The 83,032-nt window shown below is 73.6% G+C and carries 63 protein-coding genes, 1 tRNA gene, 1 rRNA gene, 1 other RNA gene, 1 pseudogene and 1 riboswitch (1 of these 68 cut by a window edge); of the genes and pseudogenes, 48 read left to right on the top strand and 19 right to left on the bottom strand.

The window, feature by feature from the left end:
- Nucleotides 1-87: ribosomal RNA gene (gene rrf / locus ABTY15_RS13905) — 5S ribosomal RNA — on the top strand; the annotation flags it as partial.
- A gap of 257 nt (nucleotides 88-344) precedes the next feature.
- On the opposite strand, the gene ABTY15_RS13900 is transcribed toward rrf, so the two are convergent.
- Genes ABTY15_RS13900 through ABTY15_RS13880 form a run of 5 tightly spaced genes read right to left on the bottom strand, consistent with a single transcriptional unit; the run spans nucleotide 345 to nucleotide 5,809 of the window.
- Nucleotides 345-1,655, bottom strand: coding sequence for a DUF58 domain-containing protein (locus tag ABTY15_RS13900; RefSeq protein WP_350581699.1), 1,311 nt, complete (start codon nucleotides 1,653-1,655; stop codon nucleotides 345-347).
- Between the two features lie 32 nt (nucleotides 1,656-1,687).
- A complete protein-coding gene (locus ABTY15_RS13895) occupies nucleotides 1,688-2,674 on the bottom strand; it encodes an AAA family ATPase (RefSeq protein ID WP_350581718.1) in 987 nt (328 codons plus the stop codon).
- 26 nt (nucleotides 2,675-2,700) lie between these two features.
- Nucleotides 2,701-3,939 carry a DUF4350 domain-containing protein gene (locus ABTY15_RS13890; protein WP_350581696.1) on the bottom strand — a complete coding sequence of 413 codons (1,239 nt, stop codon included), beginning with the start codon at nucleotides 3,937-3,939 and terminating at the stop codon, nucleotides 2,701-2,703.
- Nucleotides 3,936-4,607 carry a DUF4129 domain-containing protein gene (locus ABTY15_RS13885; RefSeq protein ID WP_350581694.1) on the bottom strand — a complete coding sequence of 224 codons (672 nt, stop codon included), beginning with the start codon at nucleotides 4,605-4,607 and terminating at the stop codon, nucleotides 3,936-3,938. The genes ABTY15_RS13890 and ABTY15_RS13885 overlap by 4 nt, the downstream gene beginning before the upstream one ends.
- A 5-nt stretch (nucleotides 4,608-4,612) precedes the next feature.
- A complete protein-coding gene (locus ABTY15_RS13880) occupies nucleotides 4,613-5,809 on the bottom strand; it encodes a DUF7847 domain-containing protein (RefSeq protein WP_350581691.1) in 1,197 nt (398 codons plus the stop codon).
- 287 nt (nucleotides 5,810-6,096) lie between these two features.
- Between ABTY15_RS13880 and mtrA the strand changes: the two genes are divergently transcribed.
- From mtrA to ABTY15_RS13865, 3 genes are read left to right on the top strand one after another with little or no spacing between them, the layout of a single operon-like run.
- Nucleotides 6,097-6,774 carry an MtrAB system response regulator MtrA gene (gene mtrA, locus ABTY15_RS13875; protein WP_030061806.1) on the top strand — a complete coding sequence of 226 codons (678 nt, stop codon included), beginning with the start codon at nucleotides 6,097-6,099 and terminating at the stop codon, nucleotides 6,772-6,774.
- Between the two features lies 1 nt (nucleotide 6,775).
- Nucleotides 6,776-8,890: an MtrAB system histidine kinase MtrB gene (mtrB, locus tag ABTY15_RS13870; protein WP_502893494.1), complete on the top strand. Its 2,115-nt coding sequence runs from the start codon at nucleotides 6,776-6,778 to the stop codon at nucleotides 8,888-8,890.
- Nucleotides 8,865-10,736 carry an LpqB family beta-propeller domain-containing protein gene (locus ABTY15_RS13865; RefSeq protein WP_350581688.1) on the top strand — a complete coding sequence of 624 codons (1,872 nt, stop codon included), beginning with the start codon at nucleotides 8,865-8,867 and terminating at the stop codon, nucleotides 10,734-10,736. Before mtrB ends, ABTY15_RS13865 begins: the two co-directional genes overlap by 26 nt.
- A 4-nt stretch (nucleotides 10,737-10,740) precedes the next feature.
- On the opposite strand, the gene ABTY15_RS13860 is transcribed toward ABTY15_RS13865, so the two are convergent.
- A complete protein-coding gene (locus ABTY15_RS13860) occupies nucleotides 10,741-11,487 on the bottom strand; it encodes a ComF family protein (protein WP_350581685.1) in 747 nt (248 codons plus the stop codon).
- A 367-nt stretch (nucleotides 11,488-11,854) separates the two neighbouring features.
- On the opposite strand from ABTY15_RS13860, the gene hpf reads away from it, so the two are divergent.
- Both hpf and ABTY15_RS13850 read left to right on the top strand, forming a co-directional pair.
- On the top strand, nucleotides 11,855-12,550 hold the full coding sequence (gene hpf, locus ABTY15_RS13855; RefSeq protein WP_350581682.1) for a ribosome hibernation-promoting factor, HPF/YfiA family: 696 nt from the start codon (nucleotides 11,855-11,857) through the stop codon (nucleotides 12,548-12,550).
- 262 nt (nucleotides 12,551-12,812) lie between these two features.
- Entirely contained in the window at nucleotides 12,813-13,571 is a 759-nt protein-coding gene (locus tag ABTY15_RS13850) for a response regulator (RefSeq protein ID WP_350581680.1), read from the top strand.
- Between the two features lie 21 nt (nucleotides 13,572-13,592).
- On the opposite strand, the gene ABTY15_RS13845 is transcribed toward ABTY15_RS13850, so the two are convergent.
- Together ABTY15_RS13845 and ABTY15_RS13840 are read right to left on the bottom strand one after the other, a co-directional pair.
- Nucleotides 13,593-14,801 carry a winged helix-turn-helix domain-containing protein gene (locus tag ABTY15_RS13845; protein ID WP_350581677.1) on the bottom strand — a complete coding sequence of 403 codons (1,209 nt, stop codon included), beginning with the start codon at nucleotides 14,799-14,801 and terminating at the stop codon, nucleotides 13,593-13,595.
- A gap of 102 nt (nucleotides 14,802-14,903) precedes the next feature.
- On the bottom strand, nucleotides 14,904-15,461 hold the full coding sequence (locus ABTY15_RS13840) for a GNAT family N-acetyltransferase (protein WP_350581675.1): 558 nt from the start codon (nucleotides 15,459-15,461) through the stop codon (nucleotides 14,904-14,906).
- 242 nt (nucleotides 15,462-15,703) lie between these two features.
- On the opposite strand from ABTY15_RS13840, the gene secA reads away from it, so the two are divergent.
- Nucleotides 15,704-18,466, top strand: coding sequence for a preprotein translocase subunit SecA (gene secA, locus ABTY15_RS13835; protein ID WP_350581672.1), 2,763 nt, complete (start codon nucleotides 15,704-15,706; stop codon nucleotides 18,464-18,466).
- A gap of 98 nt (nucleotides 18,467-18,564) precedes the next feature.
- Here the strand turns inward: secA and ABTY15_RS13830 are convergent, their stop codons facing one another.
- Nucleotides 18,565-19,068 (bottom strand): Rv3235 family protein, encoded by a 504-nt coding sequence (locus ABTY15_RS13830; RefSeq protein ID WP_350581713.1) that lies wholly within the window; start codon nucleotides 19,066-19,068, stop codon nucleotides 18,565-18,567.
- A 347-nt stretch (nucleotides 19,069-19,415) separates the two neighbouring features.
- On the opposite strand from ABTY15_RS13830, the gene ABTY15_RS13825 reads away from it, so the two are divergent.
- The 5 genes from ABTY15_RS13825 to ABTY15_RS13805 all read left to right on the top strand — a co-directional run bounded on the left by ABTY15_RS13825 (nucleotide 19,416) and on the right by ABTY15_RS13805 (nucleotide 29,092).
- Complete coding sequence (locus tag ABTY15_RS13825) at nucleotides 19,416-20,681, top strand: patatin-like phospholipase family protein (protein ID WP_350581668.1); 1,266 nt, start codon at nucleotides 19,416-19,418, stop codon at nucleotides 20,679-20,681.
- Nucleotides 20,682-20,785: 104 nt separating this feature from the next.
- Entirely contained in the window at nucleotides 20,786-21,295 is a 510-nt protein-coding gene (locus ABTY15_RS13820; RefSeq protein WP_350581665.1) for a DUF6912 family protein, read from the top strand.
- Between the two features lie 79 nt (nucleotides 21,296-21,374).
- The gene (locus tag ABTY15_RS13815; protein ID WP_350581662.1) at nucleotides 21,375-22,043 is read left to right on the top strand and encodes an HAD family hydrolase; all 669 of its coding nucleotides are present in this window, start codon (nucleotides 21,375-21,377) and stop codon (nucleotides 22,041-22,043) included.
- 190 nt (nucleotides 22,044-22,233) lie between these two features.
- Entirely contained in the window at nucleotides 22,234-23,859 is a 1,626-nt protein-coding gene (pruA, locus tag ABTY15_RS13810) for an L-glutamate gamma-semialdehyde dehydrogenase (RefSeq protein WP_350581710.1), read from the top strand.
- 286 nt (nucleotides 23,860-24,145) lie between these two features.
- Nucleotides 24,146-29,092: an NAD-glutamate dehydrogenase gene (locus ABTY15_RS13805; RefSeq protein ID WP_350581659.1), complete on the top strand. Its 4,947-nt coding sequence runs from the start codon at nucleotides 24,146-24,148 to the stop codon at nucleotides 29,090-29,092.
- Between the two features lie 101 nt (nucleotides 29,093-29,193).
- Here the strand turns inward: ABTY15_RS13805 and ABTY15_RS13800 are convergent, their stop codons facing one another.
- Entirely contained in the window at nucleotides 29,194-32,025 is a 2,832-nt protein-coding gene (locus tag ABTY15_RS13800) for an FtsK/SpoIIIE domain-containing protein (RefSeq protein ID WP_350581656.1), read from the bottom strand.
- Between the two features lie 413 nt (nucleotides 32,026-32,438).
- Between ABTY15_RS13800 and ABTY15_RS13795 the strand changes: the two genes are divergently transcribed.
- The 3 genes from ABTY15_RS13795 to prfB all read left to right on the top strand — a co-directional run bounded on the left by ABTY15_RS13795 (nucleotide 32,439) and on the right by prfB (nucleotide 37,009).
- Nucleotides 32,439-34,340, top strand: a complete 1,902-nt coding sequence (locus ABTY15_RS13795; RefSeq protein ID WP_350581648.1) for a serine/threonine-protein kinase — start codon at nucleotides 32,439-32,441, stop codon at nucleotides 34,338-34,340.
- Nucleotides 34,341-34,553: 213 nt separating this feature from the next.
- The gene (locus ABTY15_RS13790) at nucleotides 34,554-35,816 is read left to right on the top strand and encodes a serine/threonine-protein kinase (RefSeq protein WP_350581646.1); all 1,263 of its coding nucleotides are present in this window, start codon (nucleotides 34,554-34,556) and stop codon (nucleotides 35,814-35,816) included.
- An 80-nt stretch (nucleotides 35,817-35,896) separates the two neighbouring features.
- Complete coding sequence (prfB, locus tag ABTY15_RS13785) at nucleotides 35,897-37,009, top strand: peptide chain release factor 2 (protein ID WP_350581643.1); 1,113 nt, start codon at nucleotides 35,897-35,899, stop codon at nucleotides 37,007-37,009.
- 63 nt (nucleotides 37,010-37,072) lie between these two features.
- On the opposite strand, the gene ABTY15_RS13780 is transcribed toward prfB, so the two are convergent.
- Entirely contained in the window at nucleotides 37,073-37,267 is a 195-nt protein-coding gene (locus ABTY15_RS13780) for a hypothetical protein (protein WP_030059729.1), read from the bottom strand.
- Nucleotides 37,268-37,616: 349 nt separating this feature from the next.
- Between ABTY15_RS13780 and ftsE the strand changes: the two genes are divergently transcribed.
- The 8 genes from ftsE to ABTY15_RS13740 all read left to right on the top strand — a co-directional run bounded on the left by ftsE (nucleotide 37,617) and on the right by ABTY15_RS13740 (nucleotide 46,654).
- Complete coding sequence (ftsE, locus tag ABTY15_RS13775; RefSeq protein WP_063349173.1) at nucleotides 37,617-38,306, top strand: cell division ATP-binding protein FtsE; 690 nt, start codon at nucleotides 37,617-37,619, stop codon at nucleotides 38,304-38,306.
- Between the two features lie 77 nt (nucleotides 38,307-38,383).
- On the top strand, nucleotides 38,384-39,295 hold the full coding sequence (gene ftsX, locus ABTY15_RS13770; RefSeq protein ID WP_350581637.1) for a permease-like cell division protein FtsX: 912 nt from the start codon (nucleotides 38,384-38,386) through the stop codon (nucleotides 39,293-39,295).
- A gap of 114 nt (nucleotides 39,296-39,409) precedes the next feature.
- Nucleotides 39,410-40,555: a S41 family peptidase gene (locus tag ABTY15_RS13765; RefSeq protein WP_350581633.1), complete on the top strand. Its 1,146-nt coding sequence runs from the start codon at nucleotides 39,410-39,412 to the stop codon at nucleotides 40,553-40,555.
- Between the two features lie 43 nt (nucleotides 40,556-40,598).
- Nucleotides 40,599-41,075, top strand: a complete 477-nt coding sequence (gene smpB / locus ABTY15_RS13760) for an SsrA-binding protein SmpB (RefSeq protein WP_045695776.1) — start codon at nucleotides 40,599-40,601, stop codon at nucleotides 41,073-41,075.
- 86 nt (nucleotides 41,076-41,161) lie between these two features.
- Nucleotides 41,162-41,543: a transfer-messenger RNA gene (ssrA, locus tag ABTY15_RS13755) on the top strand.
- 152 nt (nucleotides 41,544-41,695) lie between these two features.
- Entirely contained in the window at nucleotides 41,696-43,999 is a 2,304-nt protein-coding gene (locus tag ABTY15_RS13750) for a HelD family protein (RefSeq protein WP_350581628.1), read from the top strand.
- 337 nt (nucleotides 44,000-44,336) lie between these two features.
- Nucleotides 44,337-45,809, top strand: a complete 1,473-nt coding sequence (locus tag ABTY15_RS13745) for an NAD-dependent malic enzyme (protein ID WP_350581625.1) — start codon at nucleotides 44,337-44,339, stop codon at nucleotides 45,807-45,809.
- 563 nt (nucleotides 45,810-46,372) lie between these two features.
- Nucleotides 46,373-46,654: an HU family DNA-binding protein gene (locus ABTY15_RS13740; protein WP_030059737.1), complete on the top strand. Its 282-nt coding sequence runs from the start codon at nucleotides 46,373-46,375 to the stop codon at nucleotides 46,652-46,654.
- Nucleotides 46,655-46,730: 76 nt separating this feature from the next.
- Here ABTY15_RS13740 and murA read toward each other — a convergent pair whose 3' ends face one another.
- Nucleotides 46,731-48,071, bottom strand: a complete 1,341-nt coding sequence (gene murA / locus ABTY15_RS13735; protein WP_350581622.1) for a UDP-N-acetylglucosamine 1-carboxyvinyltransferase — start codon at nucleotides 48,069-48,071, stop codon at nucleotides 46,731-46,733.
- 289 nt (nucleotides 48,072-48,360) lie between these two features.
- Between murA and ABTY15_RS13730 the strand changes: the two genes are divergently transcribed.
- From ABTY15_RS13730 to ABTY15_RS13705, 6 genes and pseudogenes are all read left to right on the top strand, one after another.
- The gene (locus ABTY15_RS13730) at nucleotides 48,361-48,954 is read left to right on the top strand and encodes a YqgE/AlgH family protein (protein ID WP_502893493.1); all 594 of its coding nucleotides are present in this window, start codon (nucleotides 48,361-48,363) and stop codon (nucleotides 48,952-48,954) included.
- 62 nt (nucleotides 48,955-49,016) lie between these two features.
- Nucleotides 49,017-49,295 (top strand): DUF3039 domain-containing protein, encoded by a 279-nt coding sequence (locus ABTY15_RS13725; protein WP_350581611.1) that lies wholly within the window; start codon nucleotides 49,017-49,019, stop codon nucleotides 49,293-49,295.
- A gap of 57 nt (nucleotides 49,296-49,352) precedes the next feature.
- Complete coding sequence (locus ABTY15_RS13720; RefSeq protein ID WP_350581608.1) at nucleotides 49,353-50,963, top strand: beta-N-acetylhexosaminidase; 1,611 nt, start codon at nucleotides 49,353-49,355, stop codon at nucleotides 50,961-50,963.
- Between the two features lie 299 nt (nucleotides 50,964-51,262).
- A complete protein-coding gene (locus tag ABTY15_RS13715) occupies nucleotides 51,263-52,129 on the top strand; it encodes an FAD binding domain-containing protein (protein ID WP_350581707.1) in 867 nt (288 codons plus the stop codon).
- A gap of 68 nt (nucleotides 52,130-52,197) precedes the next feature.
- Nucleotides 52,198-52,657, top strand: a pseudogene (locus ABTY15_RS13710) ((2Fe-2S)-binding protein); the annotation flags it as partial.
- 640 nt (nucleotides 52,658-53,297) lie between these two features.
- Nucleotides 53,298-55,625 carry a xanthine dehydrogenase family protein molybdopterin-binding subunit gene (locus tag ABTY15_RS13705; protein ID WP_350581605.1) on the top strand — a complete coding sequence of 776 codons (2,328 nt, stop codon included), beginning with the start codon at nucleotides 53,298-53,300 and terminating at the stop codon, nucleotides 55,623-55,625.
- 63 nt (nucleotides 55,626-55,688) lie between these two features.
- Here the strand turns inward: ABTY15_RS13705 and ABTY15_RS13700 are convergent.
- A tRNA-Cys gene (locus ABTY15_RS13700) sits at nucleotides 55,689-55,760 on the bottom strand.
- 83 nt (nucleotides 55,761-55,843) lie between these two features.
- Nucleotides 55,844-55,909, top strand: a riboswitch (guanidine-III (ykkC-III) riboswitch).
- Between the two features lie 45 nt (nucleotides 55,910-55,954).
- Here ABTY15_RS13700 and ABTY15_RS13695 point away from each other — a divergent pair.
- Nucleotides 55,955-56,269, top strand: a complete 315-nt coding sequence (locus ABTY15_RS13695; RefSeq protein ID WP_350581602.1) for a DMT family transporter — start codon at nucleotides 55,955-55,957, stop codon at nucleotides 56,267-56,269.
- 83 nt (nucleotides 56,270-56,352) lie between these two features.
- Nucleotides 56,353-57,789: an MFS transporter gene (locus ABTY15_RS13690; protein ID WP_350581599.1), complete on the top strand. Its 1,437-nt coding sequence runs from the start codon at nucleotides 56,353-56,355 to the stop codon at nucleotides 57,787-57,789.
- Nucleotides 57,790-57,806: 17 nt separating this feature from the next.
- Here the strand turns inward: ABTY15_RS13690 and ABTY15_RS13685 are convergent, their stop codons facing one another.
- The gene (locus ABTY15_RS13685; protein WP_350581592.1) at nucleotides 57,807-59,129 is read right to left on the bottom strand and encodes a polysaccharide deacetylase family protein; all 1,323 of its coding nucleotides are present in this window, start codon (nucleotides 59,127-59,129) and stop codon (nucleotides 57,807-57,809) included.
- Between the two features lie 403 nt (nucleotides 59,130-59,532).
- Between ABTY15_RS13685 and ABTY15_RS13680 the strand changes: the two genes are divergently transcribed.
- The 3 genes from ABTY15_RS13680 to ABTY15_RS13670 are packed head-to-tail and all read left to right on the top strand — an operon-like array spanning nucleotide 59,533 to nucleotide 64,057.
- Entirely contained in the window at nucleotides 59,533-60,171 is a 639-nt protein-coding gene (locus ABTY15_RS13680; protein ID WP_350581589.1) for a class F sortase, read from the top strand.
- Nucleotides 60,168-61,484: an alpha/beta hydrolase gene (locus tag ABTY15_RS13675; protein WP_350581586.1), complete on the top strand. Its 1,317-nt coding sequence runs from the start codon at nucleotides 60,168-60,170 to the stop codon at nucleotides 61,482-61,484. Before ABTY15_RS13680 ends, ABTY15_RS13675 begins: the two co-directional genes overlap by 4 nt.
- On the top strand, nucleotides 61,481-64,057 hold the full coding sequence (locus ABTY15_RS13670; protein ID WP_350581583.1) for a rhomboid family intramembrane serine protease: 2,577 nt from the start codon (nucleotides 61,481-61,483) through the stop codon (nucleotides 64,055-64,057). Before ABTY15_RS13675 ends, ABTY15_RS13670 begins: the two co-directional genes overlap by 4 nt.
- A gap of 22 nt (nucleotides 64,058-64,079) precedes the next feature.
- Here ABTY15_RS13670 and ABTY15_RS13665 read toward each other — a convergent pair whose 3' ends face one another.
- A complete protein-coding gene (locus ABTY15_RS13665; RefSeq protein WP_350581580.1) occupies nucleotides 64,080-64,520 on the bottom strand; it encodes an SsgA family sporulation/cell division regulator in 441 nt (146 codons plus the stop codon).
- 308 nt (nucleotides 64,521-64,828) lie between these two features.
- On the opposite strand from ABTY15_RS13665, the gene ABTY15_RS13660 reads away from it, so the two are divergent.
- From ABTY15_RS13660 to ABTY15_RS13650, 3 genes are all read left to right on the top strand, one after another.
- Nucleotides 64,829-66,661 (top strand): DEAD/DEAH box helicase, encoded by a 1,833-nt coding sequence (locus ABTY15_RS13660; protein WP_350581705.1) that lies wholly within the window; start codon nucleotides 64,829-64,831, stop codon nucleotides 66,659-66,661.
- A 368-nt stretch (nucleotides 66,662-67,029) separates the two neighbouring features.
- Complete coding sequence (locus ABTY15_RS13655) at nucleotides 67,030-67,680, top strand: IclR family transcriptional regulator (RefSeq protein WP_350581577.1); 651 nt, start codon at nucleotides 67,030-67,032, stop codon at nucleotides 67,678-67,680.
- Between the two features lie 57 nt (nucleotides 67,681-67,737).
- Entirely contained in the window at nucleotides 67,738-68,544 is an 807-nt protein-coding gene (locus ABTY15_RS13650) for a S16 family serine protease (RefSeq protein WP_350581574.1), read from the top strand.
- Nucleotides 68,545-68,583: 39 nt separating this feature from the next.
- Here the strand turns inward: ABTY15_RS13650 and ABTY15_RS13645 are convergent, their stop codons facing one another.
- A complete protein-coding gene (locus tag ABTY15_RS13645; RefSeq protein WP_350581571.1) occupies nucleotides 68,584-69,165 on the bottom strand; it encodes an Lrp/AsnC family transcriptional regulator in 582 nt (193 codons plus the stop codon).
- Nucleotides 69,166-69,364: 199 nt separating this feature from the next.
- On the opposite strand from ABTY15_RS13645, the gene ABTY15_RS13640 reads away from it, so the two are divergent.
- Complete coding sequence (locus tag ABTY15_RS13640) at nucleotides 69,365-69,895, top strand: VOC family protein (RefSeq protein WP_350581568.1); 531 nt, start codon at nucleotides 69,365-69,367, stop codon at nucleotides 69,893-69,895.
- Between the two features lie 7 nt (nucleotides 69,896-69,902).
- On the opposite strand, the gene ABTY15_RS13635 is transcribed toward ABTY15_RS13640, so the two are convergent.
- Entirely contained in the window at nucleotides 69,903-70,451 is a 549-nt protein-coding gene (locus ABTY15_RS13635) for a hypothetical protein (RefSeq protein ID WP_350581566.1), read from the bottom strand.
- 133 nt (nucleotides 70,452-70,584) lie between these two features.
- Between ABTY15_RS13635 and ABTY15_RS13630 the strand changes: the two genes are divergently transcribed.
- The 5 genes from ABTY15_RS13630 (at nucleotide 70,585) to ABTY15_RS13610 (ending at nucleotide 76,606) form a co-directional block, all read left to right on the top strand.
- Nucleotides 70,585-71,289 carry a response regulator transcription factor gene (locus ABTY15_RS13630; RefSeq protein ID WP_350581564.1) on the top strand — a complete coding sequence of 235 codons (705 nt, stop codon included), beginning with the start codon at nucleotides 70,585-70,587 and terminating at the stop codon, nucleotides 71,287-71,289.
- Entirely contained in the window at nucleotides 71,286-72,887 is a 1,602-nt protein-coding gene (locus tag ABTY15_RS13625) for a sensor histidine kinase (protein WP_350581561.1), read from the top strand. Before ABTY15_RS13630 ends, ABTY15_RS13625 begins: the two co-directional genes overlap by 4 nt.
- A 67-nt stretch (nucleotides 72,888-72,954) precedes the next feature.
- The gene (locus tag ABTY15_RS13620; RefSeq protein WP_350581558.1) at nucleotides 72,955-73,188 is read left to right on the top strand and encodes a hypothetical protein; all 234 of its coding nucleotides are present in this window, start codon (nucleotides 72,955-72,957) and stop codon (nucleotides 73,186-73,188) included.
- Between the two features lie 198 nt (nucleotides 73,189-73,386).
- Nucleotides 73,387-75,000 (top strand): glycoside hydrolase family 18 protein, encoded by a 1,614-nt coding sequence (locus ABTY15_RS13615; protein WP_350581555.1) that lies wholly within the window; start codon nucleotides 73,387-73,389, stop codon nucleotides 74,998-75,000.
- Nucleotides 75,001-75,193: 193 nt separating this feature from the next.
- Entirely contained in the window at nucleotides 75,194-76,606 is a 1,413-nt protein-coding gene (locus tag ABTY15_RS13610; protein WP_350581553.1) for a glycosyltransferase 87 family protein, read from the top strand.
- A 117-nt stretch (nucleotides 76,607-76,723) separates the two neighbouring features.
- On the opposite strand, the gene ABTY15_RS13605 is transcribed toward ABTY15_RS13610, so the two are convergent.
- Nucleotides 76,724-77,140 (bottom strand): SsgA family sporulation/cell division regulator, encoded by a 417-nt coding sequence (locus ABTY15_RS13605; RefSeq protein ID WP_350581550.1) that lies wholly within the window; start codon nucleotides 77,138-77,140, stop codon nucleotides 76,724-76,726.
- A 507-nt stretch (nucleotides 77,141-77,647) separates the two neighbouring features.
- Here ABTY15_RS13605 and ABTY15_RS13600 point away from each other — a divergent pair.
- The gene (locus tag ABTY15_RS13600) at nucleotides 77,648-79,126 is read left to right on the top strand and encodes an RDD family protein (protein ID WP_350581547.1); all 1,479 of its coding nucleotides are present in this window, start codon (nucleotides 77,648-77,650) and stop codon (nucleotides 79,124-79,126) included.
- 83 nt (nucleotides 79,127-79,209) lie between these two features.
- On the top strand, nucleotides 79,210-79,875 hold the full coding sequence (locus ABTY15_RS13595) for an RDD family protein (RefSeq protein ID WP_350581544.1): 666 nt from the start codon (nucleotides 79,210-79,212) through the stop codon (nucleotides 79,873-79,875).
- A gap of 113 nt (nucleotides 79,876-79,988) precedes the next feature.
- Here the strand turns inward: ABTY15_RS13595 and ABTY15_RS13590 are convergent, their stop codons facing one another.
- Complete coding sequence (locus tag ABTY15_RS13590; protein WP_350581541.1) at nucleotides 79,989-80,249, bottom strand: hypothetical protein; 261 nt, start codon at nucleotides 80,247-80,249, stop codon at nucleotides 79,989-79,991.
- A gap of 205 nt (nucleotides 80,250-80,454) precedes the next feature.
- Between ABTY15_RS13590 and ABTY15_RS13585 the strand changes: the two genes are divergently transcribed.
- The 3 genes from ABTY15_RS13585 to ABTY15_RS13575 form a co-directional block, all read left to right on the top strand.
- The gene (locus ABTY15_RS13585) at nucleotides 80,455-81,171 is read left to right on the top strand and encodes an endonuclease V (RefSeq protein WP_350581538.1); all 717 of its coding nucleotides are present in this window, start codon (nucleotides 80,455-80,457) and stop codon (nucleotides 81,169-81,171) included.
- A gap of 115 nt (nucleotides 81,172-81,286) precedes the next feature.
- Nucleotides 81,287-81,766: a DUF2563 family protein gene (locus tag ABTY15_RS13580; protein WP_350581535.1), complete on the top strand. Its 480-nt coding sequence runs from the start codon at nucleotides 81,287-81,289 to the stop codon at nucleotides 81,764-81,766.
- A 42-nt stretch (nucleotides 81,767-81,808) separates the two neighbouring features.
- Nucleotides 81,809-83,032, top strand: partial view of a WXG100 family type VII secretion target gene (locus tag ABTY15_RS13575; RefSeq protein ID WP_350581532.1) — the 5' portion only. 231 nt of this gene lie beyond the right edge of the window; only the first 1,224 of its 1,455 coding nucleotides appear in the window; the start codon lies at nucleotides 81,809-81,811; its stop codon lies off the right edge, out of view.

Genomic DNA, 83,032 nt, shown 5'->3' with positions numbered 1-83,032 from the left:
GGTTACATTCCGAACCCGGAAGCTAAGCCTCACAGCGCCGATGGTACTGCAGGGGGGACCCTGTGGGAGAGTAGGACGCCGCCGAACAATCATTCACAGAGAACCCCCGCCGGGGATACCGGCGGGGGTTCTTTGCATTTCCGGGGAACGTGACGAGCACCGGAAGGAAGCCCTGGGGGCTGGAAGGGGCTCGGAAAGAGGCCCGAGAAGGGCTGCAATGGCACCTTCAAGGCCCTTTCCCGGCCCCCTGCACCCCCGGTACACGCCTCCAAAAAAGCGCCTGAAAAGACCCCCTCGACGGCTTGTCGAGGGGGTCTTTGCGTGGAGGGTGGCGGAGGAGCCCGTCAGAGGCGGCCGGCGGCCTTGAGGGCGAGGTAGGTGTCGGCGAGGGTGGGGGCGAGCTGGGCGGGAGGGGCGTCGAGGACGGTCACGCCGTGGCGGGTGAGGCGGTCGGCGGTGTGTCGGCGGTCGACGCGGGTCTGTTCGGCGGCGGCGGCGCCGTAGACGGCGTCGAGGGTGCCGCGGCCGGCGGCGAGGACGTCCAGGTGGGGGTCGGCGACGGAGGCCAGGACGACCTCGTGGCGCTTGGTGAGGAGGGGCAGCAGGGGGCGCAGGCCGTCCTCGACCGGTGCGGCGTCGAGGCCGGTGAGGAGGACGATCAGCGAGCGGTGCGGGGCCATCTTCAGCGCGGTGGAGACCAGCGAGCGCATGTCGGTCTCGTGCAGAGCGGGTTCCAGGGTGGCCATCGCGTTGGTGAAGGCCGGCAGGATCTCGCTGGGGGAGCTGCCGGCCACGGCGGCGCGCTTGCGGACGTCGTGGGCGAGCAGGTCGACGCGGTCGCCCGCGCGGGTGGCGAGGGCGGTGAGCAGCAGGGCGGCGTCGAGGGAGGCGTCCAGGCGGGGGGCGTCGCCGACCCGGCCGGCGGAGGTGCGGCCGGTGTCGAGGACGATCAGGATGTGCCGGTCGCGCTCGGGGCGCCAGGTGCGGACGGCGACGGTGTGCCGGCGGGCGCTGGCGCGCCAGTCGATGGAGCGGACGTCGTCGCCGGGCAGGTACTCGCGCAGCGAGTCGAACTCGGTGCCCTGGCCGCGGGTCAGCACCGAGGTGCGGCCGTCGAGTTCGCGCAGTCGGGCGAGCCGGGAGGGCAGGTGCTTGCGGCTGGCGAACGGGGGGAGGGCGCGGACCGTCCAGGGGACCAGGTGGGAGCCCTGGCGGCCGGCCAGGCCGAGCGGGCCGAGCGAACGGATCGTCACGCGGTGGGCGTGGTGGTCGCCGCGGCGGGTCGGGGTGAGCAGGGTGACGACGCGCCGCCGTTCGCCGGCGGGGACGGGCAGGGTGTGCCGGGAGGCGGTCTCGGCGGTGCCGGGCCGCCAGGCGGACGGCGCCCAGGCGTCGCGGATCCGGGCTCTGAGGAGCCGCCCGGAGGGGTTGGTGACGCTCAGTTCGACCGAGGCGGGTTCGCCGAGCCGGACGGTGGTGTCGCCGCCCCGGGTGATCCGCAGGCTGCGGACGGGGGCGGCGAGCACCAGGTCGACGACGGCGGCGAGCAGGACCGCGCCGGTGACGGCGAGGATCCCGGCCCAGGACGGCAGCAACAGGCCCACGACGAGCGCGCCGAGCGCGGCGAGCAGGGCGGTTCGCCCGGTGAGGGCCATGCGGTGCGCTCCTTAAGGGAACGGACGGTGGATCAGCGGGGTGCGGGCGTCTGGGTGAGGACGGCCTGGATGACGGAGTCGGCGGTGATGCCCTCCATCTCGGCCTCGGCGCGCAGCGCGACGCGGTGCCGCAGGGTGGGCAGGGCGAGGGCCTTGACGTCGTCAGGGGTGACGTAGTCGCGGCCGGCGAGCCAGGCCCAGGCGCGCGAGGCGGCGAGCAGGGCGGTGGCGCCGCGCGGCGAGACGCCGATGGACAGCGAGGGGGACTGCCGGGTGGCCCGGCAGAGGTCGACGATGTAGGCGAGGACCTCGGGCGCGACGGTGAGCTCGGCGATCTGCGCGCGGGCGGCGGCGATGTGCTCGGGGCCGGCCACGGCGCGGACGCCGGCGGCGGCGAGGTCGCGGGGGTCGAAGCCGGCGGCGTGCCGGGAGAGGACCTGGAACTCCTGGTCGCGGTCGGGCAGCGGCAGGATCAGCTTGAGCAGGAAGCGGTCGAGCTGAGCCTCGGGCAGCGGGTAGGTGCCCTCGTACTCGACCGGGTTCTGGGTCGCGGCGACCAGGAACGGGGCGGGCAGCGCGCGCGGCTCGCCGTCCACGGTGACCTGGTGCTCCTCCATGGCCTCCAGCAGCGCGGCCTGGGTCTTCGGCGGGGTGCGGTTGATCTCGTCGGCGAGCAGCAGGTTGGTGAAGACCGGGCCGGGCTGGAAGGAGAACTCGGCGGTGCGGGCGTCGTAGACGAGGGAGCCGGTGACGTCGCCGGGCATCAGGTCGGGGGTGAACTGGATGCGCTTGGTCTCCAGGCTGAGCGCGGTGGACAGGGTGCGGATCAGCAGGGTCTTGGCGACGCCGGGGACGCCCTCCAGCAGCACGTGGCCGCCACAGAGCAGGGCTACGACCAGGCCGGTGACGGCGGCGTCCTGGCCGACCACGGCCTTGCCGATCTCGGCGCGCAGGGCGGTGAGCGCCTCGCGCGGGTCGCTGGTGGTGCCGGTGGTAGCGGGAGCCGTGCCGGGGGTGATGCGGAGCTGGGCGGTGGCCTGTTCGGTCACGGGTTCCGTACCTGCCTTTCGAGGGCGTCGAGGTCGTCGGCGAGCCGCAGCAGCGCCGTGTCGTCGGTGGGGGGCGGGCCGAAGAGGAGGGCCCGGACGTCCCCGGCGGACTGCTCGGGGAGGCGGTCGGCCACGGCCGCGCAGAGGGTGTCGGGGTCGGGGGCGCCGGCGTTGAGCGGGACGCCCAGGGCCGGGGCGAGCCGGTGGGCGGCGGCGCGGCGCAGGGCCTCGGCGGCACGGCCGCGGGCCTTGGCGCGGCGGTAGAGCCGGGCACGGCCCTCGGTGGTCTCGGCGGCGCGGACGACCACGGGCAGGTTCTCGCTGACCACCGGGCCGAGCCGGCGGCCGCGCCAGAGGGCGGCCAGGACGGCGGCGACGGCGAGCTGGTAGCCGGCCCAGTGCCAGCCGTCCGGGATGTAGTCCTCGAAGGTCCGGTGCCGGGTGCCCTCGGCGAGCGGGGCGGTGTAGTCGGGCAGGTGCCAGGTGAGGTGGGGCTGGGAGCCGAGCAGGCCGAGGGCGAGGGCGGCGTTGCCGTCGCTGCCGAGTTCCCCGTTGTGCAGGAAGGTGCCGCTGCCGAGGACGATGACGTCGCCGCCCGGGGTCGGGGTGCTGACCAGCGGGTAGCCGTGGCCGCTCTGGTAGCAGCCTTCGCCGCGGCTGCCGCTGGTGTAGAGCATGCCGCCGAGCTTGGCGCTGCCGGCCCGGACGGCCTCGGTGAGCGAGCACTGGGCGGCGGTGCTGCGGACGGGCGCGTACGGCACGCCGCCGTCCTCCTCGGAGGAGCGGATGCCGGGGGCCAGCGCGGTGAGGGCGGCCGGGCCGGGGGCGATCAGGACGATCCGCTGGTGCCGGGCGGCGGCGATGGCGTGCAGTTCGGCGGGGCCGAGCAGGTCGGGCTCGGGCAGCACCAGGGTGTCGGCGCCGGTCGGGAGCCGGGTGGGGTCGTTGGTGATCTCGGTCCTGAGGCCCTGGTGCTCGAGCAGGGCGATCACGGCGTGGCCGCCGTCGGAGTCGTACGAGCGCGGGTCGAGCGGCGGGTACAGGCGGTCGTGGCTGAGGGCGGCCACGACGAAGGCGCCGACCAGCAGGACGGCGAGGGCGGTCAGGTACCAGCGGGCCCGGCGCCACAGGCCGCGGCCGGTGGGGGCGAGGCTGGTCGGGGTCGTCCGGTCGGCGGGCGGCGCGGCGGGGGTGGTCGGTGCGGCGGCGGGCGGCGCGGGGGTGGTGCTGGTCATGCCGCGCCTCCCGGGGCCTGGGTGAGGACCGGGCGGGCGCGCTCCAGGGTCCGGTCGAGCTCGCGCAGCAGCTGGTACGCGGCCTGGTCGGCGGTGCGCTCGCCGTAGGCGATGTCGTCGAAGGTGCGGGCGGCCGCGCTGAGTGCGGCGGCGTGTTCGGGCAGGGCCCGGCCCGCCTCGACGGCGGCCTCGTCGGCGGTGCGGCCGGGGCGGGCGTCGAGCAGGGTGCGCTCCTCCAGGGCGCGGACCAGGGCGCGCATCTGGTCGCGCACGGCCTCGGCCCAGCGCCCGGCGGCGGCGTGCTGCTCGGCGTCCGTGCGGTAGGCGGCGGCGCTGCGCGGGCCCTCCACGCCGTAGACGTCCAGGACGGTGCGGGCGGAGCGTCCGGGCGCGCCGAGGCGCCACCAGAGCGCGACGGCGATCAGGACGGCGACCACCAGGAAGAGCACCAGGCCGGTGGTGCCGCTGGTGCCCTCGCCGGAGATGGAGCCGAGCGCGTTGGAGATGTGATCGTTGATCCAGGTCATGACCCGTTCCATGACGGTCGGGTCGTGCCGGTGGTACTCCGCGTTGAGCAGCTCGTCGCGGGCGGCGTCGCGGGCCGGGTCACGCGGGATGGTGACCGGGGCGCCGCCCGCGGCGAGGAGCCCGTCCCCCCAGGTAGGCATCCGGTTCAGCGCCTCGCGGGGTCTTGGCCGGGCTGGTCGCTCCAGCCGGTGCCGCCGTACTCGGGCAGGCCGGCGGCGCGGGCGAGCTCGATGTCCAGGGCCTCGCGGCGGATCCGCTGGTCGACGTAGATCAGGACGTCCAGGGCCGCCTTGAACGGGATGGTGACGGTGGCGGCGATGATTCCGGCGATCGCGGTGGTGACCAGCGTCGCGGTGGAGGTGTCGGCCGCGCCGTCGAGTACCTGGCGCTGGAAGTCGCTGAAGCCGAGGAGCATGGCGACGATCCGGAACGGGATGGCGATGATCATCGAGACGATGAAGGTCAGCACCACGCCGAGCAGGCTGATGCCGAAGATCCGCCACCAGGAGCCGCGGACCAGTCGGCGGGAGCGCGACAGCGCCGTCATCACGCCCTGCTTCTCCAGCATCAGGGCGGGGGCGGCCAGGCTGAACCGGATCCACAGCCAGAAGCCGACCGGGAAGGTCAGCAGGCCGACGAGGGCCAGCAGGGCGGTGGTGGCGGGTTCGTTCGCGCCGGCCATCGTGTAGCCGAAGAACGGGGCGAAGCCGAGCAGCAGCACGCCGGGGAACATCGCCAGGGTGATGACGGTCAGCCCGAGCACCGACAGCAGCCGGGGCCGGGCGTCGCGCCAGGCGTCGCCGGCGGTGGCGGACTGCCCGAGCACGGCGCGGCTGACGACCATGGTGAGCAGTGCGGTGGCGAGCGCGCCGACCAGCGCCGTCAGCGGCAGGGTCACCATCAGGTTCAGGAACTGGGTGGCCTGGCCGGTCTTGCCCTTGACCAGCAGGTTCGCCAGGAGGGCGACGGCCTGCTGGACCACGGCCATGCCGAGGGAGAGGCTGAGGGCGGTCCGCCAGTGGCGGCGGATCGTGGCGACGGAGCCGTCCAGGAGCTCGCCGACGCCGAGCGGGCGCAGCGGGATGACGCCGGGCGTGGGGCTCGGCGGCACGTTCCAGCCGTAGGGGCCCTGACCGTAGGGGCCCTGACCGTGCGGGCCCGGCCGGCCCCAGCCCTGCTCGGCGGGCTGACCGTACTGGCCGGGGCGGGGGGCGGGGACGGAGGAGGTTTGCGGTGGTGCCGACGGCCCGGGCGCGGCGGCGGGCGCGTCGGCCGGGGGCCGGGCGCCGTCGCGGGGTGGCTCGGACGAGCTGGGCGAGGCCCAGCCCGGAGTGTCGGTCATCACTGCTCCTCGGAGGGGCGTCACGGGCGCGGCTCCGGGTGATCTTTCACCCGCGCGCAGCGCCCATCGTGCCATGGGGTCCGGACAGGCCCCAGGGGTATCCGGTTGCTGAACGGCAACGCGGCCGTCACGGCGGCCGGGTCGTGGGTCGGGGACGGTTCGGAGACGCCCCGACGGGGGGCATTCGCCCGGTATGGCCGGAATTCCCGGGCGGCGGGAGTTGGCCGTTGTGGAGCATTGGCACTGCTGTGCGGCAGGTCACAATCCGGTAATGAGAAGATGGACGCATGAAGGGACGCGTCCTCGTCGTTGATGACGACTCCGCACTGGCCGAGATGCTCGGCATCGTGTTGCGTGGTGAGGGTTTTGAGCCGTTTTTCGTCGCGGATGGGGACAAGGCGCTAGCCGCGTTCCGGGAGACCAAGCCCGACCTGGTGCTGCTCGACCTGATGCTGCCCGGCCGGGACGGCATCGACGTCTGCCGGCAGATCCGGGCGGAGTCCGGCATCCCGATCGTCATGCTGACCGCGAAGACCGACACGGTCGACGTCGTGGTGGGCCTGGAGTCGGGTGCCGACGACTACGTCACCAAGCCGTTCAAGCCCAAGGAGCTGGTGGCCCGGGTGCGCGCCCGGCTGCGCCGCGCCGAGGAGCCGACGCCCGAGCAGCTGACCATCGGCGACCTGGTGATCGACGTGGCCGGCCACTCGGTGAAGCGGGACGGGCGGGGCATCCCGCTGACCCCGCTGGAGTTCGACCTGCTGGTCGCGCTGGCCCGCAAGCCCTGGCAGGTGTTCACCCGCGAGGTGCTGCTGGAGCAGGTCTGGGGCTACCGCCACGCGGCGGACACCCGGCTCGTCAACGTCCACGTGCAGCGCCTGCGGTCCAAGATCGAGAAGGACCCGGAGCGCCCCGAGATCGTGGTGACCGTCCGCGGCGTCGGCTACAAGGCCGGACCCAGCTGACGTGACCACCCTGGCTGACGAATCCCCGTCGGGTACCGCGACCGACGGGGCCGGCGCCGTGCGCGGGGACGTGCTGAACTCGACCACCCGCCGCCGGCGCGGCTTGCCCGGCGTGTTCGCGTCGGCGACCCGTCAGCTGCGCCGGCCCGCACTGCGGGTGACGGCGCTGTACCGCCGCTCGATCCAGCTGCGCGTGGTCGCGGTCTCCCTGCTGGCCTCCATCGCGGTGGTGCTGGTGCTCGGCGTGGTCGTGGTGGCGCAGGTGCGCACCGGGCTGCTCGACACCAAGATCGCCGCGGCCCGGGAGCAGGCCAGGATCGGCTTCCAGGCCGAGCTGAAGAAGATCGACGAGGCCAAGGACCAGCGGCTGCGGGCGGTCAGCGGGACGGCCGACCAGAACACCGAGGAGACCGGCACCTGGCTGCTGCGCCAGGTCAACGACCTGGCCGCGAGCGGGCAGACCGTCTACTCGGTGATCGCGATGGCCCCGGGCACCGGCGCCGTCATCCCGGACACCGCCGGCTTCGCGCCGCGCTACTCGGGCGACATCCTGCCCAGCAGCGTCCCGGACACCCTGCGGGCCAAGGTCTACGCCGAACCCGGCCAGATGTTCGACCAGCCGACCCGGATCCACCGGGCCGCCGAGAGCGGCGGCCGGACCGAGCCCGGGCTGGCCCTCGGCATGCAGTTCACCGGCCCCGCCGACACCAGTTACCAGATGTTCTACGTCTTCTCCTTCGGCCAGGAGACGGACACCCTCAACCTGATCACCGGCACCCTGGCGACCGCCGGCGTGTTCGTGGTGATCCTGATGGGCGGCATCGCCTGGGTCGTGGTGCGCCAGGTGGTCACCCCGGTCCGGATGGCCGCCGGCATCTCCGAGCGGCTCGCCGACGGGCACCTCGAAGAGCGGATGAAGGTCACCGGCACGGACGACATCGCCCGCCTCGGGGAGTCGTTCAACCGGATGGCCAACGCCCTCCAGGCGCAGATCCGCCAGCTGGAGGAGCTCTCCCGGGTGCAGCGGCGCTTCGTCTCGGACGTCTCGCACGAGCTGCGCACCCCGCTCACCACGGTCCGGATGGCCGCGGACCTCATCTACGACAGCCGCGAGGACCTGGACCCGATGGCGGCCCGCTCGGCGGAGCTGTTGCAGGGCCAGCTGGACCGCTTCGAGTCGCTGCTCGCCGACCTGCTGGAGATCAGCCGCTTCGACGCCGGCGCCGCGATCCTGGACGCCGAGCCGGTCGACCTGCGCGAGATCGTCGCCCGGGTGGTGGAGGCCGCCGAGCCGCTGGCCGAGGCCAAGGGCAGCAGCGTGGTGATCCGCGGCAACGGCGAGCCGGTGCTGGCCGAGGTGGACTCCCGCCGGATCGAGCGCATCCTGCGCAACCTGGTGGTCAACGCGTTGGAGCACGGCGAGGGCCGGGACGTCGTGGTCCGGCTGGGCTCGGCCGACGGCGCGGTCGCGGTCGGCGTGCGCGACTACGGCATCGGGCTCAAGCCGGGCGAGGCCTCCCGGGTGTTCCACCGCTTCTGGCGGGCCGACCCGTCCCGGGTCCGGACCACCGGCGGCACCGGCCTCGGCCTGTCCATCGCGGTCGAGGACGCGCACCTGCACGGCGGCTGGCTCCAGGCCTGGGGCGAGCCCGGTGGCGGTTCGCACTTCCGGCTCACCCTGCCGCGCACCCGCGGCGGCGAGATCAGCCGGGCGCCGTTCCGGCTGGAGCCGGAGGACTCCCGGAACAACCGGGGCCTGGGCACCTACGGCACCCCGTACCGGCGGGCGATCAGCCCGTCCGGCGCGACCGCGCTGACCGTGGCCGAGGAGCAGGCGGAGACGCCCGACCCGGCCGGCGGCGGCTTCGGCAGCGGGCTCGGCGGAGTCCTGACCATCGGTCCCGGCCTGGGGAAGGCCCGCCTGCCCGAGGGCCCGCGCGCGGACCCCTCGGACGTCCGGCCGGCGGGCGCCGGGTACGGTGCGACCGGAGCCCAGGTCATGGTGGACCCGACGCCCGGATGGCCGTCGGTGACACAGCGGACGGCGGAGGCGGACGAGACGGTCGGGACGGACCTGGAGGGGTCGCAGCGTGCGAAGGACCAGCAGCAGGACTGAGCCGCGGTTCGTGGCGGGGGCCGGCGTGCTGCTCGGCGCCCTGCTGGCGAGCGGCTGCGCGGCCATGCCGGACTCCGGCGGCATCACCAAGGTGGAGCTGTCGCAGGGCTCGGCCGACAAGAACCTCCAGGTGAGGGTCTTCCCGGTGGCGCCCGCCAAGGGCGCCGGGCCGGGTGAACTGCTGACCGGGTTCCTGGACGCGGTGACCGCCGACGAGGGGTACGAGACGGCGCGCAAGTACCTCACCGAGGAGGCCGCCGCGCGCTGGAACCCGGACGCCGGCATCCAGGTGCTCTCCGCCAACCCGACCAGGTGGGCCGGCCAGAGCGTCACCGAGGCGGACACCATGGTCTCCGGGTCGGTGACCGGGCAGGTCGTCGCCCGGATCGACGAGCGGCACTCCTACCTGTTGACCGACGGGCAGCGCGACATCTCCCTCGACTTCACCTTCGTCCGGCGGAAGGACGGTGAGTGGCGGATCGACAAGCTGCCGGACGGCGTGATCATGAACGAGGCCAACTTCCGCAACAGCTACCGACAGGTCGACCGGTTCTTCTACACGCCCCCGGACCCCTCGGTCGTCGCGGGGAGCACCGGCCCGGAGGTGCTGGTCGCCGACCCGGTCTACCTGCGGCGCCGAATAGACCCGCTGACCTCGGCCGCCAAGGCGCTGGTCGCCGGGCCCTCGAAGTGGCTCTCCCCGGTCGTCCGGACGGCCTTCCCGAACGGCACCACCGTCGACAAGGTGACCGTCGACGACAGCCGGGTCGCGCACGTCCAGCTCGGCGGGACCGACCTGTCCGACGCGGCGTCCTGCAAGCGGATGGCCATGCAGCTGTTCTTCACCCTCGCTGACCAGGGCAAGGGGCAGGTCGAGCGGCTGGAGCTGAAGGGCCAGCGCGGCGCGTGCCCGGCCGGCCGCACCGACGCGCCCGGGGTCGGTCCCGGCGCCCTGGCCGGTTCGCTGCCCGCCCAGATGTACTACCAGCGTGCCGACAACGGCGTGCTGATGGAGACCCCGGAGCCGCACAACGGCAGCCCGGTGGCCGGCGCGCTCGGCAAGCCGCAGCCGAACGGCAAGCCCCCGCTCGGCACCATCGCCGTCGCCCGGGACGGCTCGCGGGCGGCCGCGATCAGCGGGGACGGCCACCTGCTCTACTCGGTGCCGCTCGCGACCAGTGCGGTCGCGATGCCGGAGCCGGTGCTCAGCTCGCCGGTGAAGCCGGGCGAGAAGGAGGACGGGTTCGCCTCGCCCAGCTGGGACGGCCGCGGCGACCTCTGGGTGGTGGACCGCAACCCGCAGGGGCCGCGAGTGGTGATGGTGCGCGGGAACAAGTCCTACTCCGTCCCGGTCGAGGGGCTGGAGAGCCAGCAGACCGTGCAGGCCCTCAAGATCTCCTCGGACGGCGCCCGGGTCGCCCTGGTGATCAAGACCGCCGGCGTCCCCAGCCGCTCGCTGCAGTTCGGCCTGGTGGTGCACGACGGCACGCCGGAGGCGCCGACCGTGCGGATCACCAAGCTGCGCCGGGTGGCCCCCACGCTCACCGACATCGCCTCGGTGTCCTGGGCGGACGCCGACCAGCTGGTGGTGCTGGGCAAGGAGGCCGACCGGACCCAGCAGCTGCACTACATCAGCACCGACGGCTCGCGGAGCACCGACGCCCCGTTGCAGGGCGGCGAGGGCATGCTCACCGTCTCGGCCTCGGAGTCCCGGGGGTACCCGCTGACCCAGGCGTCGCCGGTGCTCGCGGTGGCCGAGAGCGCCAAGATCTACAACCTGATCAGCGGTCAGTGGCGCGAGGTCCAGCTGACCGACAAGCCCGCTTCCTTCTTCTACGCCGGCTGACGCGTCATCCGGCCGGCCTGGCGGTCCGTCCGGCGCTCCGGTGCGGAACGGTGGCCGCGACCGTCGCGGCCGCCCGTACCGGCAGGCCGGCGGTGGCCAGGGCGCGGGCGGCCTCGGCGAGGCTGGCCCCGGTGGTCACCAGGTCGTCCACCAGGACCGGCTGACGGCCTGCCAGGCCGCCCCGGGCGCGCGGCAGCACGGTGAGCGCCCCGTGCAGGTTGCGGTGCCGCTCGGCCGCGCCGAGCCCGGCCTGGTCGGCGACCGGGCGGGTGTGCCGGAGCAGCGCGGTGGCCCGGGCGTCCAGACCGGCCCGGCGCAGCGAGCGGGCGGCGGCGCCGGCCAGTCGCAGCGTCGGATCGTGGCCGCGGGCGCGGACGGCGGAGCGGGCCGAGGGCATCGGCACCAGCAGCAGCGGCGCGGCCCCGGCGCGCGGCCCCAGGGCGGAGCGCACGGCCCGTCCGAGCGCCTCCCCCAGCGGGCCGGCCAGCCGCAGCGCACCCCGCTCCTTGTGGGCCAGCAGCAACTGGCGGACCGGATCGGTGTACGGCGCGGCCGCGTGCGCCCAGGGCAGCAGGGTGGGGCCGGGGCGGGCGGCGGCCAGCGCGTGGCGACAGTCCGGACAGAGCTGGGTGCGTTCGGTGCCGCAGCCGGCGCAGCGGGTGGGCAGCAGGACGTCCAGCAGGCCCGCCAGTGCGTGGCCGAACGGCCCTTGGGCGGACGGCGGACGGGTGGGGGTGGGGGAGGGCGGCACGGCTGCTCCTGGCGGCGGAGGCACGGAGAGTGAGCAAAGGATGCGCCGTACGGGGGGTGTTGTCCAGGTATTCACCCATGCTTCACTCGCAGGAGGGTAGACAGGGTTCTACAGCTTGACCGCCCGGCCGCATTATGGGGTCATACCCACTCCCTTGGCTGGGGAGGCGAAAACCCCGTGTGAGGTGTTCGATAAGGCTCCAGGGGGTTTCAACCGTCCCTGGTGGGGAGGAAGTGAGGTGAGGGCCAGTCGTTTCCGCCGCTGGCGGCGGGGGCGGGGGGCCGGCAGTGGATGGGCTGGTCCAGCTGGTCTCAGTCCGATCCGGTAGCACCCGGATCGGCGTCAGCACGAGGGATCGGAGTTCTGCGTGGACATCGTCGTCAAGGGCCGCAAGACCGAGGTGCCCAAGAGGTTCCGCGAGCACGTGGCCGAGAAGCTGGAGAAGGTCCAGAAGTTCGACGGCAAGGTGATCAGCCTCGACGTCGAGGTGTCCAAGGAGCACAACCCGCGGCAGGCCGACCGGTCCGAGCGGGTGGAGATCACTCTCCGCACCCGTGGTCCGGTGATCCGGGCCGAAGCCGCCGCGGGCGACCCGTACGCGGCGCTCGACCTGGCGTCGGCGAAGCTCGACGCGCAGCTGCGCAAGTCCGCGGACCGGCGTCGGGTGCACAAGGGCGGCAACGGCAGCCGCACCCCCATCAGCGTCGCCGAGGCGACCGCGGCCCTGGCCGCGCTGCCGGAGACGACGGCGCCGGAGGGCGAGACCAACGGGGCCGTCCGCAAGACCATGATGGGATCCCTGGAAGTGGAGGGCGAAGGCCCGCTGGTGGTCCGGGAGAAGACCCACCCGGCCGCCCCCATGGCGCTGGACCAGGCGCTCTACGAGATGGAGCTGGTCGGCCACGACTTCTACCTCTTCGTGGAGAAGGACAGCGGCCTGCCGAGCGTCGTCTACCGCCGGCACGGCTACCACTACGGTGTCATCCACCTGCAGACCGACGCGTCGGCCGGCTCGGGTAGCGGTGCGGGCGGTGCGATCGGCGGGTCCGACGACGAGGACTGACCGTCCGAGCAGTGATGGAGAGGTGACCCCGGCGGCGCGGCCGCCGGGGTCACCGGCCTTTTCGGGGGTGTTCCGAGGCGCTTGCGGGGGCGGTCCCGATGGGGCCCGGTGGGGGTCAGGTGGAGGCCGGGTGGGGACCGGGCGGTCCGGCGCCGGGCCGGGAGGTCACCCGATGCGGGGGAATCGGCGCCGGAGGGTGACCGTGGCGACGCCGGGCCGTGGAATGATTGGCGGACGACGACCCGCGAAGGGGGAGGAGCGGATGGGGGATCACTTCGGGCTGGGGCCCGCAACGGGTCCGGCCGCCGGACTGTCGGCGGGGCCGGGGGAGGGGCCCGGGTACGCGCCGAGCCGGGGTGAGCCGATCCGCGTGCTGGTGGTGGACGACCACGCGCTGTTCCGCCGGGGGCTGGAGATCGTGCTCGCCGAGGAGGAGGACATCAAGGTCGTCGGCGAGGCGGGGGACGGCGCCGAGGCCGTGCTGAAGGCCGCCGACCTGCTGCCGGACATCATCCTGATGGATGTCCGGATGCCGCGCCGCAGCGGGATCGAGGCGTGCACCGCGATCAAGGACGTGGCGCCCAGCACCAAGATCATCATGCTGACGATAAGCGACGAGGAGGCCGACCTCTACGAGGCGATCAAGGCGGGGGCCACCGGCTACCTGCTGAAGGAGATCTCCACCGACGAGGTGGCCACCGCGATCCGTGCGGTCGCCGACGGGCAGTCGCAGATCAGCCCGTCGATGGCCTCCAAGCTGCTCACCGAGTTCAAGTCGATGATCCAGCGCCGCTCCGACGACCGGGACCTGGTACCTGCGCCCCGGCTCACCGACCGGGAGCTGGAGGTGCTGAAGCTGGTGGCGACCGGCATGAACAACCGGGAGATCGCCAAGGAGCTGTTCATCAGCGAGAACACCGTGAAGAACCACGTGCGCAACATCCTGGAGAAGCTCCAACTGCACTCCAGGATGGAGGCCGTGGTGTACGCGATGCGGGAGAAGATCCTCGAAATAGGGTGAGCCGCGCGGGGTGCGGCCGGCTCACTGCGCGAGCAGCTTCTCCAGGGCCGGGCGCAGCCGCTCGTCGTGCAGCACCTCGACCCGGACGTCGTCGCAGCCCACCCAGGCGGCCGCCTCGCGCAGGGCCGTCGCCAGCGCCTCGACGTATGCGGCGCCACGCCCTCGGTCGTCGGTCAGTGAGACCTGACGGGCCACCAGGGTGCGGCCCTCCCGGGCCGGGTCGACCCGGCCGACCAGGCGGCCGCCGGTCAGCAGCGGCATCGCGAAGTACCCGTGCACCCGCTTGTGACGGGGCGTGTAGGCCTCCAGTCGGTGCGTCATGCCGAAGATCCGCTCGGTGCGCGCGCGGTCCCAGATCAGCGAGTCGAACGGCGAGAGCAGGGTGGTGCGGTGGCGCCCGCGCGGGGCGGCGGCCAGTGCGGCCGGATCGGCCCAGGCCGGTGCGGGGGTGCCGCCGGGGCCCCAGCCGGCCACCTCGACCGGGACGAGGCCGGAGTCGGCGAGCACCGCGTCCAACTCCTCGGCCCGCAGCCGGTGGTAGTCCTGGAGGTCGGCCCGGGTGGCCACGCCGAGCGCGGCGCCGGCCTGGGCGACCAGCGTGCGCACGCAGTCCTCGTCGGACCGGTCCTGCCCGAACAGAGCGTCGGGGACGGCCTGTTCGGCCAGCGCGTAGACGCGCTTCCAGCTCCGGCGCTCGGTGCAGACGACGTCGCCGAAGGCCAGTGCCCGTTCCACCGCGATCTTGGTGTCGGACCAGTCCCACCACTCGGCGGTGCGCTTGGCGCCGCCCAGCTCGGTGGAGGTCAACGGGCCCTCGGCGCGCAGCTGGTCGAGCACGCGCCGGTACGTCTCGGGCGTGACCTGGTGGCCCCAGAGGTGGCCGCGCTCGCGGTAGCGGCGGCGCCGGAAGGCGAACAGCGGCCACTCCTCCACCGGCAGGATGCAGGCGGCGTGCGACCAGTACTCGAAGCTCGCCCCCGCACCCCAGTACGCCGCCTCGACGGCCGGGCGGCCGACCGCGCCGAGGCGGGCGTACGGCACCAGCTCGTGCGAGCGGGCCAGCACCGAGATGGTGTCCAGCTGGACGGCGCCCAGGTGCCGCAGCACCCCGCGCACCCCGGCTCGGCGGTCCGGGGCGCCGAGCAGGCCCTGGGCGCGCAGGGCGATCCGGCGGGCGTCGTCGGCGCTCAGCAGGGTGGCGGGGGAGGCGGCGGAAGACAGGGCGGTCATGTCGGCGAGGGTAATCGGGGGGACTGACAAGTCGGCCGGCCCGGCCGGGGGACCGGACGGCTCGGCCCTTGAGCGGGCGCGGCTCGGCCGGGGGCGGGCGGCTCAGCCGAGGTCGGACGGCAGCAGCGAGGAGACCCAGGAGTCGTGGAAGACGCCGCGCTGCTCGGCGTACGAGCGCAGGGTGCCCTCGAAGCGGTAGCCGACCCGCTCGGCGACCGCGCGCGAACCGTCGTTCCCCACGTACGCCAGCCACTGGAGGCGGCGCAGGCCCAGCTCGGTCAGGGCCCACCGGGCGACCTCGCGGGCCGCCTCGACGGTGTACCCGCGGCCGCGCTGCTCCCTCGCCGTCCACCAGCCGACGGAGGCGGCGGTCGGGTCCGCGGCGAAGCGGGAGACCGACTGGGTGCCGACCAGCCGCCCGGTCTCCCGCTCGACCACGCACCAGATGAACTCGGTGCCGTCGCGCAGCCCTTCCGGGGCCAGGGTGTGCACGAAGAACTCCGCGTCCTCCCGCCGGTACGGGATCGGTACGACCGTCCAGCGCTGGATCTCCTCGTCCTGGCAGGCGGCGAAGATCGCGTCGATGTCGGACTCCTGCGGGGCGCGCAGGACGAGGCGGTCGGTGGTGAGGACGACGGGTTCGGTGCGGGGTTCTTCCATGGGCGGATTATTCCGCGGCAGGGGGAATGCGGGCATCCGCTTATTCCGCCAACTCTCCGGAGGGGCGACCGTTTTGCCCCGGTGAGCGGTGCTATCCCGCCATGTGCCCGCACGGGTGACACGGGAATACCGTGCTGACGCACCTCCCGGGGCATTGGACTCCTCGCATACGATGGCCCGTGCGGTGGGGTGGACCCGCCGTGCAGTCGTCCAGTGCCAATACAGGCAAGGAGCCCGCTCAAGTGTCCGTCTTCGACAAGATCCTGCGCGCCGGCGAAGGCAAGATCCTTCGCAAGCTGCAGCGGATTGCTGCCCAGGTCAACTCCATCGAAGAGGACTTCGTCAACCTCACCGACGCCGAGCTGCGCGCGCTGACCGACGAGTACAAGCAGCGACTCGCGGACGGCGAGAGCCTGGACGACATCCTCCCCGAGGCGTTCGCCACCGTCCGCGAGGCCGCCAAGCGCGTGCTCGGCCAGCGGCACTACGACGTCCAGCTCATGGGTGGCGCGGCCCTGCACTACGGGTACGTCGCCGAGATGCGCACCGGTGAGGGCAAGACCCTCGTCGGCACCCTGCCCGCGTACCTGAACGCGCTCACCGGCAAGGGCGTTCACCTGATCACCGTCAACGACTACCTCGCCGAGCGCGACTCGGAGTGGATGGGCCGGGTGCACCGCTTCCTCGGCCTCGAAGTCGGCGTGATCCTGGCCAACATGACGCCCGCCGAGCGCAAGCAGCAGTACGCGATGGACATCACGTACGGCACCAACAACGAGTTCGGCTTCGACTACCTGCGCGACAACATGGCCTGGTCGAAGGACGAACTCGTCCAGCGCGGCCACAACTTCGCGGTCGTCGACGAGGTCGACTCGATCCTCATCGACGAGGCCCGCACCCCGCTGATCATCTCCGGCCCGGCCGACCAGGCGACCAAGTGGTACGCCGACTTCGCCAAGCTGGTGCAGCGCCTGAAGATCGACCGCGACTACGAGGTCGACGAGAAGAAGCGCACGGTCGGCATCCTGGAGGAGGGCGTCACCCGGGTCGAGGACTACCTCGGCATCGACAACCTCTACGAGTCGGTGAACACCCCGCTGGTCGGCTTCCTGAACAACGCCATCAAGGCCAAGGAGCTGTACAAGGCGGACAAGGACTACGTCGTCATGAACGGCGAGGTCATGATCGTCGACGAGCACACCGGCCGCATCCTGGCCGGCCGTCGCTACAACGAGGGCATGCACCAGGCGATCGAGGCGAAGGAGGGGGTGGAGGTCCAGAACGAGAACCAGACGCTGGCCACCATCACCCTGCAGAACTTCTTCCGCCTGTACGAGAAGCTCGCGGGCATGACCGGTACCGGCACCACCGAGGCCGCCGAGTTCCACCAGATCTACAAGCTCGGCGTGGTGCCGATCCCCACCAACAAGACGCCGCTGCGCATCGACCAGCCCGACCTGATCTACAAGTCGGAGCCGGCCAAGTTCGCCGCCGTGGTCGAGGACATCGCCGAGAAGCACGAGAAGGGCCAGCCGGTGCTGGTCGGCACCGTGTCGGTCGAGAAGTCCGAGTACCTGTCGCAGGAGCTGCGCAAGCGCGGGATCCCGCACGAGGTGCTGAACGCCAAGCACCACGAGCGCGAGGCGCAGATCGTCGCGCAGGCCGGCCGCAAGGGCGCCGTCACCGTCGCCACCAACATGGCCGGCCGTGGCACCGACATCATGCTGGGCGGCAACGCCGACCACCTCGCCGCCGCCGAGCTGGCGCAGCGCGGGCTGACCCCGACGGACACCCCGGAGGAGTACGAGGCCGCGTTCCCGGCCGCCCTGGAGAAGGCCAAGGCCTCGGTCAAGGCGGAGCAGGACGAGGTCAAGGAGGCCGGTGGCCTCTACGTCCTCGGCACCGAGCGGCACGAGTCCCGCCGGATCGACAACCAGCTGCGCGGCCGTTCCGGCCGTCAGGGCGACCCGGGTGAGTCCCGCTTCTACCTGTCGCTGGGCGACGACCTGATGCGCCTGTTCAAGGCCGGCATGGTCGAGCGCGTGCTGTCGATGGCCAACGTGCCCGAGGACGTGCCGATCGAGTCCAAGATGGTCACCCGGGCGATCGCCTCCGCGCAGACCCAGGTCGAGCAGCAGAACTTCGAGATCCGCAAGAACGTCCTCAAGTACGACGAGGTGCTCAACCGCCAGCGCGAGGTCATCTACGGCGAGCGCCGCCGCGTGCTGGAGGGCGAGGACCTCCAGGAGCAGGTCGGCCACTTCATGGACGACACCGTCGAGGCCTACGTCAAGGCGGCCACCGGCGAGGGCTTCGAGGACGACTGGGACCTGGAGAAGCTCTGGACCGCGCTCAAGCAGCTCTACCCGGTCACCCTGGACCTGGAGGAGCTGGAGGAGGAGGCCGGCGGCAGCGCCGGGCTGACCCCCGAGTTCCTGACCAAGGCCGTCCAGGAGGACATCCAGGCGCAGTACGGCGCCCGCGAGGACCAGCTCGGCGAGGAGATCATGCGCGAGCTGGAGCGCCGGGTCGTCCTGTCGGTGCTGGACCGCCGCTGGCGCGAGCACCTCTACGAGATGGACTACCTCCAGGAGGGCATCGGCCTGCGGGCCATGGCGCAGCGCGACCCGCTGATCGAGTACCAGCGCGAGGGCTTCGACATGTTCACCGCGATGATGGAGGGCATCAAGGAGGAGTCCGTCGGCTACCTGTTCAACCTGGAGGTCCAGGTCGAGCAGCAGGTCGAGGAGGTCCCGGTCGAGGACGCCGAGGTGCTGCTCGACAAGCTGGAGAAGGACGCCGCCCGCCCGGAGATCAAGGCCAAGGGCCTGGAGGCCCCGAAGCCGCAGCGGCTGCACTACACGGCCCCCTCGGACGAGGTCGGCGGCGGTGTCATCGAGGGCGACTTCGAGGACCTGGCGCCGGAGGACGAGGGCGACGGGCTGACCCGCGCCGAGCGCCGCAAGGCCGCCAAGTCGGCCAAGGGCCGCCGCCGCAAGGCCTGAGCAGGCGGCAGCACACCACACGGCACGCCACGCAGGGCGCCGCTCCCGGACGGGGGCGGCGCCCTGCGCCGTCCCGGCCCGCCGTCCGGTCGTCGGGTTCACCGGGCCTCCACGGCGGTGCACTGCCACTGCCCGGCCGGGCCGCACTGCTCCAGCCGGAAGGCCACCATGTGGTGCCGGCGGCCGAGGTCGACCCGGACGCAGGCCTCGACCGCGTCCGGCGAGGGTGACCGGTCGTGCACCGGGCCGAGCCGGGGCCGGTCGGTCACCCCGCCCCGGCGCAGCACGCCGACCCGGACCAGCGAGGCGAGCTGGCCGTAGCCGTGCAGCGTGGTGTGCCGCATCAGCTGACCGGAGGGCCGGGCGCCGGTGAGCACCTCGACCAGCTGGTGGGCGAACCGGGAGGCCAGTTGGCGGAGGTCGGGGCCGGGCGCGGCGGTGCAGGCGGCGCGCGGGTGGCGCGGTCGGCGCCCGGCCGGGTCCGGGGTGGCGGTGCACGGCCGGCGGTGCGGTCGGGCGTCCACCCGGGCGGCCGGTTGGCCGGTCGGCTGGGTGGTCGGCTGGGTGGTCGGCCGGGTGGCGCGGGAACACCGGTGGGTCATGGTCACGGTCGGCTCCTCGAGCGGATGGTGCGAGTACGAGCGGACCCTTGCTAGCGGTGCCTCGCGCGGGGCGGCAAGGGGTTTGCGCGGTGCTCCGGCACCGCCGGAAAGTTCACCTATCCGGGGGAACGGGCCCATGCGGCGACAGGCCGGCCGTCCGGGCCGGAGGCTGCCCGGTTGACGTGCGGCGGCGGGCCGTACGGTCCGAAAGGGGACGCCCCGGTTCGGCGGACCGGGTGGCCCCGCCCCAACGCCCCCGTTGCGCCGCCCGGCCGGCCGCGCGCACCATCGGAAGCCGGACCGGGAACCGCAGGGGCCTGACGGCCCCATGACGACGGGCGGCCGGTATGACCACACGGACAGCGGCGGTGCCGTCCCCGGCGGCCGCGGGCAGCGCCCCGACCGCCGAGGGCACTCCCCGGCGCGGCCTGGTGCTGGGCGGCGGCGGGATGCTCGGCGCCGCCTGGACGATCGGCGCGCTCTGCGCCGTCGAGGAGGCCACCGGGCGGCAGCCGGGCGGCGCGGACGTCCTGCTCGGCACCTCGGCGGGGGCGATCCTCGCCGCGCTGCTGGCCGGCGGGGTGCACGCCGAGCAGCTGCGCGACCACCAGCGCGGCCTGCCGATCACCGACGGCCCGCTGGCCGGGGTGGCGTTCGACTACGACACGGCCGTCGGCGGAGCGATGCCGCCCCGCCCGCGGGTCGGCATCGGCTCGCCCGACCTGCTGCTGGACGCCGTCCGGCACCCGCGGACGTACCCGCTGCTGACCATGGTGTCGGCGATGGCGCCGCACGGCCGCGGCTCGCTGGCCCCGGTCGGCGAGCTGGTGCGCGGCCTGCTCGGCCCGGGCGGCTGGCCCGCTGCCCAGGCCGGGGAGGGCGGCTCCGACGGCGGCCTGACCGGCGGCCTGGCCGGCGGCGTGAACGGCGGCCCGGACGGCGACCACCGGGCCGGCCGGGACGCGGACCGTGGCCGGGGCGGCGCGGCGCCGGACTGCTCGGCACTGCGGGTGGCGGCCGTGGACTACCGCAGCGGCCACCGGGTGGTCTTCGGCGACCCGGACGCCCCGGCGGTCGCCGTGGCCGACGCGGTGATGGCCTCCTGCGCGATCCCCGGCTGGTTCGCACCGGTCCGGCTGAACGGCTCGGCGTACGTGGACGGCGGCTGCTGGTCGGCCACCAACGCCGACCTGATGCTCGGCCGCGGCCTGGACGAGGTGTACGTGCTCGCCCCGATGGCCCTGCGGCTGCTCCCGCCCACCGCTCAGGCCGACGACCCGCCCACCCCGGCCGACGGCCCGCCCACCGCCCCGGCCGACGGCGACGGCCGCACCGGGCGCGGCACCCTCGCCGCGCTGCGCGAGTGGCGGGCCCGGGACTTCCCGCGCGGGGTGCTGGCCCAGCTGGTCAGCCGCTACCGCCGCGCCGTCACCCACCAGCTGCTGCGCGAGGCCGCCCAGCTGCGGGCCGAGGGCGTCCGGGTGCGGTTGCTCGCGCCGACCCTCGCCGACCTGGCCGTGATGGGCCCGAACATGATGGACCCGTCCCGGCGCGGCGCGGTGCTGGAGAGCGCCCTGCGGACCAGCCGGGAGGCCCTGCGGACGGCCCGCTGATTCGGGTCGGGGTGATCACGGGCGGCCCCGCGGCGCATATTCTTGGGGCGCTGGAAGCTGTGCCGCTGGACGAACCCCGCTGGACGAACCGGAGAGTGCCACCGATGCGCGTGTACGTGCCCACCACCCTGAACGGCCTGGCGGCGGCGCACCCGGGCGGCTCGCTGGATCAGTCCGCGGCGTACGCGGTGACCCCGGCGCTGCGCGAGTGGTACGTCAGCGACGACCTGGAGGAGCTGGAGTACGCGGCCCTGAACCGGGCCGCGCAGTCCTCGCTGCGGCTGCTGGCCGCCGACCCGGACGCTCCGCGCCGCCGGGTCGTGGTGGCGCTGGACGTGGCCGACGCGGCGGTGCGGCCGTTCCCCGGCGACGAGTACCAGGACCAGGCCTCGCTCGGCCGGGTGGTGCTGAGCGGACCGGTGCGGCTGGCGAAGGCGGCGGCGGTGCACGCGGACGTGGCCGACGCGGAGGTGGTCGAGGACGTCACGGCGGCGGTGGCGGCGGTGGCCGCGGCCGACGCGGGCGACCAGGACGCCCAGTTCACCGTGGACGGCGCCGAGGACCACGACCTGCTCTGGTTCGCCACCCAGGAGATCCCCTCGCTGCTGGCCTGAGGCGGTTGCCCGGCGCGTGAGCCCCTCGGGTGAGCCCCGTCCTACCGGTGTGTCGGTGGCCGGGGTTACCGTTCCTGACGTGCGTACTCACATCGTCTGGGACTGGAACGGCACGCTCTTTCACGACATGGAGGCGGTGCTCGGCGCGAGCAACGCCGCGTTCGCGACCATCGGCGTCGGCCCGATGACCATGCAGGAGTACCGCGAGCAGTACGAGGTCCCGATCCCCCGCTTCTACGAACGGCTGCTCGGCCGGATGCCGTCCGAGGCCGAGTGGCTGCGGCTGGACACCGCCTTCCACGACCGCTACCACGAGCTGCGGGAGGCCTGCGGGCTGACCGAGGGCGCGCGCGAGCTGATGGACGGCTGGCGGGCGGCCGGGCACAGCCAGTCCCTGCTGTCGATGTACGAGCACGACCGGCTGCTGCCGGTGGTCGAGGGCTTCGGCCTGACCGCCCAGTTCCTGCGGGTGGACGGCCGCAGCGGCCCGTCCGGCGGGCAGAAGGCGGAGCACCTGGTCCGGCACCTGGCCGCGCTCGGCGACGGGGTGCACCCGGGCCGGACGGTGCTGATCGGCGATGCCGCGGACGACGCCCGGGCGGCGCTGAGCGCGGGTGCGTACGCCGTGCTGTACACCGGCGGCTCGCACACCCGGGAGAAGCTGGAGCCGGTCGGCGTGCCGGTGGTGGACACCCTGGCCGAGGCGGTCGAGCTGGCCGGCCGGATCGCGAGCCGGATCGTGGGCTGAGCGGGCCGGATCGTGGGCTGAGCGGGCCGGCGGGGCCGAGCAGCCCGGAGACAGGCGTGCGGACGTGGCGGGCGCCACGTCCGCCGCCCGCGTGTCCCGACGGGCGGATCCCCCGGTGGCTGGTCAGGCTGGACTACGGCCTGTCGCGTGGACCAGGCCGAGCCGCCAGTAGGACGGAGCCGCCATGCCCATCGACGCAGTCACCCAGGTGCCGACCCCGGTCAACGAGCCGGTGCTGGGCTACGCGCCCGCGAGCCCGGAGCGGACCCGGCTGGTCCGGCGGCTGGACGAGCTGGCGGCCGAGCAGGTCCCGCTGCCGATGACCATCGGCGGCGAGCAGCGGTTCGGCGGCGGCGAGCGGATCGAGGTCGTCCAGCCGCACCACCACGCCGCCAAGCTGGGCGTGCTCGGCAACGCCACCCGGGAGGACGCCCGCGCGGCGGTGGACGCGGCGCTGGCCGCCGGCCGGGAGTGGCGCTCGCTCTCCTTCGACGACCGGGCGGCGGTCTTCCTGCGCGCCGCCGACCTGCTGGCCGGGCCCTGGCGGGAGACCCTCAACGCGGCCACCATGCTCGGCCAGTCGAAGACCGCGCAGCAGGCCGAGATCGACTCCGCCTGCGAGCTGATCGACTTCTGGCGGTTCAACGTCCACTTCGCCCGGCAGATCCTGGCCGACCAGCCGATCTCCTCGCCGGGCGTCTGGAACCGCACCGACCACCGCCCGCTGGAAGGTTTCGTCTACGCCGTCACCCCGTTCAACTTCACCGCGATCGCCGGCAACCTGCCCACCGCGCCCGCGTTGATGGGCAACACCGTGGTGTGGAAGCCGGCGCCGACCCAGACCCTGGCCGCGCACCACCTGATGCGGCTGCTGGAGGCGGCCGGCCTGCCGCCCGGGGTGATCAACCTGGTCACCGGCGACGGCCTCCAGCTCTCCGCGGTCGCCCTCGCCGACCCGGCGCTGGCGGGGCTGCACTTCACCGGCTCCACCGCCACCTTCCAGTCGCTCTGGCAGACGATCGGCGCCAACATCGGCGGCTACCGGACGTACCCGCGGATCGTCGGCGAGACCGGCGGCAAGGACTTCCTGCTGGCCCACCGCTCGGCCGACCCGGAGATCCTGAAGACCGCGCTGATCCGCGGCGCGTTCGAGTACCAGGGCCAGAAGTGCTCGGCGCTCTCCCGCGCCTACCTGCCGCGCAGCCTCTGGCAGCGGATCAAGGACGACTTCCTGGCCGAGGTGGACGCCCTCACGGTGGGCGACGTGACCGACCTGTCCAACTTCATGGGGGCCCTGATCGACCGTCGGGCCTTCGAGAAGAACCGGGACGCCATCGAGCGGGCCAAGGCCGACCCGACGATCGAGCTGGCGGCCGGCGGCCAGTACGACGACGCGATCGGCTGGTTCGTCCGGCCGACCGTGCTGGTCTCCTCCGACCACCGGGGCGAGATCTTCCGGACGGAGTACTTCGGCCCGATCCTGGCTGTCCACGTCTACGAGGATTCCCGCTGGGCGGACGTGCTCGGCCGGGTCGACAAGGGCGCACCGTACGGCCTGACCGGCTCGGTGATCGCGCAGGATCGTTACGCCATCGCCCAGGCTGTGGAGGAACTGCGGTTCACCGCCGGAAACTTCTACATCAACGACAAACCGACCGGCGCGGTGGTCGGCCAGCAGCCCTTCGGCGGTGGTCGGGCCTCCGGGACCAACGACAAGGCGGGCGCCGCCCAGAACCTGCTGCGCTGGACCTCGGCCCGCTCGATCAAGGAGACCTTCGTCCCGCCCGTACGCCACGGCTACCCTCACATGGGCTGATGGCGAACGCGAGGTTCCGGTTTGGACATGGTGTCCAGGACGGACCGATCATCCTGCAGGTTTGCGCCTCCCTGTCCCTGTCCACCTTCGATTGATCCGGTTAGGCTGGGCGGCGTCGTCGGGTGGCTTCGCAGGCCGAATGACTCGTCCTACCCGCTGTGAAGGTGTTTCATGCGCGCCATGGAACCTTTCCATCGGATGGTGCGGCAGGATTGCGGAAGACCCGTCGGTGCACATCCACACACCACCGAGTCACGCAACGGCGCGCGACAGGAGCCAAGAAGTCATGCAGACCAAGCTGGACGCAGCCAAGGCCGAACTGCTCAAGAAGGCAGCCGCAGCCGCTGAGAACAGCCAGGTGGGGGGAGCGGCGCCGGGGGAGGGTCTGAGCAACGGCGCTCTGACCGCGTACCTGCACCACTACTACCTCCACACCGCGCCCGAGGACCTGGTCGACCGCGACCCGGTCGACGTCTACGGCGCGGCCGCCTCCCACTACCGGCTGGGCCTCAAGCGCCCGCAGGGCACCGCCGAGGTGCGGGTCCACACCCCCTCGGTCGAGGAGAACGGCTGGTCCTGCGGCCACACCGTGGTCGAGGTCGTCACCGACGACATGCCCTTCCTGGTCGACTCCGTCACCAACGAGCTGTCCCGCCAGGACCGCGCGATCCACATCGTGATCCACCCCCAGCTGGTCGTCCGCCGTGACATCACCGGCAAGCTGCTGGAGATCCTGGACGTCGACGCCTGCTCCCGCAGCCAGGCCGCCGGCGCCGAGTGGCCCGCCGACGCGACCGTCGAGTCGTGGATGCACATCGAGATCGACCGCGAGACCGACCGCGAGGACCTGCGCTCGATCGAGACCAACCTGCGCCGGGTGCTCGGCGACGTCCGCGAGGTCGTCGAGGACTGGGGCAAGATGCGCGAGAGCGCGCTGCGCCTGGCCGACGAGCTGGCCGAGGAGCCCCCGACCGGCCTGGCCGAGCAGGAGGTCGGCGAGGCCTGGGAGCTGATGCGCTGGCTCGCCGACGACCACTTCACCTTCCTCGGCTACCGCGAGTACGACCTGGTCGAGCACGAGGGCGAGGAGGTCCTCAAGGCCGTCGCCGGGACCGGCCTGGGCATCCTGCGCGCCGACCCGCACAGCCGCGACGACCGCCACCACTCGGTCAGCGAGGCCTTCGGCCGCCTCTCCGCGCCGGTCCGCGCCAAGGCCCACGAGAAGAAGCTGCTCGTCCTGACCAAGGCCAACAGCCGCTCCACCGTGCACCGCCCGGCCTACCTCGACTACGTCGGCGTCAAGAAGTTCAACGCCGCCGGCGAGCCGGTCGGCGAGCGCCGCTTCCTCGGCCTGTTCTCCTCCGCCGCGTACACCGAGTCGGTCACCCGGATCCCGGTCGTGCGCCGCAAGGTCCAGGAGGTCCTGGACGGCTCCGGCTTCTCCAGCGAGAGCCACGACGGCCGCGACCTGCTGCAGATCATGGAGACCTTCCCGCGGGACGAGATGTTCCAGACCGCGGCCTCCGAACTGCTCTCCATCGCCACCAGCGTGCTCTACCTCCAGGAGCGCCGTAAGCTCCGGCTCTTCCTGCGTCAGGACGAGTACGGCCGCTACTTCTCGGCCTTCATCTACCTGCCGCGCGACCGGTACACCACCCGGATCCGGCTGCTGCTCACCGACATCCTCAAGACGGAGCTGAACGGCGCCACCATCGACTACACGGTGTACGCCACCGAGTCGGTGCTGACCCGTCTGCACTTCGTCGTCCGGGTCGCCCCGGGCACCGAGCTGCCGCACCTCACCGACGCCGACATCGAGCGGATCGAGGGCCGGCTGGCCGAGGCCGCCCGGTTCTGGATGGACGGCTTCCACGACCAGCTGCACCTGGAGCTGGGCGAGGAGAAGGCCGCCGAGCTCGGCCACAAGTACGGCAACGCCTTCCCCGACGGCTACCGCGCCGACTTCCCGCCGCGCACCGCCGTCTCCGACCTCAAGCAGATCGAGTCGCTGCACGGCGAGGGCGACTTCCGCCTCAACCTGTACCAGCCGGTCGGCGCCGGCGACGACGAGCGCCGCTTCAAGATCTACCGGGTCGGCGGCCCGATCTCGCTCACCGAGGTCCTGCCGGTGCTCCAGCGTCTGGGCGTCGAGGTGCTGGACGAGCACCCGTACGCGCTGCGCCGCTCCGACGGCACCACCGCGTGGGTGTACGACTTCGGCCTGAAGCTGCGCGAGGCCACCGAGCTCACCGACGAGGCGCGCGAGCGCTTCCAGGAGACCTTCGCCGCCACCTGGACCGGCCTGGCCGAGAACGACGGCTTCAACGAGCTGGTGCTGACCGCCGGGCTGAGCTGGCGGCAGGCGATGATGCTGCGCGCGTACGCCAAGTACCTGCGCCAGGCGGGCTCCACGTTCTCCCAGGACTACATGGAGGACGCGCTCCGCAACAACACCCACACCACCCGCCTGCTGGTCAACCTGTTCGAGGCCCGACTGAGCCCGAGCCACCGCTCGGGTGCCGCCGAGCTGACCGAGGGCATCCTGGAGGAGCTGGCCGGCGCGCTCGACGAGGTCGTCTCGCTGGACGAGGACCGCATCCTGCGCTCCTTCCTGCACCTCATCACGGCCACCCTGCGGACCAACTTCTTCCAGCACGACGGCTCCGGCGCGTGGCACTCCTACGTGTCGATGAAGTTCGACCCGAAGGCCATCCCGGACCTGCCGGCCCCGCGCCCGGCGTTCGAGATCTGGGTCTACTCGCCCCAGGTCGAGGGCGTCCACCTGCGCTTCGGCAAGGTCGCCCGCGGTGGTCTGCGCTGGTCCGACCGCCGTGAGGACTTCCGCACCGAGATCCTGGGCCTGGTCAAGGCGCAGATGGTCAAGAACACCGTCATCGTGCCGGTCGGCGCCAAGGGCGGCTTCGTCGCCAAGCAGCTGCCGGACCCGTCGGTGGACCGCGACGCCTGGCTGGCCGAGGGCGTCTCCTCGTACAAGACGTTCATCTCCGCGCTGCTGGACATCACCGACAACCTGGTCGGCGGCGAGGTCGTGCACCCGGCCGACGTGGTCCGCCACGACGAGGACGACACCTACCTGGTCGTCGCCGCCGACAAGGGCACCGCGACCTTCTCCGACATCGCCAACGGCGTCGCCGAGTCGTACGGCTTCTGGCTGGGCGACGCGTTCGCCTCCGGCGGCTCGGCCGGCTACGACCACAAGGGCATGGGCATCACCGCCCGCGGCGCCTGGGAGTCGGTCAAGCGCAACTTCCGCGAGCTCGGCGTCGACACCCAGACCGAGGACTTCACCGTCATCGGCATCGGCGACATGTCCGGCGACGTCTTCGGCAACGGCATGCTGCTCAGCGAGCACATCCGCCTGGTCGCCGCCTTCGACCACCGCCACATCTTCCTCGACCCCAACCCGGACGCGGCGGTCTCGTTCGCCGAGCGCCGTCGCCTGTTCGACGTGCCGCGCAGCTCCTGGGACGACTACGACAAGTCGCTGATCTCGGCCGGCGGCGGCGTCTTCCCGCGCAGCGCCAAGTCGATCCAGCTGACCCCGCAGGTCCGGGCCGCGCTCGGCATCGAGGACGCCCGGCTCACCCCGGCCGAGCTGATGAAGGCCATCCTCCAGGCGCCCGTCGACCTGTTCTGGAACGGCGGCATCGGCACCTACGTCAAGGCCTCCACCGAGACCAACGCCGAGGTCGGCGACAAGGCCAACGACGCCATCCGCGTCAACGGCGAGCAGGTCCGGGCCCGGGTCATCGGCGAGGGCGGCAACCTCGGCTGCACCCAGCTCGGCCGCATCGAGTACGCGGCGGCCGGCGGGCCGGAGAGCGCCGGCGGCTGGATCAACACCGACGCCATCGACAACTCGGCCGGCGTGGACACCTCGGACCACGAGGTCAACATCAAGATCCTGCTCAACCAGGTCGTCGCCGAGGGCGACATGACGGTCAAGCAGCGCAACGTCCTGCTGGCCGAGATGACCGACGAGGTCGGCCACCTGGTGCTGCGCAACAACTACGCGCAGAACGTGGTGCTGGCCAACGCCGTCGCCCAGGCGCACAGCATGGTCAACGTCCACTCGCGGATGATCAACCGCCTGGAGGCGGCCGGCCAGCTCGACCGGGGCCTGGAGTTCCTGCCCACCGAGCGCCAGATCCGTGACCGGCAGCAGAACGGCCGCGGCCTGTCGCAGCCCGAGCTGTCCGTGCTCCTCGCGTACACCAAGATCACGCTGGCCGACGAGCTGCTCGCCACCGAGCTGCCCGACGACCCGTACTTCCGCACCGCGCTGCACGAGTACTTCCCGAGCGCGCTGCGGGCCCGGTTCGCCGACGCGATCGACAACCACGCGCTGCGCCGCGAGATCATCACCACCCTGATCGTCAACGACACGATCAACCGCGGTGGCTGCACCTTCGCCTTCCGCCTGAAGGAGGAGACCGGCGCGACCTACGAGGAGATCGCCCGGACCCACACCGCCGCGCGGGCCGTGTTCGGCCTGGAGGAGATCTGGTCCTCGATCGAGGGCCTGGACAACCAGGTCCCGGCCCGGGCCCAGACCAAGATGCGGCTGCACTCGCGGCGCCTCGTCGAGCGCGCCACCCGGTGGATGCTCAACAACCGCCGCCAGCCGCTCGACATCGCCGGCACCATCGCGTTCTTCCACGACCGGGTCAACCAGGTCTGGGGCTCGCTGCCCAAGCCGCTGCGCGGCGAGGACCTGACCTGGTTCGAGTCCGTGTACAACGAGCTCGCCGCGGCCGGCGTGCCCGAGGAGCTGGCCACCCGGATCGCCGGCCTCTCCTCGACCTTCCCGACCCTGGACATCACCGAGGTCGCGGACCGGTCCGGCAAGGACGTGACGGACGTCGCCGAGCTCTACTACGACCTCGCCGACCGCCTCCAGATCACCCACCTGCTCGACCGCATCATCGAGCTCCCCCGGACCGACCGCTGGTCGTCGATGGCCCGGGCGGCGATCCGCGAGGACCTCTTCGCGGCCCACGCCACCCTGACCGCCGACATCCTCGCCTGCGGCCCCGAGGGCGCCACCCCGGAGGAGCGCTACACCGCCTGGGCGGAGCTCAACGGCACCCTGCTGAACCGCGCCAAGAGCACCCTCGACGACATAAGGGGTTCGGACAACTACGAGCTGTCCAGCCTGTCGGTGGCCATGCGCGTCATCCGCACCCTGCTGCGCACCGGCACGATGCGCTGACGGTCGGCTGAACGGAAGGCTGAACGGAAGGGGCCCGCGTCCACGGACGCGGGCCCCTTCCGCTTCCCCGGGCCGCCGGGGCGCTCGGGGTGTGCGGCGGGTCAGTGGCGGGCGGCGCGTTGGAGGGCGCTCGCGAGGAGGGCCAGGTCGGTGGGGCCGTTGCCGAGTTCGCGGACGGGGCGGCGGGCGGGTGGGGCGCCGAGTTGGAGGGGGTCTATGGCGACGACGGTGGGGCGCAGGGTGGCGGTGCGCGGGATGCGGCCGCTGATGCGGGCGGTCTGGAAGGCGGTGACGCCGCCGTCGGGGAGCCGGAGGTAGCCGCGGCCGGGGGTGTCCTCGGGGAGGGCGGCCGCGTCGCCGAGGTGGATGAGGAGGTCGGAGTCGGCCGGGTCCTCGGTGCGCAGCGCGATCCGGAGCAGGGCGGCCTCGTCGACCTCGGTGCCGGCGCTGTCCTCGGGGCGGCCGGTGGTGATCGCGAGGTGGACGCCGAGCGGGCCGCCGCGGCGGGCGACGGCGGCGAGCGCGCGGGCGAGCGGGCGGCCGGCCGGGGAGGTGGGGGAGAGCAGGGCGTCGTAGTCGTCGACGACGACGATCAGCCGGGCGGGACAGGGGGCGGAGGCCGCGGGGGAGGCGGCCGGCCGCGGGGCGTCGCCGCTGCGCGGGTGGACGATCTTCGCGGTGGCGGCGGCGGAGGAGGCTCCGACGGCCGCGGGGACGGGGACGGCGGCCGGACGGTCGTCGGTGTCCTCGGCCCGGTCGTCCAGGATGCGGGCGGCGTGCCAGGAGGCGAAGTCCAGGCCGTCGAACAGCTGCTCCCGCAGGGCGAGTTCGTCCTCCAGGGCCTCGGCCGCGAGCAGTGCGCCCCGGGGGTCGGTGGCGGCGTTGACGAGGCCGGTGACGTGCGGCAGCTCGGTGCAGCCGTCCAGGCCGTCCTCGGTGGCCCGGCCCTCGACGAGGGTGACGGCCAGCCGTTCGGGCCGTTCGGAGACGGCGAGCGAGGCGACCAGGGTGCGCAGCAGTTCGGTCTTGCCGGAGCCGCGGGCGCCGCCGATCAGCAGGTGCGGGCCGCCGGGGTCGGGGGAGGGCAGGGCGAGTTCGGGGTCGGCGAGGTCGAGGGTGCAGAGCTCGTCCCGGGTGGTGCCGAGTAGGGCGGTGGCGGCGCCGATGCCGCCGGCGTGCGCGGCCCAGCGGGCGGACAGCTTGGCCGGGGTGACGGTGTCGAGCTGGAGCAGGTCGAGCAGGCGCAGGGCGTCGGGCAGCGGGCCGCGGGCGGCCGGGGCGGCCTCGCGCAGCGGGGCGAGGAGCCGGGCGAGCCGCTCGGCCCAGGCGTCGGAGACGGCGTCCAGCGAGACCTCGTGCAGGGTCTCCCGGCCGCGGGCGACCGGGCGGTCGAGGGAGAGGTGGGTGCCGACCTCGCCGGTGATCAGCGCGGTGGCGCCGAGGCCGCGGGGGAGCAGTTCGGGCTGTTCGGCGAGGCAGATCGGGAAGATGCCGACGGCCGGGCCCTGCCGCAGCAGCAGGTCGAGCGCCTGCCGGGCGGCCTCGGTGGCGGGGCGGCCGTCGACCACGACCACGGTGGCGGGGTGGCCGCCGAGGCCGACGGGGCCGCTGAGCCGGGCGGTGAGCTCGGTGAGCCGTGCGGTGGCCTGGTCGTCGTCGAGGCCGAGCAGCAGGCGGCAGTCCTGGCCCTCGGCGGGGCGCAGGTGGGGCAGCCAGAGGGCCCAGGCCCAGGTGTCGGCGCGGTCCTCGGGGCTGCGGGCGGGGTCGGCGTCGACCACGACGAGGCTGAGGCCGGTCGGCGGGTGCAGCGCGGCGAGCTGGGCGACGACGGCGCGGGTGAGCGCGTCGAGGCGCTCGCGCGGGCCGCTGAGGCCGAGGCTGCCGGCGGTCTGGAGGTCGAGGGTGACCGGGACGGCGGGCAGCAGCGTGCCGGGCGTGGTGCCGGGGCCGCCGGGCCGGTCGGCGGTGCCGAGGCGCAGGGTGAGTGCGTCGGGGTGGCCGGGGCCGCGCTCCCAGAGCCGGGGGCCGGGGCCGACGGCGTTGAGCAGCAGGGTGGCGAGGTCGGGCCAGCGTTCGCGCTGGGCGGCGGCCTGGCGGTGCCGGACGGCCGCGTGGTGGCGCTCGGCGCTCTCCTCGGGCGGCTCGGCGGTGCGGCCGAGCCGCAGCGAGAGCAGGCCGCGGCCGCGCCCGGCGGCGGGTTCGGGGCCGGCCGGCGGTTCGACGACGGGCGGCGCGGGCCGGACCGGGGCCGGGGCGGCGAGCTGGAGGTGGCCGTGGCCGTCGGGCAGCGCGGCGCGGGCCGCCGCGGGGCTCTCCGGCCGCTCGGGCTGGGCCAGTTGCAGGGTGGACTCGCCGATCCGCAGCAGCGCGCCGGCCTCCAGCGGGACGGCCTCCTCGGGCGGGCCGGGCGGGACGAGCCGGCCGTCCAGGGTGGTGCCGTTGGTGGAGCCGAGGTCACGGACGGTGACCCGGCCGTCCTCGGCGAGGTGCAGGGCGAGGTGCAGGCGGGAGACGTCCGGGTCGTCGAGCGGGACGTCGGCCTCGCCGGAGCGGCCGATCCGGATCTCCCGGCCGTGCAGCCGGTGCACACCGCCGGCGTCCGGGCCGCCGACCACGCGCAGTTCGGCGGCGGCGGGGGTGTCGTCGGGGTCGTCGGCGGTCGGGTCCGGCTCGTTGAGGCTGAGGACGGCGCCGTCGAGCAGCGGGGGGTGGCCGAGCAGGGTGTGTTCGTCCACCCGGTGCGCCCCGGCGTAGAGGTGCACATGGGTGGCGGACCGGGGCCCGCGCACGCCGACGGCGCCCGCGAGCGCGCCCGCGAGGGCACCGAGCGCGGTGCCGACGGGGGCGGTGACCAGCACGTCCACGTAGGGGATGGCGGAGCCGGCGGCGGTCGGGCCGCTGCGCGGTCGGAGGACGGTCAGCCGGATCTGCATCTCGCCCGCGGGTCCCTTCTGCTGGTGTGAAGCCTGGTACCGCTGCCCGGTGTCGCCGCGGGCGCGCCGGCGGCGACGGCGGGCCTTGGGCCACACGAGTGGCGAGTGTCCATCCTGCCATCCGTCACGGACAGTCGGCGCACGGTACCGGATTTGACGATCTTGCGATCATCGACATGGTGAAGGCGACGGAGAGTCAGGTCAACCGCTGCCGTGACGCCCCGGTGGCGGAGCCCGCCGACCGGCTCCGGGGACTCCCCTAGGGGAAGTCCCCCAACCCTGCTCGGATGGCCTGCCGGTCGCCTGAGAAACCGGAACGGACCCGGTTAGAGTGGCCGCAACACGGGCCCGGCAGGCTCACCGCACCGGCGGAGGAGCGCCCCGCGCGGGCGGCACGGCGAGGAGTGCGACAGGTGCGGCCAGTCGGCAGCAAGTATCTGCTTGAGGAGACCCTCGGCCGGGGTGCGACCGGTACCGTCTGGCGTGGCCGGGTGCGCCCCGACGTCCAGGTGCCCGGCAGCCAGCCCGGTCAGCCGGTGGCGATCAAGGTGCTGCGCGAGGAACTGGCGGCCGACCCGGACGTCGTGATGCGGTTCCTGCGCGAGCGCGCGCTGCTGCTGCGGCTCACCCACCCCAACATCGTCCGGGTCCGCGACCTGGTCGTCGAGGGCGAGCTGCTGGCCCTGGTGATGGACCTGGTCGAGGGCCCCGACCTGGCCCGCTACCTGCGCGACAACGGCCCGTTCAGCCCGATCGCGGGCGCCCTGCTGATGGCCCAGGTCGCGGACGCGCTGGCGGCCAGCCACGCGGACGGGATCGTCCACCGCGACCTCAAGCCGGCCAACGTGCTGCTCGCCGCCAGCGTGGTGGACGGCGTCGAACAGATGCACCCGATGCTGACCGACTTCGGCATCGCCCGGCTCGCCGACTCCCCGGGCATCACCCGCACCCACGAGTTCGTCGGCACCCCCGCGTACGTCGCGCCGGAGTCCGCCGAGGGCCGCGCGCAGACCTCCGCGGTCGACGTCTACGGCGCCGGGATCATGCTGTACGAGCTGGTCACCGGCCGTCAGCCGTTCCAGGGCGACGGGCCGCTGGCCGTCCTCCAGGCCCACCTGGCCCAGGAGCCGCAGCGGCCGAGCACCATGCCCGAACCGCTCTGGACGGTGATCGAGCGCTGCCTGCGCAAGGACCCGGCCCAGCGGCCCGGCGCCACCTCGCTGGCACGGGCGCTGCGGGTGGTCGCGGCGGGCGTCGGCGTGCACGCCTCCCCGGTGGCGGTGGACGCGGCGCTGGCGGTCGGCGCGCTGCTGCTGCCGGACCCGCAGCCGACGGCCGTCCCCGGGACCGTCCCCGGCGGGCCGCTCGGCGAGGACCGCACCCAGGTGCTGCCCCAGAGCCCGGCCGCCCCGCAGTACGACCCGGCCGCGGCGACCCGGGTGATGGGCACCCAGCCGCCGCCCGCGCCCCCGTACGGCGCCGCGGACCGCACCCAGGTGATGCCGCCCGCCGCCGTGCCACCGCCCCCGCCGGCCGGACCGGTCGCGCCGCAGGAGGAGGCGCCGCACCCCTGGCAGACCCAGCTGCGGGCGGCGCGGGACCGCAACCAGCAGACCCAGATCGGCTACTTCGGCCCGGAGGACTTCGAGGAGCCGCAGGTCGCCCCGCCGCCCTATCAGTCCGGTCAGGGGGGCCAGGCCGGTCCGGGCGGCCACCCCGGCCAGGGCTACCCGCCGGGCTACCAGCAGCAGCCGCCGGCCGGATACGGCCAGGACCCCCGGCAGCAGGGCCCGCGGCCCGGCTACGCGCAGCGGCCGCCGGTGGCCCCGCCGCCCTACCAGTCCGGCCAGGGGGGCCAGCCCGGCCGGCCCGGTCCGCGCGGTCCCGCCCAGGGCGCCGGCCCGGACCGGCCCCAGCCGCCGGGCGGCTACCGGCAGGCCCCGGCCGGGTACGGGCAGGCCCCGGCCGGGTACGGGCAGCCGCAGGGCGGCTACCCGCCGCCGCCGGCGCCGACCCCGGTGCCGCGCCGGGCCGAGCCGCCGGCGCCGCAGCACCGGGAGCCCCCGCAGCGCCGGGAGGAGCCCCCGCCGGCCCGCCGCGAGCCCGCGCCGCCGCGCGAGCGGCGTCCGCGCAGCCGCAACCGGATGTACATCCCGGGGCTCGGCTGCCTCAAGGGCTGTCTGATGGTGCTGCTGGTGCTGGCCGTGGCCGCGGTGGCACTGTGGAACTTCACACCGCTGCCGCACTACTGGGACAACGTCGTGGGCTGGTACGACACCGGGCGCGACTGGGTGAGCAGCGTCTTCGGCAAGTAGCGGAACTGACGCCGGGTGGGCTCCGGACCGCACCCAGGGCGACGGGATTGACGCTTTGTCGACAATTCGCGAGATTTCTCGCCCGAGAGTGCCCGTCAGGGCCCCTCAGGCGGCCCGCGAGGGGGGTCGGGGCGCGTAGGTTGGTCGCTGTTGTCCCGCCCCACCGAGCGAGCCGGCCCCCCGGCGCGCTCCCGCGCCGCCCACGGAGCAGCATTGGCACGCAAGATCGGCAGCCGGTACACCGTCCACCAGGTGATCGGCCGCGGCTCGGCCGGGACGGTCTGGCTCGGCGAGGGCCCGGACGGTCCGGTGGCGGTCAAGCTGCTGCGCGAGGACCTCGCCGCCGACCAGGTGCTGGTCGGCCGCTTCGTCCAGGAGCGCGCCGCGCTGACCAGCCTCGACCACCCCCGGGTGGTCGGCGTGCGCGACATGGTCGTCGACGGCAGCGACCTCGCCCTGGTGATGGAGCTGGTCCAGGGCACCGACCTGCGCTCCCGGCTGGAACGGGACGGCGCGCTCCCGCCGCAGACCGCCGCCTCGATCATCGCGGACGTCGCCGACGGCCTGGCCGCCGCGCACGCCGCCGGCATCGTGCACCGCGACGTCAAGCCGGAGAACGTCCTGCTCGACCTCGCCGCCGCCCCCGGCCCGGGCGGCGCCCCGCGCGCCAAGCTCACCGACTTCGGCGTCGCCCGCCTGGTCGACGCCCCGCGCCGCACCCGGGCCACCCGGATCATCGGCACCCCCGACTACCTCGCCCCCGAGATCATCGAGGGCCTGGAACCGCGCGCCGCCGTCGACATCTACGCCCTCGCCACCGTGCTGTACGAGCTGCTGGCCGGCTCCACCCCGTTCGGCGGCGGCCACACCGGCGCGGTGCTGCGCCGGCACGTCACCGAGCAGGTGCCGCCGATCCCCGGCCTGCCGGACGGGCTGTGGCGGATCATCTCCGAGTGCCTGGCCAAGGCCCCGGCCTCCCGGCTGCGCGCGGCCGAACTGGCCACCCGGCTGCGCGAGCAGCTGCCCTCGCTGGCCGGCCTGCCGGTGCTGGCCGTCCCGTCCCAGGGCCGCGCCCCGGCCGAGGAGGCGCTGAGCCCCGGCGAGGCCGTGTACGCAGAGGTGGACGCCGGCCCGGGCACCCACAAGCGCCGCCGCGGCCCGGCCGTCCCACTGGTCCCCGGGGCCGCCCCCGACTCCACCCGGGACACCCACACCAGCCTGCGCCGCCCCTCGGCGGACGAGCTGGCCGCGTACGCCGCCGAGTCCCGCGCCCAGCGCACCGCCCCGGGCGCCGCCGGACACCGCCGGGACCGGCAGGCCCTGCTGCGCCGCCGCCGGCTGCTGGCCGTCCTGCTGGCCACCGTCCTGCTGCTGGCGGGCGCCGCGGCGGCCTGGACGGCCTTCGCGGCCACCGCCCCGGACCCCGGCCACCCGGCCCGTCCGGCCGTGCACAGCACCGCCCCGCGGGCTCCGTAGGGCCTGTCTCCCGGCCCCTTCGCGAGCGGGGTGACCCCGGTGTCGTCATGACCACCCCCGGAACCATTACCCTGGGGGGCGTGGCAGCCGTCGATCCTTCCGAAGAGCTCAAGAACCTCGATACGACCATGGGGTCGATCGAGGCCGTCCTCGACCTGGACAAGATCCGGGCCGACATCGCGGTCCTGGAGGAGGAGGCAGCCGCCCCCACCCTGTGGGACGACGTCGCGAACGCGCAGAAGGTGACCAGCCGGCTCTCCTTCCTCCAGGGTGAACTGCGCCGGGTCGAGGGCCTGCGCGGCCGCATCGACGACCTGGGCGTGCTGTTCGAGCTGGCCGAGGCCGAGGACGACGCGGACACCCGCGCCGAGGCCGAGACCGAGCTCGTCGCGCTCCAGAAGGCCGTCGAGGAGCTGGAGGTCCGCACCCTCCTGTCCGGCGAGTACGACGCCCGCGAGGCGCTGATCAACATCCGTGCCGAGGCCGGTGGCGTCGACGCCGCCGACTTCGCGGAGCAGCTGATGCGCATGTACCTGCGCTGGGCCGAGCGGCACGGGTACCCCACCGAGGTGTACGACACCTCGTACGCCGAAGAGGCCGGCATCAAGTCGGCGACCTTCACCGTGAAGGCGCCGTACGCCTACGGCACGCTCTCGGTCGAGCAGGGCACCCACCGTCTGGTCCGCATCTCGCCGTTCGACAACCAGGGCCGCCGGCAGACCTCCTTCGCCGGCGTCGAGGTGCTCCCGGTCGTCGAGCAGTCCGACCACGTCGACATCGACGAGGGCGACCTGCGCGTGGACGTGTACCGCGCGTCCGGCCCCGGCGGCCAGGGCGTCAACACCACCGACTCGGCGGTGCGCATCACGCACATCCCGACCGGCATCGTGGTCTCCTGCCAGAACGAGCGCTCGCAGATCCAGAACAAGGCGTCCGCGATGAACGTCCTCCAGGCCAAGCTGCTGGAGCGGCGCCGCCAGGAGGAGAAGGCGGCGATGGACGCGCTCAAGGACAGCGGCAGCTCCTGGGGCAACCAGATGCGCTCCTACGTGCTGCACCCGTACCAGATGGTCAAGGACGTCCGCACCGCGTTCGAGGCCGGCAACCCGCAGGCCGTGCTGGACGGCGACATCGACGGCTTCATCGAAGCCGGCATCCGCTGGCGCAAGCAGCGCGAGACCGCCGCGCAGTAAGACGCAGAAAGCAGGAGGGCCCCCGACCGGATCGGTCGGGGGCCCTCTTCTTCGTCTCGGGCCTCAGGCCAGCGCCTGCCGCGCGATCAGCGCCACCGCGAGCAGCCCGGCCAGCAGGGCCAGCAGCATCGCGGGGGAGAGCGCGGCGAAGGGGCCCTGCTGCTCCTGCAGTCGGGCCCGGTTGGCGCGGCACACCGGGCAACGACCGTCGCTCACGCGGCCGTTGCAGTTGGCGCACACCAGATGGTCGCAGGTCATGCGATCTCCTCCTCGCTGCTACTGCCAACGCACCGGACGGGGCTTTGGTTCCTGTTCTTGCCCTGTGCGGGGGAGCGGCCGGGCGCGGTCGCTCCCTCCACTCTGCCAGGTTCTGCCCGTTCCGGCTCCCGGGCTGTGAGATGCCTCGCAATTTTCGGGGCATAACCGGGCATTCTCCCTCAGATTTCGAGGATTGTCCCGGGCTGCCCCTGCGGGCCGGTCGCCGGTTCGCGTATGGTCCCAGACCGGGAGCGGCCCTTCCCGCTCCTTTCGCCCGCCCCCGGGCCGGGCGCCCGGGGTGGACCGACCGAGGACTGGCGCCGCCTAGGATGGCCTCCGTGATGCAGCCGTGATCAGATTCGACAACGTCTCCAAGACCTATCCCAAGCAGAACCGTCCCGCCCTGGACAACGTCTCGCTGGAGATCGAGAAGGGTGAGTTCGTCTTCCTGGTCGGCTCGTCCGGCTCGGGCAAGTCCACCTTCCTGCGGCTGTGCCTGCGCGAGGAGCGCCCCTCCACGGGCGAGGTGCACGTGCTGGGCAAGGACCTCGGGAAGCTGTCCAACTGGAAGGTGCCGCACATGCGCCGCCAGCTGGGCACCGTCTTCCAGGACTTCCGCCTGCTGCCCAACAAGACGGTCGCGCAGAACGTCGCCTTCGCCCTGGAGGTGATCGGCAAGCCCAAGAGCGCCATCAACAAGGTGGTGCCCGAGGTGCTGGAGCTGGTCGGCCTCGGCGGCAAGGAGGACCGCATGCCCGGCGAGCTCTCCGGTGGTGAGCAGCAGCGCGTGGCGATCGCCCGTGCGTTCGTGAACCGCCCGATGCTGCTGATCGCGGACGAGCCCACCGGCAACCTCGACCCGCAGAACTCGGTCGGCATCATGAAGCTGCTGGACCGCATCAACCGCACCGGCACCACGGTGCTGATGGCCACCCACGACCAGGCCATCGTCGACCAGATGCGCAAGCGCGTCATCGAGCTCGACAAGGGGCTGCTGGTCCGCGACCAGGCCCGCGGCGTCTACGGGTACCAGCACTGATCCGCCAGCGCTGAACCGTAGGGCCGCCGGCCCGGACCGCCAGATCCAGCAGTACCGACCCTGGAGTTGTTACACGCATGCGCGCCCAGTTCGTCCTGTCGGAGATCGGTGTGGGTCTCCGCCGCAACCTGACGATGACCATCGCGGTCGTCGTCAGTGTCGCGCTCTCCCTCGCCCTCGCCGGTTCCTCGCTCCTGGTCCGTGACCAGGTGAACTCCATGAAGGGGTACTGGTACGACAAGGTCGAGGTGAGCATCTACTTCTGTACCAAGTCGGACGCCCGCAACTCGCCGCAGTGCGACAAGGGCGCGGCCACCGACCAGCAGGTCCAGGACATCAAGGGCCAGCTGGACAAGATGGACTCGGTCGTCCAGTCGGCCACCTTCGAGAGCTCCCCCGAGGCGTACAAGCACTGGAAGGAGATGAACCCGGACAACCCGCTCATCTCCGTCCTGGGCCCGGACGCGATGCCGCAGTCCTGGCGGGTCAAGCTCAAGGACCCGACCAAGTACGACGTCATCCAGAGCGCCTTCGCCGGCAAGCCCGGCGTGAAGTCGGTCGAGGACCAGCGCAAGATCCTGGAGAACCTGTTCGGCCTGCTCAACGGCCTGCAGACGGCGGCCTTCGTGATCATGGTGCTGATGCTCTTCGTCGCCCTGCTGCTGATCGTCAACACCGTCCGGGTGTCGGCGTACAGCAGGCGGCGCGAGACCGGCATCATGCGCCTGGTCGGTGCCTCGAACTTCTACGTGCAGATGCCGTTCATCGCCGAGGCCGCCTTCTCCGCGCTGCTCGGCGCGATCATGGCCTCCGGGCTGCTGGTCGGCGGGCACTTCTTCGTCCAGAACTGGCTGGCCGACCGGGTGCAGTTCATCCACTTCATCGGGCTCGGCTCGGTGCTCGCGGTGATACCGCTGCTCGTCGTGGTCGGTATGGGCATGGCCGGGATCGCGGCGTTCTTCACGCTGCGCAAGTACCTCAAGGTCTGATCCCCGCAGGGCCGCCACGGCCCCGGACGGCACTGCGCCGTCCGGGGCCGTCGCCGTTCCGCGCTCCGGCGTTCCGGCCCGGTGCGCGCGGTGCGGTGTCTACACTCCGATGCCATGTCGGAAACTCCGCGCAGGGCACGTCAGGTGGCCACCCTCAGCCTGGTGTTCGGCGTCGTGCTGCTGGCCGGGGCCGCCACCGGGGCCTGGGGCGACCCGAACGAGCCGCCCCGCCGCCCGTCGGCCGACACCGCCCCGGTCCTGCGGACCGGCGTGGGGGTCGCGACGGACCCGGCCGGCAGCGCCCTGTCCGAGCAGCAGGCCGAGCACCTGCTCGGGGCCAACGGAGACCGCTGGGGCGCGTACTACAGCGCCCAGGAGTACGCCGAGTTCAGCCAGGGCCTGGACGGCCGCTACCTGGGCGTCGGCCTCTCGGTCGGCCGCGGTGAGGACGGCGTCACCGAGGTCTCCCGGGTCGCGCCCGCCGGGCCGGCCGCCACCGCCGGGATCGTCCCCGGCGACCGGCTGCTGCGGATCGGCGAGGACCAGGCCGACCACCTGCCGGTGACCGAGGTGGTGGCCCGGCTGCGCGGCCGCGACGGCGAGCGCCGGGTCGGCTCCGAGGTCACCCTCGCCGTCCAGCGCGGTGACGGGGAGGTGCGCGAACTGCGGCTGCGGCGCGTGCTGCTGGACAGCCAGCAGGTCACCGCGGAGCACCTGGAGACGGGTGTGCTGCGGATCGCAGTCCGGGCCTTCACCAGCGGCGTGGCCGAGCAGGTGCGCGCCGCCCTGCGCGCCCCGCACACCGGCGTGGTGCTCGATCTGCGCGGCAACTCCGGCGGGTTGGTCGAGGAGGCCGCCGGCACCGCCGGGATCTTCCTGGACGGCGGCCCGATCGGTTCGTACCAGGAGCGCGGCGAGAACCGGGAGTTGACCGCCCCGCCCGGCGGCGACCAGCGCACCCCGCTCGTGGTGCTGGTGGACGGCGGCACGATGAGCGCCGCCGAACTGCTCACCGGCGCGCTCCAGGACCGCAGCCGCGCCGTGGTGGTGGGCTCCCGCACCTTCGGCAAGGGGACCGTCCAGCAGCCCAGCCGGCTGGCCGACGGGGCCGTCCTGGAGCTGACCGTGGGCCGGTACTACACCCCGGCCGGCCGCTCCCCGGACGGCACCGGCCTCGCCCCGGACGTCCAGGCCGGCGCCACCGAGGACGCCGGGGCGCTCGCGCTGCGGGTCCTCGCCGGGCTGGGGACCCGCGCCTAAAGGGGCTGCCCCGAGCCGCCCGAAGTGCGAGAATGTCCGCGCTATGGCAAAGGAAACCGGACAGAAGCTGATCGCGCAGAACAAGAAGGCGCGACACGAGTACACGATCCTCGACACCTACGAGTGCGGCCTCGTACTCACCGGCACCGAGGTCAAGTCACTGCGCGAGGGGCGGGCCAACCTGGTCGACGGCTACGCCTACATCCAGAACCACGAGGCCTGGATCGACAACGTGTTCATCCCCGAGTACACCCAGGGGACGTGGACCAACCACGCGGCGCGGCGCAAGCGCAAGCTGCTGCTGCACAAGCTGGAGATCCGCAAGATCGAGACCAAGGTCCGGGACGCCGGCCACACCCTGGTCCCGCTCTCGCTGTACTTCAAGGACGGCCGGGTCAAGCTCGAACTCGCGCTCGCCGTCGGCAAGAAGCTGTACGACAAGCGGCAGACGCTGCGCGAGAAGCAGGACACCCGTGAGACGGCGCGCGCCGTGGCGGCGGCTCGACGGCGTCAGGGTTAATCCGCTGGACCCTCGCCCGTCGCCTCGCGTACTATGGCGCCAGCAACACGGACGGTCACCGTCCGAGCTGTTTCTCAAAAAAACATGGGGATGATCGGTTTCGACAGGGGATGTTGAAACAGGGGAAGCGAGCCGAGGAACGCGGCAATGATCTCGTTAACCACGTGTCGCAAAAAAATAATCGCCAACTCTAAGCGCGATTCCCAGCAGTTCGCTCTCGCTGCCTAATAAGCACCGATAGCGCTTGGGTGTCAGACCGGGGAGTTCCCGACCCGGACCCTGGCATAATCTAGGGAACTCAACCGTCCGCCCGGGCTGCGGGGGTGGATGGGAAATCAAACAGCAGCTGGGCCTGTTGGCGGCTTGTCCGTGTGACCGCCAGGGCCGAGAAAAGCACAGCGGACTGCGCTCGGAGAAGCCCTGAATTAACTCCACTGGACCCGGGTTCGATTCCCGGCATCTCCACCACCCCATGTTCACAGTGAAGGCCGTCCACCGCTCCGCGGAGGGCGGCCTTCACGTTTTCGTCCGGCCCGGCCCTGCCATGACGACGCTCCGGGGCGTAGGATCTTCCGTCCGCTCGTTTTCCGGAGCGGGACTCCGCCGCAACCACCGAGGCCATGCAGAGCAACACGGACACCACCCCTGCCACCGATCACGAGACCGTCCGCGAGCGCGAGATCGCCGGTGAGCAGCAGCACCTCGACACCGTCTACCACCGCCTGGAGGAGAAGCTCGCCGAGGCCGAGTACATCCTGGAGGACGCCGCCAAGCGGGTCCAGGTCGGCACCCCCGGCGCGCTGGCCGAGCGCGACGCCCAGGTCTACCGGGCCGGGGCCCACCTCCAGCGGCTCAACAACGAGTTCGAGGACTTCCTGTTCGGCCGGATCGACCTCCAGCGGGCGGACGCCCCGGAGGAGCACGGCATCCCCTCCAACACCCCGCTCGACCCGGCCGACCCGGCCGTCGCGGAGACCCTGCACATCGGCCGGCTCGGCGTGCTGGACGCCGAGTACGGCCCGCTGGTGATCGACTGGCGGGCGCCCGCGGCCGCGCCGTTCTACCGCGCCACCCCGGTCGAGCCCGGCCGGGTGATCCGCCGCCGGGTGATCCGCTCCAAGGGCCGCAAGGTGATCGGCGTCGAGGACGACCTGCTGCGCCCCGACCTCACCCCGACCCTGGACGGCCGGGAGCTGGCGGTGGTCGGCGACGGCGCGCTGATGGCCTCGCTCGGCCGCGCCCGCAGCCACTCGATGCGCGACATCGTCTCCTCCATCCAGAAGGAGCAGGACGAGGTGATCCGCGCCGCCGCGGCCGGCGCCACGCTGGTCACCGGCGGCCCGGGCACCGGCAAGACCGCCGTCGCCCTGCACCGCGCCGCCTACCTGCTGTACCAGGACCGCCGCCGCTACGCCGGGGGCATCCTGGTGGTCTCGCCGACCCCGCTGCTGGTCTCGTACACCGAGGGCGTGCTGCCCTCGCTCGGCGAGGAGGGCCAGGTCGCCATCCGCGCCGTCGGCTCGCTGGTGGACGGCATCGAGGCGGCCACCTACGACACCCCGGAGACGGCCCGGGTCAAGGGCTCGGCCCGGATGACCCAGCTGCTGCGCCGGGCCGCCCGGGCGGCCCTGGAGCTGGGCGCGCCGCAGGAGCTCAAGGTGGTCGCCCGCGGCGAGGTGCTGAAGCTGGACGCGGGCCGGCTGAAGGCCGTGCGCGGCAACGTGGTGGGCTCCGGCGGCACCCCGCTGAACCTGCTGCGCCCGCGCGCCCGCCGGCTGCTGCTGGACGCTCTGTGGCAGGAGGCCACCCGCCACCTGCCGAAGCCGACCGACCACTACGCCCGCGAGCAGCGCCAGGAGGAGAAGGAGTCCTTCGACGAGTACGTCTCGGACGAGGCGCCGTTCCTGGACTTCCTGGACGCCTGGTGGCCGGCCCTGACCCCGCGCCGGGTGCTCGGCACGCTCAAGCAGCACCGGCACACCAACCGGATCGCCCGCCGCGCCGTCACCCCGGACGAGGCCCGGCTGCTGGCCGCGTCCTGGCGCCACCTGTCCCCGAACGGCGAGGGCGCGCTGTCCGCGCACGACGTCGCGCTGGTGGACGAGCTCCAGGTGCTGCTCGGCGAGCCGGCCCGCCCGAAGGTCCGCGAGGTGGACGCCGTGGACCTGCTGAGCGGCCTGGAGGAGGTCACCACCTTCGCCGACCGCAGCACCCGCCAGCGCGAGCGTCAGCCGGTCGAGCGGACCGAGTACGCCCACGTGATCGTGGACGAGGCGCAGGACCTCACCCCGATGCAGTGGCGGATGATCGGCCGCCGCGCCCGGATGGCCACCTGGACGATCGTCGGCGACCCGGCGCAGTCCTCCTGGCCGTTCCCGCAGGAGGCCCAGGCCGCGCTGGACGAGGTGCTCTCCGGCAAGCCGCGCCGCCGCTTCACGCTGACCGTCAACTACCGCAACCCGGCCGAGATCGCCGAGGTCGCGGCCAAGGTGCTGGCGCTGGCCGCGCCGGGCACGCCCTCGCCGAGCGCGGTGCGCCGCGTCGGCGTGGAGCCGCGCTTCGCGGCCGTCGTCGACCCCGCGCCGGAGGCCTTCGGCGCGGCGGCCCGGGCCGAGCTGGAGCGGCTGCTGACCGAGGTGGACGGCACGGTGGCGATCGTGGTGCCGATGGACCGCCGGGCCGAGGCGGCCGCCTGGACGGAGGGCCTGGGCGAGCGCGTGGTGGCGCTGGGCAGCCTGGAGGCCAAGGGCCTGGAGTACGACGCCACGGTGGTGGCCGACCCGACCGGCATCGCCGGCGAGTCGGAGGCCGGCCTGCGGGTGCTGTACGTGGCGCTGACCCGGGCGACCCAGCGGCTGACCGTGCTCTCCGGCCCGGACGACCTGCCGGACGCGGCCGGCGTGCCCGCGCTGCTGCACGGCTGACGGAGCGTCCGCGGACACGCGGAAGGCCCCCCACCGGTCGGTGGGGGGCCTTCTGACGTTTGGTGACACCGACCCGCCATGCTCGCCTCGCGGCAAGTGGTCCCTCGAAGGGACGAAGGTTGGGCCCGGGGGCTTGGATCGAGCCGGTGTCCCGTCCAATGTAACGCATCGGCCCGGAGAGGCAAGGAGTCGTCCGCCTCGTTGTCGGATCCGCACACTCAATGAACGTTATTTCTGGCTACCCCTTGGAAGGTGCGACGATCGAGGTCTAGCATGCGCAGGCGATGCCTTCAACAAAATGTTGAGCCTGCCGGATGGACGGAAGAAGGAAGCGTCGATGGCGACGGTGCCCAGTGTCTCCAACTCGATCACGGTGCGGCTGGAGGTCCCGGCCCGGGGCAACGCCGTCAGTGCGATCACCACGGCCGTGGAGTCCTCCGGCGGGTCGGTGACCGGCCTCGACGTCACCGCCTCCGGCCTGGAGGCGCTGCGGATCGACGTCACGGTGGCGGCCTCCTCGGTCGCGCACGGCGAGGAGATCGTCGAGAAGCTGCGCGCGATCGACGGCGTGACGATCGGCAAGGTCTCCGACCGCACCTTCCTGATGCACCTCGGCGGCAAGATCGAGATGTCCTCGAAGCTGCCGATCCGCAACCGTGACGACCTCAGCATGATCTACACCCCGGGTGTCGCCCGGGTCTGCCTGGCGATCGCGGAGAACCCCGAGGACGCCCGTCGCCTCACCATCAAGCGCAACAGTGTCGCCGTGGTCACCGACGGCTCGGCGGTGCTGGGCCTGGGCAACATCGGCCCGGAGGCCTCGCTGCCGGTCATGGAGGGCAAGGCGGCGCTGTTCAAGCGCTTCGCCGGCATCGACGCCTGGCCGATCTGCCTGGACACCCAGGACACCGACGAGATCGTGGCCATCGTCAAGGCGATCGCCCCCGGCTTCGCGGGCATCAACCTGGAGGACATCTCCGCGCCGCGCTGCTTCGAGATCGAGGCCCGGCTGCGCGAGGCCCTGGACATCCCGGTCTTCCACGACGACCAGCACGGCACCGCCATCGTGGTGCTCGCCGCGCTCACCAACGCGCTGAAGGTGGTCGGCAAGGAGATCGGCGACATCCGCGTGGTGATGTCGGGCGCCGGCGCCGCCGGTACCGCGATCCTCAAGCTGCTGCTGGCCGCCGGCGTCGAGCACGCCACCGTGGCGGACGTGCACGGTGTGGTCCACCAGGGCCGGGAGGACCTCAACGACAGCCTGCGCTGGATCGCCGAGCACACCAACCGTTCGGGCCGCACCGGCAGCCTCAAGGAGGCCGTGGCGGACGCCGACGTCTTCATCGGCGTCTCGGCCCCGAACGTCCTGGACGGCGAGGACCTGGCCACCATGGCCGAGGACGCGATCGTCTTCGCGCTGGCCAACCCGGACCCGGAGGTCGACCCGGCGATCGCCCGGCAGACCGCCGCGGTGGTCGCCACCGGCCGCAGCGACTTCCCGAACCAGATCAACAACGTGCTGGTCTTCCCGGGCGTGTTCCGCGGCCTGCTGGACGCCCAGAGCCGCACCGTCAACACCGAGATGATGATCGCCGCCGCCCGGGCGCTGGCCACCACCGTCGCCGCCGACGAGCTGAACGCGAACTACATCATCCCCAGCGTCTTCCACAAGGACGTCGCCAAGACGGTCGCCGCGGCCGTGCGCGAGGCCGCGCTGGCGGGCGTCCAGGAGCGCACCGAGCCGGCCCGCCCGACCCCGGGCATCGTCGGCACGCTCGACACCGCGTCCTTCCCGACCGTCAAGCTCTGATCGCCCGACCGTCGAGCTCCGACCGTCGAGCTCCGATCGTCAAGCTCTGATCGGCGAGTCCGCGGACGTGTCGCGGATCGGTCAAATGTCCGAATAGCGCCCTTACCCTCCCAAGTCCGCCCCGAACCCTTGCGACACAAGGGCGAGGGGCGTGTTTGGGCTTGTCGGGGCTAGGGCGTACGGTAGCCCTGCACGGGGCAGGCGTGTCCGACAAGTACGGAACGTCCCCCTGGTCTTCCGGCGTGTCGTCCTGACCGCCGCCCGGGCCCGGTCCGCCGGAGCCGACGGAGCGTCACACCTCCAGCGGGCGGGTGGTGTTCGGGTGGCGCTGCCGGGGCCCGATTGGCTTTCTCGGGGCCGGTCGGGGCAGGATTCGTATCCAGGCAGGCGGGCGGGCCTTCGAAGGCACCGGCGCGCGGCATCGGGTACGAACCCGGCCTGCGACCACGCATTGCCTTGCCTGCATGAGCACAGTGTGCGGACCTGCGGCCCATCCGGGTGCCCCCGGTGGGAGCACCGATGGGCCCCCGCACACCGCAAGCGAACAGACCACAGGAGTACACATGAACCGCAGTGAGCTGGTGGCCGCGCTGTCCGAGCGCGCCGAGGTGACCCGCAAGGACGCCGACGCCGTTCTGGCCGCCTTCGCCGAGATCGTCGGCGAGGTCGTCGCCAAGGGCGACGAGAAGGTCACCATCCCCGGTTTCCTGACCTTCGAGCGCACCCACCGCGCTGCCCGCACCGCCCGCAACCCGCAGACCGGCGAGCCGATCCAGATCGCGGCCGGCTACAGCGCCAAGGTGAGCGCCGGCTCCAAGCTGAAGGAAGCCGCCAAGGGCGCCTGAGTCACCCCTTGAACGCCCGAGAGGCCGGGCCCCCCACGTGGGGGGCCCGGCCTCTCGCCGTGCGTGCAGCCGGATGTCAGGCGTCGATCAGCTGCTCGGCCGGCAGCTCGACGTGGGCGCCCAGGTCGCGCAGCTTGTCCATGAAGTTCTCGTAGCCGCGGTTGATCAGGTCGATGCCGTGCACGGTCGAGGTGCCCTCGGCCGCCAGCGCCGCGATCAGGTACGAGAAACCGCCGCGCAGGTCCGGGATGACCAGCTCGGAGCCGATCAGCTTGGACGGGCCGGAGACGACCGCGGAGTGCAGGAAGTTGCGGGCGCCGAAGCGGCACGGGGTGGCGCCCAGGCACTCGCGGTAGAGCTGGATGTGCGCGCCCATCTGGTTCAGCGCGCCGGTGAAGCCGAGCCGCGACTCGTACACCGTCTCGTGCACGATGGAGAGCCCGGTGGCCTGGGTCAACGCGACGACCAGCGGCTGCTGCCAGTCGGTCTGGAAGCCCGGGTGCACGTCGGTCTCCAGGGCGATCGCCTTGAGCTCGCCGCCCGGGTGCCAGAAGCGGATGCCCTCGTCGTCCACCTCGAAGGCGCCGCCGACCTTCCGGAAGGTGTTGAGGAAGGTCATCATCTCCAGCTGGCGGGCGCCGCGGACGTAGATGTCGCCCTTGGTGGCGAGCGCCGCGCAGGCCCAGGAGGCGGCCTCCAGCCGGTCCGGCAGCGCCCGGTGGGTGTAGCCGTTCAGCTCGTCCACACCGGTGATCAGGATGGTGCGGTCGGTGCCCAGGGTGATGATCGCGCCCATCTTCTGCAGCACGCAGATCAGGTCGACGATCTCCGGCTCGATGGCCGCGTTGCGCAGCTCGGTGACGCCCTCCGCGAGGACGGCGGTGAGCAGCACCTGCTCGGTCGCGCCGACCGAGGGGTAGGGCAGCTCGATCTTGGTGCCGCGCAGCCGCTGCGGGGCGACCAGGTAGGTGCCCTGCGGGTGCTTCTCGATGCTGGCGCCGAACTGGCGCAGCACCTCGAAGTGGAAGTCGACCGGGCGGCCGCCGATGTCGCAGCCGCCCAGGCCCGGGATGAAGGCGTGGCCGAGGCGGTGCAGCAGCGGGCCGCAGAACAGGATCGGGATCCGCGAGGAGCCGGCGTGCGCGTCGATGTCGGCGACGTTGGCGCTCTCCACGTGCGAGGGGTCGAGGATCAGCTCGCCGTCCTCGTCGCCGGTGCGCACGGTCACGCCGTGCAGCTGGAGCAGGCCGCGGACCACCTTGACGTCGCGGATGTCCGGGACGTTGCGCAGTCTGCTGGGGCCCTGCCCGAGGAGGGCGGCGACCATGGCCTTGGGGACCAGGTTCTTCGCACCGCGGACGCGGATCTCGCCTTCGAGCGGGTTTCCGCCGTGGACCAGCAGGACGTCGTCGGTCATCGTTCTCGCAATCCGGGGTGCCAGAGTGAGTGGGGAAGGGCTCCGGAGGAGCCGCAGGTGGACCGGTCGTACGGGCGCGTCGGGCCCCCGGCGAAACCGAGTCGGCACCGTATAAAGGCGTCCACCAGACGTAGATGGTAGTAGGCGTGCCGATGGTTCCCGCGTGCCTCTCCCGTGATGGTGCTCTCTCCGCGGGTCGTCCCGCCCGCCGATGCGGCCGTACGGGTGTTCGTCCGGCGTGACGGGGTTTGGGTGTTGAGGTGTCCCACCCCGGTGGTTCTGCGGGATCATGTGTGGCATGACGGCGGCCCATTCGCACGGAGGCCGGTCCCACACCGGCCGTCTGCTCGTCGCGACGCCCCTGCTCACCGATCCGAACTTCGCCCGGTCGGTGGTGCTCCTCCTCGACCACGACGCCGAGGGGGCGCTCGGCGTGGTCCTCAATCGGCCGACGCCGGTCGAGGTGGGCAGCGTCCTGGACGGCTGGGGGCGACTGGTCGGGCAGCCGGCCGTGGTCTTCCAGGGGGGTCCGGTGGCGCTGGACTCGGCGCTCGGCCTCGCGGTCGCGCCGGGGGAACCGGGCACCGGCGAGCCGCTCGGCTGGCGGCGGGTGCACGGCGCGATCGGCCTGGTGGACCTGGAGGCGCCGCCCGAGGTGCTGGCCGGTGAGCTGGGGGCGCTGCGGATCTTCGCCGGGTACGCCGGCTGGTCGCCGGGGCAGTTGGAGGCGGAGCTGGAGAGCGGCGCCTGGTTCCTGGTGGACTGCGAGCCCGGGGACATCTCCAGCCCCGAGCCGGAGCGGCTCTGGCGGGCGGTGCTGCGCCGCCAGCGCGGCCCGCTCGCCCTGCTCGCGACCTACCCGGACGACCCGACCATGAACTGACGTGCGAGCCGCCCGGCGCGACACTGGCCCGGTTTCCCGGGGCGCCCATAGACTTGGCACCCATGAGCACTCTTGAGCCCGAGCGCGGCCTCGGCACCGGCACCCTGGTCGAGCCCGTCCCGCAGGTGTCCCACGGGGACGGCGACCACGAGCGCTTCGCGCACTACGTCCAGAAGGACAAGATCATGGAGAGCGCGCTCTCCGGATCCCCCGTGGTCGCGCTCTGCGGCAAGGTGTGGGTGCCCGGGCGCGACCCGAAGAAGTACCCGGTCTGCCCGATGTGCAAGGAGATCTACGACGGCATCGGCAAGCCGCAGGGTGGGGACGACAACAACAAGTAGTCCACTCGGCGCGGATTGGTCTATGCCAATCGTCCCGGGCCCGGGCAGGATGTCGGAATGGACCTCATTCCCGCACCTTCGAGTGCCGTCCGGCGCCCGGACGAGGACTTCCCGCTCGACGACTCCACCACGCTGACCGCACCGCCCGGGCTGGCCGACGCCGAGCGGTGGCTGCGCAGCACGCTGTCCGCCGCCACCGGCCTGCCGCTCGGCCCGGGCCGGCCGGGCACCGGCGTCGAACTGGTCCAGGACGACACGCTCGCCGCCGAGGCGTACCGGATCACGGTCCGCCCCGGGCACGCCGTGGTCGCCGCGGGCGGGCCGGCCGGCGCCCTGTGGGGCGCGCAGACCCTGCGGCGGCTGCTGGGCCCGGAGGCCTTCCGCAGATCCCCGCTGCGGCGCACCGGCTGGGTGCTGCCCGGCGTGGACATCGCGGACGCCCCCCGGTTCGGCTGGCGCGGCGCCCTGCTCGACGTCGCCCGGCACTTCCTGCCCAAGGCCGACGTGCTGCGCTTCGTCGACCTGCTGGCCGTGCACAAGCTCAACGTGCTGCACCTGCACCTGACCGACGACCAGGGCTGGCGGGTGGAGATCAGGCGCTACCCGGAGCTGACCGCGCGCGGTGCCTGGCGGGAGCGCTCGATGGTCGGCTACCGCGCGGCCCAGCGCCGCGACGACCGCCCGCACGGCGGCTTCTACACCCAGGACGACCTGCGCGAGATCGTCGCGTACGCGGCCGCCCGCGGGGTCACCGTCGTCCCGGAGATCGACCTGCCCGGCCACACCCAGGCCGCCGTCGCCGCCTACCCCGAGCTGGGCAACACCGACGTGGTGGACACCGCCGCGCTCGGCGTCTGGACGGACTGGGGGGTGAGCCACCACGTGCTCAACGTCTCCGAGGGCACCCTGCGCTTCTTCGAGGGCGTGCTGGAGGAGGTCCTGGAGCTCTTCCCGTCCGAGTTCATCCACCTCGGCGGCGACGAGTGCCCCAAGGAGCAGTGGAAGGAGAGCGCGGCCGCCCAGGCGCGGATCCGCGAGCTCGGGCTGGCCAACGAGGACGAGCTGCAGAGCTGGGTGATCCGGCACTTCGACCGCTGGCTGGCCGAGCGCGGCCGCCGGCTGATCGGCTGGGACGAGATCCTGGAGGGCGGGCTCGCTCCCCACGCTGCGGTGTCGTCCTGGCGGGGCTTCGGCGGCGGGATCGCGGCGGCGGAGGCCGGGCACGACGTGGTGATGTGTCCCGAGCAGCACGTCTACCTGGACCACCGGCAGGCGGACGGCCCGGACGAGCCGATCCCGGTCGGATTCGTCCGCACCCTGGAGGACGTGTACCGCTTCGAGCCGGTGCCGCGGCAGCTGGACGAGACCGCCGCCCGGCACGTGATCGGCACCCAGGCCAACCTGTGGAGCGAGTTCACCGACAGCGCCCGGGACGTCGACTACCGGGCCTTCCCCCGACTGGCGGCGTTCGCCGAGGTCGCCTGGTCCGATCTGTCCACCGAACCGGCCGAACGTGACTGGCCCGGTTTCGAGCGCCGGCTCACGGCGCACCTGGAGGTGCTGGACGCGCTCGGTGTGGAGTACCGCCCGATCGCCGGACCGCACCCCTGGCAGCGCCGCCCCGGCGTGGTCGGGCGCCCGATCGAGGGCCCGCCCCCGGCTCGGTGATCTTCCGGTCGGGAACTCCTGACCGGTCGTCGGACGTCAAGAACAGATGAACATCTGCCCCGGTCCGGTCCGGGCCGGGGCAGATACCGCCCGGTATCCGTCCCAATCGGGCAGTCCCGTTCACCGGCCCCGAAATGATCATCGAGCATTGTGTGCCAGAGTTGCCCAACCCGGCCCGATCGCCCGTACCCTACGGGCCAGGCCGGGCTGCTGACGCGGACACCACGGCCGAGGGCCGCGGGCGGCAGGCGATCGATGAGCAAGTGGAGCACGGTGGGACCCAGGTGAACCGGACGATCATGCTGCCGGCCTCGCTCGACGAGGCCGTCGAGGCGCTGGCCGCCGCGCCGGCCGCGGTACCGGTGGCCGGCGCCACCGACCTGATGGAGGCCGTCAACGCCGGACGACTGCGCCCCGCCGCCCTGGTCGGCCTCGGCCGGATCACCGAACTGCGCGGCTGGCGCTACGAGGACGGCGGCACCGCCGTCCTCGGCGCCGGACTCACCCACGCCCGGATGGACCGCCCCGACTTCGCCGCGCTCATCCCCGCGCTCGCCGACGCCGCCCGCACCGCGGGCCCGCCGCAGGTCCGCAACGTCGGCACCCTCGGCGGCAACATCGTCACCGCCGCCCCGGCCGGCGACACCCTCCCGGTGCTCGCCGCCCTGGAGGCCAGCGTCACCCTCGCCCGGGCCGGCTCCACCCGCGAGGTCCCGGTCAGCCACCTGCTCACCGGCCTCGACCCGGTGCGCCCCGGCGAACTGCTCACCTGGGTGCGCGTCCCGCTGCTGCACGCGCCGCAGGTCTTCCTCAAGGCCACCGGCCGCAGCGGTCCGGCCCGCGCCACCGCCTCCGTCGCCCTGGTCCTCGACCCCGCCCGGCGCGCCGTGCGCTGCGCGGTCGGGGCCGTCGCCCCGGTGCCGCTGCGCCCGCTGGAGGCGGAGGCCTGGGTGGCCGGCTGCATCGACTGGGACGGCAGCCGGGAGATCGACCCGGCCGCCACCGCCGCCTTCGGCGAGTACGTGGCCGCCGCCTGCGTCCCCGACAGCTACGGCGCCGAGGGCGCCTGGGAGGCCGTGACCGAGGGGCCGAGCGCGGCCGCCGTTCGGCTACGGCGTACCGTATCGGTGCTGGCCCGACGGGCACTGGGAAGGGCGCTGAAGTGACCACAGACCCCATCGAGACCCTCGACGCCGACCCGCTCGGCCTCACTCCCCCGGTCAGCCGCGAGCTGCGCCCGTGCGCCTCCTACACGCTGCGCGTCAACGGTTTCGAACGGCCCGTCACCGACGCCTGGATCGGCGAGAGCCTGCTCTACGTGCTGCGCGAGCGGCTCGGCCTGGCCGGCGCCAAGGACGGCTGCGAGCAGGGCGAGTGCGGCGCCTGCTCGGTGCAGGTGGACGGCCAGCTGGTGGCCGGCTGCCTGGTGCCCGCCGCGCTCGCCGCCGACAGCGAGATCAACACCGTCGAGGGCCTGTCGGCCGCCGGCGGGGCGAGCGACGTCCAGCAGGCGCTGGCCGAGTCCGGCGCGGTGCAGTGCGGCTACTGCGCCCCCGGCATGGCGATGGCCGTGCACGACCTGCTCCAGCGCAACCACCGGCCCACCGAGGTCGAGGCCCGGCAGGCGCTCTGCGGCAACCTCTGCCGCTGCACCGGCTACCGGGGCGTGCTGGCCGCCGTCCAGAGCGTCGCCGACGCGCGCGCCCTGGAGGCCGAGGAGGCGGAGGAGGCCGCGGCCCTGGAGGCCGAGGAGGCCGCCGCGGCCGCCGTCGCCGCCGGGGTCGAGCAGCCCGCGCCGGAGCCCGAGCCGACCGCCGAGCCGCCGGTCTACACCGACGCCGACGCCTGGATCGAGCACACCCCGCAGCCCCCCGTCGAGGAGCCGCAGGCCGACGCCGGCCTGCCCTACGGCGACCCCCAGGGCGGCTACGACACCGGGGTGTACGACACCGCCGGGCCGGCGCCCGTCCCCGGCGTGCCCGCCCAGGCCGTCGACGACGCGGTGTACTACCCGCAGCACCAGCAGCCCGGCTACCCCGAGCAGCCGTACCAGACCACCCCGGCGCACGGCACCTACCTGCCCGGCGGCTACCCGGAGGGCTACCCGCAGCAGCCCGGCTACGACGCCGGCTACGACGGCCCGGTCTACGAGCCCACCCCCGCGCACGGCACGCCCCTGCCCGGCGCCGCCTTCGACGGCACGCCCGCGCACGGCACGCCGTACGTCCCCACGCCCCCGCACGGCGTCCCGGCCGAGGGCAGCGCCCCCGCCGGTGTCCCGTACGGTGCCACCCCCGCCCACGGCATCCGGCTCCCCGAGGACGACCACGCATCATGACGTCGCCTACCGACATCGGCGCAGCACTCCAGCAGGACGGCGACGAGGGCGGCGCACCGGAGCCGTTCGGACTGGGCAGCTCCCCGCTGCGCAGCGACGCGCTGCCCAAGGCGCTCGGCATCTACCCGTACGCCGCCGACCTGTGGGCCGAGGGGCTGCTCTGGGGCGCGGTGCTGCGCTCCCCGCACCCGCACGCCCGGATCCGCGGCATCGACACCTCCGCCGCGCTGGCGCTGCCCGGCGTGCACGCCGTGGTGACCGCCGCCGACCTGCCGCCCGGCCCGGACGGCACCCCGGACGGCGCCCCGGCCGGGCCGATCGTCGCCGACCGGCCGGTGCTGGCCGCCGGCGTGGTGCGCCACCACGGCGAGCCGATCGCCGCGGTGGCCGCCGACCACCCGGACACCGCCCGGCTGGCGGTCGGGCTGATCGTGGTCGACTACGAGCCGCTGGAGGCCGTCACCGACCCGGAGCAGTCCTTCACCGCCCCGCTGCTGCACCCGGACGGCAACCTGTTCCGCCACCTGCCGCTGCGCACCGGGGACCCGGACGCGGCCGGCGAGGTCATCGTCGAGGGCCTGTACCAGGTCGGCCGGCAGGACCCGGCCCCGCTCGGCGCCGAGGCCGGGCTGGCCGTCCCGCGCCCGGACGGCGGGGTCGAGCTGCACCTGTCCTCCACCGACCCGCACGGCGACCGCGACCGCACCGCCGCCTGCCTGGGCCTGGAGCCGGACCGGGTCCGGCTGGTGGTCACCGGCGTGCCCGGCGCCACCACCGACCGCGAGGACCTGTCCTTCCAGGTCACCCTGGCGCTGCTGGCGCTGCGCACCGGCCGCCCGGTGAAGATGACCCTCACCCGCGAGGAGTCCTTCCACACCCACACCTCCCGCCACCCGGCGCTGCTGCGCTACCGCCACCACGCCGACGCCGAGGGCCGGCTGGTCAAGGTCGAGGCGCAGATCCTGCTGGACGGTGGCGCCTACGCGGACGTCTCGGCCGAGGCGCTGGCCGCCGCGACGGCCTTCTCGGTCGGCCCGTACGTCTGCCCGAACGTCTTCGTGGACGCCTGGGCGGTGCGCACCAACAACCCGCCGGCCGGGCGGATGCGCGGCGAGGGCGCGTTGCAGGCCTGCTTCGCGTACGAGTCCCAGCTGGACCAGCTGGCCGCCCGGGTGGGCGTGGACCCGGTGGAGATCCGCCGCCGCAACGCGCTGGCCACCGGGGACCCGATGCCCACCGGACAGGCCGTCACCTGCCCGGCGCCGGTGAAGGCGCTGCTGGACGCCGTCGCGGCCGAGCCGCTGCCCGCGCTGCCGGTGGACGACCCGAACGCCGAGTGGCTGCTGCCCGGCGGGCCCGGCGGCGCGGGCGACCCGGCCGCGGTGCGGCGCGGGATCGGCTACGCGGTCGGCATGGTGCACATGCTCGGCGCGGAGGGCGAGGACGAGGTCTCCACCGCCACCGTGCGGGTCAGCGGCGACCACGCCACGGTGATCTGCGCGGCCGTCGACTCCGGTCAGGGCTTCGCCACGCTGGCCCGGCAGATCGTGCAGTCGGTTCTGGGCGTCAGCGAGGTCTACATCGCGCCGGCCGACAGCGACCAGTCGATCGCCGGGCCCTCGGCCCGCGGCCGGCACACCTGGGTCTCCGGCGGCGCCGTCGAGCGGGCCGCGCTGATGGTCCGCCACCAGCTCCTCCAGCCGATCGCCGCCAACTTCGGGATGTCGGTGGAGCTGCTCCAGATCTCCGACGGCAAGATCACCTCGTACGACGGGGTGCTCGGGATGCCGGTCGCCGAGGCGCTGGAGGGCAAGGAGCTGTGGGCGACCGCGCAGTGCCGTCCGCACCCCACCGAGCCGCTGGACGAGGCCGGGCAGGGCGACGCCTTCGTGTCCATCGCGTTCTGCGCGATGCGCGCGGTGGTGGACGTGGACATCGAGCTGGGTGCCGTCCGGGTGGTCGAGATGACGGTCGCGCAGGACGTCGGCCGGGCGCTGAACCCGCGGCAGATCGAGGACCGGATCGAGGCGGGCGTGGCCCAGGGCGTCGGCCTGGCCCTGCTGGAGGACCTGCGCACCGAGGGCGGCGTGCTGCGGAACCCCTCGCTCACCGGCTACCGGCTGCCGACCGCCCTGGACACCCCGGAGGTGCGGATCGCGGCGCTGCTGGAGGAGCGGGACGTGGTCGCCACCTTCGGCGCCAAGGCGGTCAGCGCCGTGCCCGCGGTGGTCGCCCCGGCGGCCGTCGCCGCGGCCGTCCGGGCCGCCACCGGCCTGCCGGTCGGCCGGCTGCCGATCCGGCCCGAGGACGCGATCACGGCCTGATCGGAAATGCTGGAAAGGGAATTGCCGGTCGACTTTCGAGTCGACCGGCAATTCCCTTTTCCGAGGCCATGGCGGGAATCGAACCCGCGTGTACCGCTTTGCAGACGGTTCCCTAAGCCACTCGGGCACACGGCCAGTGAATTCAGGATGGCGGATTGCTCGAATGGGGTCAATGAAGTTTTGTAAATTCTGTATGGCGAGATGTGCTACGGTCGGAGGCCGTGGCTGTTTTCCCGCCACCCCGGACGAGCGCGTCGTACCCGGTCACGACAAGACGGCGCAGTTCAGCGGCAACCCGGCCGCTGTGGACTGCGAAGGTCGTGGCCGTCATGGCGTGGCTCGTTCTTGTCGTTTCCGGTGTCCTGGAGACCGTGTGGGCGGTGGCCCTGGAGTCGTCCAGGGGTTTCACCCGGCTGGTCCCGAGCCTGGTCTTCGGCGTCGCCCTGCTGCTGAGCATGGGCGGCCTGGCGTACGCGATGCGCACCATCCCGATCGGCACCGGCTACGCGGTCTGGGTCGGCATCGGCGCGATCGGCACCGCGCTCTACGGGATGGCCGTCCTGGGGGACGCGGTGACCCTGGCCCGGATCGGCTGTCTGCTGCTGATCGTCTCCGGCGTGGTCGGTCTCAAGGTGCTGGACTGAGCCGGACCTACGTCCGGCGGCGGAGTCGATCACCGACCCCCGGTCAGGGGCCAAGATGGCGGACGGACCTTACGATGTTCCGTATGACCACTGCCTCCCCCACCTCGGTCGACTCCGCCCCGATACCCCCGCAGGACGACCCCGGCGGCGGGGTGCTGAGCGGTCGCTACCGCGCGCTGACGCTGGGGATCGTGTCGGTGGTCCTGGTGATCGCCTTCGAGGCGACGGCCGTCAACACCGCGATGCCGGTGGCGGCCCGCCAGCTGGACGGCCTCGGGCTGTACGCCTTCGCCTTCTCCGGCTACTTCACCACCACGCTGTTCGCACTGGTCGTCTCCGGCCAGTGGTGCGACCGGCGCGGCCCGCTGCAACCGCTGTTCACCGGCATCGGGGTGTTCGGCGCGGGCCTGGTGGTGGCCGGGACGGCACCGGGGATGTGGATGTTCGTGGGCGGGCGGGCGATCCAGGGGCTCGGCGGCGGGCTGGTCATCGTCGCGCTGTACGTCGTGGTCGGCCGGGCCTACCCGGAGCGGCTGCGGCCGTCCGTCTTCGCGGCCTTCTCCTCGGCCTGGGTGCTGCCCTCGATCGTCGGCCCGCTGGTCGCCGGGGCCGTCACCCAGCACCTGGGCTGGCGCTGGGTGTTCCTGGCCGTCCCGGTGCTGATCCTGCTGCCGCTGGCGGTGATGGGCCCGGCGCTGGCCCGCGCCGAGCGGGAGCTGCCGGTGCTCAGGGCCGCGCAGTTCGACCGCCGCCGCACCCGGCTGGCCGCGATGGCCGCCCTCGGCGCGGGCCTGCTCCAGTACGCGGGCCAGCGGCTGGACCTGGTCGGGCTGCTCCCGGCGGCGGCCGGGGCGGCGCTGCTGCTGCCCGCCGTGCTGGGGCTGCTGCCGCAGGGGACGCTGCGGGCCGGGCGCGGGCTGCCGACGGTGATCCTGCTGCGCGGGGTGGCGGCCGGGGCGTTCTTCGCGGCCGAGGCGTTCATCCCGCTGATGATGGTCAACCAGCGCGGCCTGTCGCCGACGCTGGCCGGGCTCACCCTGACCAGCGGCGGGCTCTCCTGGGCGCTGGGTTCGTGGTTGCAGGGGCGGCCGGGGGCGGAGCGCTACCGCGGGGCGATGATCCGGGGCGGGTTCGTGCTGACCGCGGTGGCGATCGCGGGTGCGGCGCTGGTGCTGGTCCCGGCGGTCCCGGCCTGGGTGGCGGCGGTGGCCTGGGGCGTCGGCGGCATCGGAATGGGCCTGACCGTCGCGAGCATCAGCGTGCTGATGATGAAGCTCTCCGCGCCGGAGGACGCCGGGGCCAACTCGGCCGCGCTCCAGGTGAGCGACGCGCTGGGCAACGTGCTGCTGATGGGCCTGGCCGGGGTGCTGTTCGCGGCGCTGGGCGGCGGCTCGCTGGCCGCCGCCCACGAGGGCGCCGGGGCGGCCGGCCCGGCCGGCGCCTTCGCGGTGATCTTCCTGGGCATGACCGGGGTGGCGCTGCTGGGCGCGCTGGTCTCCGGCCGGGTGCGCAGGGCCTGACGCTCAGCCGGTCACGGTCAGCCGGCGAGAGCGGCGGTGGCGGTGGCGGCCGGGGAGGGCACCGGCGCCGCCGCCGGGGTGCCGAGGAAGGACTCCCAGCCGCCGACCGGGGACTGGCCGGGGGCGAGGCCCTGGAGCTTGCGCAGCACCGCCGGGTCCTGCGCGTCCAGCCAGTCGACCAGCTGACGGAACGAGACCAGCCGGACCTCCGGCTTGCCCGCGACGGTCTTGAGCACGTCCTCGACGGCGTTCATGTAGATGCCGCCGTTCCACTCCTCGAAGTGGTTGCCGATGATGTACGGCGCCCGGTTGGTGGTGTACGCGCGGTCGAAGCCCATCAGGTACGCGTCGCGGGCCTGGGCCTGGAACCCGGGGTACAGCGCGGGGTCGGCCTTGGTGTTGGGGCCGCACTGGTTGTACATGATGTTGTAGTCCATCGAGAGCACCTGGAAGGTGTGCCCGGGGAAGGGGATGGACTGGAGCGGGAGGTCCCACAGGGCGCCGCCCTGGATCTTCTGCGGCCACACCTGGGTGCCGTTGCCGCTGCTGTCGTAGCGCCAGCCGCGCTTGACGGCGGTGGGCAGCAGGTTGCGCTGGCCCTCCAGGCAGGGGGTGCGGCTGCCGATCAGCTCCTTGCGGTAGTCGAAGGGCAGCGACGGCAGGTCGGTGAAGCCGGTGTTGGTGCGCCAGTTCGTCACGAAGTCCATCGCCTGCTGGATCTCGCTGTCCCACTCCTCCGGGGACCACTTGCCGACGCCGGTGGCACCGCAGAAGTGGCCGTTGAAGTGGGTGCCGATCTCGTGGCCCTCCAGCCAGGCCGCGTGCAGGTTCTCCAGGGTCTCGCGGATGTGCGGGTCGCTCAGGTAGCCGATGTCGGAGGCGCCGACCTTGTGCTGCGGCGGGCGGTAGAGGTCCTTCTTGGACTCGGGCAGCAGGTAGAGGCCGCTGAGGAAGAAGGTCATCTTCGCGTTGTGCTCCTGCGCCAGCCGGCGGAAGCGGGCGAACAGGCCGTTGTCGAGCTCGCCGGCGCCGTCCCAGGAGAAGACCACGAACTGCGGCGGGCGCTCGCCGGCCCGCAGCCGTTCGGGGACGGGCAGGTGGGGCTGGGCGCCAGTGTCGGAGGTGGAGCCGTCGCCGATCAGGACGGCCTGCGGCTGGGGGGCCGGGGCTGGGGTGCCGTTCTGCTCGGTGGCGCCGGTGGCGCCGTGGGTCGAACCATGGGGGGCCGGCCCGACCGCCTGCTCGCCGCCGCGGGCGCCGGTGCTGCCGCAGCCGGCGGCCAGCGCGGCGGCGGAGGCCGCACCGGCGGCCAGCAGCGTGCGGCGGGAGAGAGCGTCCATGGTCACTCCGTTCATGAGGCGTTCGGCCGGCGTACAGGTGTGTGAAAAACCGGTCGGACAAGTGGGGTGATAGAACCCGTGACCGGGTCAGCATGGCATGTGGACGCTTTCGGTCGGCTTGGCGCCACAGACGGTCGTAATCGATCGCCCAAATGACGCAACCGGATCGATGTGCTCGACGTCGAAGCTCGTACCGGGTCGTACTCGGGGCGTCGTCCCGTGCGGTGCGACTGTCGCTCTCCGCCACCGGGTGCCCACGCGGCGCAGGGAAGGCGCCCGCGGCCCTGCCGATCGGCGGGTGTCAGTACGACCGTCGTGTGGACGTGCCTTATCGTCCGATCCGATTCAATTGTTCCCAGGAAACTCCCAGGAATCGGGAATCCGCCGACAGAGGGGAGCGCCCGTGGGCGTCCAGAGCAGGAGTCCCTGGCCGGGCACGCTGGCCGCCGGGGCCGCGCTGGTGCTCGGTGCCTGGCTGCTCAGCGGTGGCGGCGGCACGCTGCCGCCGACTCCCGGCGCGGCCCAGACGCTGTCCGGGTTCGCCCCGGTCTCCGTCGTGCCGCCGCTGGGCCCCTCCGCCCCGACCCGGATCCGCATCCCGGCGGTGCGGCTCGACGCGCCCGTCACCGCGCTCGGCCTCGACACCGAGGGGCACCTCCAGGCGCCGCCCGAGGGGGACCGTAACCTGGCCGGCTGGTACCGCGGCGGGGCCACCCCCGGGCAGCGCGGAACCGCCATCCTGGCCGGTCACGTAGACAACCGGAGCGGTCCGGCGGTCTTCTACCATCTTGGGGCGCTCCACCGCGGCGACCGGATCGAGATCGCCCGCGCGGACGGCGCCACCGCCGTCTACCAGCTGTACGCCATCGAAGTGCACGACCGAAAGGACTTCCCGGACGATCGGGTCTACCGTCAGGCCGACGACGCGCAACTGCGGGTGATCACCTGCGGCGGCGCGTACAGCGCGGAACACGGCTACGAGGGCAACGTCGTCGCCTACGGGTTCCTGGCCGACACCACCCGCCCGGGCAAAGCCGCATGACCACGCTCACCCTCGCCACCCGCTGGAACCCGCTCGACTGGCCGCTCACCCACGGCCCGGTCCCGAACGCCGTGCTCGCCGCCGGCTGGGGTTCGCTGGTCGTCCTCGCCCTCTCCCGCCACGAGCGCTGGCGGGCCCTGCGCCTGGTCGGCGCGCTGCTGCTGGCCGCCGTGCTCACCGCCCTGGTGAAGATCGGCGTCGACGGCTGGTGGCGCCCGTTCCCGGAGGGCACGCCGGACTTCGTGATGCGCTGGATAGCCGTCGCGCTGTTCGCGATAGCCCTGCTCTGCTTCCGCGGGCCGCTGCTCTCCCTACGCCGCCGGCTGCTGGCGGTCGGCGGCGTCGCCCTGGTGGTGCTGATGGCCTCCTCGCAGATCAACCGGGGCTTCGACCAGTACCCGACCGGTCGGGCCATGCTGGCGCCGAAGAGCCAGCAGCTGACCGTGGGCAAGGCGGCCAGCACCGTCGCCCCGGTCGCCGACCGGCCGCTCGCGGAGCTCTGGCAGGCACCGCCCGGACTGCCCGCCAAGGGCACCGTCTCCACCGTGAACATCCCGGGCGTCAAGTCCGGCTTCAAGACCCGCGACGGGTACGTCTACCTGCCGCCCGCCTACCAGGCCACCCCCCGGCCGCTGCTGCCCGTCGTGGTGCTGCTGCCCGGCCAGCCCGGCGCCCCGGAGGACTGGATCAACTCCGGCGCCATCCAGGAGACCCTGGACGCCTTCGCCGCCGAGCACCAGGGCCTCGCCCCGATCGTGGTGGTCGCCGACCCCACCGGCAGCTCGTGGACCAACACGCTCTGCATGGACTCCCGGATCGCCAAGGCGCAGACCTACCTGGCCGTCGACGTCCCGAATTGGATCCACCAGAACCTGCAGACCGCCACCGGCCGCAAGGCCTTCGCGATCGGCGGGCTCTCGCTCGGCGGCACCTGCTCGCTCCAGCTCGCCGTCAACGCACCCGACGTCTACGGCAGCTTCCTGGACATCTCCGGCCAGGACGAACCGACCCTCGGCAGCCACGGCGAGACCGTCGGCAAGGCCTTCGGCGGTGACGAGGCCGCGTTCGCCGCCGTCGACCCGCTGACCGTCATGGCCCGCAAGCAGTTCCCCGACACCGCCGGCATCTTCGTGGTCGGCGCCAACGATTCGGACTACAAGCCGATGCAGGAGAAGGCGTACGCGGCGGCGCAGGCGGCCGGGATGAAGGTCGGCTACCAGACGGTCCCCGGCTGGCACAGCTGGGTGGTCTTCCGGCAGGCCTTCGAGCAGAACCTGAACTGGCTCGCCCAGCAGACCGGGCTGGTCGGGTGAGCGCGGCCGGCACCGCGACGGCCGCCACCGCGACGGTCGTCGACATCCGCGAGCAGCGCACCGGGCGCGGGCCGGAGCCCGGCGCCGACCGCGGCCCGGTCACCCGGACGCCGGAGCCCCGCCCGCAGCGGGTCCGCCGCGCCGCCCGGGCCCTCGGCCTGCGGCTGAGGTCGGCTCCGCTGACCCTGGTGCTGCTGGCCGGCCTCTGGGTGCTCGGCGCGGCCACCGGCAGCCTGGCCCACGGGCCGTCCGAGCGCCTGCTCGCCCGGACCGGGGTCGGCCTGCCGACGCTGTCCGAGGGCCGGCTGTGGACGCCGTTCACCTCGATGTTCTGGTGCTCCGGCATCGGCTCGTACGTCTTCACCAGCCTGCTGCTGCTCCTGGTCGGCCCGGCCGCCGAGCACCGGCTCGGCCGGCTGCGGACGGTCGCGGTGCTGGTCGGCGGGCAGCTGGCGGGCACCGTGCTCGGCACCGCGGTGGTCGCCGTCGGCTCCAAGCTCGGCGAGCAGTGGACCGCCTCGGTGTCCGACCAGACCGCGATCGGCCCGGGCGTCGGCCTGTTCACGCTGGCCGGGGTGCTCGGCTACCGGCTCACCGTGCTCTGGCGCCGCCGGCTGCACCTGCTGGTGCTGCTCGTCCCGCTGGTGATGACGCTGTACGTCGGCCACCTGCAGAGCATCCAGCGGTTCTCCGCCGCGTTGGTCGGGCTGGGCGCCGGCGCGCTGCTCAGCCGGGGCCGGCCGCACCTGCGCTCGCACCGCTCCTCGCACACCGAGACCCGGGTGCTGGTCGCGCTCTGCCTGGTCGCCGCCGCCTTCGGCCCGCTGATCGCCTCGCTGTACGACAACGCCACCGGGCCGTTCAACACCTTCTCCGAGCTGTACTTCTCGCACCGGCTCAGCCCGGAGGAGGTGGCCGACTTCTGCGCGCTGTCGGCGCACGACTGCGCCCGCGCGCACGCCGTCGAGCGGATCTTCGACACCCCGGGCCGGCTGATGGCCGCGCTGTTCCCGGCCCTGCTGCTGGTGCTCGCCGAGGGGCTGCGCCGGGGGCTGCGGTTCGCCTGGCGGATCACCGTGGCCACCGAGTTGCTCTGGGTGGCGCTGCTGGGCTGGCTGTACCTGGACGCCGGACCGGTCACCGCGGACCTCGTCCAGTACTTCGTCGAGGCGATGCTGCTGCCGCTGCTCACCACCGTCCTGTTGCTGGCCACCCGGCAGCGGTTCCGGCTGCGGCTGGCGGGGCGCGAGGTGCACCGGCTGGGCGCGGTGCTCGGCGGCGCCGCACTGGTCGCCGCCGCCACCTACGTGGGGCTCGGGCGGGCCGTGGCCGGGCAGTTCGAGCCCGGCGCGGGCGTCCGGGGCCTGCTGCACGGGCTGCCGGCGCAGTTCCTGCCGCCCGCGTACAACGACCTGCTGCCGGACTACCCGATCGCGGTCGGCCCGGTGGCGCGGCTCCTGGAGACGTACTGCGGGCTGGCGTTCTGGGTGGTCGCGCTGGGGGCGCTGCTGACCGCCTTCCGCCGGCCGGTGGTGCACACCGACGCGGCGGCCGCGGCCCGGGCCAGGGCGCTGCTCACCGAGCACGGCGGCGGGACGCTGTCGTTCATCACCACCTGGGACGGCAACCACTACTGGTTCGACGAGGACGGCCGGGCGGCGGTCGCCTACCGGCTGCTCGGCACCGTCGCGCTGACCACCGGCGACCCGTTCGGCGAACCGGAGGCGAGGGCCCGGGCGGTGGCCGGGTTCGCCCGGTACTGCGACGCGCGCGGCTGGACCCCGTGCTTCTACAGCGTCACCCCACAGACCCGGGCCGCCGCCGGGCTGCTCGGCTGGCGCTCGGTGCAGGTCGCCGAGGACACCGTGGTCGCGCTGCCCGAGCTGGCCTTCACCGGCCGCAAGTGGCAGGACATCCGGACGGCGCTGAACAAGGCCGGCAAGCAGGGCATCACCGCCGAGTGGTGGGCCTACCACGAGGCGCCGCTCGCGCTGAAGGACCAGATCCGCGCGATCTCGGAGGAGTGGGTCTCCGAGAAGGGCCTGCCCGAGATGGGCTTCACGCTCGGCGGGCTGGAGGAGCTGGACGACCCGGACGTGCGGGTGCTGGTCGCGGTGGACGAGCAGCGCGTCGTGCACGGGCTGACCAGCTGGATGCCGGTGTACGAGGACGGCGTGCCGGTCGGCTGGACGCTGGACTTCATGCGCCGGCGCTCGGACGGCTTCCGCGGCGTGAACGAGTTCCTGATCGCCTCGGCCGCGCTCGGCTTCAAGGAGGAGGGCGCGCGCTTCCTCTCCCTCTCCGGCGCCCCGCTGGCCCGCGCCGGGCGGGACGAGGAGCCGACCGGGCTGCAGCGGATGCTGGACTGGATGGGCCGGGTGCTGGAGCCGGTGTACGGCTTCCGCTCGCTGCTCGCCTTCAAGGCGAAGTTCCAGCCGGAGTACCGGCCGATGTACATGGCGTACCCGGACCCGGCCGCGCTGCCCAGCATCACCCGGGCCATCGGCAAGGCGTACCTGCCGCACCTGACGGCCGCCCAGGGCGTCCGGCTGATGCGCCGGCTCTCGGGCTGACGCGTCGCCTCACCCGCCGCGTTCAGCCGAGGAGCTCGGCGAGTGCGCGGTCGGCGTCCAGGTGCAGGTGCTCCTCGCCCTCGGGGACGAGCAGCCGGCTGCGCCACAGGAAGCGCCGCAGGTCGGCGGTGTCGAAGCGGATCAGCGCGGTGCCCTCCGGCGCCCGCAGCTCGACCGTGGTGCGTCGGCCGGCCGTGGGCCGGATGTGCACGTCGCCGACGCCGGCCGGCAGGTGCAGGCCGGCCGCGAGCAGGTGGCGGGCGAACACCCAGACGATGTCCTCGGCGGGTTCGGCGGACTCGGCGGGTTCGGGGTCCTCCTCCAGCGAGAACTCGGCGGGGAAGGCCATCCGGACGGCGAGCGGGTCCTCCGGCAGGTAGCTCAGCAGGACCCGCAGCCGGACGGAACGGTGCGCGGAGAGGATCAGGCGGGCCTGGACGGTCTCCTCGACGGAGGTGTGCACGGCGGGTCCCTTCGGTCGGTGTGAGGCCGGTCGACAGGGGGGAGGGTTGGGGCGGCCTCACCCTGGTGAGAGTGCTGGGACGGGCCGTGATTACCCGGTTCCGGAGCCGATCCGGTGTGATCCGGGTCACGGCGATTTCCGGCCGCCGGGGCCCCGCGCGAGGCCTCGCCTGGCCGCCCCGCGAGCGTCGGACCGGTACGCTGGGCGGGTTGTCCGATCGCCGCCCGACCGCGGGACGGGGCCGCAAAACCGCCTCTGACCTGCGATGATCCCCCACGGAGACCGTGAGTACTGCCGCCGCCTCCTCGATGCCGCTGTTCTCCGACGTGTCGGAGCCGCCGGCACCCGTCCGGGCCGTCGGCCACGCCGCGCCCGCCGGTTCGCACCACCTCTCGCCGGCCTTCCCCGGCCGCGCCCCCTGGGGCACCGCGGGCAAGCTGCGGGCCTGGCAGCAGGGTGCGCTGGACAAGTACATCGAGACGCAGCCGCGCGACTTCCTCGCGGTCGCCACCCCGGGCGCAGGTAAGACCACCTTCGCGCTCACCCTGGCCTCGTACCTGCTGCACAACCACCTGGTGCAGCAGATCACCGTCGTCGCGCCGACCGAGCACCTGAAGAAGCAGTGGGCCGAGGCCGCCGCGCGGATAGGCATCAAGCTCGACCCGGCGTACTCCTCGGGCCCGCTGTCCCGGGAGTACCACGGCATCGTGGTCACCTACGCGGGCGTCGGGGTCAACCCGATGCTGCACCGCAACCGCACCGAGGCCCGCAAGACCCTCGTGATCATGGACGAGATCCACCACGCCGGTGACTCCAAGTCCTGGGGCGAGGCCTGCTTCGAGGCCTTCGAGCCGGCCGCCCGCCGGCTGGCGCTGACCGGGACGCCGTTCCGCTCGGACACCAACCCGATCCCCTTCGTCCAGTACGAGGCGGGCGGGGACGGCATCCGCAAGTCGGTCGCCGACTACACCTACGGCTACGGGCACGCGCTCGCCGACCACGTCGTCCGCCCGGTGATCTTCCTCAGCTACAGCGGCAACATGCGCTGGCGCACCAAGTCCGGCGACGAGCTGGAGGCCCGGCTCGGCGAGCCGATGACCAAGGACCTCATCGCCCAGGCCTGGCGCACCGCGCTCGCCCCGCAGGGCGAGTGGATCCCGAGCGTGCTCCAGGCCGCCGACCGCCGGCTCACCGAGGTCCGCAAGGCGATCCCGGACGCCGGCGGGCTGGTCATCGCCACCGACCAGACGGTGGCCCGCGCGTACGCCAAGATCCTGCGCGAGATCAGCGGCGAGAAGGTCACCCTGGTCCTCTCGGACGAGGCCGAGGCGTCCAAGCGGATCTCCGACTTCTCGGAGGGCACCTCCCGCTGGATGGTCGCGGTCCGCATGGTGTCCGAGGGTGTCGACGTGCCCCGGCTGTCCGTCGGGGTGTACGCGACCTCGATCTCCACCCCGCTGTTCTTCGCCCAGGCCGTCGGCCGCTTCGTGCGTGCCCGCAAGCGCGGCGAGACGGCCTCGGTGTTCCTGCCGACCATCCCGATGCTGCTGGGCTTCGCCAACGAGATGGAGCTCCAGCGCGACCACGTGCTGGACCGGCCGAAGAAGGAGGGCGAGGGCCTCTTCGACGAGGAGGACCGGCTGCTCGCCGAGGCCGAGCGGGCCAACGACGGGCCGGACGGCGCGGGCGGCGAGGAGTTCTCCTACGAGGCGATCGGCTCCGACGCGGTCTTCGACCGGGTGCTGTACAACGCCATGGAGTTCGGCATGCAGGCCCACCCGGGGAGCGAGGAGGAGGAGGACTACCTCGGCATCCCGGGCCTGCTGGAGCCGGACCAGGTGCAGATGCTGCTGCAGAAGCGCCAGCACCGGCAGATCCAGCGCAGCAAGACCAAGCCCGCCGAGGAGGCCGACCTGCTGGAACTGCCGGCCGAGCAGCGGCCGGTCGTCACCCACCAGGAGCTCCGCGAGCTGCGCAAGGAGCTGAACGCGCTCGTGGCCGCCTGGCACCACCGCACCAGCCAGCCGCACGGCACCATCCACAACGAGCTGCGCCGCCAGTGCGGGGGCCCGCTCACCGCGCAGGCGACCGCCAATCAGCTCAAGGCCCGGATCGCCAGGATCCGGGAGTGGGCGAAGTAGCGGGAACGGCACGGCGGCGGACGGGGCCCGGCGGCCCCGTCTGCCCCGAAGTGTCCGGACTTCGAACCGAGGTCGAACTTGTGCGCTGATGCCCCCTGTGAATTGGGGTGGTTTGTCCGGGTTTCGCGGCGCCGTTGAAGTCGATCACGCCCGAATTTTGGACAACCACTTCCGTCGCGACATTTCCTTCACTACCTTTCCCCCACGCTCTTCCGCCGGGTAACCCCCGCGGGACGGGCGCCGCAGGACCGTACGGTCGTCAAGGACGACACCGCACGGCCCGAGCGCGGCCACCCCCACCTGCGCGCGACACCGAACCCGGACCGGCGCCGCCCGCCCCGCGAGCGCCGCGGAAAGGATTGCCCGTCGTGACTGCCGAGACCTCACAGACCCTGGACCGTGGTGTCCGGGTACTCAAACTCCTCGCCGACTCCGAGCGGGGGCTCACCGTCACCGAGCTGGCGGCCCGCCTCGCCGTCAACCGCACCGTCGTCTACCGGCTGCTGGCCACCCTGGAACAGCACGGCCTGGTCCGCCGCGACATCGGCGGCCGGGCCCGGGTGGGCCTGGGCGTGCTGCGCCTGGCGCACCGGGTGCACCCGCTGCTGCGCGAGGCCGCGCTGCCGGCCCTGCGCAGCCTCGCCGAGGACCTCGGCGCCACCGCCCACCTGACCCTGGTGGACGGCAGCGAGGCGCTCGCCGTCGCCGTGGTCGAGCCGAGCTGGACCGACTTCCACGTCGCCTACCGGACCGGGCTGCGCCACCCGCTCACCGAGAGCGCCGCCGGCCGGGCGATCCTGGAGGCCCGGACCTTCCCCAGCCAGCGCCGGCCGGAGCAGGGCTTCGTCATCACCCGTGCGGAGGAGCAGTCCGGGGCGTGCGGGGCGGCCGCCGCGCTGCTCGGCCTGAGCGGCATCGAGGGCAGTGTCGGCGTGGTGATGCTCAACGGACTGGTGCCCGAGCGGGTCGGCCCCCGGGTGGTGGAGGCGGCGACCGAGGTGGCCGACGCGCTCAGGTAGCGCGCCCGGGGCGGTGGACGCGCTGAACCGGTGGCCCGGGTGTGTTTGGATGCCTCTGTGTCCGACACCAAGCTGCCCAAGGCCCTCACCTCCCCGCGGACCCGCACGCTCACGCTGTGCGGGGTGCTGGTCCTCGCGCTGTTCGGCGTGGCCGCCTTCGTCCCGCTGCCGTACACGCTCACCTGGCCGGGCCTGACCGCGGACACCCTCGGCACGTACCAGGGCAAACCGGTGATCACCATCACCGGGGCGCCGCTGCGCACCACCGAGGGCGAGCTGCGGATGGTCACCATCTCGGCCACCAACCCGGGGGAGAAGACCACCTTCTGGCGCTCGCTGACGGCCTGGTTCGACCAGGACGAGGCGATCCGCCCGACCGAGACGGTGTACCCGCAGGGCAACCCGGCCAAGGCGGAGGAGGAGACGATCAAGCAGATGGCCGAGTCGCAGAACAGCGCGACCACGGCCGCGCTCGGCTACCTGCACCTCTCGCCGGACCAGGTGAAGGTCTCCGTCGACCTCGGCGACGTCGGCGGCCCGAGCGCCGGCCAGATGCTGGCGCTGGGCATCGTCGACAAGCTGGCCGGCGACGGCAAGGGCGGCGACCTCACCGGCGGGATGAAGATCGCGGGCACCGGCACCATCGACGACCAGGGCGTGGTCGGCGCGGTGGGCGGCGTCCCGCTGAAGACGCAGGCGGCCGCCCGGGACGGCGCCACGGTGTTCCTGCTGCCCAAGGACGAGTGCGCGGACGCCAAGGTCAACACGCCTGCGGGGCTGCGGCTGGTGCCGGTCGGCACGCTCGGCGAGTCGGTCGCGGCACTGGAGGCGCTGAAGAGCGGCGGCAGCGTCCCCAGCTGCTGACCGGTCCGAGGGGCCCGGCGTGCCCCGACCGTGCCGCGGCTACTCGGCGGCCGCCTGGTCCACCAGCGGCAGGATGCGGTACGGCACCGGGTTCTCCAGCGCGATCGCCGTGGACGAGCGGACGATCCCGTCGAACCCCACCACCCGGTCGATCACCCGTTGCAGATCGGCGTTGGACCGGGCCACGATCCGCACCATCATGTCCCCGGCGCCGGTGATGGTGTGCAGTTCCAGCACCTCCGGAACGCTCGCCAGGTGCGCCCGGACGTCCGCGCCCTGGCCCTGGGAGATCTCCAGGGTCGCGAAGGCCGTCACCGGGTAGCCGAGCGCCGCCGGGTCCACCTCCGGGCCGAAGCCGCCGATCACCCCCTTGGCCTGTAGCCGGTCCAGCCGGGCCTGCACGGTGCCGCGGGCCACCTGGAGGCGGCGCGAGCACTCCAGCACCCCGATCCGGGGCTCCTCCGCCAGCAGCCGGATCAGCCGGCCGTCCAGCGCGTCGATCGCGTCGTTCCCGCCGCCCGGGGCGGTGGCCGTTCCGGTGGCCGGCGCGGTGGCGGAAGCCCCCTGGGGGGTGGGGGAGTTGGGCGAGCCGGGGGAGCTCGGGGAGTGGGCGGGGGGCATCGCGGCTCCGTCCTCCGGTGGGCATTCTGTACAGCGGTGCCGTCGATTCTCCCGCCCCGGCGCACAGCTTGACCAGGAGGAAACGGAACAGTTGCGTGGTGGTCGGCTCGGCGTCACCCTCCAGCCACCACCCCGTGCAACGGGCCCCACCCCGACGCGCGGGCCCCACCGTGGTCCGTACGCCTTCCGGGAGGCCGTCATGACCGACACCGCCGCCGAACCCGTCCTGCTCGCCGCGGGGCCGGGGGAGCCCGAGCCGCTCCCGGTGGGCCGCGCCGACGCGGTGGTCTTCGCCGTCGGGGACGCCGAACGCGCGGCTCGCCGCTACGCCGCCGCGCTCGGGCTGCGCTGTACCGCGTACGCCGGGCCGGAGACCGGGGAGCCGGAGACGGTCTCGTACGTGCTGGCCGCGCCCGGCACCCGGATCGTGCTCACCTCGCTCGTCCAGGTGATCGGCCCGCGGGGGCGGGAGCTGGCCGCGCACCTGGCCCGGCACGGCGACGGGGTGCTGGACCTCGCGGTGAGCGTGCCGGACGTCTACTACGCCTACGACTACGCGGTCGACCGGGGCGCGGTGTCGCTGGCGGAGCCGTACGAGGCGCGGGACCGGTTCGGCACGGTGGCACTGGCCACCATCACGGTGCCCGGCGGGACCAGGCACACGCTGGTCGACCGCAGCCGGTACACCGGGCCGTACCTGCCGGGGTACCTGCCGTTCGCGGGGTGGTGAGCGGGGCTCAGCGGATCGCGGTCTCGACCACCGGGGGGTGGCCGTTCCAGTAGACGAAGACCGAGTTGGCCTGGGCGTCCTTGGTGAAGTCGATCCGCATCCACTGGTCGCCGTTCCACACCTGCATCTGCCAGCCCGGGTCCGGGGTGGCGGAGACCAGGGAGGCCTTGTCGGGGCGGATGTCCAGCGCGACCTTGCCGCCCGGCACCGGGTAGCTCTTCACCGAGGACGTCGCGGTGGCGGTCGGCGAGGGCTTGCGGACGGCCGTCGCGGTGGCGGTGGCGGTGGCGGTGGGGGCGGGGCCGTGCGGGCTGCCGGCGGCGGCCGGGGAGGCCGGCGGGGCCGGGGTCTCCGTCCGGGTCGCCGAGTGGCCCTCGGCCGGGGTGGCGGTCGAGGCGTGCGGGGTCCCGGCGGCCGGGGCGGAGGGCAGCGGGAGCGCCGCGGGCTGCTCGAACGCGGCGCCGGTCAGCACCGCGTGCACGCCGAACCAGGACAGTGCCACCGCCGCCCCGGTGGCCGCCGCCCAGGCGCCGAGTTGTACCAGTCCGTTCCGCATCGTGCGCACATCCTGCCGTACGTCGGGCCCTGCCAGGTGGGCACCCCTGCTGTTCGGCAGGGGAGTTGCACAATGATCCGGACCCACCCCGAGGTACAGACCACTGCCCGCCGATGGCGTACCGTGCAGGCCCATGGCAACAGTGCTCGTGGTCGAGGACGACCCCTTCGTACGTTCCGCCCTCATCCGGCACCTGACCGACACCGGTCACGCGGTCCGCAGCGTGGGCACCGCGCTGGAGGCGCTGCGGGAGGTCGCCCAGGTCGGCTGCGACCTGGTGATCCTCGACCTGGGGCTGCCCGACCTGGACGGCAGTGAGGCGCTCAAGATGATCCGGGGCCTGACCAATGTGCCGGTGATCATCTCGACGGCGCGGGACGACGAGGCCGAGATCGTCCGGCTGCTCAACGACGGCGCTGACGACTACCTGGTGAAACCTTTCTCCGGGGAGCACCTCAGTGCCCGGATGGCCGCCGTCCTGCGCCGGCTCGGCGGCGGTGCGGCGCCGGTCGCCCAGGTGCTGCGGGTCGGCGGGCTGGCCATCGACCTCCAGCGGCGCGAGGCCGTCCTGGACGGGCGGCTGCTCGACCTGACCCGCCGTGAGTTCGACCTGCTGGCCTTCCTGGCCGGCCGCCCGGGCGTCGTGGTGCCGCGCAAGGAGATCCTGGCCGAGGTCTGGCAGCAGACCTACGGCGGCGACCAGACCATCGACGTCCACCTCTCCTGGCTGCGCCGCAAGCTCGGCGAGACCGCCTCCAACCCGCGCTACCTGCACACCGTCCGCGGCGTCGGGGTCCGGCTGGAGGCCACCGGGGGCGCGGCGGAGCACCGGACATGAGGAGGATCGGGAGGTTCGGACGCTCGCTGCGCTGGGCCCTGATCAAGGCGGCCGTCGCCGGGACCACCATGGTCGCGCTGGCCTTCCTCATCCCGCTCGGCCTGATGGTCCAGCAGACCGCGCGGGACCGGGCGTTCACCGCCGCCGAGCGGCAGGCCGCCGCGCTCGGGCCGGCCCTCGCCATCACCACCGACCAGGAGGCCATCAACCGGGCGCTGGCCAGCACCGACGCGGGCGGGCAGGGCCGGATGGCGGTCCACCTGCCGCCGCCGGCGGTGGCGGCCGGGGTGGGCGGAGTGGGCGAGGCGGTCGGGCCGGGCGGGGTGCCGGCGGCCGCCGGGGGGTCCGCGGTCGGGTCCGCGGCCGGGGGTCCGGTGGCGGAGGCGGCCGGGAGTCCGGCGGCAGGCGGGGGAGCGGCCGGCTCCGGTGCGGCGATCGCTTCCGGGGGCGCCGCCACCGGGCCCGGTGGGCCCACCATCGGGGAGGGCCGCGCGCTCGCCGCCGACGTGTCCACCGCCGGCGGGCAGGGCCGCTCCTTCCGGGTCGAGGTGCCCGGCGGCTACGCGCTGCTCCAGCCCGTCGCCGTGGACACCGGCCGGACCGCCGTGGTCGAGGTGTTCGTGGCCGATGGCGACCTCACCCGGGGCGTCGCCACCGCCTGGCTGGTGCTCTCCGGGGTCGCGCTCGCGCTGGTCGCCATCTCGGTGCTGGTCGCCGACCGGATGGGCGCCCGGATCGTCGCCTCCGCCCGCCGGCTCGCCGCCGCCGCCCGCTCGCTCGGCGCCGGCAACCTCGCCGTCCGGGTGCCGGTCGACGGCCGGCAGGCCGCCGGCAGCCCCGAGGAACTGCGCGAGGCCGGCCACGCGTTCAACACCATGGCCGACCGGGTGGTCCAACTCCTCGCCGCCGAACGGGAACTGGCCGCCGACCTGTCCCACCGGCTGCGCACCCCGCTGACCGTGCTGCGGCTCAACGCCGCCTCGCTCGGCCACGGCGACGCCGCCGAGGCCACCCGGCACGCGGTCTCCCAACTGGAGCGCGAGGTCGACCAGATCATCCGCTCGGCCCGCCGCGCCCCCGAGGACGCACCCGCCGTCGCGGTCGGCTGCGACGCCGCCGAGGTGATCCGCGAACGGGTCGGCTTCTGGTCCGCGCTCGCCGAGGACGAGGGCCGCCGCTGGCAACTCGCGGGCGCCGACCGGGCGGTGCCGGTCCCGGTCCAGCGGGGCGACCTGGCCGCCGTCGTCGACGCGCTGCTCGGCAACGTCTTCCGGCACACCACCGTCGGCACCGCCTTCTCGGTGGACGTGCTCGCCACCGCGACCGCGGTGATCGTGCTGGTCGGCGACGCCGGGCCGGGCTTCACCGACCCGGAGGCCGCGCTCCGACGCGGCGAGGGCGACGGCGGGGAGGGCTCCACCGGCCTCGGCCTGGACATCGTCCGCAAGCTCGCCGAGTCCACCGGTGGCGACCTGGCGCTCGGCCGCTCCGCCGTGCTCGGCGGCGCCGAGATCCGGCTGCGGCTCCAGACCCGCCAGGACGCCGAGCCGGTACGGGCGGGGCGGCGGCGCGGCCGGGGCGCGCTGTTCCAGAGGTGACGGTTCGCGAAGTGACCGTTCGTGAGCGACCGTTCGCGAAGTGGCCGTTCGGCGAGGAGAGGAACACGTGATGCGCTGGCAGGTCGAGTCGTACGAACGGGACGGTGACGCCCACCTGGCGGACCACGTGCTGCCCGGGTTCACCGTCGCCGACGCCGCGCGGCTGGTCGGCGACCACCCCGACCTGATCGGTTCGGCCTTCCCACTCGACGCCGGGCAGGTGGCGGCGGTCTCGGCGGTGCTCGGCACCGAGCTGGATCCGGCTGCCGCCGCCCACTTCCTGATCGCGCGTGCCGACTGACCGCCGGTCCGGGTTCGTGGCTCCGGCGGGCCCGAACACCGGTCGGCGCGAGATCTTCCTTAAGCGCGGCCTAAGGGAGTTCTACCGCTCGCTCAGCAGGCGGTTTCGGCCCGCCGGGCGCCGCTAGCGTCATCCGCGCCGGTCACCCGACCGCCGGTCCCACCCGGACCCGGCTGCCCATCGCGGAGGTAACGCGCCATGACGACGACCCAGCCCAACCGCCGTTCCGGCCGCCGCAGGCGCAGCCGCAAGGGCACCCTGATCGGGGCCTCGGCGGTCGCCGCCGCGCTCGTCGCGGGCGGTGTCGTCGTCCTCGCCTCCTCGGCCAGCGCCGCCTCGCTCGGCGCCGTCTACAGCCGGACCAGTGCCTGGGACTCCGGCTACACCGGCCAGTACCTGGTCAGCAACCCGGACAGCAGCCCGATCGAGGACTGGACGCTCAGCTTCGACCTCCCGGCCGGGGCGAAGATCGACTCGCTCTGGAACGCCACCTTCACCACCGCCGGCCAGCACGTCACCGTCCGGCCGGAGGCCTGGAGCAAGCGGCTGGAGCCCGGCAGGAGCGTGGTCGTCGGCTTCGTCGCCCAGGGCTCCGGGGCCGCGCAGGCCGAGCCCGGCAACTGCCTGATCAACAACGCCTCGTGCAAGGCCGGCGACGGCACCGCGCCCACCCCCTCCGGCCGGCCGACCGCCACCGCCTCGGTGACGCCCGCCCCCACGGCCACCGCGAGTGCCTCCGCGACGGCCACCCGCACGCCCACCCCCACCGCGACCGCTACCGCTACCCCCAAGCCCAGCCCGACCGCGACGGCGAAGCCGACCACCCCGGCGCCGGCCCCCACCCCGACCGCCACCCCCACGGCGACCGGTGTGCCCGTTCCCCCGGCCGCCGCCGGGGCCGGCTTCGCCCCGTACGTGGACACCTCGCTCTACCCGCCGTACGACCTGGTCGCCACCGCCAAGGCCACCGGGGTGAAGAACTTCAACCTCGCCTTCGTGGTGTCCGGCGGCGGCTGCGTCCCCAAGTGGGGCGGCGTCAGCGACCTGTCCGCCGACGCGGTGGCCGCCCAGATCGGCGCGCTGCGCGCGGTCGGCGGCGACGTCCGGGTCTCCTTCGGCGGCGCCAACGGCAGTGAGCTGGCGCTCGCCTGCGGCTCGGCCACCGAGCTCGCCGCCGTCTACCAGAAGACCGTCGACGCCTACGGCCTGACCAAGGTCGACTTCGACGTCGAGGGCGGCGCGATCGCCAACGCCGCCGCCAACACCCGCCGCGCCCAGGCCGTCGCCCAGCTGCAGAAGAACGCCGCCGCCAAGGGCAAGGCCCTCGACGTCTCCTTCACCCTGCCCGCGCTGCCCTCCGGCCTGACCCAGGAGGGCGTCAACCTGGTCGCCGACGCCAAGGCCAACGGCGTCGCGATCGGCGCCGTCAACATCATGGCGATGGACTTCGGCGACGGCGTCGCCCCCAACCCGCAGGGCCGGATGGGCACGTACGCGATCGCCGCGGCCACCGCCACCCAGGCCCAGGTCAAGAGCGTGCTCGGGCTGGACGACGCGGCCGCCTGGCGCAAGGTCGCGGTCACCCCGATGATCGGCGTCAACGACGTCGCCAGCGAGGTCTTCACCGTCGCCGACGCCAAGCAGCTCGCCGATTTCGCCGGCACGAAGCACCTCGCCTGGCTGGCCATGTGGTCCGGCACCCGTGACAAGGCGTGCGAGGGCGGCGCCAAGGCCTACGCCGACGCCACCTGTAGCAGCATCGCCCAGCAGCCGCTGGACTTCACCCGGACGTTCGGCGCCTACACCGGCTGATCCGCGGTCGCTCCCGTCGACCTGCCCGACCTGCCCGACCTCCCCTCCCGGCCCCGGTCGTCCGTGCTCCGCCCGCAACGGAGCACGGCCGGCCGGGGCTCCTTCGTTACGCTGGGTAGCGGACCGTGCCCGGGCCGGGGCGGCGGGCATCCGGTATCGTCGCTGGTTGGCCGAGCGGTGGACGGAGTGAACAGTGACAGCGGTGCAAGACGAGCGCAGCCCGGGGCGGATCGCCTCCGACCCCGCGCCCGCCCCCCTGTCGGACCGGCTGACGCAGCGGCTGACGGACACGGTCGGCGCACCCGTGCGCGCGCTGCGCGAGGCGCCCCGCAGGCCGCTGCTGGCCGTCTCGGCCGTGGCGTTGCTGTCCCTGGTCGTGTACGCGGTGGTCCGCCACTTCGTCCACACCTCGATGGTGGACATGGTCGTCTACCGGGCCGAGGGCGCCGCCGTCGCCAACGGCACCGACCTCTACGCGCTGCGCGTCACCGAGTGGAACCTGCCGGCGACCTACCCCCCGTTCGCGGCGATGCTGTTCGTGCCGACGACCTGGTTCCCGATCCCGTTCCTGCGGGTGGCGATCACTCTCGGCAACCTCGGGCTGCTCGCCCTGCTGGCCCACCTGTCCTTCAAACTGGTCGGCTGGCCGCGCCGTGAACTGCGGCCGCTCGGCGTCATCCTCGTCACCGGCTGCGGCGTCTGGCTCGAACCCGTCTTCACCACGCTCCGGTACGGCCAGATCAACCTCGCGCTCGCCTGCCTGATCCTCTGGGACCTCACCCGGTCGGACACCAAGCGGAGCAAGGGCATCGCGATCGGCATCGCCGCCGGCATCAAGCTCACCCCCGGCCTGTTCGCGGTCTACCTGCTGATCACCGGCCGGATCCGGGCCGCCTTCGTGGCCGGCCTCACCTTCCTCGGCACCTTCCTGCTCGGCGCCGTCACCCTGCCCGACGCCACCTGGGGCTTCTGGACCAAGTACCTGTACGACTCCTCCCGGGTCGGCAAGACCCAGATCGTCGACAACCAGTCGCTGCGCGGCGCCTTCGCCCGCCTGCTGCACACCGCCGACCCCGGCACCGTGGCCACCCTCGCCTCCGGCCTGGTCGCGGTGGCCGGCCTCGCCGTCGCCGCCTGGGCCGTCCGCAGCGCCCACTGGCTGCCCCGGGCCGAGGCCTGGGGCGTCTGCTGCGCCGCCGTCACCGCCGTGCTGATCTCCCCGATCAGCTGGACCCACCACTGGGTCTGGTGCGTGCCGGTGCTCGTCCTGCTCGCCGCCGAGGCCTCGGTCGAACACGCCCGCCCGGCCGCCGTCCGCCGCCTCCGCTGGCGGGCGGCCTTCTGGGCCACGCTGGTCGCGTTCCTCTCCTTCGCGATGTGGGCCGCCAAGCCGCTCGGCGCGGCCGTCCTGCACATGGGGCCGCTGCGCCAGCTGCCCACCTCGGTCTACCCGTGGGTCGGGCTCTGCTTCCTGGTCGCCGCCGCGATCCGGATAAGGGCACGGCGGCGGTCCGCCGGCGCGCCGCTGATCAGGCTGCCCGCCCAGCGCGACGGCGGCGGCCCGGATGCCGCCCGCGGCCGTCAGCAGGCCCCCGCGGCCCGCTGAGCCGGCGGGGGCGCGGCTCCTGTCCTTCCGTGCGCTTGCCCTGGCCCGTGCGCTCGCCTGTGCCCGCGCCTGTGCCCGCGCCCTTGCCCGCGCCCTTGCTGTGCGGCGGGCGGCTGCTCACGCGAGCAGCTCGGCGAGCGAGCCGTCCAGGTCCAGCGCGGCCAGCTCGCAGCCCGGCGGGACCAGCCGGTGCGCCCGCTCCAGCCAGGCCGCGACGGCCGGCAGCGGCGCCTCCAGCAGCGCGTCCCCGGCCGGTGAGCTCAGCGCCATGCAGAGCACGCTGCGCCGGCCAGACCGAGTAGGCCAGATCCGCACGTCGCCCTGACCGCACGGGCGGAAGGTGCCCTCGACCAGCAGCTCGCGGGCGAACACCCAGGTCACCGGGGAGCCGGTGTCCAGGTGGAAAGTGATGTGCACCGCGAACGGGTCGTGGCTGCCGTACGACAGCCGGGCCGGGACGGGGATGCTGTGCTCCGGGGAGAGCACCAGATTGAGCTCCAGCTCGTGCTCGACCACGCTGACGGGGCGCTCCATGATCGTCTTCCTCTCCACCTTCGGTTCGTGCCCGGTTTCGGGCCCGTTGGCCTTTGAGAGGGCGGTCCGCGCGGGTCCTTACACACGTTTCCGGGATTTCTTGGGGACGTTCGCCGAGAGGTGGTGAAGCGCCCGGCGGCGGCGTGCGGATGCCGTCCTGCGCCGGGGGCGCACGGCGGCCCCTACCTCGGACGGCCCATCGCTGTCCGGGGATTCGCCAACTTCCCGCCCCCGCCGTGCCGAGGTACTACCCTTTGTGACTGCCCGGCGACTGTGCGCCCACCCGGGTGGCGCCCCCGCGCGCGCCGACGGCACGGCCGCCCGCCGCGCGCCGGGCTGCCTGCGGGCGCGCCGTCGTACGTCGTACCGGCTCTGCCGGAACCGCCCGGGACCAGCCGGAAGCACCTGCGATCCACCGGAACCACCCGCGACCCACCGGAACCACCTGCGACCCACCACCCGTGACCAGCCGGAAGCCGCCGGAACCTGCCAGGAGAGAAGACCCCCATGACGGACCGCCCCTCCGCCGCCGGCGGCGACCCGGCCGTCGGACCCGTGCCGGGTTACTACCCCGACCCCTCCATCCCCGGCTTCGTCCGGTACTGGGGTGGCTCGGCCTGGGTGCCCGGCACCAGCCGGCCCGCACCGGCCGACGGCGAGGTGCTGGAAGCACCCCGGTTCGCCACCCGGCGGCCCGCCCCGGGTGGGCCGGGGGTGCGGGTGGTGCCGCCGCCGGTGGTGCCGGAGCCGCCGGTGTCGGAGGGCGGCGGCGGGGTGGTGGGCGACGGTGTGGAGGGGCGTGCGGCGGGGCCGGCGAGCGGGGAGACCGGGCCGGTGTACCTGGACCAGACCTCGGGCGGGGCCTCGTTCGTGTTCGGGCCGAGGGTGGTGGAGCCGGTGCTGGGCGGGCCGGTGTTCCGGACGCTGGGGCCGGAGTCCGCGGAGTCCGCGGAGTACACGGAGTCCGCGGAGTACACGGAGTACGAGGAGCCTGCGGACCCGGCGGGCGTGACGGGCCTCGCGGGCCTGGCGGGCCTGGTGGATCCGTTGGCCGCGGTCACGGCGCCGGCCCCGGACGGGCCGGAGGGCCCCGGCTGGCAGGCCGATCCGCAGGCGCAGCGGGGCCTGATGGAGACCGGCGGTGCGCCGCGCTGGGTCTCCTGGGGAGTGCTTCCGGGGGCGCCCGCCGAGGAGGAGGGGCGTGCAGAGGACGATCGTGCTCCGGCTGCCGTGGAGGTGGCCGCCGCCCTTCTGCCGGCGACGGCTGCAACGGCTGTGACGGCAACGGCGGCGACAACGGCTGCGGCTGCGGCTGGGACGGTGGTGGTGCGGGAGGCGTCGCTGCTCGCCTCCGCACCCGCGCCCGGGCCCGTGCCTGCGCCCGAGCGCGCCGAGCCCGCGCCCGACGCGTCCACCGACGCCGCCCCCCGGCCGATGGCGCGTCCGGGCCGGGAGACCCCCGCCCGGCGTCGGCCCGCCGCCGCGGTGCCGGCCGGGCTCGGCCGCCGACTGGCCGCGCGGGCGGTGGACACCGCCGTGCTCGTGGTCGTCGCCGTCGCCGCCGGGATCCCGCTCGGCAGCTCGGTGTCCGACCACCTCCGGCAGAAGCTCGACCAGGCCAAGATGGCCAGCGCCCTCACCCGCCACCAGGTCAAGGTCTGGCTGGTGGACGACGTCGTCCTGGGCAAGCTCGCCGTCCTGCTCGGCATCCTGCTCTTCGTCGGCGTGCTCTACGAGGTGCTGCCGACCGCCCGTACCGGCCAGACCTTCGGCAAGCGGCTGGCCCGGATCCGGGTCGTGGACGCCGCCGCCCCCACCGCGCCCGCCGGCCGGACCCGGCTGAGCCTCGGCCGCTCGCTGCTGCGCTGGATCGTCCGACAGCTCGGCCTGGTCCTGCTGATCGGTCTGCCCTGGCCGCTGTTCGATCGTCCGGCCCGGCGCGGCTGGCAGGACCGGGCGGCCCGGACCCGGGTGGTGCGCAGCTGAGGCTCGGCGCCATCGGCGGCCCCGGTCGGCAAAACGGACAGAATGTCACGAATGCCAAGAATCCGTGATGTTCTACTCGGGGCATGAGCACCCAAGACCCCTCAGGCTCCCAGCCGGAGGGGGGCGGCAAGCCCTCCTTCGACAAGCCGTCCCCGCCGCCCGCCGACGGGCCCGGCGGCGCTCCCGGTGACGGCCCCACCGACCGCCCCGGGGCGTACGGCGGCACCTACGGCGCCGACCCGCACGGCGGCCCGCCGTACGACCAGCCCCCGCCCGGCTACGGCCCCACCGACTACGGCAGCCCCGGCGGCGGACCCGTCCCCGGCATGCCCCCGCTCGGCAGCTGGCCCAGGCGGATCCTCGCCCGGCTGATCGACTACCTGCTCGTCCAGGCCGTCGCCGTGATCGTCGTCGCGCCGTTCGCCAGCCTCAGCGACCGCTCCGGCGAGGCCGGCGCCTTCTGGTTGGCCTGCGCCATCTACCTCGTCTACGACGCCCTGATGCTCAGCCACGACGGCCAGACCCTCGGCAAGAAGGCGGTGAAGGTCCGCGTCGCCATGCTCGTCGACGGGAACATCCCCAGCCCGGCCGCGGCCTGGACCCGCGCCGCCGTCTTCATCCTCCCGGCGGTGATCTGCTGCGCCGCCCTCTGGTGGGTCATCGACGGGCTCTTCGGCGTCTTCGACCAGCCGTACCGGCAGTGCATCCACGACAAGTCCGCGAAGACGGTGGTGGTCTCCACGGCCTGACCGGTGCCGGCCCGGGGCCGCGTGAGCGCTCGCCGGAGCGGTCGACGGGGCGGTCGCCGGGGCGGTCGCCGGAGCGGTTCGCGGGAACGGGGGAGACGACGCCCGGCGGCGGATCAGCGCTGCCGGGCGTACTCGCGTCCGGACGCCGACGAGGACGCCGCCCGGGCCGAGCCCGCCTTCGCGAACGACCCGGCGGCCGCGTTGGAGAGGGACCACGACAACACCGTCACGACGGTGCCCAACGCCAGCGCGAACCCCACCAGCACCGCGACCGCCAGGACGCCCGAGGCGCCCGAGACGGCCAACAGCACCACGGTGGCGGCGACGACGGTGAACGAGCCGAGGCAGACCTGGGCAGCGGAGGGACGCGGCATGGCAGAGGTCCTTCGCACGTCGGGGGAAACGGGCGGGCATGACGCCGGTCCAGAAGTCCTACCCGGCACGGGAGTTCGGTAAGTCCAGACTAACCCGCCGACCCCCGGGGCACAGGGGGCGCACAGGCTCACCCCGGGGTCGTCCGCCCCCTCGGTACCGTGAACGGGACCCGAACCGCCCCACCCACACCGGGGGAAACCACCCGTGCCCATCCCTGCCGACTGGCCCACCACCGAAGCCCAGGCCCTCGCCGAACAGGAACGCCTGCGCCCCCTCGTCCGCGCCCACGACGACCACGAGGCCGACGCGGACCCCGGCGCCGACCGTCTGGTGGCCGGCGTCGACGTCGCCTACGACGACGAGCACGACCTCGTCGTCGCCGCCGCCGTCCTCCTCGACCGCGACACCCTCACCGTCGTCGAACAGGCCACCGCCGTCGGACGGATCGCCTTCCCCTACGTCCCCGGACTCCTCGCCTTCCGCGAACTCCCCGCCGTCCTCGACGCCCTCGCCGCCCTCACCCGCACCCCCGACACCGTCGTCTGCGACGGCTACGGACTCGCCCACCCCCGCCGCCTCGGCCTCGCCAGCCACCTCGGTGTCCTCACCGGCCTGCGCACCCTCGGCGTCGCCAAGACCCCCTTCACCTTCGACCACCAGCCGCCCGACACCCCCCGCGGCTCCACCACCCCCCTCACCGACCCCGCCACCGGCGAGGAGGTCGGCCGCGCCGTCCGCACCCAGCCCGGCATCAAACCCGTCTACGTCTCCGTCGGCCACCGCATCGGTCTCGACACCGCCGTCCGCACCACCCTCGACCTCGCCCGCCGCTACCGCCTCCCCGAAACCACCCGGCACGCCGACTCGCTCTGCCGCCGCGCCCTCGCCGACGCCCTCCGCACCGGGACGCCGACGAACTGACCGTGTCCCGGGCGGAGTTCAGGCCCCGTGTGTTAGACATGACACACCGGGGCCCGGCCCGCCCCGACAGCGACGGACGAACACGGGAACGTACGACGCACGGGGAGGCGCCGAAGTGGCAACGGGAACCGGTCCGGGCGGAATCGGTGGTACCGGTGGTGCCGGTGGAGTCGGCAGTGCCGGGCAGGGCTATCGGGTCGAAGTCGACCAGCTCCGCGCGTTCGCCGCCCAAGTCCGCCTCCTGCTGGCCGAGTTCCAGCGCCACGCCGACGGCGGCACGACCCACGGACAGAGCGGCATCGGCAAGACCGCCTTCGGCACCTTCGCCGAGGCCACCGAACTCCACAACCGCTACGACACCATGCGCGACTCACTCCGCGACGTCCTCAACCACCTCCAGCAGGCCGTCGACGACGCCCAGAAGAACGCCGAACTCACCGCCACCACCTACGAGGAACACGACCAGCGCACCGCGAAGACCCTCAAACTCGGCGACGACGGCTGGTCCGTCGCCACCCCCTCCGCCGCCAGCAAGACCGCCTACCAGCAGGCCGCCGCCCCGCCCACCCACGACGGCGGCAAATCCGCCCGCTGACCACCGGACCGCAGCCGAGCCCCGAACGGAGGCGAACCACCCATGACCTACACCGACTTCACCAAGTACAGCCACGCCCAGCTCCGAAAGATGGCCGAAGCCCTCAACCCCGGCGAGGTCATGGCCGCCGCCGACCCCTGGCGCCGCGCCGCCGACACCCTCAAAGCCATCCGCACCACCCTCACCCGCGCCAGCACCGACGCCGCCGACCACTGGGACGGCGCCACCAGCGACGCCTTCCACACCCGCATGCTCCACCTCGCCGAGAGCATCAACAACGCCGCCTCCTACGCCAACGACGCGGCCAACACCCTCAAGAACATGTCCGAGGCCATCGCCAAGGCCAAACGCGACATGCCCGAAGAACCCGGCACCTGGGACAAGGTCACCGACACCGTCGGCGACTTCTTCAGCGGCGACGACGACCACATCCCCGTGGCCGACCAGAAGAAGGCCGAAGCCGCCACCGTCATGCAAACCCTCGCCATGCACTACCGCATCGCCACCCCGGCCCTGAAATCACCCCAGAGCCTGCCGCCGGCGGGGAAGACGTTCCGAAACGACGATCGTGACGTGCCGTCGACGGGCGCCCCCGACGGTTCGAGTGCGGCTGTGGGGGCCATGATGGCGGGCGCGATTGCCGGTAGTGATGGTGTGGCACCGGCGACAACCGGCGGATCCGTGCCGCAGGCGCGGAGGTCGGCCGGTCAGTCCGCGGTCGTGAGCCCCGGTGCGACGAGGCCGGCAGCGCCGTCCGATCCCGGTATCAAGGGGGGAACCGCACAGCCGGTGCAGAAGCCCCTGCCGTCTGCGGTGCCCGCGGGCACCAGTACTGCGAACGGCACCGGTACCAGCGCCGGAACACCATTCGGGCCCGGCGGAACCGGTCCCGGAACGGGAATCGACGGCGCCCGGACGGGGACGAGCCCGGGCACGGGGACCCCGGCTCCCAGCAACGCGGTTGCCACGCCACCGAGCGGCGGCGGTGGCGTGCCGAACGGGCCGCAGGGGCAGGTCGTCGGTCCGCCGAATCGAGCCGCGGCAGGCGAGACCGGTCGTGGCCCCGGGGCCAAGGGCGTGATCGTCGGGGAGCGCGAGGTGATCGGTCAGGCGCCTCGCGCCGGCCGTGCCGCAGGGTCCGGTGAGGTGATGGCGGGGCGATTCGGATCGGGCGTTCGCGCGCGCCCCGAGGGCGGGTCCGGGAGCGGGCTGCCCGGGCGGGCGGGTGATGTTGTCGGAGGGGGCGGCCGTCCGGGCGGACGCGAG

The sequence above is a fragment of the Kitasatospora sp. NPDC097643 genome (assembly GCF_040302625.1).
Classification (GTDB): domain Bacteria; phylum Actinomycetota; class Actinomycetes; order Streptomycetales; family Streptomycetaceae; genus Kitasatospora.
This window is presented reverse-complemented; position numbering and strand designations above follow the sequence as displayed.

What these genes read in the sequence shown, in the direction of transcription:
- ABTY15_RS13900 (WP_350581699.1), bottom strand. Translation starts at nt 1,655, where the DNA reads ATGGCCCTCACCGGGCGAACCGCCCTGCTCGCCGCGCTCGGCGCGCTC.
- ABTY15_RS13890 (WP_350581696.1), bottom strand. Translation starts at nt 3,939, where the DNA reads ATGACCAGCACCACCCCCGCGCCGCCCGCCGCCGCACCGACCACCCCC.
- ABTY15_RS13885 (WP_350581694.1), bottom strand. Translation starts at nt 4,607, where the DNA reads ATGCCTACCTGGGGGGACGGGCTCCTCGCCGCGGGCGGCGCCCCGGTC.
- ABTY15_RS13880 (WP_350581691.1), bottom strand. Translation starts at nt 5,809, where the DNA reads ATGACCGACACTCCGGGCTGGGCCTCGCCCAGCTCGTCCGAGCCACCC.
- mtrA (WP_030061806.1), top strand. Translation starts at nt 6,097, where the DNA reads ATGAAGGGACGCGTCCTCGTCGTTGATGACGACTCCGCACTGGCCGAG.
- ABTY15_RS13850 (WP_350581680.1), top strand. Translation starts at nt 12,813, where the DNA reads ATGGGGGATCACTTCGGGCTGGGGCCCGCAACGGGTCCGGCCGCCGGA.
- ABTY15_RS13845 (WP_350581677.1), bottom strand. Translation starts at nt 14,801, where the DNA reads ATGACCGCCCTGTCTTCCGCCGCCTCCCCCGCCACCCTGCTGAGCGCC.
- ABTY15_RS13840 (WP_350581675.1), bottom strand. Translation starts at nt 15,461, where the DNA reads ATGGAAGAACCCCGCACCGAACCCGTCGTCCTCACCACCGACCGCCTC.
- ABTY15_RS13830 (WP_350581713.1), bottom strand. Translation starts at nt 19,068, where the DNA reads ATGACCCACCGGTGTTCCCGCGCCACCCGGCCGACCACCCAGCCGACC.
- ABTY15_RS13825 (WP_350581668.1), top strand. Translation starts at nt 19,416, where the DNA reads ATGACCACACGGACAGCGGCGGTGCCGTCCCCGGCGGCCGCGGGCAGC.
- ABTY15_RS13820 (WP_350581665.1), top strand. Translation starts at nt 20,786, where the DNA reads ATGCGCGTGTACGTGCCCACCACCCTGAACGGCCTGGCGGCGGCGCAC.
- ABTY15_RS13805 (WP_350581659.1), top strand. Translation starts at nt 24,146, where the DNA reads ATGCAGACCAAGCTGGACGCAGCCAAGGCCGAACTGCTCAAGAAGGCA.
- ABTY15_RS13800 (WP_350581656.1), bottom strand. Translation starts at nt 32,025, where the DNA reads ATGCAGATCCGGCTGACCGTCCTCCGACCGCGCAGCGGCCCGACCGCC.
- ABTY15_RS13780 (WP_030059729.1), bottom strand. Translation starts at nt 37,267, where the DNA reads ATGACCTGCGACCATCTGGTGTGCGCCAACTGCAACGGCCGCGTGAGC.
- ftsX (WP_350581637.1), top strand. Translation starts at nt 38,384, where the DNA reads ATGCGCGCCCAGTTCGTCCTGTCGGAGATCGGTGTGGGTCTCCGCCGC.
- ABTY15_RS13765 (WP_350581633.1), top strand. Translation starts at nt 39,410, where the DNA reads ATGTCGGAAACTCCGCGCAGGGCACGTCAGGTGGCCACCCTCAGCCTG.
- smpB (WP_045695776.1), top strand. Translation starts at nt 40,599, where the DNA reads ATGGCAAAGGAAACCGGACAGAAGCTGATCGCGCAGAACAAGAAGGCG.
- ABTY15_RS13750 (WP_350581628.1), top strand. Translation starts at nt 41,696, where the DNA reads ATGCAGAGCAACACGGACACCACCCCTGCCACCGATCACGAGACCGTC.
- ABTY15_RS13745 (WP_350581625.1), top strand. Translation starts at nt 44,337, where the DNA reads ATGGCGACGGTGCCCAGTGTCTCCAACTCGATCACGGTGCGGCTGGAG.
- ABTY15_RS13740 (WP_030059737.1), top strand. Translation starts at nt 46,373, where the DNA reads ATGAACCGCAGTGAGCTGGTGGCCGCGCTGTCCGAGCGCGCCGAGGTG.
- murA (WP_350581622.1), bottom strand. Translation starts at nt 48,071, where the DNA reads ATGACCGACGACGTCCTGCTGGTCCACGGCGGAAACCCGCTCGAAGGC.
- ABTY15_RS13730 (WP_502893493.1), top strand. Translation starts at nt 48,361, where the DNA reads ATGTGTGGCATGACGGCGGCCCATTCGCACGGAGGCCGGTCCCACACC.
- ABTY15_RS13725 (WP_350581611.1), top strand. Translation starts at nt 49,017, where the DNA reads ATGAGCACTCTTGAGCCCGAGCGCGGCCTCGGCACCGGCACCCTGGTC.
- ABTY15_RS13720 (WP_350581608.1), top strand. Translation starts at nt 49,353, where the DNA reads ATGGACCTCATTCCCGCACCTTCGAGTGCCGTCCGGCGCCCGGACGAG.
- ABTY15_RS13715 (WP_350581707.1), top strand. Translation starts at nt 51,263, where the DNA reads ATGCTGCCGGCCTCGCTCGACGAGGCCGTCGAGGCGCTGGCCGCCGCG.
- ABTY15_RS13705 (WP_350581605.1), top strand. Translation starts at nt 53,298, where the DNA reads ATGACGTCGCCTACCGACATCGGCGCAGCACTCCAGCAGGACGGCGAC.
- ABTY15_RS13695 (WP_350581602.1), top strand. Translation starts at nt 55,955, where the DNA reads ATGGCGTGGCTCGTTCTTGTCGTTTCCGGTGTCCTGGAGACCGTGTGG.
- ABTY15_RS13690 (WP_350581599.1), top strand. Translation starts at nt 56,353, where the DNA reads ATGACCACTGCCTCCCCCACCTCGGTCGACTCCGCCCCGATACCCCCG.
- ABTY15_RS13685 (WP_350581592.1), bottom strand. Translation starts at nt 59,129, where the DNA reads ATGGACGCTCTCTCCCGCCGCACGCTGCTGGCCGCCGGTGCGGCCTCC.
- ABTY15_RS13675 (WP_350581586.1), top strand. Translation starts at nt 60,168, where the DNA reads ATGACCACGCTCACCCTCGCCACCCGCTGGAACCCGCTCGACTGGCCG.
- ABTY15_RS13660 (WP_350581705.1), top strand. Translation starts at nt 64,829, where the DNA reads ATGCCGCTGTTCTCCGACGTGTCGGAGCCGCCGGCACCCGTCCGGGCC.
- ABTY15_RS13645 (WP_350581571.1), bottom strand. Translation starts at nt 69,165, where the DNA reads ATGCCCCCCGCCCACTCCCCGAGCTCCCCCGGCTCGCCCAACTCCCCC.
- ABTY15_RS13640 (WP_350581568.1), top strand. Translation starts at nt 69,365, where the DNA reads ATGACCGACACCGCCGCCGAACCCGTCCTGCTCGCCGCGGGGCCGGGG.
- ABTY15_RS13635 (WP_350581566.1), bottom strand. Translation starts at nt 70,451, where the DNA reads ATGCGGAACGGACTGGTACAACTCGGCGCCTGGGCGGCGGCCACCGGG.
- ABTY15_RS13630 (WP_350581564.1), top strand. Translation starts at nt 70,585, where the DNA reads ATGGCAACAGTGCTCGTGGTCGAGGACGACCCCTTCGTACGTTCCGCC.
- ABTY15_RS13625 (WP_350581561.1), top strand. Translation starts at nt 71,286, where the DNA reads ATGAGGAGGATCGGGAGGTTCGGACGCTCGCTGCGCTGGGCCCTGATC.
- ABTY15_RS13615 (WP_350581555.1), top strand. Translation starts at nt 73,387, where the DNA reads ATGACGACGACCCAGCCCAACCGCCGTTCCGGCCGCCGCAGGCGCAGC.
- ABTY15_RS13605 (WP_350581550.1), bottom strand. Translation starts at nt 77,140, where the DNA reads ATGGAGCGCCCCGTCAGCGTGGTCGAGCACGAGCTGGAGCTCAATCTG.
- ABTY15_RS13600 (WP_350581547.1), top strand. Translation starts at nt 77,648, where the DNA reads ATGACGGACCGCCCCTCCGCCGCCGGCGGCGACCCGGCCGTCGGACCC.
- ABTY15_RS13595 (WP_350581544.1), top strand. Translation starts at nt 79,210, where the DNA reads ATGAGCACCCAAGACCCCTCAGGCTCCCAGCCGGAGGGGGGCGGCAAG.
- ABTY15_RS13590 (WP_350581541.1), bottom strand. Translation starts at nt 80,249, where the DNA reads ATGCCGCGTCCCTCCGCTGCCCAGGTCTGCCTCGGCTCGTTCACCGTC.